93 protein-coding genes and 7 pseudogenes (1 of these 100 running past the window's edge) are annotated in these 115,343 nt (G+C 58.7%); 50 read left to right on the plus strand and 50 right to left on the minus strand.

All coding sequences use genetic code 11. The features are described from left to right. The first annotated feature begins 377 nt into the window (after nt 1-377). The gene (locus tag IMW75_RS10480) at nt 378-1,001 is read left to right on the plus strand and encodes a DJ-1/PfpI family protein (RefSeq protein ID WP_045061147.1); all 624 of its coding nucleotides are present in this window, start codon (nt 378-380) and stop codon (nt 999-1,001) included. A gap of 319 nt (nt 1,002-1,320) precedes the next feature. Further along, nucleotides 1,321-3,393, plus strand: coding sequence for a 2Fe-2S iron-sulfur cluster-binding protein (locus IMW75_RS10485; RefSeq protein WP_205892567.1), 2,073 nt, complete (start codon nt 1,321-1,323; stop codon nt 3,391-3,393). A 21-nt stretch (nt 3,394-3,414) separates the two neighbouring features. Here IMW75_RS10485 and grxC read toward each other — a convergent pair whose 3' ends face one another. The 10 genes from grxC to IMW75_RS10535 form a co-directional block, all read right to left on the minus strand. Continuing rightward, nucleotides 3,415-3,678, minus strand: a complete 264-nt coding sequence (gene grxC, locus IMW75_RS10490) for a glutaredoxin 3 (protein ID WP_205892568.1) — start codon at nt 3,676-3,678, stop codon at nt 3,415-3,417. A 26-nt stretch (nt 3,679-3,704) separates the two neighbouring features. Further along, on the minus strand, nt 3,705-4,367 hold the full coding sequence (locus IMW75_RS10495) for a carbonic anhydrase (RefSeq protein ID WP_205892569.1): 663 nt from the start codon (nt 4,365-4,367) through the stop codon (nt 3,705-3,707). Nucleotides 4,368-4,405: 38 nt separating this feature from the next. Further along, on the minus strand, nt 4,406-4,654 hold the full coding sequence (locus IMW75_RS10500; RefSeq protein ID WP_205892570.1) for a DUF2790 domain-containing protein: 249 nt from the start codon (nt 4,652-4,654) through the stop codon (nt 4,406-4,408). A 101-nt stretch (nt 4,655-4,755) separates the two neighbouring features. Next, entirely contained in the window at nt 4,756-5,223 is a 468-nt protein-coding gene (gene cynS / locus IMW75_RS10505) for a cyanase (RefSeq protein WP_045061152.1), read from the minus strand. Between the two features lie 363 nt (nt 5,224-5,586). Next, a complete protein-coding gene (locus tag IMW75_RS10510; protein ID WP_205892571.1) occupies nt 5,587-6,063 on the minus strand; it encodes a nuclear transport factor 2 family protein in 477 nt (158 codons plus the stop codon). 386 nt (nt 6,064-6,449) lie between these two features. Continuing rightward, a complete protein-coding gene (locus IMW75_RS10515) occupies nt 6,450-7,397 on the minus strand; it encodes a LysR family transcriptional regulator (protein WP_205892572.1) in 948 nt (315 codons plus the stop codon). Between the two features lie 353 nt (nt 7,398-7,750). Beyond that, nucleotides 7,751-8,143: a response regulator transcription factor gene (locus IMW75_RS10520; RefSeq protein ID WP_205892573.1), complete on the minus strand. Its 393-nt coding sequence runs from the start codon at nt 8,141-8,143 to the stop codon at nt 7,751-7,753. Between the two features lie 109 nt (nt 8,144-8,252). Next, the gene (locus IMW75_RS10525) at nt 8,253-8,903 is read right to left on the minus strand and encodes a response regulator transcription factor (protein ID WP_205892574.1); all 651 of its coding nucleotides are present in this window, start codon (nt 8,901-8,903) and stop codon (nt 8,253-8,255) included. Beyond that, entirely contained in the window at nt 8,900-10,741 is a 1,842-nt protein-coding gene (locus IMW75_RS10530; protein WP_237142259.1) for a PAS domain-containing sensor histidine kinase, read from the minus strand. Before IMW75_RS10530 ends, IMW75_RS10525 begins: the two co-directional genes overlap by 4 nt. 164 nt (nt 10,742-10,905) lie before the next feature. Then, complete coding sequence (locus tag IMW75_RS10535; protein ID WP_205892575.1) at nt 10,906-11,511, minus strand: lecithin retinol acyltransferase family protein; 606 nt, start codon at nt 11,509-11,511, stop codon at nt 10,906-10,908. Between the two features lie 560 nt (nt 11,512-12,071). Here IMW75_RS10535 and IMW75_RS10540 point away from each other — a divergent pair. Beyond that, nucleotides 12,072-14,174 (plus strand): putative bifunctional diguanylate cyclase/phosphodiesterase, encoded by a 2,103-nt coding sequence (locus IMW75_RS10540; protein ID WP_205892576.1) that lies wholly within the window; start codon nt 12,072-12,074, stop codon nt 14,172-14,174. 152 nt (nt 14,175-14,326) lie between these two features. Here the strand turns inward: IMW75_RS10540 and IMW75_RS10545 are convergent, their stop codons facing one another. After that, nucleotides 14,327-14,956, minus strand: coding sequence for a LysE family translocator (locus IMW75_RS10545; RefSeq protein ID WP_205892577.1), 630 nt, complete (start codon nt 14,954-14,956; stop codon nt 14,327-14,329). A gap of 221 nt (nt 14,957-15,177) precedes the next feature. Next, complete coding sequence (locus IMW75_RS10550; RefSeq protein ID WP_045061155.1) at nt 15,178-16,116, minus strand: LysR family transcriptional regulator; 939 nt, start codon at nt 16,114-16,116, stop codon at nt 15,178-15,180. Nucleotides 16,117-16,232: 116 nt separating this feature from the next. Here IMW75_RS10550 and IMW75_RS10555 point away from each other — a divergent pair, with 116 nt between their 5' ends. Continuing rightward, nucleotides 16,233-17,102, plus strand: a complete 870-nt coding sequence (locus IMW75_RS10555; RefSeq protein WP_045061156.1) for an SDR family oxidoreductase — start codon at nt 16,233-16,235, stop codon at nt 17,100-17,102. A gap of 242 nt (nt 17,103-17,344) precedes the next feature. Here IMW75_RS10555 and IMW75_RS10560 read toward each other — a convergent pair whose 3' ends face one another. Next, nucleotides 17,345-18,265 carry a LysR family transcriptional regulator gene (locus tag IMW75_RS10560; RefSeq protein WP_045061157.1) on the minus strand — a complete coding sequence of 307 codons (921 nt, stop codon included), beginning with the start codon at nt 18,263-18,265 and terminating at the stop codon, nt 17,345-17,347. A gap of 187 nt (nt 18,266-18,452) precedes the next feature. Here IMW75_RS10560 and IMW75_RS10565 point away from each other — a divergent pair, with 187 nt between their 5' ends. The 3 genes from IMW75_RS10565 to IMW75_RS10575 all read left to right on the plus strand — a co-directional run bounded on the left by IMW75_RS10565 (nt 18,453) and on the right by IMW75_RS10575 (nt 21,297). After that, nucleotides 18,453-19,379, plus strand: a complete 927-nt coding sequence (locus tag IMW75_RS10565; protein ID WP_045061158.1) for an SDR family NAD(P)-dependent oxidoreductase — start codon at nt 18,453-18,455, stop codon at nt 19,377-19,379. Between the two features lie 102 nt (nt 19,380-19,481). Continuing rightward, nucleotides 19,482-20,093, plus strand: coding sequence for an FMN-dependent NADH-azoreductase (locus IMW75_RS10570; RefSeq protein WP_045061159.1), 612 nt, complete (start codon nt 19,482-19,484; stop codon nt 20,091-20,093). Nucleotides 20,094-20,259: 166 nt separating this feature from the next. Continuing rightward, complete coding sequence (locus tag IMW75_RS10575; RefSeq protein WP_205892578.1) at nt 20,260-21,297, plus strand: alpha/beta hydrolase family protein; 1,038 nt, start codon at nt 20,260-20,262, stop codon at nt 21,295-21,297. 19 nt (nt 21,298-21,316) lie between these two features. Here IMW75_RS10575 and IMW75_RS10580 read toward each other — a convergent pair whose 3' ends face one another. Together IMW75_RS10580 and IMW75_RS10585 are read right to left on the minus strand one after the other, a co-directional pair. Then, nucleotides 21,317-22,504 (minus strand): MFS transporter, encoded by a 1,188-nt coding sequence (locus tag IMW75_RS10580; protein WP_045061161.1) that lies wholly within the window; start codon nt 22,502-22,504, stop codon nt 21,317-21,319. Nucleotides 22,505-22,735: 231 nt separating this feature from the next. Further along, the gene (locus tag IMW75_RS10585; protein WP_205892579.1) at nt 22,736-24,325 is read right to left on the minus strand and encodes an ABC-F family ATPase; all 1,590 of its coding nucleotides are present in this window, start codon (nt 24,323-24,325) and stop codon (nt 22,736-22,738) included. A gap of 409 nt (nt 24,326-24,734) precedes the next feature. On the opposite strand from IMW75_RS10585, the gene lpxO reads away from it, so the two are divergent. Beyond that, the gene (lpxO, locus tag IMW75_RS10590) at nt 24,735-25,634 is read left to right on the plus strand and encodes a lipid A hydroxylase LpxO (protein ID WP_205892580.1); all 900 of its coding nucleotides are present in this window, start codon (nt 24,735-24,737) and stop codon (nt 25,632-25,634) included. A gap of 39 nt (nt 25,635-25,673) precedes the next feature. On the opposite strand, the gene ku is transcribed toward lpxO, so the two are convergent. Next, the gene (gene ku, locus IMW75_RS10595; protein WP_045061163.1) at nt 25,674-26,546 is read right to left on the minus strand and encodes a non-homologous end joining protein Ku; all 873 of its coding nucleotides are present in this window, start codon (nt 26,544-26,546) and stop codon (nt 25,674-25,676) included. Nucleotides 26,547-26,751: 205 nt separating this feature from the next. On the opposite strand from ku, the gene IMW75_RS10600 reads away from it, so the two are divergent. The 4 genes and pseudogenes from IMW75_RS10600 to IMW75_RS10615 all read left to right on the plus strand — a co-directional run bounded on the left by IMW75_RS10600 (nt 26,752) and on the right by IMW75_RS10615 (nt 30,176). Continuing rightward, entirely contained in the window at nt 26,752-27,102 is a 351-nt protein-coding gene (locus IMW75_RS10600; protein ID WP_205892581.1) for a hypothetical protein, read from the plus strand. Between the two features lie 37 nt (nt 27,103-27,139). Continuing rightward, nucleotides 27,140-28,291, plus strand: a complete 1,152-nt coding sequence (locus tag IMW75_RS10605; protein WP_205892582.1) for a PQQ-dependent sugar dehydrogenase — start codon at nt 27,140-27,142, stop codon at nt 28,289-28,291. A gap of 331 nt (nt 28,292-28,622) precedes the next feature. After that, a pseudogene (gene ilvA / locus IMW75_RS10610) lies at nt 28,623-29,612 on the plus strand (threonine ammonia-lyase, biosynthetic); the annotation flags it as partial. A 294-nt stretch (nt 29,613-29,906) separates the two neighbouring features. Then, nucleotides 29,907-30,176, plus strand: a complete 270-nt coding sequence (locus tag IMW75_RS10615) for a DUF1652 domain-containing protein (protein WP_122840505.1) — start codon at nt 29,907-29,909, stop codon at nt 30,174-30,176. 74 nt (nt 30,177-30,250) lie between these two features. Here the strand turns inward: IMW75_RS10615 and IMW75_RS10620 are convergent, their stop codons facing one another. The 4 genes from IMW75_RS10620 to IMW75_RS10635 form a co-directional block, all read right to left on the minus strand. Further along, the gene (locus tag IMW75_RS10620; protein ID WP_045061166.1) at nt 30,251-30,517 is read right to left on the minus strand and encodes a DUF2790 domain-containing protein; all 267 of its coding nucleotides are present in this window, start codon (nt 30,515-30,517) and stop codon (nt 30,251-30,253) included. A gap of 172 nt (nt 30,518-30,689) precedes the next feature. Continuing rightward, nucleotides 30,690-31,628, minus strand: a complete 939-nt coding sequence (locus IMW75_RS10625; RefSeq protein WP_045061167.1) for a carbohydrate kinase family protein — start codon at nt 31,626-31,628, stop codon at nt 30,690-30,692. Nucleotides 31,629-31,712: 84 nt separating this feature from the next. Then, the gene (locus IMW75_RS10630; RefSeq protein ID WP_205892584.1) at nt 31,713-33,008 is read right to left on the minus strand and encodes a glycosyltransferase; all 1,296 of its coding nucleotides are present in this window, start codon (nt 33,006-33,008) and stop codon (nt 31,713-31,715) included. 91 nt (nt 33,009-33,099) lie between these two features. Beyond that, a complete protein-coding gene (locus IMW75_RS10635) occupies nt 33,100-33,468 on the minus strand; it encodes a response regulator (protein ID WP_045061169.1) in 369 nt (122 codons plus the stop codon). 259 nt (nt 33,469-33,727) lie between these two features. On the opposite strand from IMW75_RS10635, the gene IMW75_RS10640 reads away from it, so the two are divergent. The 5 genes from IMW75_RS10640 (at nt 33,728) to IMW75_RS10660 (ending at nt 40,245) form a co-directional block, all read left to right on the plus strand. Next, nucleotides 33,728-37,222 (plus strand): response regulator, encoded by a 3,495-nt coding sequence (locus tag IMW75_RS10640; RefSeq protein WP_205892585.1) that lies wholly within the window; start codon nt 33,728-33,730, stop codon nt 37,220-37,222. Continuing rightward, a complete protein-coding gene (locus IMW75_RS10645) occupies nt 37,222-38,037 on the plus strand; it encodes a protein-glutamate O-methyltransferase CheR (RefSeq protein WP_205892586.1) in 816 nt (271 codons plus the stop codon). Before IMW75_RS10640 ends, IMW75_RS10645 begins: the two co-directional genes overlap by 1 nt. Then, nucleotides 38,034-38,615 (plus strand): chemotaxis protein CheB, encoded by a 582-nt coding sequence (locus tag IMW75_RS10650; RefSeq protein WP_045058358.1) that lies wholly within the window; start codon nt 38,034-38,036, stop codon nt 38,613-38,615. The genes IMW75_RS10645 and IMW75_RS10650 overlap by 4 nt, the downstream gene beginning before the upstream one ends. Then, entirely contained in the window at nt 38,609-39,790 is a 1,182-nt protein-coding gene (locus tag IMW75_RS10655; protein ID WP_045058359.1) for a hybrid sensor histidine kinase/response regulator, read from the plus strand. Before IMW75_RS10650 ends, IMW75_RS10655 begins: the two co-directional genes overlap by 7 nt. A gap of 77 nt (nt 39,791-39,867) precedes the next feature. Continuing rightward, on the plus strand, nt 39,868-40,245 hold the full coding sequence (locus IMW75_RS10660) for a response regulator (RefSeq protein WP_045058360.1): 378 nt from the start codon (nt 39,868-39,870) through the stop codon (nt 40,243-40,245). 222 nt (nt 40,246-40,467) lie between these two features. Here the strand turns inward: IMW75_RS10660 and IMW75_RS10665 are convergent. After that, a pseudogene (locus IMW75_RS10665) lies at nt 40,468-41,790 on the minus strand (ATP-binding protein); the annotation flags it as partial. Nucleotides 41,791-42,115: 325 nt separating this feature from the next. Between IMW75_RS10665 and chrA the strand changes: the two are divergent. The 4 genes from chrA to IMW75_RS10685 all read left to right on the plus strand — a co-directional run bounded on the left by chrA (nt 42,116) and on the right by IMW75_RS10685 (nt 47,375). After that, nucleotides 42,116-43,321, plus strand: a complete 1,206-nt coding sequence (gene chrA / locus IMW75_RS10670) for a chromate efflux transporter (RefSeq protein ID WP_205892630.1) — start codon at nt 42,116-42,118, stop codon at nt 43,319-43,321. 10 nt (nt 43,322-43,331) lie between these two features. Beyond that, a complete protein-coding gene (locus tag IMW75_RS10675) occupies nt 43,332-43,637 on the plus strand; it encodes a PadR family transcriptional regulator (protein WP_205892587.1) in 306 nt (101 codons plus the stop codon). Between the two features lie 207 nt (nt 43,638-43,844). Next, complete coding sequence (locus IMW75_RS10680) at nt 43,845-44,405, plus strand: recombinase family protein (protein ID WP_205892631.1); 561 nt, start codon at nt 43,845-43,847, stop codon at nt 44,403-44,405. Between the two features lie 3 nt (nt 44,406-44,408). Continuing rightward, a complete protein-coding gene (locus IMW75_RS10685) occupies nt 44,409-47,375 on the plus strand; it encodes a Tn3 family transposase (protein WP_205892588.1) in 2,967 nt (988 codons plus the stop codon). A 34-nt stretch (nt 47,376-47,409) separates the two neighbouring features. Here the strand turns inward: IMW75_RS10685 and IMW75_RS10690 are convergent. The 3 genes and pseudogenes from IMW75_RS10690 to IMW75_RS10700 form a co-directional block, all read right to left on the minus strand. Beyond that, nucleotides 47,410-47,760, minus strand: a pseudogene (locus tag IMW75_RS10690) (hybrid sensor histidine kinase/response regulator); the annotation flags it as partial. Next, complete coding sequence (locus IMW75_RS10695) at nt 47,757-49,259, minus strand: ATPase domain-containing protein (protein ID WP_045058362.1); 1,503 nt, start codon at nt 49,257-49,259, stop codon at nt 47,757-47,759. The gene IMW75_RS10695 and the pseudogene IMW75_RS10690, both read right to left, overlap by 4 nt. Before the next feature lie 233 nt (nt 49,260-49,492). Continuing rightward, a complete protein-coding gene (locus IMW75_RS10700) occupies nt 49,493-50,548 on the minus strand; it encodes a tetratricopeptide repeat protein (RefSeq protein ID WP_205892589.1) in 1,056 nt (351 codons plus the stop codon). Between the two features lie 150 nt (nt 50,549-50,698). Here IMW75_RS10700 and IMW75_RS10705 point away from each other — a divergent pair. From IMW75_RS10705 to IMW75_RS10715, 3 genes and pseudogenes are all read left to right on the plus strand, one after another. Then, nucleotides 50,699-52,834 (plus strand): annotated as a pseudogene (locus tag IMW75_RS10705) (FUSC family protein). After that, nucleotides 52,824-53,024: a DUF1656 domain-containing protein gene (locus IMW75_RS10710; RefSeq protein WP_045058365.1), complete on the plus strand. Its 201-nt coding sequence runs from the start codon at nt 52,824-52,826 to the stop codon at nt 53,022-53,024. Before IMW75_RS10705 ends, IMW75_RS10710 begins: the two are co-directional and overlap by 11 nt. Before the next feature lie 4 nt (nt 53,025-53,028). Continuing rightward, entirely contained in the window at nt 53,029-53,991 is a 963-nt protein-coding gene (locus IMW75_RS10715) for an HlyD family secretion protein (protein ID WP_205892590.1), read from the plus strand. Between the two features lie 142 nt (nt 53,992-54,133). On the opposite strand, the gene IMW75_RS10720 is transcribed toward IMW75_RS10715, so the two are convergent. The 4 genes from IMW75_RS10720 to IMW75_RS10735 all read right to left on the minus strand — a co-directional run bounded on the left by IMW75_RS10720 (nt 54,134) and on the right by IMW75_RS10735 (nt 61,210). Then, complete coding sequence (locus tag IMW75_RS10720) at nt 54,134-55,555, minus strand: efflux transporter outer membrane subunit (RefSeq protein WP_045058367.1); 1,422 nt, start codon at nt 55,553-55,555, stop codon at nt 54,134-54,136. Beyond that, nucleotides 55,552-58,731, minus strand: a complete 3,180-nt coding sequence (locus IMW75_RS10725; protein ID WP_205892591.1) for an efflux RND transporter permease subunit — start codon at nt 58,729-58,731, stop codon at nt 55,552-55,554. The genes IMW75_RS10720 and IMW75_RS10725 overlap by 4 nt, the downstream gene beginning before the upstream one ends. Nucleotides 58,732-58,746: 15 nt before the next feature. Then, entirely contained in the window at nt 58,747-60,000 is a 1,254-nt protein-coding gene (mexE, locus tag IMW75_RS10730) for a multidrug efflux RND transporter periplasmic adaptor subunit MexE (RefSeq protein WP_045058369.1), read from the minus strand. Between the two features lie 280 nt (nt 60,001-60,280). Then, nucleotides 60,281-61,210 (minus strand): LysR family transcriptional regulator, encoded by a 930-nt coding sequence (locus tag IMW75_RS10735; RefSeq protein WP_045058370.1) that lies wholly within the window; start codon nt 61,208-61,210, stop codon nt 60,281-60,283. A gap of 265 nt (nt 61,211-61,475) precedes the next feature. On the opposite strand from IMW75_RS10735, the gene IMW75_RS10740 reads away from it, so the two are divergent. The 4 genes from IMW75_RS10740 (at nt 61,476) to pgm (ending at nt 67,672) form a co-directional block, all read left to right on the plus strand. Further along, entirely contained in the window at nt 61,476-62,498 is a 1,023-nt protein-coding gene (locus IMW75_RS10740; protein ID WP_045058371.1) for a zinc-dependent alcohol dehydrogenase family protein, read from the plus strand. A 566-nt stretch (nt 62,499-63,064) separates the two neighbouring features. Then, nucleotides 63,065-64,519, plus strand: coding sequence for a hypothetical protein (locus IMW75_RS10745; protein WP_082069132.1), 1,455 nt, complete (start codon nt 63,065-63,067; stop codon nt 64,517-64,519). Then, on the plus strand, nt 64,516-65,916 hold the full coding sequence (locus tag IMW75_RS10750; protein ID WP_205892592.1) for an aminotransferase-like domain-containing protein: 1,401 nt from the start codon (nt 64,516-64,518) through the stop codon (nt 65,914-65,916). Before IMW75_RS10745 ends, IMW75_RS10750 begins: the two co-directional genes overlap by 4 nt. A gap of 109 nt (nt 65,917-66,025) precedes the next feature. Further along, nucleotides 66,026-67,672, plus strand: a complete 1,647-nt coding sequence (pgm, locus tag IMW75_RS10755) for a phosphoglucomutase (alpha-D-glucose-1,6-bisphosphate-dependent) (RefSeq protein WP_205892593.1) — start codon at nt 66,026-66,028, stop codon at nt 67,670-67,672. Nucleotides 67,673-67,748: 76 nt separating this feature from the next. Here pgm and IMW75_RS10760 read toward each other — a convergent pair whose 3' ends face one another. Then, nucleotides 67,749-68,444, minus strand: coding sequence for a pirin family protein (locus IMW75_RS10760; RefSeq protein WP_205892594.1), 696 nt, complete (start codon nt 68,442-68,444; stop codon nt 67,749-67,751). A gap of 343 nt (nt 68,445-68,787) precedes the next feature. Between IMW75_RS10760 and IMW75_RS10765 the strand changes: the two genes are divergently transcribed. Then, nucleotides 68,788-71,271 (plus strand): UvrD-helicase domain-containing protein, encoded by a 2,484-nt coding sequence (locus IMW75_RS10765; RefSeq protein ID WP_205892595.1) that lies wholly within the window; start codon nt 68,788-68,790, stop codon nt 71,269-71,271. Nucleotides 71,272-71,356: 85 nt separating this feature from the next. Here IMW75_RS10765 and IMW75_RS10770 read toward each other — a convergent pair whose 3' ends face one another. Next, nucleotides 71,357-71,629 carry a DUF1652 domain-containing protein gene (locus IMW75_RS10770; RefSeq protein ID WP_045058376.1) on the minus strand — a complete coding sequence of 91 codons (273 nt, stop codon included), beginning with the start codon at nt 71,627-71,629 and terminating at the stop codon, nt 71,357-71,359. A gap of 273 nt (nt 71,630-71,902) precedes the next feature. On the opposite strand from IMW75_RS10770, the gene IMW75_RS10775 reads away from it, so the two are divergent. The 4 genes from IMW75_RS10775 to IMW75_RS10790 are packed head-to-tail and all read left to right on the plus strand — an operon-like array spanning nt 71,903 to nt 75,672. Beyond that, nucleotides 71,903-72,715 (plus strand): helix-turn-helix transcriptional regulator, encoded by an 813-nt coding sequence (locus IMW75_RS10775; RefSeq protein WP_205892596.1) that lies wholly within the window; start codon nt 71,903-71,905, stop codon nt 72,713-72,715. Nucleotides 72,716-72,763: 48 nt separating this feature from the next. Then, nucleotides 72,764-74,170: an NAD(P)/FAD-dependent oxidoreductase gene (locus IMW75_RS10780; protein ID WP_205892597.1), complete on the plus strand. Its 1,407-nt coding sequence runs from the start codon at nt 72,764-72,766 to the stop codon at nt 74,168-74,170. Between the two features lie 28 nt (nt 74,171-74,198). After that, entirely contained in the window at nt 74,199-74,540 is a 342-nt protein-coding gene (locus IMW75_RS10785; protein ID WP_122840473.1) for a cupin domain-containing protein, read from the plus strand. A 46-nt stretch (nt 74,541-74,586) separates the two neighbouring features. Beyond that, nucleotides 74,587-75,672, plus strand: coding sequence for a polyamine ABC transporter substrate-binding protein (locus IMW75_RS10790; protein ID WP_045058380.1), 1,086 nt, complete (start codon nt 74,587-74,589; stop codon nt 75,670-75,672). 188 nt (nt 75,673-75,860) lie between these two features. On the opposite strand, the gene IMW75_RS10795 is transcribed toward IMW75_RS10790, so the two are convergent. Continuing rightward, nucleotides 75,861-76,085 (minus strand): YgdI/YgdR family lipoprotein, encoded by a 225-nt coding sequence (locus IMW75_RS10795; RefSeq protein WP_122840471.1) that lies wholly within the window; start codon nt 76,083-76,085, stop codon nt 75,861-75,863. Between the two features lie 147 nt (nt 76,086-76,232). Here IMW75_RS10795 and IMW75_RS10800 point away from each other — a divergent pair, with 147 nt between their 5' ends. The 4 genes from IMW75_RS10800 (at nt 76,233) to IMW75_RS10815 (ending at nt 82,817) form a co-directional block, all read left to right on the plus strand. Next, nucleotides 76,233-77,915, plus strand: coding sequence for a VRR-NUC domain-containing protein (locus tag IMW75_RS10800; protein WP_205892598.1), 1,683 nt, complete (start codon nt 76,233-76,235; stop codon nt 77,913-77,915). Beyond that, nucleotides 77,912-80,191 carry an ATP-dependent DNA helicase gene (locus IMW75_RS10805; protein ID WP_205892599.1) on the plus strand — a complete coding sequence of 760 codons (2,280 nt, stop codon included), beginning with the start codon at nt 77,912-77,914 and terminating at the stop codon, nt 80,189-80,191. The genes IMW75_RS10800 and IMW75_RS10805 overlap by 4 nt, the downstream gene beginning before the upstream one ends. An 85-nt stretch (nt 80,192-80,276) precedes the next feature. After that, nucleotides 80,277-82,199: a hybrid sensor histidine kinase/response regulator gene (locus IMW75_RS10810; protein ID WP_205892600.1), complete on the plus strand. Its 1,923-nt coding sequence runs from the start codon at nt 80,277-80,279 to the stop codon at nt 82,197-82,199. Between the two features lie 81 nt (nt 82,200-82,280). Next, entirely contained in the window at nt 82,281-82,817 is a 537-nt protein-coding gene (locus IMW75_RS10815; protein WP_045058385.1) for a hypothetical protein, read from the plus strand. A gap of 55 nt (nt 82,818-82,872) precedes the next feature. On the opposite strand, the pseudogene IMW75_RS26910 reads toward IMW75_RS10815, so the two are convergent. The 4 genes and pseudogenes from IMW75_RS26910 to IMW75_RS10830 all read right to left on the minus strand — a co-directional run. After that, nucleotides 82,873-83,001, minus strand: a pseudogene (locus tag IMW75_RS26910) (hemerythrin domain-containing protein); the annotation flags it as partial. 10 nt (nt 83,002-83,011) lie between these two features. Next, nucleotides 83,012-83,299 (minus strand): hypothetical protein, encoded by a 288-nt coding sequence (locus IMW75_RS10820; protein WP_045058386.1) that lies wholly within the window; start codon nt 83,297-83,299, stop codon nt 83,012-83,014. A gap of 116 nt (nt 83,300-83,415) precedes the next feature. Then, a pseudogene (locus IMW75_RS10825) lies at nt 83,416-84,760 on the minus strand (cation:proton antiporter). A 111-nt stretch (nt 84,761-84,871) separates the two neighbouring features. After that, nucleotides 84,872-85,729, minus strand: a complete 858-nt coding sequence (locus tag IMW75_RS10830; RefSeq protein ID WP_045058388.1) for an SDR family oxidoreductase — start codon at nt 85,727-85,729, stop codon at nt 84,872-84,874. Nucleotides 85,730-85,897: 168 nt separating this feature from the next. On the opposite strand from IMW75_RS10830, the gene pssA reads away from it, so the two are divergent. From pssA to IMW75_RS10865, 7 genes are all read left to right on the plus strand, one after another. Further along, complete coding sequence (gene pssA, locus IMW75_RS10835; protein WP_045058389.1) at nt 85,898-87,241, plus strand: CDP-diacylglycerol--serine O-phosphatidyltransferase; 1,344 nt, start codon at nt 85,898-85,900, stop codon at nt 87,239-87,241. Between the two features lie 253 nt (nt 87,242-87,494). Beyond that, nucleotides 87,495-88,511, plus strand: coding sequence for an AraC family transcriptional regulator (locus IMW75_RS10840; RefSeq protein WP_205892601.1), 1,017 nt, complete (start codon nt 87,495-87,497; stop codon nt 88,509-88,511). 258 nt (nt 88,512-88,769) lie between these two features. Further along, entirely contained in the window at nt 88,770-90,434 is a 1,665-nt protein-coding gene (locus tag IMW75_RS10845; protein WP_205892602.1) for an AMP-binding protein, read from the plus strand. 16 nt (nt 90,435-90,450) lie between these two features. Continuing rightward, entirely contained in the window at nt 90,451-91,212 is a 762-nt protein-coding gene (locus tag IMW75_RS10850; RefSeq protein WP_205892603.1) for an SDR family NAD(P)-dependent oxidoreductase, read from the plus strand. A gap of 11 nt (nt 91,213-91,223) precedes the next feature. Beyond that, nucleotides 91,224-92,417 (plus strand): acetyl-CoA C-acyltransferase, encoded by a 1,194-nt coding sequence (locus tag IMW75_RS10855; RefSeq protein ID WP_205892604.1) that lies wholly within the window; start codon nt 91,224-91,226, stop codon nt 92,415-92,417. Nucleotides 92,418-92,539: 122 nt separating this feature from the next. Beyond that, nucleotides 92,540-93,667 (plus strand): acyl-CoA dehydrogenase family protein, encoded by a 1,128-nt coding sequence (locus IMW75_RS10860; RefSeq protein ID WP_205892605.1) that lies wholly within the window; start codon nt 92,540-92,542, stop codon nt 93,665-93,667. 14 nt (nt 93,668-93,681) lie between these two features. Further along, nucleotides 93,682-94,455 carry an enoyl-CoA hydratase gene (locus IMW75_RS10865; protein WP_045058395.1) on the plus strand — a complete coding sequence of 258 codons (774 nt, stop codon included), beginning with the start codon at nt 93,682-93,684 and terminating at the stop codon, nt 94,453-94,455. 86 nt (nt 94,456-94,541) lie between these two features. On the opposite strand, the gene IMW75_RS10870 is transcribed toward IMW75_RS10865, so the two are convergent. The 3 genes from IMW75_RS10870 to IMW75_RS10880 form a co-directional block, all read right to left on the minus strand. Continuing rightward, nucleotides 94,542-95,693, minus strand: coding sequence for an acyl-CoA dehydrogenase family protein (locus IMW75_RS10870; RefSeq protein ID WP_045058396.1), 1,152 nt, complete (start codon nt 95,691-95,693; stop codon nt 94,542-94,544). Nucleotides 95,694-95,696: 3 nt separating this feature from the next. Continuing rightward, nucleotides 95,697-96,803, minus strand: a complete 1,107-nt coding sequence (locus IMW75_RS10875) for an enoyl-CoA hydratase/isomerase family protein (protein WP_205892606.1) — start codon at nt 96,801-96,803, stop codon at nt 95,697-95,699. 142 nt (nt 96,804-96,945) lie between these two features. Continuing rightward, nucleotides 96,946-97,656, minus strand: coding sequence for an HPP family protein (locus tag IMW75_RS10880; protein ID WP_205892607.1), 711 nt, complete (start codon nt 97,654-97,656; stop codon nt 96,946-96,948). 427 nt (nt 97,657-98,083) lie between these two features. On the opposite strand from IMW75_RS10880, the gene IMW75_RS10885 reads away from it, so the two are divergent. Next, entirely contained in the window at nt 98,084-98,935 is an 852-nt protein-coding gene (locus IMW75_RS10885) for a site-specific integrase (protein ID WP_412548503.1), read from the plus strand. Between the two features lie 181 nt (nt 98,936-99,116). Here the strand turns inward: IMW75_RS10885 and IMW75_RS10890 are convergent, their stop codons facing one another. The 7 genes from IMW75_RS10890 to IMW75_RS10920 form a co-directional block, all read right to left on the minus strand. Then, complete coding sequence (locus IMW75_RS10890; protein ID WP_205892608.1) at nt 99,117-99,674, minus strand: PqiC family protein; 558 nt, start codon at nt 99,672-99,674, stop codon at nt 99,117-99,119. 17 nt (nt 99,675-99,691) lie between these two features. Then, nucleotides 99,692-101,347, minus strand: coding sequence for a PqiB family protein (locus IMW75_RS10895; RefSeq protein WP_045058401.1), 1,656 nt, complete (start codon nt 101,345-101,347; stop codon nt 99,692-99,694). Continuing rightward, nucleotides 101,328-101,984 (minus strand): paraquat-inducible protein A, encoded by a 657-nt coding sequence (locus IMW75_RS10900; RefSeq protein WP_045058402.1) that lies wholly within the window; start codon nt 101,982-101,984, stop codon nt 101,328-101,330. The genes IMW75_RS10895 and IMW75_RS10900 overlap by 20 nt, the downstream gene beginning before the upstream one ends. After that, a complete protein-coding gene (locus tag IMW75_RS10905; RefSeq protein ID WP_045058403.1) occupies nt 101,981-102,577 on the minus strand; it encodes a paraquat-inducible protein A in 597 nt (198 codons plus the stop codon). The genes IMW75_RS10900 and IMW75_RS10905 overlap by 4 nt, the downstream gene beginning before the upstream one ends. A 262-nt stretch (nt 102,578-102,839) precedes the next feature. Further along, complete coding sequence (locus IMW75_RS10910) at nt 102,840-104,141, minus strand: NAD(P)/FAD-dependent oxidoreductase (RefSeq protein ID WP_205892609.1); 1,302 nt, start codon at nt 104,139-104,141, stop codon at nt 102,840-102,842. After that, nucleotides 104,138-105,226 carry a polyamine ABC transporter substrate-binding protein gene (locus IMW75_RS10915; RefSeq protein ID WP_205892610.1) on the minus strand — a complete coding sequence of 363 codons (1,089 nt, stop codon included), beginning with the start codon at nt 105,224-105,226 and terminating at the stop codon, nt 104,138-104,140. The genes IMW75_RS10910 and IMW75_RS10915 overlap by 4 nt, the downstream gene beginning before the upstream one ends. Nucleotides 105,227-105,400: 174 nt before the next feature. Then, nucleotides 105,401-106,759, minus strand: a complete 1,359-nt coding sequence (locus IMW75_RS10920) for a glutamine synthetase family protein (RefSeq protein ID WP_045058651.1) — start codon at nt 106,757-106,759, stop codon at nt 105,401-105,403. A 162-nt stretch (nt 106,760-106,921) separates the two neighbouring features. Here IMW75_RS10920 and IMW75_RS10925 point away from each other — a divergent pair, with 162 nt between their 5' ends. Continuing rightward, nucleotides 106,922-107,845 (plus strand): helix-turn-helix domain-containing protein, encoded by a 924-nt coding sequence (locus tag IMW75_RS10925; protein WP_205892611.1) that lies wholly within the window; start codon nt 106,922-106,924, stop codon nt 107,843-107,845. A 72-nt stretch (nt 107,846-107,917) separates the two neighbouring features. On the opposite strand, the gene IMW75_RS10930 is transcribed toward IMW75_RS10925, so the two are convergent. Together IMW75_RS10930 and IMW75_RS10935 are read right to left on the minus strand one after the other, a co-directional pair. Then, nucleotides 107,918-110,305, minus strand: a complete 2,388-nt coding sequence (locus IMW75_RS10930; protein ID WP_205892612.1) for a DUF3772 domain-containing protein — start codon at nt 110,303-110,305, stop codon at nt 107,918-107,920. A gap of 41 nt (nt 110,306-110,346) precedes the next feature. Next, entirely contained in the window at nt 110,347-111,000 is a 654-nt protein-coding gene (locus tag IMW75_RS10935; protein ID WP_205892613.1) for an MliC family protein, read from the minus strand. Nucleotides 111,001-111,411: 411 nt separating this feature from the next. On the opposite strand from IMW75_RS10935, the gene IMW75_RS10940 reads away from it, so the two are divergent. The 3 genes and pseudogenes from IMW75_RS10940 to IMW75_RS10950 form a co-directional block, all read left to right on the plus strand. Further along, nucleotides 111,412-111,756 (plus strand): helix-turn-helix domain-containing protein, encoded by a 345-nt coding sequence (locus tag IMW75_RS10940; protein WP_205892614.1) that lies wholly within the window; start codon nt 111,412-111,414, stop codon nt 111,754-111,756. Then, nucleotides 111,756-112,967: a type II toxin-antitoxin system HipA family toxin gene (locus tag IMW75_RS10945; protein ID WP_045058410.1), complete on the plus strand. Its 1,212-nt coding sequence runs from the start codon at nt 111,756-111,758 to the stop codon at nt 112,965-112,967. Before IMW75_RS10940 ends, IMW75_RS10945 begins: the two co-directional genes overlap by 1 nt. Before the next feature lie 30 nt (nt 112,968-112,997). Continuing rightward, a pseudogene (locus IMW75_RS10950) lies at nt 112,998-113,432 on the plus strand (agmatine deiminase family protein); the annotation flags it as partial. A gap of 280 nt (nt 113,433-113,712) precedes the next feature. On the opposite strand, the gene IMW75_RS10955 reads toward IMW75_RS10950, so the two are convergent. Then, nucleotides 113,713-113,859 carry a hypothetical protein gene (locus IMW75_RS10955; RefSeq protein ID WP_205892615.1) on the minus strand — a complete coding sequence of 49 codons (147 nt, stop codon included), beginning with the start codon at nt 113,857-113,859 and terminating at the stop codon, nt 113,713-113,715. A 395-nt stretch (nt 113,860-114,254) separates the two neighbouring features. Between IMW75_RS10955 and IMW75_RS10960 the strand changes: the two genes are divergently transcribed. Continuing rightward, nucleotides 114,255-114,485: a hypothetical protein gene (locus IMW75_RS10960; protein ID WP_205892616.1), complete on the plus strand. Its 231-nt coding sequence runs from the start codon at nt 114,255-114,257 to the stop codon at nt 114,483-114,485. A 296-nt stretch (nt 114,486-114,781) separates the two neighbouring features. Here the strand turns inward: IMW75_RS10960 and IMW75_RS10965 are convergent, their stop codons facing one another. Further along, nucleotides 114,782-114,955, minus strand: a complete 174-nt coding sequence (locus tag IMW75_RS10965) for a hypothetical protein (RefSeq protein WP_205892617.1) — start codon at nt 114,953-114,955, stop codon at nt 114,782-114,784. 82 nt (nt 114,956-115,037) lie between these two features. Then, nucleotides 115,038-115,343, minus strand: partial view of a helix-turn-helix domain-containing protein gene (locus tag IMW75_RS10970; RefSeq protein ID WP_205892618.1) — the 3' portion only. It continues 66 nt past the right edge of the window; the window shows 306 of its 372 coding nt (coding positions 67-372); the start codon falls outside the window, past its right edge — the gene reads right to left on this strand; its stop codon occupies nt 115,038-115,040.

Here is a 115,343-nt window from a genome sequence, read left to right on the forward strand (position 1 = left end):
CGATATCAGCCATTTTTTGATGCATCGCTACAACTGGATTCGGCCTCACCAATTCAACGAGGGGTTGGCACCAGCGCGGGCCGAGGAAAAACTTAACGTCGTGTCCGGGATTAGTTGACCACTACAGCATGACGGGAGATGGATTGTGGAGCGACAGGAATAGTTAAACCGCTAGCTGTATCCCCTATGTGTCCCCGTATCCAGTGCTACGCATGGAAATGTATCTAGCGCCGCCTTTGCTACAAACCGACACAAAGCTCCCCCAGCATTTCAGCAGGCGAAACATTGGATTGTGTTTTGTGTTTGTTCTCACCAAAGCGATTAAGGCGGACCATGCGTTCAGGCACTTTATAAAACACCTGCCTGCGGAGACACCTATGAAACGAGTACTCATGCTGTTAGCCAATGGTGTCGAACCCATGGAAATGGCGGCTTTCACCGACGTGCTCGGCTGGGCCGATTTGCTCGGTGATTGTCCTATTGAGTTAGTCAATGCAGGCCTTCGCAGAAAAATCATCACCACATTTAGTCTCACGCTTAATCCAGGTTTTCTGCTTCGTGATTTGGACGTGAGTAGCTTTGATGCGCTGGCTTTACCGGGTGGTTTCGAACCGGCAGGATTCTATGAAGAAGCTCTGAGTGAGCCTTTTCTTGAAACCATTCGCCACTTTGTTGATGCCGGCAAACCCGTCGCCAGCGTTTGTGTGTCGTCGGTGTGCTTGGGTGTTGCGGGCGTGTTGCGTGGCAAGAACGCGACGACCTATCACCAGGAAGGCGGAAAGCGCAAAAACCAGTTAGTGGAAACCGGTGCTTTATTCGTAGACCGACCAGTCGTTGTCCACGACAACATTATCACTTCCAGCGGTCCAGGCACGGCCACAGAAGTCGCCTTTTTGCTGTTGGAAAAACTGACCAGTTCTGAAAACGCGACTTACATCCGCCAAAAAATGCGCTTCGCTACACCTGATCGTGACTGGTATGACAAGCCGCAAGTGGCCTAGCTCCCGCTCAATACTCTATATCAACTTCTCAAGGTATTTGTATGACTGATACGGCTCTCATCGTCGTTGATATTCAGAACGACTATTTCCGGGAAAAAGCTCTACAAGTCGTCGTAAGGACCGTCGTTGGCACTGAAGTAAATGACGTAAGGGCGTGCGGTACGCCGTTGTGCCTCGCAGATACGTGTAGCGCTCCGGCCTGCAAGGTGTTGAATTGATGATATCGGTGGGTGCAGGTGAACACCTCGCCGGTGAAGCCATCGATAGACGCCGGGGAAGTGAGTGAATTGCACCTGTTTACGAATACGTAGAGGTGATCATGAATAATACTGATGAGCAAGGGGCTTCACCCTGGCATGCTGGTGAGCGGCGGTTGCAAGAAAGTGTCGGCGTGGCGCAGCAGATGGAGCACTTTGGGCGAAAGGTTGTTCGCGACTACATGCCGGATCAGCATCGCTCGTTCTACAGCCAGCTACCTTATCTAGTGGTAGGTGCGGTCGATGAACAAGGCATCCCTTGGGCGACGTTGATAGAAGGCCCTCCAGGGTTTGTTCACTCACCCGACCCACGCTGCTTGCAGCTCGACCGCCTCCCCGCAGACGGCGACCCAGTCAAACCTGCCTTGGGAATGGGCGCCGCAGTCGGGCTACTGGGCATCGATCTGAAGACCCGAAGGCGCAATCGTATGAACGGCAATATCAACACCGTCTCCTCTGACGGTGTTGCCGTTTCTGTCGTGCACGCTTTTGGCAACTGTCCTCAATACATCCAATTGCGAAGTGTCGAGCCGGTCAGCGTTGGGCGTTCCTCATCCAATGTTTTAGCGCAACGTCTACACGAACTGGACGAGGCGGCCAGAGAGATTATTCGCAAGGCAGACACGTTCTTCCTCGCCAGCTACGTCGACCTCGAAGGAGACTCATCCAGTCGCTCGGTTGACGTTTCGCACCGCGGAGGTAATCCAGGTTTTGTCAGGGTCGAAGGCAACGTGCTGACGATTCCCGATTTCGCCGGCAATCTGCATTTCAATACATTGGGCAACCTGTTGCTCAACCCTAAAGCCGGTTTGGTTTTTGTCGACTTCTCGTCAGGTGATGTGCTCCAAGTGGCCGGGCGCACGGAGCTTATTCTTGAGGGGCCGCAGATCGCTGCATTCCAAGGGGCAGAAAGACTCTGGACCTTGACGGTGGAGCATGTCGTCCTAAGGCGCGCCGTGTTGGCGCTGCGCTGGGTATTCGAGAGTTTTTCGCCGAACAGTATGATGACCGGCAGCTGGGAAAAAGCTGAAGGTCGTTTACAGGCCGATGCCCTGCGCGACCAATGGCGGCATCTGCGCGTCACCCGAATCGTTGAAGAGAGCAGCACCATCAGCTCTTTTTATCTGGAACCCGACGATGGCGCGGGATTGCCGCGATTCGAGGCGGGCCAGCATTTACCGGTACGGTTTAGCCTGGTTGATGGGCAGCCGCCGGTTGTCAGGACTTACAGTGTGTCGAGTGCACCGTCTGACAACTTCTTCCGGATCAGCGTCAAGCGTGACGGGTTGATTTCGTCGCATTTGCACGACCAGATTCGGGCGGGGGATCTGATCGAAGCCCGTGCCCCTCAGGGACGATTTACAGTGAAGGCGGATGAGCATCGGCCATTGGTTCTATTGGCCGCTGGGGTCGGGGTCACGCCGCTGCTGTCGATGCTGCGCGAAGTGATCTACGAAGGAGAGCGAATTCGTCGCACTCGGCCGACCTGGTTTATTCAGAGTGCCCGCAGTCTGGCGGAGCTGGCATTTCGGGATGAGCTGTTTGAACTAGCAACCCGTGCGAAGGATAAAATTCGTGCATTGCGACTTCTGAGTCAGCCTGAGCAGCACGCTCGCGAGGGCGAGGACTTCGAATTGGCTGGACGTGTGGACGTCGCTCTACTCAAGGCGCTTTTACCCCTGGATGATTACGACTTTTACTTGTGCGGCCCAGGCGCGTTTACCCAGGCGTTATACGATGGGCTACGTGAACTCCGCATTGGCGATGATCGCATTCACGCTGAAACTTTCGGGCCTTCGACCTTGGTTCGGCTACGCGATCAGTTGACCCCGGCGGTCGAACAAGTTCCGGCAGCCAGTACCCCGGTAAAAGTACTGTTCGCGACTTCTGCTAAAGAGGCGCGTTGGGAGCCAGGCAACGGCAGCTTGCTGGAGTTGGCTGAAAGTCGTGGTCTGAATCCGGACTTCAGTTGCCGCGGCGGGTCGTGTGGGACTTGTCGTACAAAGCTAATCAGTGGGGAGGTGCACTATTTGAACTTGCCCGCTGAAATGCCGGCTCAGGGAGAGGTCTTGATTTGCTGCGCAGTGCCAGCGCAAAGCAAGGAGGGCGACGCCCCCCTGGTTTTGGATCTGTAGCATGAATGCCTTCTCTATCGCTCATCCCGCGAGACGCGGGTTGAGCGCTTGAGCCAAACCGCCTTCACGGTCGAGTTGAGCGAGGTCATCAAATCCACCTACATGCCAGTCGCCGATGAAAATTTGCGGAACCGTGCGACGGCCGCTGCGATTTATCATTTCCACCTTTTGGTCAACTGACTGCACGTCGATTTCGGTATAAGAAACACCTTTAGAGTTGAGCAGCTGCTTGGCAGCACGGCAGTAAGGGCAGGTGCTGGTTGTGTACATAATGACTTCAGGCATGAAAAGTGCTCCTCGTTTAGACAACTTTAGGCTGCGGCTTTTTCTACCCGAGCGTGTACAGCGCAGGTATCCGGGTGCTGTGCCAACGATTTGAAGTTGCGATTATCAGAATCAAGAGCGTCAACCGATCCGGTTTCGATGTCGTAGACCCATCCATGCAAATTCAACAAGCCTTTTTCCTGAGCGATGCGCACGCTTGGGTGAGTCTGGATGTTCGCCAATTGAGCGATGACATTTTCCCGAACCATTGAGCTTACTTTTGCTGCGTCGTTGACGTGAGAGCGAGACTCGTTGATGACTTTCGCGGACTCTGCATGCTGCAGCCAACCGGCGACGGCAGGAAGGTGATCCATGCATTTGCATTTGGCGACAGCCGTCATTGCACCGCAATCCGAATGACCGCAAATGACGATATCGGTCACCCCGAGCACCGCCACGGCGTATTCGACCGTTGCCGACACACCGCCCGGGTGGGGGCTATACGACGGCACGATATTCCCCGCGTTTCGGATCACGAACAGTTCGCCAGGTTCTTGTTGCGTCAACAGTTCTGGTACTACGCGGCTATCGGAACACGTGATGAACAACGTGCCTGGATGCTGCGTGGTGGCCAGGTGTTTGAACAGGTCCGTCCGTTGCGGAAATGCTTCTTTCTGAAACTTTAAAAAACCTTCAATGAGCGCTTTCATGGGATTAGCCTTTTGCAAGTAGTTAAGTTGGGTAACATTCAATTAGTGCAGCCGCGACCTATCACGCTGTATTCAAGGACACGAGTGTCACCGTGCGAATCCTTGTAAGTCATTTGCACTGGCACTGGACCGCAGACGTCTGCTGCTTCAGTGATGTTGATGACCTTGGCAATATCCAAGTGCACGCCATAGACATACGGAGTGGCTTCTGGCGCAGCCGAAGCTTCCTGTGCATAGGCCGACAACGAAGCTGTCAGGGACAGGGCGAGAAACAGAATTTTTTTCATGACGAATCCTCCATTTGAATTTGGTGAGTCGGTGAAGTGGGTCAATGTTTAGAGGCAGGCCCGCTAGGAGTGCGGGCCGAATTACAGTTCCAATCGCTTGCTTAGAAAGGACGCAGTGGCAGGAACTTCCCGTCGAGGGTGATCACTGCGCGGTGGCCGCCTTCAGGATCTTCAACTTTTTTCATATCGAGCTTGAAGTTAATCGCGCTGATGATGCCGTCGCCGAACTGTTCGTGGACCAAGGCCTTCAAAGTCGTGCCGTAGATTTGGATCATCTCGTAGAACCGGTAGATGGTAGGGTCCGTAGGGACGCCCGAAAGGCTGCCACGCAGTGGGATGATTTGCAGGCGCGCTACCGAGTCGGCGTCCAGGTCCAGCTTTTTACCGATCACTTTCGCGGCAGTTTCTGGAAGAGGGTGCTGGCCGAGAAGGGCTGCGGTCACGTAGGCCAGACCGAGGCCGGTGCCTTCTGCCATGTCTTCGAACGACAGGTTTTTGCGGGCTTTGGCGTCTAGAATTTTAGCGGTCAGTTCAAGACTGGTGTCGTTGTAAGCGTGGGACTGTTGCATGGTGTTGCTCCTATCGGATGCTTGGGTAAGAGTTGCTGGATGAGTGTTGCTTGGTGTGAAGCCATGTTCTGCCGTTTGTTCGATAGCGTCCAAGACCGATAAACAATGCGTCGCATAAGCCCTGCCTATAGGTTTAAAACGGAGTGCTCATGAACGTTTGGAACTCGGAAGCAATACTGCTGATTCCGGGTATTCACATTGGTCGACAAAAAATAATCGCATTGCTGCACGAGGGGATGGCAAGACAAAAGAGCCCGCGAAGGCGGGCTCAGTGGCATCTGCATTTATTGGGGAGAGGCAGCTGGTCGTATAGCGCTGCTTTTCTATGCGTGTTCGTCAGTTAGCGCGAGTATTCCGCCCTCCTCAAAGACCCAGGTCGGAAAGGCTTGGATAATCGTCCGGACGACGGCCTAGCGGCCACCGAAACTTTCGTTCTGACTCTTTGATAGGCATGTCGTTGATGCAGGCAAAACGGTTTGCCATTAAACCGTTCTCTGCGAATTCCCAGTTTTCGTTCCCGTACGAGCGGTACCAATTCCCGGAATCATCGCGCCACTCATAGGCATACCGGACAGCAATACGATTGTCGGTAAACGCCCATAACTCCTTGATAAGTCGATACTCCAACTCCTTATTCCATTTTCGCGTAAGGAACGCCTGAGCCTCAGCCCGGTTGACTGCAAAATCGACGCGATTGCGCCACTTGGTATCGGTGGTATAGGCCAATGCGACTTTTTCAGCATCTCGGCTGTTCCATCCATCCTCAGCCAGACGAACTTTGAGTGTTGCAGACTCGCGGTCAAACGGTGGTAGCGGGGGACGGGTCTCAGATTCAGCCATGATCATTACTCCACATTGAGGTACATCGTAAATTTATGGTTCGCTAGCAGCTTAGTTAAGTAACGAACGATTAGGGCGCCTACCGAGCACTTCTAGAGTAAATAGACCAGCAGGTGTGAAAGTCGACCTTCGGGGTTTGATGGACTTTCAATTAATGCTTCATTCGCTAGCGCCGAATGTAAAAGTAGGTTAGCGGCGATGTTAGAGTAGCGCTTTAGAGCAGTCCAAGAACCGAAAGAACTAATGCTGGTTTGGTTATGTAAGATAAGTCTAACGTAAGTTAGACCTCGTTCTACATAACGTACGGCTGGAAGGCGCACTACCATTTTCATCTTTCATTTAGCGCAACAGTGACGGTGATTACTATCCAATTGATGAGCAAAATATTATGCTGCTTCCTTCACTGAAACAGGGTGTCCGATGGCTGCACCTTTTTCACAAAGATGATTACTGATACGGGAACGTAACCAACGTTCACCAGGATCCGTATCTGACGTCGCACCCCATGACATCGACAGGTCGAGCGCAGGGATGCTCAACGGAAGAGCATCCATCCGCAGGCCACCCTGGCGAATCATAGTCTTAGCTACGTAATCAGGAACGACCGCAACCATTTGCGTATCCTCGATCAGGGTTTTAAGCGCACTGTATTGCGGCACAGCCAAAACGACCTGACGTTGCCGACCTAAAGCCATTAGCGCTCGGTCAATAGAGTCAACCACCTCACCATTCAAAGACACGGAAACATGTGGACGGTCGCAGTACTCGTCGAGATCGAGAGATCCGCTGCTGGCGTCTGAACTAAGAACTGTGGGGCGGATGGTTCGCAGGAATTTGCGCTTAGCATTGGCCGGGAGGTCGCGGCTATGGCAGATGCCGAGAGATACCTCTGCGCTCGAAAGTTGGTCAGCCAATAGCGAATGATCGGTACGGCGGATGACGAAGCTGACATGAGGGGCCTCGGTACGCAGTTGTCGGATCAGGCCAGGTAGGAGTGAGTATTCGACATCATCAGACAGGCCTATTCTGAACACACTGTCACTGGTCATAGGGTCAAATGCATTGATTTTGCTCAATGCTGACGCAATGGAGTCCAGAGCGGGGGTCAAGCTGAGGTGTATCTCGACTGCTCGGCTGGTAGGCTCCATCTTCCGGCCCATCCTGACGAAAAGTGGATCGTCGAAGAAGTGGCGTAAACGATTAAGAGAGGCGCTAATTGCAGACTGCCCGATGAATAATTTTTCTCCGGTACGCGTCAGGTTGTGCTCTTGCATTAGTGTTTCAAACACGATCAGGAGGTTGAAGTCAATCTTACGAAGGTCATTCCTGTTCATTGGATCACCACTGGAGCCAGGCTCCGTCAGTGTGCATCGGTGAGTGTCGAGCGAGAACCTGATGGCTGCGACGCTCCGCGCGTTTGAACTTTCGAGTCAGTAGTGGAGCTTGATAAATAAAAATTGGCTTGGTGGAACGTCCAGCATTTATGGAGGACTGCGTTCGTTCGCTTGAGTTAAGATTACTTCGCATAAGCCAAATTAGACATTCTACTTGAGTAAAATAATCTACTGTTTTTGTCGTAGGGGCTAATACTCAAGTATGGGATTGTGGGTGATAAACGAGCATACCAATGAACAATGCAAATTGTCGAAGGTACAGAGAATAGGGAAGGGTAGAAGGCAGGATAGCTTTACACTCGAATTGGGTGCGCATGAGTGCTTTTTAGAATACGTTCTATGCAGTCTATAAGTACTTGGCCATCAAATGGTTTGCTTAAAAAAAAGACTGCTCCTCCCGCTTCAGCTCGGTGGCGTACTGACTCGTCTGGGTGAGCAGTAATGAAAATGATAGGGATGAGGGGGCTGCGAACACCCATCTCAAGTTGCAGGTCTAGACCAGACATTCCTGGCATTTGAACGTCTGTAATCAAGCAATCGGTCACATTGCGCTCGGTAGACGCCAGGAAATCCTCAGCGCATGAAAACAGGTGAGATTCATAACCCAGTGAGCGCATTAGACTACTCAGCGCTACCCGCCCGGGCTTGTCGTCATCAACGATCGAGATTACTGGGACTCTGGTCATGTTTATAACCTGGGTTCGGCGGGAAGCGATTTGGGTACGCAAGCCCCCGGCACTGCCTTCACGTTATTACCGAAATACCTTACGGGATATAACACCCATGTATTAGTCCTCAGCGTTTTTGCCCTAGCCCCAACGATTCAGCCATTCGTACAAGGTCTGCAAATGACTTGGCACGCATTTTTTTCATCGCATGACCTCGATGAATCTTGACGGTCACCTCACTCAGCCCCATTTCTCCTGCGATCTGTTTATTCATTAGGCCTTTAGCCGCGTGAATCATCACCTCTCGCTCACGAGCCGTTAGCGTGAGAAAGCAGGCGTGCATCTCAGCATTCTGCTTGTCTATTTCACGTCTGCGGGTGTCAATCTGATGAGCGGCAGATACTGCATCCAGGAGATCCTGATCCCGGAACGGCTTGACAAGAAAATCAACGGCTCCCGCCTTCATGGCCTGGATAGCCATTGCGATGTCGCCATGACCGGTCATGAAAATGACCGGGATCCTGGTATTTGATTCCACTAATTTTTGTTGAAAGTCCAAGCCGCTAAGGCCTTTCAGGCGGACGTCCAAAACCAGGCAGGAAGGAACGTCAGGGGGAGAGCTCTCCAGGAATTCTACGGGCGTCGCAAATGTCTCAACACGAATATCTATTGAGCGAAAGAGGCTGCTCAGCGCAACACGGACAGATTCCTCGTCATCGATTACGAATACTATCGGCCCATCACCCGAGGAGTGTTTTGACGAGGAATCTTGATTCATAGACGCTCCTCCTGCCTAAGCGGCAATGACACATGAAACACCGCACCTTCACCCGGTTGACACGTCGCCCATATCCGTCCGCCATGAGCTTCGATAATGGACCTGCATATCGATAATCCCATTCCCATTCCCTCGGCTTTGGTCGTATAGAAGGCCTCAAACAGCTTCGGCATCTGGTCAGGTGAGATGCCCGGCCCACTGTCTTGAACTTCAACATGTACAGTACCCGGTGGATCATGGCGAACGCATAGTTTCAAGGCCCGATTTGCACATTTCGCGTGACCCATCGCCTGCATGGCGTTCATGATCAGGTTAATGATGACTTGCTGCAACTGAACGCGGTCACCGACAATCGAATCAGGATGACCATCGTGTTCATAAGTCAGGATGACCCTGTTGCGCTTCAACTCACGATTCACTAGCTCTAACGACTCGCTGATCAACTCAGACAAATCAAGAGCATTGGTTTGCGGCGCAGTCTTGCGAGACATCGCGCGTATCCGCCGGATGACCTCACTGGCTCGATGGGTTTCGCTCATCATCCGCTCGATCGCACTCCGCACCTCCCCAAGGTTTGGCACGTCGCGAGCCAGCCACCGTAAGCCCGCGGTACCGTTGGTACTCACAGCAGCAAGCGGCTGATTGACCTCGTGCGCTATCGACGCTGCCAGCTCACCCAAGGTGGAAAGTCTCGTGACGTGAGCCAATTCCTGTTGGGAGCGGTGAAGAGCCTCCTCAGATAGCTTTACATCGGTCACATCCATCAAAGCCCCGATGTATTCGACATTTCCAGAAGCATCCACAACGGGATGTGCCAACATTTGCACATGCTTGACGCGTGCATCGCTCATCAATAGTCGGTATTCCACTTTGATAAGCGGCTGTTTTCGGTAGGCATCATCGACTGACCTTTTGATCAGATCGAGATCGTCCGGGTGCGTTTTTTTTATAATACCGTCCAACGTCGGTTCTTCCTCATCGCCGAATTCGAAGATTCGGCGCGCTTCTTCGGACCAGTACATTTCCCCACCAGGAATTTTAAGGCCGATGCTTCCAGTCTGGCTCAGCCGCTGTGCACCAACGAGGAAGGCTTCACTGCGCCGCAAATCATTAATCGCCTGTTTACGCTGGGAAATGTCATTGTGCGTGGCGAGAATGGCCTTAGGCTGTTCACTTTCGTCTCGCGACAGGGAGCATCTACTGATCACGCTGATACTTTTTCCATCGCGGCCGTGTTCCACCACTTCTCCTTCCCACTGACCGGTCTTGAGAAGGGTAGTCATCATCTCGGACCAAGGGATCGCCAGTTGCGGATTCAACAGCTGACGAAAATCCTGACCGACAGCCTGTTCTGCTGACCATCCATACAAGGCTTCTGCACCAGCGCTCCAACTGGTGATGATGTGATCCATGTCTCGAACGATAATCGCATCGTGAGTCTGCGCGAGCAGCCGCACCTGTTCCTGCAATTCATCGCTAGAGGCTTTGTTTTTGAGGGCAAGCAGGGTGGTTATACCGATTGCAGAAAGACTTACGAGGCAACGCGCAAAACTCGATGAATAAAAGTCGGCGCCATGAGCGGTGAAAAACGCGACCAAGGTCAATCCGATGCAACAAAATGAAACACCGACCACGCCCTTTCTGGAAAACACGTTAATTGCTATCAAGATGACGGCGACATATAGAACCGCAACCGCGATCTCAATTGAGGTGAGGGAATCGACGATGAAAATGACACTGGAAAGCGCGATCGCGCCGAGTCTCTGAAGCACCGCAGGTGATGCGCGCAAGCCAGTACCCGATCCGGCCGCCACAGTCGTATCCATTTTGATTTTCATGAATCAACGGGCCTGCTGGTCTGCAATACCTTGCCGGGATTACATAAACACTAGCCGGTAATCTGCGACAAGCAATTCGATTGACCGGGATATTCGCAGTGCGGGAGAGGCGCGGTGGCTTGCGCTCAATTCTGCCGATAGGGATTGCACCTGGTATTTTCAGCCTAAGCAAGCAGACCGGGCTCTGGCGCGAAAATCAAATGGATCAAGCGTAGAGGAAAGTGGAGATACTCATCCACCTGAGCGCTCTTGCTGGCCCCGCTGATGCACCAGTTGCAAAAGTGCTCACAATTGTTGCTCAGAATTTTGTACTTCGACTCTCCGATTCTAGACCGCGCACGCACCACGATCTCGTCCGTAGTAAAAGCTGAGTAGTCTTGGTAAACCCATACGGAATGTCCGTTTGCGAAGTGCTGCAAATCGGTGATCTCAATCGGACCAGCTCTCAGTGAGCCACTCAACCCGGAATAGTGAGCGACGGTTCCATCTCCGAGGTAGATACCGTGGTGGATGTACAATTTGCGTGGGCTTACAAGGTGGGATCCTGGCGTTAGGAAATCAGTCCCCAAGCCAACTCGCATGAGATTCAGATGGGTAATAGTACAGTCTTGGGGGGCTCCACATTTGGCGCTGCGGACATGACCCTCATGTTCGGATATCGGGCTGTTCAGGCAGGACACGAGATTCGCGTCAACCAAGCCGGATCGAAACAGCGTCAAGGAGCATAGTGAAACCATCCACCCTTTCATTTCCGACAGCAGCTTGTTCATGATGAAGCCCTCCGAAGCCTTAAAAAAGGATATCTTTCGCAAGGATCAGAATCATTCGGACGTAAGTCTCTTTAGATAATCAGTTCTGATGCGTCTTTCATCCTTGAGTATTAATCTGTCTGTGCGACCTTTCTTCACGACCTGTCGTGATGATCCGTATCGACGCCATCTGGCTCGCCACCGAGCCCATGGACATGCGCGCCGGGACTGACACCGCGCTCGCGCGGCGATCTCCGTGATGTAAAACCACGTTGAACAACACATCCGGGGCAAGTGGGGCTGCGGTCAATGCGAGACGCGAATCCAGGCACCGGTTCCGGCTCTAATCATCGACAAAGGCATACCCACCGCAGGTCTGCTGGAAGGAGCTGGAGTGGAAGAATCAGGCGGTGGGCCCGATGCAGCGCTTATAGCCAAAGAGCGCGAAGCCAGCCTCGACCACTGTCGCTATCATCATAGTGATCAGATGGGATCGACTGTGCGTCACTTTTTGTGGTATGACCGATGCCGTACAATCATAAGATTTAATACTTTCTTGAGAAAATTCGGAGCAAGGACGCATGACCACTCCAGTTTTTATCCTTTGTGAGACCCGTGAAAACCCTTCATTCGTTGAGCAGTTTGCTGATACCGGTGAAGACTGGCTGATAAAGTTTTTCGAGAATCCCTCTGCCGTTGTGGGCCATTTAAAAAAACACTCGGCCGATGTCATTATCGTCAGTATGGCTCGCCGACGGTTCAAGGACGACGCTGGATTCATTCGGTTCTATGATGCCGTATCCTTCACGCCTATTTTGATGAGTGGTAGAGAGCAACAGCGGAGTGCCGCCGAGGCTTTCGTCGCCTGCGGTGCGCAAGGTTTCAGCTCATCTGATCCGAAAGACCGAGTTGCCGGTGTCCAGATCGTTCGCGATCTTGTCCTGCGTTTTCGCCTACACGGGAAAATGGAGGGCCCTGCCGCGCGGGCCGAGGTCACGCTCAATGCCATCAGTGATGGGGTAATTGGCGCCGATACCGAAGGCAATGTCGACTTCATCAATCCGGCGGCCGAGGTGCTGACGGGCTGGTCCAAGTCCCAGGCTTCAGGACAACCGATAGAAAATGTGATGCCCATCGATATTGACAACTCCTTGGGGTATGAGCCACACCCGGTGCAACTGGCCTTGCAAAAGCGATCCGTAGTGGGTCTAAGTGCAGGCGCGGTGTTGGTCAAGCGCGACGGCAGCCGGGTGGATATAGAGGATTCAGCTGCCCCGATCTTTGACTATCGGGGCAATCTGACAGGGGCGGTGATCGTGTTTCACGACGTTTCGGCAGAGCGCGCCATGAGGTTAAAAATGACCTACCTGGCCCACCACGACCACCTCACACAACTGCCCAATAGGGTATTGTTCCAGGACCGCCTAGAGCAAGCTGTACGCGCTGCAAGGCGCTATGGCCAGTACTTAGCGATCATGTTCATCGACCTGGACAATTTCAAACATATCAACGATTCCCTCGGTCATACAGTAGGTGACGGTGTACTCGTAGCCGTTGCCGACGCGCTGACCAGAAGTGTCCGTGCCTCGGACACATTGAGTCGCCAAGGCGGTGATGAGTTTGTGGTACTGCTCCCCGCGTTGCAGGAAGATAATGATGTCGAAACTATTGCCATGAAAATCTTACAGGCAATCAGCGTGGGACATTTAATAAACGAAAAAACGCTTTATGTTTCTGCAAGTATCGGAATTAGTTTTTTTCCCTCCGATGCCGTCAACGTCGAAGACTTGATCAAACATGCGGACACAGCGCTTTACGATGCTAAAGAGAAGGGCCGCAACCGTTATCAGTTCTTCTTGCCGGGCATGAATGATGATGCTATGGAACGTCAGCTGATCGAAGCGGATCTGCGTAGAGCTATCAGTCTTGAACAGTTCATATTGCATTATCAGCCCAAAGTGGATCTGAGCAGTGGCCTAATTACCGGAGTCGAAGCGCTGTTGCGCTGGCCTCATCCGCTCCACGGCATGATTGCACCTTCGCGGTTTATCGGCATTGCCGAAGATACCAAGTTGATTATCCCGATTGGTGAGTGGGTTGTACGCGCCGCGTGTCAGCAAATCAAAAGATGGGGCGAGCAAGGCCTGAATAATGTCTGTGTAGCTGTCAATGTCTCTATCGCCGAATTATCCCAAACTTGTTATGTCGACAATATTTTAGCGATTATCGAGGAAACGGGCGTCCCACCAGCGGCATTGCAGCTTGAGTTGACTGAAAGCGTGCTGATGTCCGACCTGCCATCCAATCGACAGGTTCTGTCGCGCCTAAAGGCTGCCGGGCTGAGCTTGGCAATGGACGATTTTGGGACCGGTTATTCAAGCTTGGCTTACCTGACCCAGTTGCCGTTCGACGTATTGAAGATCGATCAGTCCTTCATTCGCGATGTTAGCTCGCGGGCAGATAATGCTGCCGTGGTTGCTGCGATACTTGCGATGGGTAAGAGCTTGAAGCTCCGCGTAGTGGCCGAGGGCATCGAAAACTCCTTGGAACTGGGCTTTTTGCAAAGCAATGGCTGTCAAGAAGGACAGGGCTATCTGTTCAGCAAACCCTTGAGTGAAACGCAGGTGACGACTTTTCTGCTTGCTGGCAGCGTGGCGCTGCCAGCGATGCTCGAATGCCACTAAAGCGTTGCCTGATTGCCCGCACCTGTCGTTGCGCGCACCCATATTTTGATGATGAAGCCGAGTTTTACTTTTCCCTTATTGGCGATGCTGGCCATCGCTGGAGACCATTCGCCAAAGCCTCTTTTGATTGACGGGATCGTTAACGGAAAACGTCAGGCTTGCTGTACGAACGCTAGCCGCACTGCAAATCCGATCAGGAGGGTGCCGAAGAGCCATTGCTGAACTCGTTGCGCGGTTACGCTACGCTCTAACCAACCCCCTGCCCAAGCGCTGGCAGTGGCATAGAAGCTGTCGAAAATTAGACCAGTGATTACGAGTACACCACCCAGTATTGCAAATTGCTCCCATACCGACGATCGATTCGGATCGATGAATTGCGGCAGTAGCACTGAGCAAAAAAGTAGCGCTTTCGGGTTGAGTAAATTGGTGAAAAGCCCCCGCCGGATAGCCGCGCTCAAGCTCGGTGTTACATTTCCAGTCTCTGTAGTGGCAGGTGAACTCTTGCCACTGGTTTTGAACATCTGAATCCCTATCCAAAGTAGATAGGCTGCTCCTGCATATTTGACGATATCAAAAGTCCAAGGCAGCACCTTAAACATTGTTGCCAATCCCATAGCGGTCAGAGCCACATGGCAGGCACGCGCCAACGCGAGCCCGAGCGCAGTCGCCAGCGCTGCGGTTCTACCTTGTTTCGCACCCGTTTGAAGTAGCAGGATCATGTCCGGACCGGGCATTAGAAAAATCATCGAGAGAGCGAGGAGGTACAGCGCTTTGTCTTCCATATTCGTGTGGCTCGGTAGGAGATGAGGGAGACAATTTTAGAGGGAAGGGGTAGGGCAGGTGGTTGCGTATTGAACTCCAAAATCTACGTTTTTTGGCAGAATCTTCGCTTTGATAATTAGAACAGGAGCCTGTATGCCAACTGATCATTTTCCGCAAATCAGGCTTGGGCGGCTGCGCTTTTGCCTGGCTAATGCCAGGAAGGGACCGCCAGGGCGTGCCGCTACTTCCCTTTATCAGTTTCTATGGCGCTGAAGTGATCACTCAGCGTGCCTTGGAAATGTTCAATCAGGAAGTTTACGAAGACGCGTGTTTTAGCTGGCAGTTCTTTCCTGGCCGAGTAGTAGACGGAGATTGAGCCCAGATCGACATACCATTCTGGTAATAGCCGTATCAGCTCACCCCGTTGTAACCAGGGCCATGCTCGCTCCAGAGGCACCAATGCCACGCCCAGCCCCATCAGGGCGCACATGCACAGGGCTTGCGGATCATTCATGATGGCTGTTGGTTTCAGGCTCAGATCAAAGGTTTCGCCAGCCGAACTGCGCAACGTCCAGGTGCGTAATCGGTTGGTGTCGGTCGATCGCACGACAATGCCATCCTGGCCCTGCAAGTCCGCCGGCACAATGGGCAATGGCTTGCCTTGGAGCCACTCCGGAGCCGCTACAGCAACGAGGTGTAGCTTGGCCAGTTCACGCGCCACCACGCCCGGGCTTAATTCCAGGCCGCCGCCAATCGCAACGTCAAAACCTTCACCTATCAAATCAACGCGTCGGATTTCGAGGTGCCAATCGGGCACGACGGAAGGATACCGTTGCTTGAACGTTTTCAGCAGAGGCAGCACGTAGTCATAGGCAAAGGACGGAGACATGTTGACCCGCAGCCGACCGGCGGGCACATCGCGTGAGTCGCCGAGTTGAGCCATTGCGCCTTGAATCGTTTCGACACTACCCGCCACCTGTGCATATAGCGCCTCACCGGCTTCGGTAAGGGACAGACTTCGCGTGCTGCGTTGAAACAGTCGGGTGCCTAATTTTGTTTCCAGGCGGGCAATGTTTTTGCTCACTGCCGCGGCGGAAATGCCCATCCGCCGAGCCGCTTCGGAAAAACTGCGAGCTTCGGCGGCTCTGACAAATGATTCCAGGTTGCCCAAACTGTCCACGCTTATCTCCAACTTTTGGTTGAAGCTGATTCTACTGATTGATGACTAATTCGGTGGTGAATTTCAGCCCATAGTGGTGGCCGACTGAATTTCACACTCAAAACAGGTGGAGCGTAATGGGGAAAATATTAATCACCGGCGCGACCGGTAAACTGGGTAGCGCAGTAGTGCGCTCACTGGTCCGGAAGGTGCCTGCGGCAGATGTCGTCGCCTTGGTTCGAGAGGGGAGCAAAGCGCAGTGGTTGTCGGACCTGGGCGTCGAAGTGCGGCTGGGCGATTACACTGACGTCGAATCCCTGGTCAAAGCCTTCGCCGGGGTGGAAAAAATCTACCTGGTGTCAGCCGTTGCTTTCAGCGATCGGGTGGGGCAACACAGAAACGTCATTCATGCGGCACGTATGGCGGGTGTTCGACATGTGTTCTACACCAGCATTCAGCGCGTTAGCGATGACTATTGTCCTATTGAAGGTGTCACTGCCAGCGACCTCGAAACAGAGGCGATGCTTAAATCATCCGGGCTGGATTACACCATCGTCCGGCATCCGCTGTATGCCGACGTGCTTGCGATGTACATCGGCAAAGATGCTCCGCAGAAGGGCTTCAGCGCACCCGCCGGTCAGGGGCGGGTGGCCCTGACGAACATTGATGAGCTAGCTGAAGGCGGGGCAACCCTGCTCAGTCAGCCGGGTCACGAGCATCGAGCTTATCTGCTCAATAGCGGACAAACCTGGTCGTTCGCAGACATCGCCGCCGCGCTTTCGCGCATAACCGGTAAAGCCGTTCATTATCAGCCGATCGCGACCGCAACCTTCATCGCCGCCCGCGAAGCCGAAGGTTGGCCACCTCATGTCGCGACCTTCATTGGCGATTGGTATCGCGCTATCGAGAAAGGCGCATTTGATCAAACCAGTCGTACCCTTGAAGAACTGCTAGGTCGAAAGCCCAAAGATCTTGAGGACATCGTTAGAGATGCCTTCAAGCTCTGACGGTTCAGTGGGCTGCCCTACATCCCCATTAAGTCGAGCGCTGCGCTTATCGGCGACCGTAGCGTCTTGGCTGAGCCAATGAGTGAGCATCGAAGAGAAGGGCCTTGCGGGGCCTTTTTTGACGGTGAACCGGGTTTTGCTGGATAAAAAGCATAGGCCCAATGACCTTCGCTAAAAAACTCCTGGCACTGTCATGCGAAGACAGGCAGATGCCGAAGCTCTCCCGGCCTGAGCATATAAGCTCAGACTTTCTTTTTAGTGATCGAATTCTCCGACACAATCTCACGTACGACGTTGACGAAAGCCCGAAGTCCCGCTGGCATATGGCGATTCGCAGGATAGTAAAGGCGCAGCCCCGGGTACGAAGGTGTCCAGTCCTCCAGCACTCGCATGAGCTTTCCGGACGAAATATGAGCAGAAGCAGCGAAATCATTAGTCCAGGCTATGCCGGCGCCTTGCAAAGCAGCCTCTAACATCAAGTGGTGGCTGTCGAGCGTCAACGACCCGCTGACATCTATTGATTGCTCTTCACCGCGCTTCTCGAATTCCCATTTGTAGATCGAACCACTGGGGAAGCGCACGCGTATGCAGTTGTGTGCGAGCAGGTCTATCGGAACCTTTGGTTTTTTGCATTTCGCGAAATACTGGGGGGAAGCGACCACCGCAAAACGGAGCGGGGGAGTGATCGCAATGGCGATCATGTCCTGCGGAACGCTTTCCGCCAACCGTATGCCGGCGTCGAATCCACCAGCAACGATGTCAACCAGACTTCTATCGGTAACGATGTCTACCCGCATGTCGGGATAACGCCTTAGGTACTCCAGTACCACTGGCGTCAGCACCATTTGCGCAGCACCTTCGGAGGTGTTCAGGCGTAGGGTTCCCGCCGGCGTATCGCGGAATTCGCTTACCGCCTCCATGGCCGCGGATATATCACGCAGAGCGGGCTGCACACGAACCAGAAATTGCTCCCCGGCTTCAGACAGAGAAACGCTTCGCGTGGTTCTGTGGAACAACCTCACGCCAAGGCGTTTCTCCAGTGCAGCGATCGCATGACTGAGTGCTGATGGCGACATTCCCAATTCCACGGCCGCACGACGAAAACTGCGATGAGTAGAAACGGCGACTACGGCGTTCAGCTCGAGTAGCCCGGATTTCTGCATTGTGCTAATTCCTGCATCAGTTCATCCGATATTAGCCTGATTGTTTGCGACAGTGCTGAGGCTTATCTTGGTCCACAGCAACTTTACGCGGGTCGGGCTTCATAGCGTGGCCTGTGGCATCCCGGTCATCCGGTGATCCCGCAAGTCAGTTCGACTCAGCGGTTATTAAACATGCGAGGAATAATTCATGACGCGTATCACTACACCTTTCGGGTTTCATTCAACCGCACAAGAGGTCATTGAAGGGGTCGACCTCACTGGTAAACGTGCAATCGTAACGGGCGGGGCCTCCGGTATCGGTATTGAGACAGCGCGCGCATTGGTCAATGCCGGCGCAAACGTGACGCTTGCAGTACGGCGTCCGGAGGCGGCGGAATCGATAGCCGCCGAACTGCGCTCTGGGGGCAGGGGTACCGTTGATATCCGCTCAATCAATCTGGCGGATCTGTCCTCTGTGAAATCGTTTGCTGAGTCGTGGTCAGGGCCACTTGATATCCTGGTCAATAACGCAGGGATCATGGCCGTTCCTCAGCGGGAGCTGACATCGCAGGGTTGGGAGATGCAGTTTGCAACCAACTTTCTCGGCCATTTTGCGCTCGTGCTTGGGTTGCAAAACGCCCTGATCAAAGCCGAAGGCGCCCGAATTGTTTCGTTGAGCTCAAACGCTAATCTTCTAGGGCCAGTAGTTTTCGACGACATCAATTTTGACTTCCGCACATACGATGCGTTCGCATCATATGCCCAGGCAAAGTCAGCATGCGCGCTCATCGCCGTAGAGATCACCCGTCGCTGGGCGAAGCTAGGCATTTTCGCTAACGCTTTGAACCCTGGGGCAATCGCGACCAACCTTCAGAAACATACCGGTGGGCTTAAGACCCCAATTGAACGTCAGAAGAACGTGCAACAAGGTGCTGCGACATCGGTACTGCTTGCGGCGTCTCCGTTGTTGGAAGGCATTGGTGGTCGTTATTTCGAGGACTGTAATGAGGCGCTGGTAGTCACCAAACGGCCTGCCGATTACAGGGGCGTTGCAGCTTATGCCGTTGACCCTGATAACGCGCAGCGGTTGTGGGAAGTTGCCACGCGGATGACCGTCGGATTGTTCTATAGGTGAGACGATCAATCGCATTGTTGCTGACTAATCGGCTATTGGTTTCACCTGTAGGATTTACTCCATCAGATCGCCGGCTGGCGATCCTCACCTTGGAGATCCCTTATGAAACTGTTGCATATCGATTCGAGCATTCTGGGTGACAACTCGGCCTCCCGTCAGCTGAGCAGCGAAGTGGTCAAGGCCTGGCAGGGCGCTGAAGCAGGCACGGTGGTGACCTACCGTGACCTGGCCGCCGATGCCATCAGCCATTTTTCCGCCACCACCCTCGTTGCGGCCGGCACCACCGCCGAGTTGCGCAATGCCGCGCAACAACACGAGGCCGACCTGAGCGCCACTGCCCTGGCTGAGTTCCTCGCGGCCGATGCCGTGGTGATTGCCGCGCCGATGTACAACTTCACGATTCCAACCCAGCTCAAGGCCTGGATCGACCGCATCGCGGTAGCTGGCCAGACCTTCCGCTATACCGAAGCCGGCCCTGAAGGCCTGTGCGGGGGCAAGAAAGTGGTGATCGTGTCGACCTCCGGCGGCCTGCATGCCGGCCAGGCCAGCGGCGTAGCCCATGAAGAGTACTTGAAGCTGCTGCTGGGTTTCCTCGGTATCACCGACATCGAGTTCGTGCGTGCCGAAGGCCTGGCCTACGGTGACGAAGTGCGTACCAAAGCCATGAATGACGCGCACGTGCGCATCAGTGAGCAGTTGTTCGCCGCTGCGTAAGGCTTGCGTAAAGAGCTCAAACAGCTCGGGCAATCGGTAAAAAACTCTGTATTCTGGAAGCGCAAGCGCCAGGTACGGAGTTTTTTGTTTCTGGCTGTGTCACACGTTGGCCCAAGTCGTGCAGTCAAAGGGCATCGTCACCGCAAGTGAACAGGTAGGGCGTTCCATGGTACGTCTTTGTGCAGCATTACTGCTGGGCCTGCTCGGCAGCCTTAATTGGGTGCAGGCAGCACCTGCGATGCATCCGCGCTGGAGCGTCGGCTACCACGAGATGAGTTTTCTCGACCCTCTGGACTTGCAGCCGATGCGTGCCATCGCGTTCTACCCCTCAAGCGACAAGGAGCATTCCAGCCGGCTGGAGGGTTACACGGTCGAAGCGGGTGAGGATACCCGGGTGGCCATCGGGCGCTACCCGATGCTGATGCTGTCCCATGGCAACACTGGTACGCCGATGGCCTTGCACGACCTGATGACTTCGCTGGCGCGCAAGGGCTTTGTGGTGGTGGCGGTTATCCATCCGGGTGACAACTCAACCGACCACAGTCGCCTGGGTACCCTGAGCAACCTGTACGGCCGGCCGCTGCAGATTTCCGAAGCCATTACCGCAACCTTGGGCGATCCGATGCTGGCGCCTTTCGTGAATGCCGGGCAGGTCGGGGTGATTGGCTATTCGGCGGGCGGTGAAACGGCCTTGATACTCTCCGGTGCAACCCCTGATCTGGATCGCCTGCGCCGTTATTGCCAGGAGCGCCCGGATGATCGTGACGCCTGCAATACCCAGGGCGAGCTGATCGTCGATCGCGATGACTTGCAACCGGTGGCCGACCCAAGAGTACATGCCTTGCTCCTGATGGCGCCGTTGAGCCTCAAGTTCGGCCGGCACACCCTGGCTGACGTGCATGTGCCAGTGCTGCTCTACAGCGGTGACGGAGACAAGCTGGTGGCCTTTGACAAAAATGCCGCCGCCCTGGCACGCAAACTGCCAATCGCACCGGATTTCAAGTTGCTGGCTGGCGCCGGGCATTTCGTGTTCATGGCCCCGTGCACCGATGAGGAGATTGCCGCCATGCCAGCACTGTGCACTGATGCCGATGGCGTTAACCGCGAGGACATTCATCGCAACCTGATTGGCGAGGCTGGCCGGTTCTTTTCTCGCACGTTGTCCAAGCCCAATCGGGCGGGTATGCAAACCGCTGATCAATGATACCTGCGCGATATAGGGCTTAAGCCATTGCCCGACGTTTGAGCAGCAGGGTGAGTCCCAGTCCTGTCGCTGACAGCAGGGCTGCGCAGAAGAAGATCCACGAATACCCCAGGTTCAATGCAATGGCACCCATCAATGGCCCGGCTATCGCCAGAGCGAGGTCGAAGAACACCGCGTAGGCACTCAAGCCCGCGCCGCGACTGGAGTTTGGTACCTGCTTGATCGCCTCCACCCCCAGCGCCGGGTACACCAGGGACAGGCCGAACCCCGTCAGCCCTGCGCCGAGCAAGGCATAGCCAGTGGAGGGCGCGAGCCAGAGCAATACCAGCCCCACAACCTCAATGCACATGCAGGCGATAGCTGAATTGAAGCCGCCAAAACGGCTGATGCTGGAAATGAACAGCACCCGGGCCAGGATGAAGCACACGCCGAACACCGTCAGGCAATACGCCGCACCTGTCCAGCCACGGTTCACGTAGTACAGGGTGATGAAGGTGGTCAGAGTGCCATAGCCGATCGACGCCAGGCTCAGGCTGGCCCCGAACGGTGCGATGCGCCCGAACACCGCCCAGAATGGCAGGCGCTCGCCGCGGATCACTGGTACTGAAGGTTTGTTGCGAATCAGCAACAGCGCGCCCCCCGCCAGCAATGACAGGGCGATTCCCAGGCTGGCGAAACCCAGCTGGCCGACCATCACCACGCCCAGGGGCGCACCGATGGCGATTGCGCCATAGGAAGCGATGCCGTTCCAGGAAATGGAGCGCGCAGTGTGTTCAGCGCCCACCTGGCCCATGCACCAGCTGATGGTGCCGACGCCGATCAGACCCTGGGCGATCCCCAGCAACAAACGCCCGGCAATCAGAATCAACAGGCTCAGCAGCGGCGTGCTTTGCAGGAGTGTCGACAGCCAGGTCAGCAGGCCACTCAGGACAATGCCCGACAACCCGTAGACGATCGCCCGTTTGGTGCCGACAGTGTCCGACATGCGTCCGGCCATCGGCCGGCTGAGCAGGGTAGCCAGGTACTGGCAGCCAATGGTCAGGCCAGCGACTATGGCGCTGAACCCCAGCTGGTCATGGACGTAGCCCGGCAGCACGGCGATCGGCAGGCCGATGCACAGGAAAGCGACGAAGGTGTAGAAGACGATGGAGACGATCTGCAGGGTGATCGCCATGGAGCTTTGCGGTGGCAGTTGCTGCGCAGACATGAGGGCTCGTTCGCGGGCGGCGGAGGGAGAGCTGCATCATGGCGCGGGCGAGAAACAAAAGGAAGCAGGCTAACGATCAAGATCAAAGGATCGCAGCCTTCGGCAGCTCCTACAGAGGGCGCATTCCAAGGTAGGAGCTGCCGAAGGCTGCGATCTGTTGATCTCCAAACAATAAAAAGCCCCGTCACCAGGACAGGGCTTTTACTTGCAGCTTGAAACTAATAGTTGCTCTTAAAACACCACGCCCTGACTGCGCAGGTAATCGTCATAGGTGCCGCTAAAGTCGATCACGCCGCTAGGGCTCAGCTCGATGATGCGGGTTGCCAGGGACGATACGAACTCGCGGTCGTGGCTGACAAAAATCAGCGTGCCCGGGTAGTTCTCCAGCGCCAGGTTCAGCGCCTCGATGGATTCCATGTCCAAGTGGTTGGTGGGTTCGTCCATGATCAGCACGTTCGGCTTTTGCAGGATCAGCTTGCCGAACAGCATGCGACCTTGCTCACCACCTGAGATGACCTTGACCGACTTGAGGATCTCGTCGTTGGAGAACAGCATCCGGCCGAGGGTGCCGCGAACGATTTGTTCGCCGCCCTGGGTCCACTGGCCCATCCAGTCGAACAGGTTGCAGTCGTCCTCGAAGTCGTGCGCGTGGTCCTGGGCGTAGTAGCCCAGTTCCGCGGCGTCGGTCCACTTCACGGTACCGGCGTCCGGGGTCAGCTCGTTGACCAGGGTGCGCAGCAGGGTGGTTTTGCCGATGCCGTTCGGGCCGATAATCGCTACGCGCTCGCCGGCTTCAACCTGGAAGCTGAACTCCTTGAACAGCGGCTTGCCGTCGAAGCCTTTGGCCATGCGCTCGACAATCACTGCCTGACGGTGCAGCTTCTTGGTTTGCTCGAAACGGATGAACGGGCTCACGCGGCTCGATGGCTTGACCTCGGCCAGCTGGATCTTGTCGATCGCCTTGGCGCGGGAAGTGGCCTGCTTGGCTTTCGAGGCGTTGGCCGAGAAGCGGCTGACGAACGACTGCAGTTCCGAAATTTGCGCTTTCTTCTTGGCGTTGTCAGACAGCAGCTGCTCGCGGGACTGGGTCGCCACGGTCATGTACTCGTCGTAGTTGCCCGGGAACAGGCGCAGCTCGCCGTAATCCAGGTCAGCCATGTGAGTACATACGCTGTTCAGGAAGTGACGGTCGTGAGAGATGATGATCATCAGGCTGGAGCGCTGGGTCAGTATGTTTTCCAGCCAGCGGATGGTGTTGATATCCAGGTGGTTGGTCGGTTCGTCGAGCAGCAGCACTTCAGGATCGGAGAACAGCGCCTGGGCGAGCAACACCCGCAGTTTCCAGCCCGGGGACACTTCACTCATCGGGCCGAAGTGCTGCTCGATGCCGATACCCAGGCCCAGCAGCAGTTCACCGGCACGGGATTCGGCGGTGTAGCCGTCCATTTCCGCGAATTCGGTTTCCAGCTCGGCCACGGCCATGCCGTCTTCTTCGGTCATTTCCGGCAGCGAGTAGATGCGGTCGCGCTCGGCCTTGACCTTCCACAGCTCTTCGTGACCCATGATCACGGTGTCGATCACGGTGAATTCTTCGTAGGCGAACTGGTCCTGGCGCAATTTACCCAGGCGCACGTTCGGTTCGAGCATGACCTGGCCGCCGGACGGTTCGAGGTCGCCGCCGAGGATTTTCATGAACGTCGACTTGCCGCAGCCGTTGGCGCCGATCAGGCCGTAGCAGTTGCCCGCGCCGAATTTGACCGAAACGTTTTCGAATAGCGGCTTGGCGCCGAACTGCATCGTGATGTTAGCTGTAGAGATCAAAGGTTTTTCCTGCGAAGCATTCAGAGTAGCTAGGGTTGCGGCAGTACCGATTCAGTACCCGTTTCCGGTATTCAAACCACGGGAAATGCATCCCGGTCAGAAGCGGAAGGTCCATCTGGCAATAAGTGGACAGCAGCATATGGAGCGCTTGGCCCGAGTCGAAGTGCGCTGAAACGGGGGTCATTCCCGTCATCAACCAAGGGGGGCGCGTAATGTTTGGCGGCGATTGTACTGGTCTGGCACCTGAAACGATAGGGCATTGAGGCTACACGGCTGCTTTGGCGGCGTCAGCGGACAGTTTTTCACATTTGCGGGTTAACCAGGGTCAGCAACTGTGGCTAAAATGCCACCTACTTGATGCCGACAGGCATGGATGCAGTTTGTTCACTCCTGACTTGTGACGATTTCCGTGAAGCTCATCATTGCCGCCATTTATATAGTCACGATCACTTACGTCCATCTGCGCGGTCGCGTGCGCCACAAGCCAGGCCGGCAACTGAGCGACCACTCGACGTTCCTCGCGCCGCTCAACTGTGTGCTGTACCTGTTCTCGAAACTGCCCAACAAACCTTACCTCGATCCGGCAGACTTTCCGGACCTGCGGCCGCTGCAGGAGCACTGGCAGGAGATTCGCGCGGAAGCACAGAACCTGATTCACGCCGGTGAAATCAAGCGTTCCAGCCACTATGACGATGTCGGCTTCAACTCCTTCTTCAAGACTGGCTGGAAACGTTTCTACCTCAAGTGGTACGGCGACAGCCATCCTTCGGCAAAGAAGTTGTGCCCGCGCACCACCGAACTGGTGCAGGGCATTGGCTCGATCAAAGCCGCGATGTTCGCCGAGCTGCCGCCCGGGTCCAGACTGGTGCGCCATCGTGATCCCTATGCCGGGTCCTACCGTTACCACCTGGGCCTGGAAACGCCGAATGATGCGGGCTGCTATATCAATGTCGACGGCGAGAATTACCACTGGCGCGACGGTGAAGCCGTAATGTTCGATGAGACCTTCATCCATTACGCGGAAAACACCACGAGTCACAATCGCATCATTCTGTTTTGCGATATCGAGCGGCCCATGAAGTATCGCTGGGCGGCAGCATTCAACGGCTGGTTCAGCCGCCATGTGATGTCCGCTGCCGGCGCACCGAACGATGCGGGCGACAAGACGGGCGGGATCAACCGGCTGTTTGGCAAGATCTACAAGATCCGCTTGCGCGGCAAGGCGCTAAAGAAGCGCAATCGCAAGCTCTATTATCTGGAAAAGTGGGCAATATTTGGCAGTTTGATCGCGGTTTTCGTGCTGATCTGATCAATGCCATCGCGAGCAGGACTGCACCTTCACAATCAATCATCCAGCCGATCGCTTGGTCGCCTTTTTCGCCGGTGCCGTCTTCGCCGTCGACTTGGTTTTCGCCGCCGGCCTGGCAGCAGCTTTCCCTCCCAGGCTACGCTTGAGCAACTCGGTCAAGTCGATGACATCCGCCGTCTTGCGTTCTTCCTCGCCGGTCGCCGTTTCCACATCTTCGATCTTGCCTTCATGGGCTTTCTTCTCGACCAGCGCCATGATCTTGTCCTCGAAACTGTCGCGATAGTCCTCGGGCGACCAGTCACCGCTCATGTCCTGCACCAGGCGCTTGGCCATGTCGAGCTCGCCCTTGGCCAGTTTGGGCTCGGTCACTTCGCTGCCCAGTTCCAGGGTATCGAGACTGCGAACCTCTTCCGGCCAGCGCAGCATCACCAGGACCATCGCCGACTCCAACGGCATCAGCGCTGCCAGGTGCTGGCGGGTATGCAGCACCACGTGGCACAGGGCGACTTTGTTGGTTTTGCTCAGGGTTTCACGCAGCAGCGCATAGACCTTGCCGCCGCGTTTGTCCGGGGCCAGGTAGTACGGCCTATCGATGTTCTGCAGCGGGATCTGCTCGCTGTCCACAAAGGAAAAGATGTCGATTGTCTGGGTGGAGAGCGGGTGGGCTGATTTGATTTCCTCTTCACTGAGCACCACGTAGCGACCCTTTTCGTACTGCACACCCTTGACGATGTGTTCCTTGGTCACCTCCTTGCCGGTTACCTTGTTCACCCGTTTATACCCGACCGGATCCATACTGCGACTGTCCAGCCAGTCAAAGTCCACGCCTTGGGAAGACGTCGCCGAAACCAGTGCTACAGGGATATGCACCAGCCCGAAACTGATTGCGCCTTTCCAGATTGCCCGTGCCATGGTCGTCTACTCGCGAGTGATGATCAGGTGACCCGCATCCCTCGGCAAAAGTTTCAGCCGATGATGCCCCGGCCCGCCGGGGTGCGGGGCATCCCTGGTCAACTGGTGTTACATCTTCGACGCGAGGTTTTGATTAACAAAACAGAACCCCCGGCGTAGCGTGGTATCGAAGACCCTATCCACGCCCACGTCGAGAGGTTCACCGATGAACAGGTTCGTGCTGGTCTGCACCGCACTAGCATGGAGTGCCGTACTGAGCCATCAGGCCCACGCGGCAGCGGTCCCTGAGTCGATGCTGTTGGCGCAAAGCCCTACGGGTAGTACCAGCAATCCCTACAACAGCCCCATCCGTCGGGCCAACCCCAATAGCATGCAAGGCACACAACCCAGTGCGCCGGCCATACGCGGGCCCAATACCGTACCAGTGCCCCGGCCACCCACCCTGGACAACGGCGGCATTGGCAATCGTGCACCGCAGACTCGCCCTGTGCCCGACAGCCCACCCAGGTTCATCCCCAACCCACCCCCTAGAGACGGCGATACCAACAATCGCTGAGCCTGGCTGACTATTTTGACGACATAAGGAACTGTGCATGTTGAGAAAATCCCTCCTGGCCACCTTCTGCGCCAGCGTCATGTTCACCACTGCACCCGCCGCCATTGCGGCATCAGTCCAGGAATTGAAGAGCGAGCTGGGCACGCTTGAAGTCACCACCCTCACTCAAGGTCTGGAGCATCCCTGGGCCCTGGCATTTCTGCCCGACCGCCAGGGCATGCTGGTAACCGAGCGCCCGGGCAACCTGCGGTTGGTCACCGTCGATGGCAAGCTTTCGGCCCCTATCAGCGGCGTGCCGGACGTGTGGGCCAAAGGCCAGGGTGGTTTGCTGGACGTTGTGCTGTCCCCGGACTTCAAGCAGGACCGCACGGTGTACCTGTCGTACGCCGAGGGTGGCGGCAAGGGGGACAAGGCCGGAACCGCAGTAGGTCGCGGGCAACTGTCGGCAGATTTGAAGACTCTGGAGAACTTCAAGGTGATCTTCCGCCAGGAGCCCAAGCTCTCGGTCGGCAATCACTTCGGCTCGCGACTGGTATTCGACCGCGACGGCTATCTGTTCATCACCCTGGGTGAAAACAACGACCGGCCAACCGCCCAGGACCTCGACAAGTTGCAGGGCAAGGTGGTCAGGATCTATCCCGATGGCCGGGTACCGGATGACAACCCCTTTGTCGGGCAGAACGGCGTGCGCCCGGAAATCTGGTCTTACGGTCAGCGTAACCCCCAAGGCGCGGCCCTCAACCCATGGACGGGCGTCCTCTGGGAAACCGAGCATGGCCCCCGCGGTGGCGATGAACTGAATGTGATCGAGCGCGGCAAGAACTACGGTTGGCCGCTGGCTACCCATGGCATCAACTATTCAGGCCAGCCCATTCCCGAAGCCACCGGCAAGACCGCCGAGGGCACGGTAGGGCCGCACCATGTCTGGGAGAAATCCCCGGGGCTGAGCGGTATGGCGTTCTACGATGCCGACCGGTTCAAGGTGTGGCAGCACAACGTGTTCATGGGGGCACTGGTCAGCCAGGAATTGATCCGCCTGCAGTTCAACGGGGACAAAGTGGTCCACGAGGAGCGCTTGATGGGCGAGCTCAACAAGCGCATTCGCGATGTGCGGCAGGGGCCCGACGGTTATTTGTACGTGCTGACGGATGAGAGCGATGGGGTGTTGTACAAGGTTGGGTTGAAGTAAATGCACCCACCTTCCCTGGGTTGAGCGGCGAGTCTGCAGGGGGCGATTGTAATTGGCCATTGACTTGCCATCAGCCGCCGGCTAATTTCGACCCATGACTTTCACCGTATCGCGCTGCCAGCCAAGCATTATTACCGCCATTCCTTATTTGGCGGGTTAGCTCACGACTGCAGCACCCAACCCGCCCTCGAGGCGGGTTTTTACTTTCTGTCTCCTGGGTTAAAGCCGCTACCGGCGTGGAAGCTGTTTGAAGGTCGCGATCTTTTCGTTTTTGAAGAGCAAAAGATCGCAGCCTTCGGCAGCTCCTACGTGGGTAATAAAGGAGACCGAGATGACCTACACCGCCAACCAGCAAGCCCTGCTTGCCCGTTACGTCAAGAAGATCCTCGCGGCGCCGGTTTACGAACTGGCCGTACTTACGCCATTGCAACCCGCACCCGCGTTGTCGGAAGCCCTGGGTAACCAGATCCTGCTGAAACGCGAGGACCTGCAGCCGACGTTCTCCTTCAAGATCCGCGGTGCCTATAACAAGCTGGTGCAACTGAGCGATGAGCAAAAAGCACGCGGTGTGATCACCGCGTCGGCCGGCAACCACGCACAAGGTGTTGCATTGGCAGCGCGAGAACTGGGAATCGCTGCGACCATCGTCATGCCCGCCACGACGCCGGAACTGAAGGTGCTGGGGGTGCGTAGCCGCGGCGCCGAGGCCGTGCTTCACGGAGAAAGCTTTCCGTTTGCCCTGGCATACGCCCTGGACCTGGCCGCGCGCACAGGCCGTACCTTTGTTTCGCCATTCGACGACCCGGAGGTGATCGCAGGGCAGGGCACTGTCGCCATGGAGATCCTGCGTCAGCACCCCGCAGACCTCGACGCGATCTTTGTGCCGGTGGGGGGTGGTGGACTGATCGCAGGCATTGCCGCATACGTCAAATACCTGCGTCCGCAAGTGCGCATCATCGGTGTGGAGTCCGAACACTCCGCTTGCCTGGGCGCAGCGCTGCAAGCCGATGAGCGCGTGGTGCTGCCGAACGTCGGCACCTTTGCCGACGGCGTTGCCGTGGCGCAAATAGGCGTCTATGGGTTTGAGGTATGTCGATTTTGCGTAGACGAAATGCTGACCGTGACCAATGACGAGTTGTGCGCTGCGATCAAGAATATCTACGACGATACCCGGTCGATCACCGAACCTTCCGGTGCACTGGCCGTGGCCGGTATCAAAAAGTATGTCGCCCGCACCCGAGCCCGTGGCCAGACCCTGGTGGCCATCGACTCGGGCGCCAACATCAACTTCGACAGCCTGCGCCACGTGGCTGAACGTGCCGCTTCATGCGGCGCGCCGGCCTGAGACTGGACACATTGCCGCATTCTTGCCGCCGTGTCCGGTTCGTGCAACCGGCCGGGGCAGGATTGCATTTTGCAGTGGCCCAGACGCTGCTTCTTGCAGTTTGCATGATCGCTTGCGCGCTCAACTTCCCTAACCCTTTGATTTGCCGATGAGCTGCACGGCGAAATCAGAGGCATGAATTATGCTGTAGATGTCCTTAAGCTGACCGCGCCTTTCATTGAGTCAGCGCCTGTTTATCGCTGGCAATCTGACAATAAGGAGAGGGTCGCCATGTTTCTTTCTGCCTTGGAACTTCGCAACATCATTGAAAGCAGTTTCCTGCCTAAACGCTGTTTATGTACGTTATCGCCTGACCTTTCCATGACCATCAAAGTGTTTTCCGACGGCGTGACGGATCAGGTCGACCTGGTTAAATCCGGTATAGACGCCAGCCATCTTAACGGCAGGCGAGAGATCAACGAGCTGATTGCGGGGCTGCGCTCCGATATCGATCTCCATGCACACAAGCAAACGCTGCACCCGGACCGCAAGGCGCTTTAATCTCTGATGATAATCGCCGGCGATCTGACTATTACTAAAGGGTCTGGCCTGACAACAGGCCAGACCCTTTGTCGTCAGTTCTGCAAGCTGCAAGCATCCGACAATTTGCGATAGCTGATTTGCGCAGGTTGCCCGGCGTTGTCGATGTATTTCATTTCAGCCGTCACCACTTTGCAGTCCAGGGTCGAAGGTTCGGTCAGGGCGATCACCTTGGCGACGTGCAGGGGCATCCCGTAATGGTAGGGCACCGCTTGGCTGGTACCTGCGTCATTGGCATGGGCGATGCCGGCCCAGGAAATGCTGGCAAGGGTAGTGGCGAGCAATATCGTTTGAATTCTCATGAGCATACTCCAGCGCAGACAAAGGTCAGCTCGACCATCAGGATCGAGCGGTCCGCACTGGGCTGTCAGGCAAGCTGCAGGCGTGCGGTCCAGTCAATTATTGGACCGCACAGTTAAGCGATGGTTAACCTCGCCGTATGCCACCTGTCGGCTGGAGGCTGCTATTTCAGGTTTATTGCAGCTGATGCCGATACGGCAAGTCCGGCCCGGTCCTAGTGCACGTCAGCGCCGCTGCGCGCAACGCAAACCTGAGCATTGCATCAGTCTGCTCGCGTCCTAATTGCTGCAATCCCTGCACAGAATCCAGTTGCTGCTCCGTCAGCCAGGCGATCAACGCCGCCTGGAAGGTGTCGCCCGCACCGACGGTGTCGGCAATCTCCACGGCGCAGGCCGGTACCGACCAGGCGCCGTGTCGACGACTGAACACCGTCGCACCTTCGCCCCCGCGAGTCAGGAACACCAGCTGACAGCGATGCTCCAGCCACCCCTGGATCACCCGCTGCGGGTCCTGTTCGGGATATAACAGGCTCAGGTCCTCGTCGCTGACCTTGATCAGGTCGGCATGCTCGACCAGCATCGCCACTCGCGAGCGCCACAGTTCGATGTTTGGCTCTGGATTGAGCCGCACATTCGGATCGAGGCTGATCAAGCGCTTACCGCTTTCCCTGCGCACCAATGCCAGCAGGGTATCGGCAACCGGCTGTACCACCAGCGAGTAGGAGCCAACATGCAGGCCGCGTATGTAGGCCGGCAGCAGCGGAAGATGGTCGAGGCGCAGCTGCCGGTCAGCACAACCTTCGCCCCGGAAGCTGTAATGCGGCGAGCCATTGGCGCCCACGGCGACCATCGCCAGGGTTGTGGGCGCCGCGAATTCCACCACGAAGTCGGTACCGACACCTTCGTCCTGCAACACCTGCTGCAAACGCTTGCCCAGGTAATCGCTCGACAGCCCGGCAAACAGCGCGGCCTCTACGCCCAGCCGGCGCAAACCCACGGCCACATTGAACGGCGAACCACCGGCAATGGCCTTGAAATTCACTTTGGACGCCAGGCCACTGACGTCTTCTTCACTGAAAAAATCGAACAGCGCTTCGCCACACACCAGATACATGATTATTCACTCTTCAAAGGGTTGCGACATGCTGTCGGTAACGTTTGTACGTCGTGCCCTCGACCACCCGAAGTCTCACTCGGGTTACTGAGGCTGACGGTTTTTCGCTTCGATCCACTGCGACATGTATTGAGTGCTCTTGTGCTGGTGATGGCGCAGCATGCTGCCGGTAAAGTTGTCGCGCCGGATTGAACCCAGGTTTCGACGGCATTCTTCAATTCGGGTGATCAGTGCGGGGCCATGTTGCGCCTGGCGATAGCGCTGCCCGAGCAGGTGAAGGCCTTTGGCCTGTGCGGCCAGCCAGCAGGTGCGGTCGTTGTGCAGTTGTACCGCGCTGTCGGCAAACGCCTGGGCCGTGCGGGTAATTGCACCTGGCCAGGGTTCCAGGCCGTGCATGCCTTCTGCCCCCACTGGTGTTGTGACATTCGGCGTGCCGCACAGCATCGCATCCACCAGCTTGCCCTTGATACCCGCGCCAAAGCGCAAGGGAGCCAGGCACACCCTGGCCGCAGACATGACTTGCAAGGCATCCTCGGCCCAGTTCATCACATGAAAACCCTGGGCGGCGTTGTGCAGTGCGGTTGCCTTGGGCGGTGTGTAAGCCCCATAGATGTGCAGCTGGGCAGCGGGCAATTGCTGGCGAATCAACGGCCAGATCGTAGTCTTGAGCCACAGCACTGCATCCCAGTTCGGCGAATGCCGGAAGTTGCCGATGCTGAGAAAATGCGCGCGGTCTTCGAAGCGAGTCGATGGCCGGGTGGGCACATCGATCATCAGCGGACACCAGTGCAACAATTCACGGGGCACCATGAACTGCTGCACCAGTAACTCGATCTCCACCTCGGAGATCATCAGCGTCAGGTCGCAACGATAAATGGCAGCAAGCTCACGCTTGGCCAGGTCGGCATCGGCCATGAGTTCGAATTCCTGCCGTAACGCGGGGGCAAACAATTCGTTGAAGTCTTCGAGGTCAGCGCTGGCCTTCAAGCGCTCCTTGAGGCGTTGGTGCCTGGCGTGACGCAGGCTCTGCAGGTCTGAAGTTTCCAGCACTCGCAGTGCATTGGGGCAGTGCTTTTCTACCCGCCAGCCGAATTGTTCTTCCATCATAAACTGGTCGAACAGCACGACATCCGGGGCCAGCTCACTGACAAACGCGTCGAAACTGCTGTTGTTGAGTTCGATCGGCACCTGGCGAATGCCCAGGGCGGTGAGGTCAGCCGGGTGCTCGCCAGCACCTGCCGGGCTGCTGAACGTAATGTCCCAGCCCTGTTGCAGGAAGGTTTCGAGGATTTGCATCACATGGCCGCTGGCCGCCGAGGAGCGGGGCTCGGGCCAAACGTAACCAATCACCAGGACTTTGGCTGCGCGGGGCTGACTCATTGAGGGTGGTTCCTTGAAGCGGGCAGGGGGACATGCGGAAAAAAGCGCGCAATTAAAGCACAGTCCGCAGCGATCCTGGCGCTATGAGGGTTTAGCTGGCGGCCTGCAGGATGCCCTTGACCTTGTCCCGCAGCGCATCGATCGAGAACGGCTTGCCAATCAGGTGCATGCCCTCAGGCACATCAATGTTTTCGGCGTAACCGCTGGCAAACAGGATTGGCAAGCGGGCACGCAGCTGACGCGCCTTGTCGGCCAGCTCACGTCCGTCCATGCCCGGCAGGCCGACATCAGTCATCATCAGATCGATGGTTTGCCCGGCGTTGGCCAGGAACGCCAGCGCCTGTTCGCCGCCATCAGCCTCCAGCACCTCGAATTCCAGTTCCTCCAGTACATCGACGATCAACATGCGCACGATGTCGTCGTCTTCGACTACCAGGATGATGGACGCGGCGGAAGACATAATAGGGTTCCCAAAGATTGAAATGGCGTTGGCCGGTCGATCAGATTCGCCGGAGTCTTGCTTGAGTAAACGGCGGGACCCGACAAGTTCCCTTCGTGCTGAAAAAAGAATAGCTGCTCAAGCGCGGGAAGGATAACCGCTCCTTGGTTCTGGAACAGCTGAATGTAGGATATTGCTGAAATACCCGTCAGAAAATTGGATCAATATGCCCGTTATGGGGCAAACTCCCTGTTTTTTAACAGTTCGACAAGGCTCCCACATGACCTCTGCGTCTTCGGTAGATGAGCAACGATTCCGTAAACTCCTGAGTCGCAACGTCAGCCTGCCATTGGGTGTGGGCGTTCTCAGTGCGGTGTTCTTCGTGTCCCTGATCCTCTATCTGTTGTCAACCATCCAGTGGGTGGAACATACCGATCGGGTGATCAATAACGCCAATGAAGCGGTGAAGCTGACCGTCGATCTGGAAACCGGGATGCGCGGCTATCTGCTCAGCGGTGACGAGAAGTTTCTCGAACCCTATGAAACCGCACGCCCGCGAATCAAGGTGGCTCTCGACACCTTGCTGGAACTGACCAGTGACAACCCGGTACAAACCGATCGCCTGCGTCGCCTCGAGGCGCTGCAGGCTGAATGGGCCGGCTACGCGCAATCGATGATCGATTTGCAACGTTCCAGTGGTGACTACCGTGGTGCGGTCAAGGCCGGGCGCGGCAAACGCCTGACCGATGAAATACGCAAGCAGTTCGAAGACGTGATCGAGATGGAACAGCAGTTGCGCGCCTCGCGCAATGAAGAGGTGCGTCGCACCACCATCTGGAGCATTGCCCTGTACTTGCTGTTCGTCGCCGGGATCAGTGCGCTGCTGGCCTATATAGGCCGCCGCGATCTGCTCAACCTGTCGCAAAACTACGCCGCCAACCTGGCCGCGCAGCAGTCCAGCGCCAATCGTTTGGAGCAGCAGGCCTGGCTGCGCAATGGCCAGACTGAACTCGCCGAACAGGTACTGGGGCAGCTGTCGCTAAACGTGCTGGGGCGCAATATCCTGCAGTTCTGCGCGCAGTACCTCGGTTCGGCGGTGGCGGCTATCTATGTACGCGAAGAGCACGGTGGCCTCAAGCGTATTGCGTCCTACGGGTTTTCCCGGGAACAGGAAGAGCGTGAGCACTACATTTATAGCGATGAAGGGATTGTCGGGCAGGTGGCGCAACGGGCCGAGGTGATTCGCCTGGACCAGGTGCCCGGTGACTACTTCAAGGTCAGCTCCGCCCTGGGCGAAGGGCTGCCGCACAGTGTGTTGGTGGTGCCTACCAGCGACGATGAGCGGGTCAATGGCGTGATCGAGCTGGGCTTTCTGCGCCCGCTCAGTGACCGTGACGTCGAGTTGCTGGAGCTGATTGCCGGCAACATTGGCACCTCGATCGAGGCCGCGCGCTATCGCCAGCGCCTGCAAGAGGTGCTGGCCGAAACCCAGCAACTCAATGAAGAGCTGCAGGTTCAGCAGGAAGAACTCAAGACCGCCAACGAAGAGCTCGAAGAGCAGTCGCGCATCCTCAAGGAGTCCCAGGCACACCTGGAAACCCAGCAGGTGGAGCTGGAGCAGACCAATGAACAGCTGGCCGAGCAGGCGCAGATCCTCGCCGATCAGCGCGACGCCATGGACCAGAAGAACACCGAGCTCAATCTGGCTCAAACGCAGCTGGAAGAGCGTGCCGAGGAATTGCAGCGTTCGAGCAAGTACAAGTCCGAGTTCCTCGCCAACATGTCCCATGAGCTGCGCACGCCGCTGAACAGCTCGCTGATCCTGGCCAAACTGCTGGCGGAAAATCCCCAGGACAACCTCAGCGCCGAGCAGGTCAAGTTTGCCGAATCGATCTATTCGGCAGGCAACGATCTGCTGCACCTGATCAACGACATCCTCGACATTTCCAAGGTCGAGGCCGGCAAGCTGGAAATGCTGCCCGAGAACACCAGCGTCGCACGCCTGGTGGACGGCTTGCGCGGGATGTTCCAGCCGCTGGCGACGCAAAAGAAGCTGGATTTCCAGGTCGAGCTGCAAGACGGTTCGCCGCTGATGATCTACACCGACCGCCAGCGCCTGGAGCAGGTGATCAAGAACCTGCTGTCCAACGCCGTGAAGTTCACCGAGAGCGGCACGGTCAGCCTTACTGTTACCGGCATGCCGGATGATGGCATTGCATTCGTCGTGCGCGATTCCGGGATTGGCATTGCCGCCGATCAGCAGGAAAGCATCTTCGAAGCCTTCCGCCAGGCCGACGGCACCACCAACCGGCGCTACGGCGGCACCGGCCTGGGGCTGTCGATTTCCCGGGATCTGGCCGCATTGCTCGGTGGTTCCATCAGCGTCACCAGTGAACCGGGGCAGGGCAGCGTGTTCACCCTGGTGCTGCCGCAACAATATGTCGAGCCAGGTGAAAGCCCTGTCTCGCCGGTAGCTCCGGCGCCCGTGGCGGTCTCGCACAAAGTCGCCGCGCCGCCTGCGCTGGCACCGTTGATTGCCCCGATCGACATCCCAAGCTTCAACGATGACCGCAGCAAGGCGCCGTTTGCCACGCGTTGCATCCTGGTGGTGGAGGACGAGCCGAATTTCGCTCACATTCTTTACGACCTGGCGCATGAGCTGGGCTATCAGTGCCTGGTTGCCCATGGCGCCGACGAAGGTTACAACCTGGCCAGGGAGTACATCCCGGACGCGATCCTGCTGGACATGCGCCTGCCAGACCATTCCGGCCTGACCGTGCTGCAGCGCCTCAAGGAGCACGCAGACACGCGGCATATCCCGGTGCACGTGATTTCGGTAGAGGATCGAGTGGAAGCTGCCATGCACATGGGCGCCATCGGCTACGCCGTCAAACCGACCACCCGTGAAGAGCTCAAGGATGTTTTCGCCCGCCTGGAAGCCAAGCTGACCCAGAAGGTCAAGCGCGTTCTGCTGGTGGAAGATGACGACCTGCAGCGCGACAGCATTGCCCGCCTGATCGGCGACGAAGACATCGAGATCACCGCGGTTGGCTATGCCCAGGAAGCGCTGCAGCTGCTGCGCACCACCATCTACGACTGCATGATCATCGACCTGAAACTGCCGGACATGCTGGGCAATGAACTGCTCAAGCGCATGTCCACCGAGGACATCTGCTCCTTCCCGCCTGTGATCGTCTACACCGGCCGCAACCTTACCCGGGATGAAGAAGCAGAGCTGCGCAAGTACTCGCGCTCGATCATCATCAAGGGCGCGCGCTCACCGGAGCGTTTGCTGGACGAGGTGACACTCTTTTTGCACAAAGTCGAATCGCAGCTGTCCCATGAACGGCAGAAGATGCTCAAGACCGCCCGCAGCCGCGACAAGGTCTTCGAGGGTCGCAAAGTGCTGTTGGTGGACGACGACGTACGCAATATCTTCGCCCTCACCAGCGCGCTCGAGCAAAAAGGCGCAGTCGTGGTCATTGGCCGTAACGGCCGTGAAGCGATTGAAAAGTTGAATGAAGTCGAGGACATCGATCTGGTGTTGATGGACGTAATGATGCCGGAGATGGACGGCTTTGAAGCCACCATCGAGATTCGCAAGGACCCGCGCTGGCGCAAGCTGCCGATCATTGCGGTGACGGCCAAGGCCATGAAGAATGATCAGGAACGCTGCCTGCAGGCCGGCTCCAATGATTACCTGGCCAAGCCCATTGACCTGGATCGCCTGTTCTCGTTGATTCGAGTGTGGTTACCTAAGATGGAACGCATTTAGTGCCAGCCAATACCGAAATCGAATTGCGGCTGCTGATCGAGGCCATTTACCTCAAGTACAGCTATGACTTTCGCGACTACTCCGGCGCTTCGATCAAGCGCCGGGTGCAGCACGCGTTGGGGCAGTTCGAATGTGCGACCATTTCGGCGCTGCAGGAGAAGGTCCTGCACGACCCGACGGCGTTCATGCAATTGCTGCAGCTGCTGACCATCCCGGTCAGCGAGATGTTTCGCGACCCCTCGCACTTCCTGGCCATTCGCCAGGAAGTGGTGCCGTTGCTCAAGACCTACCCCTCGATCAAGATCTGGATCGCCGGCTGCAGCACGGGGGAAGAAGTCTATTCCATGGCGATCCTGCTGCGCGAAGAAGGCTTGCTCGACCGCACCATCATCTACGCCACCGACATCAACCCGCGCTCTCTGGATAAAGCCAAGCAAGGCATCTTTTCCATGGAAAACGTGCGGGCCTACACGGCTAACTACCAGAAAGCCGGTGGCCAGCGTGCGTTCTCCGAGTACTACACGGCCGCCTATGGCTACGCGATTTTCGACAAGTCGCTGTGCGAGAACGTGACCTTTGCCGATCACAGCTTGGCCACTGACAGTGTGTTCTCAGAAACTCAATTAATTTCATGCCGTAACGTGTTGATTTATTTCAATAAAAAACTACAGGATAGGGCTTTCGGCTTGTTTCACGAGTCCCTGTGCCACCGCGGCTTCCTGGTGCTGGGCAGCAAGGAGACACCGGAGTTTTCAGCCTTCGGCAAGCAGTTCGAACCCTTGGTCAAACAAGAACGGATCTACCGCAAATCATGAGCCATTCTTCGATTGAAGCCATCGTGATCGGTGCCTCGGCAGGCGGGGTCGAAGCCTTGCTGAACATTCTCAGCCCGCTGCGCGCAGGCTTCATGCTGCCGATCATCGTCGTGTTGCACCTGCCGGATGCGCGCCGCAGTCATCTGGCCGAAGTGTTCGCCCGCCGGGTCTCGATGCCGGTGCTGGAAGCAAGTGACAAGACGCCGGTAGTGCCGGGCACGCTGTATTTTGCGGCGCCCGGTTATCACCTCTCGGTGGAACAGGACCGGACCTTCTCCCTGAGCCTGGAAGATCGCGTGCACCACTCGCGCCCGGCCATCGATTACCTGTTCGAATCGGCGGCCGATGCCTATGGCGTCAACCTCGCTGCAGTGCTGTTGACCGGCGCCAACCGGGACGGTGCCAGCGGCCTGGCACAGGTCAAGGACCGGGGCGGCCTGACCATCGTCCAGGATCCACAAGAGGCGCAGGTGGCCACCATGCCGTTGGCGGCATTGGCGACCCACCAGCCGGATCACATTCTTCCCATTCACGGCATCGGCCGTCTGCTTGTCGAGCTGGAACGAATCGCATGCTAAGTAATATTCAAGCCAAACTGCTGATCGTCGACGATCTGCCGGAGAACCTGCTGGCGCTCGAAGCGCTGATCAAGCGTGAAGACCGCATGGTCTACAAGGCCTTGTCCGCCGACGAAGCCCTGTCCCTGCTGCTGCAGCACGAGTTCGCCATGGCCATTCTCGACGTGCAGATGCCCGGCATGAACGGCTTTGAACTGGCCGAGTTGATGCGCGGCACGGAAAAGACCCGGAACATTCCGATCGTGTTCGTCAGCGCCGCCGGTCGCGAGCTCAATTACGCGTTCAAGGGCTACGAAAGCGGGGCAGTGGACTTCCTGCACAAACCGCTGGATATCCATGCGGTCAAGAGCAAGGTCAATGTGTTCGTCGACCTGTATCGCCAGAGCAAGGCGATGAAGCAACAGGTCGAGGCGCTTGAGCAAAGCCGTCGCGAGCAGGAAGCGCTGCTGCAGCAATTACAAAGTACCCAGCTGGAACTGGAGCAGGCAGTGCGCATGCGCGATGACTTCATGTCGATCGTCGCCCACGAAGTGCGAACGCCGCTCAATGGCTTGATCCTGGAAACCCAGCTGCGCAAGATGCACCTGGCCCGGGAAAACGCCGCCGCTTTCACCCTGGACAAGATGCACGCCATGGTCGATCGCGACGAACGGCAGATAAAAAGCCTGATCCGCCTGATCGAAGACATGCTGGATGTTTCGCGGATTCGTACCGGGAAACTGTCGATCCGCCCAAGCCGCTTCGATCTCTCGGCGCTGGTGCGTGGTTTGCTGCAAAACTTCGCCCCGCAAATCGACGCGGCCGAGTCGTCGGTTTCCCTGGATGCCGATGAACCGATAGAGGGCAATTGGGATGAATTTCGTATCGAACAAGTGATCTCAAACTTGTTGACCAACGCTTTACGGTACGGCGCCAAAAGCCCGATCGCCGTGAAGGTGTACAGTGAGAACGGTCAGGCGCGGGTAGAAGTGCAGGATCAAGGGATCGGCATCGGTGAAGAAAACCAGAAGCGGATCTTCCAGCAATTCGAGCGCGTCACGGCCAAGCATGCCGTCGCCGGCCTGGGCCTGGGCCTGTTTATTTCAGAACAGATTGTGACGGCCCACGGCGGTACCATTACGGTCGAAAGCCGGATTGGCGAAGGCGCCCTGTTTCGCGTTTGTCTGCCGCTGTAGGAAATCAGGCAGATAAACGCAACCTCTGGTCGACCCCACGGTCGTATCAGCAGCTATTGACCGAACAAAGGCTTCCCATGAGTGAAGATGCGCAAGATGTAGTACTTGTCGTCGAGGATGACCCCTCGATATTGATGGTGTTGTCCGCTTATTTATCGGGCGAGGGCTACCGCGTGCTGCAGGCTGAGAACGGCGAGGAGGCCTTCGCTATCCTCGCGAGCAAACCTCACCTGGACATGATGATCACCGACTTCCGCCTGCCCGGTGGCATTTCCGGCGTGCAGATTGCCGAGCCCGCAGTAAAATTGCGACCGGAACTGAAGGTGATCTTCATCAGCGGCTACCCGCAGGAAATCCGCGAGACCGACAGCCCGATTACCCGCAAGGCACCCATCCTGGGCAAACCATTCGATCTGGATGTGTTGCAGGAATTGATGCGGGACATGCTGTCGTAGAAGCTGCGAAGACACCCCGCAGCTGCTGCGTAGGAGCTGTCGAGTGAAACGAGGCTGCGATCTTTTGATCTGAAATAATCCAGCGCGATCCCTCGATCCCGAAATCAAAATCAAAAGATCGCAGCCTTCGGCAGCTCCTACCGGTCACAAACCGGCCAAACCGGCCAAACCCGGTCAAAGCGGGTCAAGCCAAGCCAAAACCGGTCAAAAAAGCCTGCAGGCTCAAATATGGATCATCTCCCGCACCTTCGCCGTCAACAGGTCGAAGGTGAAGGGCTTGGTGATCATCTGCATCCCAGGGTCAAGAAACCCGCCACGCACCGCCGCGTGTTCTGCGTAACCGGTAATGAACAACACCTTGAGATCCGGCCGGAACTGCCGCCCGATCTCCGCCAGCTGCCGCCCGTTCATGCCAGGCAGCCCGACGTCACTGATCATCAGGTCGATGCGTTGCGTCGAGTCGAGAATCGGTACTGCGCTGTCTGCGTCGCCGGCTTCCACATAGGCGTAGCCAAGATCGCTCAGGACCGTGCTGACGAGCACTCGCACCGCCGGATCATCTTCAACGATCAACACTGTCTCGCCGTTTCGCGCGTAGGGCGCATGAGGTGCATCCACCGGCAAATACTGTGGCACATCACCGCCAAAACGCGGCAGGTACAGGCTCACGGTAGTGCCCGCACCCACTTCACTGCTAATGGCCACATGCCCCCGAGACTGCTTGCTGAAACCATAGATCATCGACAGGCCCAGTCCCGTGCCCTGGCCGATGGGCTTGGTGGTGAAGAAGGGGTCAAAGGCCCGGCTGATGGTGCTTTGTGGCATGCCGCAGCCGTTGTCTGTGACGCTGAGCATCACGTAGTCGCCCGGCGCCAGATTGGCATGGGCGTCGGTAAAGGTCGCATCCAGGTGTTCGTTGCGAGTCTTGACCACCAGCTTGCCGCCGTTGGGCATGGCGTCCCGGGCATTGATGACGAGGTTGAGCAGGGCGCTTTCCAGCTGATTGGGATCGGCCTCGGCCACCCACAGTTGCTGATCCAGCTGCATGTCCAGCTGAATGCTTTCGTCAATGCTGCGCTGCAACAGCTCGCCCATGGAGACCACCAGGGCGTTCATCTCCACGGGTTTGGAATCCAGCGACTGGCGGCGTGAAAACGCCAGCAGCCGGTGGGTCAGGCCGGCGGCGCGATTGGCCGAGGTCACACCCAGGTCGATCAAGCCGTCCAGGTCGTCCGTGCGACCACGGGCCAGACGCCGGCGTAACAGCTCCAGGCTGCCAATGATCCCGGTCAACATGTTGTTGAAGTCGTGAGCAATGCCACCCGTGAGCTGTCCCACGGCTTCCATTTTTTGCGACTGGCGCAGGACTTCTTCGTTATGGCGCAACTGCGCGGTGCGTTCCTCGACCTGTTGTTCCAGGGTTTCGAGGGTATTCTGCAGGCGTAGCTCGCTCTGACTCAGGTCGATCAGCCGGTCCCTGGCTTCGTACTGTCGTCGGCGCCCGCGCAAGGCGGTGGTGACCAGGCTGATCAAGGTCACCGGATGAGGGGAGCCCGCAGAATTCGGAAAAAATCGTACGCTAAGCCCTGAATCCAAGTCTGGGGAGCAGCGAAACAGGAAATGCACTTAAGTCAACTCCCTGTTTCGTGACCCATGGGCATGATTACGCCGGTGGCGTTCTGATGGGGGTCACCTCAGAAAACGGAAAATAAAGCCCTCTAAGCCGTAAGTAAGCGTGCTCCTGTTAAAGCCACAGCTAGAACTAACTGCATAGTGCGCATCGAGGTATTTTCTAAGCCTTATAATCGAGTTTCGTTATCGAATTTCGATGATTATGGTTCAACCTGTTGCAAATCATGAAGGCGAAAGCATGACCACCACCCCTCCCAATGACAGCAGACCATGGTCGGTCTTTCTTATTTTTCTGCGACTTGGATTGACCTCTTTCGGCGGGCCCATCGCGCATTTGGGCTATTTCCGCGCCGAATTCGTCACACGGCGGCGCTGGCTCACTGAACGGAGTTATGCTGACTTGGTCGCGCTTTGTCAGTTCTTGCCAGGGCCAGCAAGCAGCCAGGTCGGCATAGCGGTAGGACTGTCTCGGGCTGGATACAGCGGGGCGCTGGCTGCATGGGCTGGCTTCACGCTGCCGTCTGCCATAGCCTTGATCCTTTTTGCGCTCGGCATCTCCAGCTATGGAGATTACGTCTCGCAGGGCATGTTGCATGGTTTAAAAGTGGTGGCTGTTGCCGTGGTCGCTCAAGCGGTATGGGGCATGGCGCGCAACCTATGCACGGATGGGCTGCGAATCACCATAATGGCCATTGCTACCTGTCTAGTTTTACTTGTGCCGTCCGCATGGGGGCAGGTCGGCGTGATTGCTATCGCAGGCATCGCAGGCCGGTTGTTGTTCAAACCAGCGCAAATTATTGAGCACGACCCACTACCTATCACGGTCAGTCATCGGGCGGGCGTGCTCTGGCTCTCGCTGTTCTTTGTCTTGCTGATTGGTCTGCCGGTGTTGGCCAAACTAATGCCAAGTCAAACTATGGAAATCGTGGATTCCTTCTATCGTGTCGGATCACTGGTGTTCGGCGGTGGTCACGTTGTGCTGCCATTGCTGCAAGCCGAAGTGGTGCCCTCAGGCTGGGTGAGCAATGAATCCTTCCTCGCCGGGTACGGGGCAGCTCAAGCGGTACCCGGCCCCTTGTTCACTTTCGCCGCGTTCCTTGGTGCCTCGATGAACACCGCTCCGTCGGGCTGGATCGGCGGCATCGTGTGCCTACTGGCTATCTTCGCGCCCTCGTTCTTACTGGTAGTCGGGGCAATGCCATTTTGGGAGCTCCTGCGCCGCAATACAGGCACCCAAGCCGCGCTGGCCGGGATCAATGCCGCTGTAGTTGGCCTGCTGCTGGCCGCGCTCTATCACCCTGTATGGACTAGCGCTATTTTTCAGCCGCAAGACTTCGGCTTGGCATTAGTCGCCCTTGTCGCACTTATGTTCTGGAAGCTCCCGCCGTGGCTGGTTGTCGTCAGCAGCGCTGCAGCTGGGTGGGTGTTGAGTGCCGCGCTGTGAGGCACGAAAAATGACGGACAAAGACCTCTACGGCGGTTTGATCCGCCTGCACATCCTTCACCATGCAGCAGAGGAACCCGTCTTTGGACTGGGGATCATCGAAGAGCTACGCCGACACGGCTACGAGATGAGCGCCGGTACGGTGTACCCGATGCTGCACGGTCTGGAAAAAAAAGACTATCTGACCTCCCGTCACGAACGCACCGGGCGACGTGAACGGCGTGTTTATGAAATTACTGAACAAGGTAGAACTGCACTTGCTGATGCGAAAGAAAAGGTCAAGGAGCTGTTCGGGGAGCTGATAGAAGGAGATTGAGTTTTTGCTTCAATGTCAGGTTGAGCTATACCCCATCCTGATGTCAGGCAAAGCCATGTCACTCCGTCAGAATAGAGTCCTGTTTAGCATTCTTTGACAAGTGCTTGCCAAGGTCATAGATTTCACCCTGACAGATTTAGGGCTTTGGGAGCAATGGAACAGAAAGTGCCCTTAAGCCCTCCCACCAATCTTGCCCGTGGAGGCATCGTGCAGGGACAACGTATTGGCTATGTCCGGGTCAGCAGCTTCGACCAGAACCCGGAACGCCAACTGGAACAGACCGAGGTGAGCAAGCTGTTCACCGACAAGGCCTCAGGAAAGGATACCCAGCGTCCGCAGCTGGAGGCCATGCTCGGCTTCGTTCGTGAAGGTGATACGGTCGTGGTGCACAGTATGGATCGCTTGGCCCGCAACCTGGATGACCTGCGCCGCCTAGTGCAAAAGCTGACCAGTCGCGGCGTGCGTATCGAGTTTTTGAAGGAAGGCCTGGTATTCACTGGTGATGATTCGCCGATGGCCAATCTGATGCTGTCGGTCATGGGGGCCTTCGCCGAGTTCGAGCGAGCGCTCATTCGCGAACGACAGCGCGAGGGCATCGCCCTGGCCAAGCAACGTGGCGCTTACCGGGGGCGTAAGAAAGCCCTGTCCGACGAACAAACCGTCGCAGTCCGGCAACGGGCTGCTGCCGGCGAACCGAAAACCCGGTTGGCCCGTGAGTTCGGTATAAGTAGAGAAACCCTCTACCAGTACCTTCGCACGGATGACTGATACATGCCCCGTCGCTCGATACTCTCGGCCTCTGAGCGCGACACTCTGCTTGCGCTGCCGGAAAGCCAGGACGATCTGATCCGCTACTACACCTTCAACGAGTCCGACCTGTCGCTGATCCGTCAGCGACGGGGTGATGCCAATCGCCTCGGCTTTGCCGTGCAACTCTGCCTGCTGCGCTACCCCGGTTACGCCCTGGCCAGCGACAGCGTGCTGCCAGATCCGGTCATTGAGTGGGTGGCCCGACAGGTTCAGGCTGCGCCCGAAAGCTGGGCTAAGTACGGTGAGCGCGATGTCACCCGCCGTGAACATGCCCAGGAGTTACGAACCTACCTGGGCTTGTTGCCGTTCGGGCTGTCAGATTTTCGCGTCCTGGTACGTGAGCTGACCGACCTGGCCCAGCAGACCGACAAAGGTTTGTTACTGGCAGGGCAGGCTCTGGAGGGCCTGCGTCAGCAACGGCGGATCTTGCCGACCCTGACGGTGATCGACCGGGCCTGCTCCGAAGCCGTGACGCGAGCGAACCGGAGGGTCTACCGTGCCTTAATCGCGCCGCTGAGCCAGCAGCATCGCAACAAACTCGACGAACTGTTGACCGTCAAGACGGGCAGCAACAGTACTTGGTTGACCTGGCTGCGGCAGTCACCGTTGAAACCGAATTCGCGGCACATGATGGAGCACATCGAGCGGCTGAAGATTTTTCAACTGGTGGCCCTGCCCGAAGGGCTCGACAGGCATATCCACCAGAACCGCTTGCTCAAGCTTGCCCGCGAAGGTGGGCAGATGATGCCTCAGGATCTTGGCAAGTTCGAGAATGAACGGCGTTACGCCACTTTGGTGGCCGTAGTGCTGGAAAGCACCGCAACGGTGACCGATGAACTGGTAGATCTGCACGACCGTATTCTGATCAAACTGTTCAGCAGCGCCAAAAACAAGCATCAGCAGCAATTCCAGAAACAGGGTAAGGCGATCAACGACAAGGTGCGCCTGTACTCGAAGATAGGTCAGGCTCTGCTGGACGCCAAAGCATCAGGTGACGATCCGTTCGCCGCCATCGAGGCGGTCATCCCTTGGGATGAATTCGCCCAGAGCGTCACTGATGCCGATCTGCTGGCCCGCCCCGAGGCCTTCGACCATCTGCACCTGGTCAGCGAGAATTTCAACACCCTGCGCCGTTATACACCGGCCTTTCTGGAGGTGCTTCAGCTGCGAGCTGCACCGGCAGCGCAACGTGTGCTGGATGCCATCCAGCAACTGCGGGAAATGAACGCGGACAATCTGCGCAAGGTGCCGTCGGACGCACCGATTGCGTTCATCAAGCCGCGCTGGAAACCGCTGGTGATCACACCGGAAGGCATTGATCGGCGCTTCTACGAAATCTGCGCCTTGTCCGAGCTGAAAAACGCGCTGCGTTCCGGCGACATCTGGGTCAAGGGTTCCCGGCAATTCCGTGATTTTGAAGATTATCTCCTGCCACCCGCGAAGTTTGCCGCACTCAAGAAGGAAAAGGCGCTGCCGTTGGCGATCAACCCCAACAGCGACCAGTACTTAGAAGAGCGCTTGCAGTTGCTCAATGAGCAGTTGGCCACCGTCGCAAAATTGGCCAAGGACAACGAACTGCCGGACGCGATCCTCACCGAATCCGGATTGAAAATCACACCATTGGATGCGGCGGTACCGGACACCGCTCAAGCACTGATCGACAAGACAAGTCAGTTAATGCCACGTATCAAAATCACCGAACTGCTGATGGACGTGGATGAGTGGACGGGATTTACCCGCCACTTTACCCACTTGAAGGATGGGGCCTTGGCCAAGGATAAAACCCTGCTACTGTCCGCAATCCTCGGCGATGCCATCAACATCGGGCTGACTAAAATGGCCGATTCAAGTCCGGGTATGACCTACGCCAAGTTGTCGTGGCTGCAAGCCTGGCACATTCGCGACGAAACCTACTCGGCGGCACTGGCCGAACTGGTCAACAGCCAGTTCAGCCATACCTTCGCGGCCAACTGGGGAGACGGCACCACCTCATCGTCCGATGGACAGCGCTTCCGCACAGGCGGTCGAGGCGAGAGCACCGGGCACGTCAACCCGAAGTACGGCAACGAACCGGGGCGGCTGTTCTATACCCACATCTCCGATCAGTACGCACCGTTTAGCACTCGCGTGGTGAATGTCGGTGTTCGGGATTCGACCTACGTGCTCGACGGGCTGCTGTATCACGAGTCGGATCTGCGGATCGAGGAGCACTACACCGATACGGCGGGCTTTACCGATCACGTTTTCGCCCTGATGCACCTGCTGGGTTTTCGTTTTGCCCCGCGCATCCGCGATCTTGGCGAAACCAAGCTGTATGTGCCGCATAGCGTGCAGGACTACCCGACACTGCGGCCAATGATAGGAGGTACGTTGAACATCAAACACGTCCGGGCTCATTGGGACGAAATCCTGCGCCTGGCCGCGTCGATCAAACAGGGCACGGTCACCGCCTCGTTGATGCTGCGCAAGCTGGGGAGCTATCCGCGCCAGAACGGTCTGGCCGTCGCCCTGCGGGAGTTGGGGCGCATCGAGCGGACGCTGTTTATCTTGGACTGGCTGCAAAGTGTCGAGCTGCGTCGCCGCGTGCACGCTGGGTTGAACAAGGGCGAGGCCCGCAATGCCTTGGCCAGGGCGGTGTTCTTCAACCGCCTTGGTGAAATCAGGGATCGTAGCTTCGAACAGCAGCGCTATCGGGCCAGCGGACTGAATCTTGTGACCGCCGCCATCGTGCTGTGGAACACGGTCTACCTGGATCGGGCAACTCAAGGGCTGACTGACGCCGGAAAGCCGGTGAATACCGACCTGTATCAGTACCTTTCGCCGTTGGGTTGGGAGCACATTAACCTGACCGGCGATTACGTCTGGCGGCAGAGCCGCAAGCTCGAGGACGGTAAATTCAGGCCACTACGACAACTCGGAAAACCTTAGCGTACGATTTTTTCCGAATTCTCTAGGCTCCCCGATGAAAAGGACGCTCAAGGAAGGTCACGTTGCCCAGTTGCGGGCTGAAACGCGAAGCGGGGTTTTGCTCGGGGCCCCCATGATGAGTCATCAATACGATGGGCAGATCCGACCATGCCGGCTGTTGCTCGATCAGCCCCACCAGGGGTTCGAGATCGCCGCCCAGCAAGGCCTCAGAAGAAATCAGCAACAGCCCGGCACCCAGAACAAGCTCACTGCACAGGGACGTCAGGTCGCGGGTGATGATCCCGGTAAATCCGGCTTCGTTGAGCATCATCAGGGCGATCTGGCTGTCACGTCCCAATGGCGCGAGAATGATCGCGCGCTCGGACTTTGCTACCTGAGCCGTCACGGGGCTTCGTCCCCGAGTAACGGCTTGCGGGCGCCCATGTAGGTAGGTACGCCGCGCAGAACACCCTGGAAAGCATCGAGCGGCTCGCCGATGGTCATGCCCTTGCCGCTGATACGGTATTCACGGATGGTGGATTCGTGGCTGCCGGTGCGCTTCTTGATGATGGAGATAGCGCGGCGAACCTTGCCCAACGCTTCGAAATAGCGCAGCAGGATCACCGTGTCAGCCAGGTAGGTAATATCGACGGGGGCCTGCATGTCGCCTACCAGGCCGTGCTGGGCAACGGTCATGAACGTCGCGGCGCCCCGACGGTTGAGGTACAGCAACAACTCGTGCATGTGCAGGACCAGGGCATTTTCTTCCGGCATGGCGGCCTGATAGCCGTTGATGCTGTCGATGACCACTGTCTTGATTCCGCGTTCATCCACGTAACGGCGCACCCGGTGGGAAAATTCGCCGGGGGACAGCTCGGCCGCGTCGACTTGCTCGATCATCAGGTTGCCGGTGTCCTGCAGGGCCTTGAGGTCAATGCCCATGTTATTCATGCGCTCGAACAGCAGCCCCAGTTCTTCGTCGAAGATAAACAGCGCGGCCTTTTCCCCGCGCAGCACAGCCGCTGCCGCAAAGATCATCGAAATCAGCGATTTGCCCGTACCGGCGGGGCCAAGGATGAGGGTGCTGGAGCCGGTTTCGATGCCGCCGCCGAGCAGGGCATCAAGCTCTTTGATGCTGCTGGTCATTTGGGTGCGGATGTACTTGCCGCGGTGTTCTGCGGCCACCAGACGGGGGAAGACATGCACGCCGTCACCCATGATGGTGAAGTCGTGGAAACCTCCGCGGTACTTCTGGCCGCGGTATTTCACCACACGAATGCGCCGGCGTTCGGCGCCGTAGTTGGGCGTCAACTCTTCCAGGCGAATGACCCCGTGCGCGACGCTGTGCACGGTCTTGTCCAGGGATTCGGTAGTGAGGTCATCCAGCAGCACTACGGTGGCGTCGTAGCGCACGAAGTAATGCTTGATGGCGAGGATCTGCCGACGATAGCGCAGCGAGCTCTGGGCCAGCAGACGGATCTCGGAGAGGCTGTCCAGTACAACGCGGGTCGGCTTGACGCGCTCGACCACTTCAAAAATCTGCCGGGTCGCTTCGCCAAGCTCCAGGTCGGAGGAATACAGCAGGCTTTGCTGATGTTCGGCGTTGAGCAGGCTTTCCGGAGGTGTCAGCTCGAAGATGTGGATGTTTTCGTCCAGTTCCCAACCGTGGGACAACGCGCCCTGACGCAACTCTCGTTCGGTTTCCGAAAGTGTGATGTACAACGAGCGCTCGCCGGCTCGAGCGCCGGCCATCAAAAAATGCAAAGCAACGGTGGTTTTGCCAGTACCGGGTTCACCCTCCAGCAAAAAAACGTGTCCGCGGGACAAGCCACCGGCCAGGATGTCATCCAGACCTTCGATACCGGTAGCGGCCTTTGCGCTGAACAACTCGTTAGATGTAGACAAAAAAAGCCCTCTCATGACTAGGGGAAGCGAGGCCGCAGGCCTGAAATGCCTGCTCGGACTGCCTGATCACTTGACCTTGTGCCATCACGGCGGTTCCACACTATTTGCGGTTTTGGCGTATTTTGGGCTTTAACGAGTTGTGGGTTATTCAGGATTTAGGGCTTTGGCACGTTGTTGGGTATGCAGGATTGTGAGAGCAAAGCTAACGTTGCTTCTACTGGACCCGACTTGCCTCAAAGCCCCTGCTGCAACGCCGGATCATCCGGGTTCATCTGCTCAAGCTGAGCCAGCAGAATCTGCACATTCTGCAACTGCCCGCTTTCCTTCCAGTAATTGATCAACAACACCCGGGCCCGACGATCGGCGGGATTGCGCTCGACTATTTCCTGCAACTGCTTCTGCGCCGCTTCCAGTTCCTGCTCATCGTGCAACGTGGTAGCCAGGTCGTAGCGGTAGTCCTTGTTATCCGGTTCCAGCTCTACCGCCTTGGCCAAACCCAGAACGGCATATTCACTCTGCCCGTGATGCAGCAACCACATTCCGAGGGCATGCTGCAGGTAAGCCGAATCCGGCTGGGCTTTCAACTGCTTGGCCAACAGCAGCCGGGCGGCGTCGCTCTGGCCTTGCCTGTCCAGTACGTCGATTTGCATCACCAGCGCCGGCAGATTGGTGGGGGCCAGTTGCAGAGCGTTCTCCAGCGCCTGCTGCGCCTCCTTCAGGTCACCGTTATGCAGATGAAGCAGAGCCAGCTGGTAATAATTGTCAGCGCTGGGCGGTTGCGCCTGCAGATCCTTCTCCCAGGCATCAATGGCCTGCTCCAGCGGCCCGAAATACAAGCCAAGCTCATCCGGGGACAGGCCGAGCAAGGCATTTACCGCGGCATAACGCACCTGCTGTTCGCGGTCTTCGAGCAATGGCCCGATCAACAGGCTGCGCTGGCCATTGGGCACCAGGGCGCTGATGCTCTTGATGGCAGCCACACGCACCTTCGCCGATTCGTGTTGCAAGTCGGCATCCGCCAGTTTGAGGGCGACCGAGCTTGGGTAGTTAGGCAGTTCGGCGTGCAGCCAGATTCGTCGTTTATCGGAGATGTCGGGGCGCGCCAGTTGTTGATAGAGCACCCGCGCAGCGCCGGGTTTGCCGGCTCGGGCCTGCTCCAGCGCTTCGCTGTAACCCCGCTTGATCGCAGGCGGGACGTCGGGGGTGGTGCTGCGCAGGAAGAACCAGGCCAGCACAACGGCGAACAGCGCGCAGAGGCTGATGATCAGGTAGCGGCGTGACTGGGGCATGCAGGAATCCATTGCTGACAAGCTTGTGCAAAGCCGTCAGCTTCGGTCAGGCAGGGCCTGGAGTCAAACCCTGACGCGTGCTAATGAAATGCATCGACAGACTGCCCCCAGTGACTACGCTTGCAGGGACAAGACTGGTCGAGCGCATCCATGCAGCCGCTGCTTCAATATTTCAAGGCAATGTTCAACCCCGGGCCAGGGGTGTTGTTGTTCGCCTTGAGAACCATCGCCGCCGGCCTGCTCACGCTGTACCTGGCGTTCCTGTTCGACCTTGACCAGCCAAAATGGTCGATCATGGCGGTGGTCATCGTCAGCCAACCCCTGGGCGGCATGACCCTGGCGCGCAGTTTCGGCCAGGTCATCGGTACCACCCTGGGCGCCGTGGTCGCCGTGCTGATCATGGCGATTTTCCCCCAGGCGCCGCTGCCATTCATTCTGACCCTGGCCTTGTGGCTGGCCCTGTGCACCGCAGGGGGGACGTTGTTGCGCTACACCAGTTCCCAGGCCTTCGTGCTCAGCGGTTACACCGCGGTGGTGGTGGCCTTGCTCGCCGTACCCGAGCCGGATGGCATCTTCCTGCTGGCGGTAACCCGTGTCACCGAGACCTTGCTGGCGGTGGCGTGTGTCTGCGTGGTGAGCCTGCTCACGGCGCGCCCGGAGTCAGTCGCCCGGGATTACTTCACCCGGATCGATCAGGTCATCAAGCTGCTCGCCACCCACGCCGCCGCTGTTATCCGCACCGAGGAAAGCGAGGACGATTTCCATCGTCGGCAAATGCAGTTGTTGGGCGAAATCAGCGCCCTGGAAGGCGTGCGGCGTCATCTGTATTTCGACGCGCCGCGGCTGCGCAGTGCCAACGCTCTGGTGCAACTGCTGGGTAACCAGCTGGTGCTGCTGACGTCACGCCTGACTGCTCTGCGGCACCAGCGGCTGCTGCTGACTGAACGTTGGGAGGGCGAACTGCCGGAAGAAATACTGCAGATTCGCGCCGAAGAACTGACATTCCTCGACGAACTTGCTTTGCAGGGCCGTTCGCTCGCGGCCGAGTCTCGCCAGCATTTCATCTTGTTGCAGCACCGCTTCGATGAGCTTGCCTATCGCGCCGAGCAACTGACCGAGGCCATGCCGGCGACGTTGCGCTCGCTGGCCTGGTCGCTGCGCTGGGAACAGGCACGCCTGCTTGAGCAGCTGGGGCAGATTCTGGAGCTCAGCGATGCGATTCAGGAGGAGCGCCGCGCCAGCTAGGTGTTCCGCGGGCAGAATAACCCGTTGCACCTGGATTTCACCCTGGCGGCCATGAACGCGGTGCGGGCCTTTACAGCGTTGGTGGTGGCCGGTCTGATCTGGATCGAGACGGGTTGGGACGGCGCCCGCGGAGGGATGGTGCTGGTGGGCATTCTCTGCTCATTGATGGCGACATTCCCGCGGCCGCTGTTGGCCGCGCAGAGTTATGCCCGAGGGCTGGGATTGGCACTGGTGGTGTCAGCGCTGTATCAGTTCATGCTGGTGCCGATGATCAGTGACTTCGAAATGCTCGCGCTGTTGCTGGTGCCCTTGCTGTATGCCGTGGCGGTGGGTTTGGCCAGCCCGCCCACTACCGGCACCGGGATCGGCCTGGGGTTATCCACCTTCCTTCTGCTGGGGCCGCAGAACGCGGGGATCGGCCAGAATACGGCCATCCAGTGGTTCGGATTTGCTGGCGCGTACATGTGCGCCACGGCGCTGGCATTGAGTGTCTATGCGCTGATTTTTCCCTTCCGGCCAGCCTTGCGCATCCGCCGGCTGTACTTAGAGAATCGGGCGCAGGTGTATGCCTTGTTGAAGGCCGCGGCCAGCGACGAACAGCAATTCGCCTTCGAGAGCCGCATGGTCGACAGGGTCACCATGATGCTGGGGCTGCTGCCCGCCGCGAGCGACAAAGACTCCAGGGCATTTTTCGAGTTCAGCCTGGGCTGCATGGCATTAGGCGTGGCATTGAACCAGCTGCGACAGCAGGGGCAGGGCAACAGTTTGCTGGACGACGAAGTGCAAAGTCGCTTGCTGGCCACCGTGCGCGAGACCGGGCGGCTGATCGCAGGGCGCCAGGGTATTGAACTGACTGCCGTGCTCGGTAGCCTGCACCAACTCGGTGATTACCTGGACACTCTGCATTCGGGCGCCCATGAACATTTGTGGAGCGTGTTCCGTATGCGCGTTGCGCTGTTGATTGTGGTGTCGTTCCTGGAGCGCCACTCGGCGCATTTTCAAACGGTGGACGTGGAAGGAGTAGCTGATTTTGCCCATTGATCTGGAAGTAGGCGGCGTCTATCTGCCGCCAATCGCCCAGGCCCTGCTGCTGGCCCTGCCGGTTTTCCTTGCCTTGGACTGGGCCCTGCGGCGCATGGGGGTGCTGCGCTTTGTCTGGCACGAGGCGCTGTTCGAAGGCGCATTGTACGTGTGCGTGTGTGCCGCCCTGATACTGGTGATGGGAGCCTGACACCTTGAAAAAATTACTGCCCCGTCTAACCACCCTCGCCGTAGTGCTGCTGGCCTTCTTACTCGGCTGGTTTGCCTGGAATCACTACACGCGTGCGCCCTGGACCCGTGACGCGCGGGTGCGTGCCGACGTGGTCACCTTGTCGGCCGACGTAGCAGGGCGCATCGTCAGCCTTGGCGTGCAGGACAATCAACATGTTGCCAAGGGCCAGCTGCTGCTGGAGATCGACCCGGCGCGATACACGCTGGCCGTTGAACATGCCAGGCGTGCGGTAGAAGTATCCAAGGCCACCCTGGGGCAATCCGAGGCGGCGATCGTGTCCAGCGAGGCATTGCTCAAGCAGCGTGAGAGTGAGGAACGACGCCGGCGCAAGCTCAAGGAAGGGTTCGCGATCTCGGGTGAGGAGTGGGAGAAATCCAGTACCGAGGTGGCGGTGGCCAAGGCCGAGCTGCTGCGCAACCAGGCTAACCTGGGCTTGGCCCAGGCCAATGTGCAACTGGCAATTGCGGCGCTGACCCAGGCCGAACTCGACCTGCAACGCACCCGCGTGGTGGCACCGGTGAGTGGCTATGTGACCAACCTGCTGACCCGCGAGGGTGACTATGCCCCGGCGGGCGGCGCGTTACTGGCGCTGGTGGACAGCGATTCCTTTTATGTCGCGGGTTATTTCGAGGAAACCAAATTGCCGCGCATCCAGGAGGGCGACCCCGTGAAGATCGAATTGATGAGCGGCGAGACCTTCGCTGGCACGGTGCAAAGCATCGCCTTCGCCATCGCCGACCGGGAAAACCTGCCAGGTGGGCGTCTGCTGGCCAACATCAACCCGAGTTACACCTGGGTAAAACTGGCACAGCGGGTGCCGGTGCGCATAGGGATTGATCCTGCCTATGCGGCAAAAAACCGCCTCCGGGCGGGGACAACCGCGACCGTGACCGTGCTGGAGAACACCCGACAACAGGCGCGATAAAAGCTTGCGCAATTGATGGGGGGCCTCCTTGAGTGTGCCTCCCACCTACCTGCCAAACGCGCAAAAAAAACCCCACGACCGGATGAGGCGCGGGGTTAAACAATCGGTTGGTTGCGGCCAACCAAAGGGGCTCTTGAAGCGGTTACTGACTGGCGACCGTCTCCGGTGCCCAACCGCCGCCGAGGGCCTTGTAGATCGCGACGATGCCGCGATAGAGATCGACCTCGGCCTGGGCCTGGGTATCTTCTGCTGCCAGGCGCTCACGCTGCGCGTCGAGCAGCACGAGGAAGTCGGCCGTGCCTTCGCGGTAACGGATTTGCGCCAGGTCGGCGGCCGCACGGCTTGATTCACTCTGACGAATCAACGAAATCAGGCGCTGTTGGCGTTTGCCATAGTCGCTGAACGCATTTTCCGATTCTTCCAGTGCCAGCAGCACCTGCTGTTCATAGGTCGCCAGCGCGCCTTCGGCATCAGCATCGGCACCGCGCAAACGGGCGCGCACGCTGCCCAGGTCGAACGCCGCCCAGGTAATACTTGGGCCCAGCGCCCAGGCGTTGGCCGCTGCGGAGCCGATCTGCGAACCACGCCCGGCGGTAAAGCCAAGGAAGCCGCTCAGACTGACCCGGGGGAACAGATCGGCCTTGGCCACGCCAATCCGCGCAGTGGCCGACGCCAGCCGGCGCTCGGCACTCAGGATGTCGGGACGGCGTTGCAACAGCTCTCCCGGATCACCGATCGGCAAAGCCTTGGCGATGGCGGGCAGATCTTTGGGGCCGAGGTCGACACTCAATTTGTCGGGGCGCTCACCGAGGAGAGTGGCAATGCGGTTTTTCTGCCGCACCTGCTCGGCTTGCAACTGCGGCACGCTGGCTTCAACCGATGCCAGGCGTGCATCGGCCCTCTCGACATCAAGCTGATCACCGACGCCGGCATCACGCAGGCTGATGGTGATCTTGCGCGACTCCTGCTGATTGTTCAGGTTGGCCAGGGCTATCTTTTCTCGCAGCTGTGCGCCGCGCAGCTGACCGTAGGAATCGACCAGCTCGGCAATCATGGTGACTTGCAGCTGGTACAGATCGGCCTCGATCCCTTGCTGTTCAGCATCGGCCGACTCCAGGTTGCGCTGGATGCGGCCAAACAGATCAATCTCCCAGGCCATGTCCAGGCCCAGGTCGTAACGTTCGCTGTTGACCCGGCTGGTGGTCTGGCCTGGAATCTGCCCCTTGCCAAGGTCGCTGCTGGCGCGGCTGGTGATGGTGGGCATGGCGTCATTGCTGACATCGTCACGAATCGCCCGGGCGGCTTTCCAGCGCGCAAAAGCCACTCGCAAGTCGCGGTTGCCTTGCAGCGACTGGACCACCAACTGGTTGAGGGTCGGATCTTCGAATTGCTGCCACCAGATGCCTTCGAAACGCGAGCGGTCGAAGTTTTTCTGGCCGCCAGTACCTTCGGTCGCCGCCGTGATATGGGCCGGCTCCGTCGCAGGCGTCTGATAGTCCGGGCCTACGGCGCAGGCGCTCAGGGCCAGCACCAGCAGGCTCGGCAGGAAGGCTTTCAGGCTCATTGTTGCGCCTCCAGTTTCAGGGCCTTGGCCGCTTTGCGTTGTTCGCCGCGCTCCACGAAATTACGAATCAGCACATAGAACACCGGCGTCAGCAACAGGCCGAAGAAGGTCACCCCAAGCATCCCGGAGAACACCGCGACACCCATGGCGTGCCGCATTTCGGCGCCAGCACCACTGGAGAACACCAGGGGTACCACACCCATGATGAACGCAAAGGAGGTCATCAGGATCGGCCGCAGACGCAGGCGGCAGGCTTCGAGCACCGCCGCCAGCGGACTCATGCCTTCCTCCTGTTTATCCTTGGCAAACTCGACGATCAGAATCGCGTTCTTACAGGCAAGCCCCACCAACACTATCAAGCCGATCTGGGTAAAGATGTTGTTGTCGCCGCCGGAGGCAATCACACCGACAATCGCCGACAGCAGGGTCATTGGCACGATCAGAATCACCGCCAGAGGCAGGCTCCAGCTTTCGTACTGCGCCGCCAGTACCAGGAACGCCAGCAGTACGCACAGTGGGAACACGAACAGCGCGGTGTTGCCGGACAGGATCTGCTGGTAGGTCAGGTCGGTCCATTCGTACGTCATGCCGTTCGGAAGTTCTTCCTTGAGCAGTTTTTCGATGGCTTTTTCCGCTTGTCCGGAGCTGTAGCCCGGGGCTGCCGCACCGTTGATCTCAGCGGTAATGAAGCCGTTGTAGTGCATGACGCGGTCCGGCCCCGAGGTGTCGCTGACCTTGATGAACGTCGCCAGCGGGATCATTTCACCCTTGTTGTTACGCACCTTGAGCTGGCCGATCTGATCCGGTTCGAGGCGGAACTGCTGTTCGGCCTGGACATTGACCTGATAGGTGCGACCAAAGCGGTTGAAGTCGTTGGCATACAACGAACCCAGGTAGATCTGCAGGGTGTCGAAGATGTCACTGACCGCCACGCCGTGGGTCTTGGCTTTTTCCCGGTCGATGGCTGCATCGACTTGCGGCACGTTCACGGTGTAGCTGGTGAACAGGCCGGCCAGTTCCGGCACGTTGTGGCTCTTGTTGATGATGTTCATGGTTTCCTTGTACAGCTCGTCGTAGCCCAGGTTGCCCCGGTCTTCGATTTGCAGGCGGAAACCGCCAATGGTGCCCAGGCCTTGTACCGGCGGCGGCGGGAAGATCGCCATGTAGGCTTCCTGGATCCCGGCGAACTGGCCGTTCAAAGCACCGGCGATGGCGCCGGCAGACATGCTTGGGTCCTTGCGCTCGTCGAACGGTTTGAGCGTGACGAACACAATGCCGGCGTTCGGGCTGTTGGTGAAACCATTGATCGACAGGCCAGGGAAGGCAACCGCACTGTCCACGCCAGGCTGTTTCAGGGCCAGGTCGGACATGCGCTTGATCACGTCTTCAGTGCGATCCAGGCTCGCCGCATCCGGCAGTTGTGCAAATGCCACCAGGTACTGCTTGTCCTGGCCGGGTACGAAACCGGTCGGCGTGTTGGCGAAACCGAAGAACGTCAGCACCATCAGGCCGGCGTACAGGATCAGGGCAATACCGCTGCTGCGGATAACCCGCGCCACCGTGCCGACATACCCATGGCTGGCCTTGTCGAAGAAGCGGTTGAATGGACGGAACAACCAGCCACCGAACAACTTGTCGAGCCCCCGGGAGAAGCGGTCTTTGGGTGCGTCATGGCTCTTGAGCAATACCGCCGCCAGCGCCGGCGACAGGGTCAGCGAGTTAAACGCCGAGATCACCGTCGAGATCGCAATGGTCAGGGCGAACTGTTTATAGAACTGCCCGGTGAGGCCGGAAATGAATGCCGCCGGAATAAACACCGCACACAACACCAGTGCCGTGGCGATGATCGGCCCGGTCACTTCGCGCATGGCACGCTTGGTGGCCTCGACGGGGGTCAGCCCCAGTCCGATATTTCGCTCGACGTTCTCCACCACCACGATGGCGTCGTCCACCACGATACCAATGGCCAGCACCAACCCGAACAACGACAGGGCGTTGAGCGAGAAGCCGAATAAATGCATAACCGCAAAGGTACCGATCAGCGATACCGGCACCGCCACCAACGGAATGATCGAGGCGCGCCAGGTTTGCAGGAACAGGATCACCACCAGTACGACCAGGATCAGTGCTTCGAACAGGGTGTGAACCACCGCCTCGATGGAGCCTCGCACGAAGATCGTCGGGTCATAGACGATGCTGAAGTCCATGCCTTCCGGGAAGTTTTTCTTCAGCTCCGCCATCTTGTCGCGGACCTGGTTGGAGATTTCGATGGCGTTGGAACCAGGACGCTGGAAAATCGGAATCGCTACTGCCGGTTGATTGTTCAGCAGTGAACGCAGGGCGTACTGGCTGGAACCCAATTCAACCCGGGCGATGTCCTTGAGACGGGTGATCTCACCGTTGTCCCCGGAGCGAATGATGATGTTCTCGAACTCTTCCTCGGACACCAGGCGACCCTGGGTATTGACCGACAACTGGAACGCCGTGGCATTCGGTGCGGGCGGGGCGCCCAGGGCACCGGCTGCCACCTGGCGGTTCTGCTCGCGAATGGCGGTAACCACATCGGTGGCCGTGAGGTTGCGCGAAGCCGTCTTGTTCGGATCGAGCCAGACCCGCAGGGAGTAGTCGCCCATGCCGAACAGCTGCACATCACCCACACCGCCCAGGCGCGCCAGCTCATCCTTGATGTTGAGCAGGGCATAGTTGGACAGGTACAGCATGTCGTAGCGTTTGTCCGGCGAGGTCAAGTGCACGACCATCGTCAGGTCGGGCGAAGCCTTGTCTACGGTGATACCAATGCGCGTCACTTCCTCGGGAAGTTTGGGCTCGGTACGGGTGACGCGGTTCTGCACCTGCACCTGCGCATTATCCAGGTCGGTACCCAGGGCGAAGGTGATGGTCAGGGTGATCTTGCCATCGGCGGTCGACTGCGAGGACATGTACAGCATGTTCTCGACGCCGGTGATGGCTTGCTCCAGGGGAGCCGCCACGGTCTCACCGATGACTTTGGGGTTGGCACCAGGGAAGTTGGCGCGCACCACGACGGTCGGCGGTACCACTTCCGGGTATTCGCTGATGGGCAACTGGAACAGCGAGATCGCACCGGCAATCAGGATCAGCAGCGACAAAACCGCTGCGAAAATCGGCCGGGATATGAAGAATTGGGAAAAATTCATCGGAGTTGTCGTCCCTTAACCGCGTGGAGTCGCGGCAGCCACTTTCACAACCGAGCCCGGCGCGACCTTGGCAGGTGCGACTTGTGGCAGGTTGCTGGCTTCCAGCGCTTGTCGTTGTTGGGCGAGTGCCGCGAGGGTTTGCTCGCTGGCCATCGGAATCACTTCAGGGGTGACCGGTGAGCCGGGACGTACACGTTGCAGGCCCTTGACGATCACCGTGTCATCTTTGCTCAGGCCGCTGCGCACGATGCGCAACCCTTCAATCTTCGGCCCCAGCTCGACCGCGCGGTAAGCGGTGTTGTTGTCGCCATCCATCACCAGCACGAACTTCTTGCCCAGGTCAGTACCGACCGCTTCATCGTTGATCAACACGGCGGAGTAGGTGCCGCTGCCGACCAGTTTCAGCCGCGCATAAAGGCCCGGGGTGTAGGCGCCGTCAGTGTTGTCGAATACCGCGCGACCACGGATGGTGCCGGTTTTCGGGTTGACCTGGTTGTCGACAAAGTTCATTACACCCTGATGCGGGTTGCCGTCTTCGTTGGACAGGCCCAGGTACACCGGAGTGGTTGCACCGCGTTTGCCCTGGCGCGCCAGCTGGGTGTACTTGAGGAACACGCGCTCGTCGGCGTCGAAGTAGGCATAGACCTTATCGGTGGAAACCACGCTGGTCAGCGCCGTGGTGTCGGCCGTCACCAGGTTGCCGGCGGTGATCTCCGCACGGCTGACGCGACCGCTGATAGGCGCGGTGACTCGGGTGAAGCTCAGGTTCAGTTTCGCCAGGTCGAGTTGCGCTTGCAGGGCGCCGACGGCTGCGCGGGCTTCTTGCGAAGCGCTGGTGCGCGAATCGGCCAGCTCTGCGGAAATCGCATTGCTGCTGCGCAGGCGTTCACCGCGCTGGGCTTCGTTCTCACTGCGGGTGGCGTTGGCGCGCGATTGCGCAACCAGGGCTTCGAGGCGGCGGACCTCTGCCTGGAACGGACGCGGGTCGATCTGGAACAGCAGGTCACCTTTCTTGACCAGCGCGCCTTCAGTGAAGGCTACTTCATCGATCTGCCCGGAAACCCGCGGACGAATTTCCACGGTCTCCGGCGCTTCGAGGCGCCCGGTGAATTCGTCCCATTCGTTGACTGGCTGTTCCAGCACCTTGGCCACGCTGACCTTGGCAGCTGGCATGGCGGCCGCTGTCTCCGGCGTCTTGCCGCAGGCGCTCATCACCAGTACGGCCAGCATGGCCAACGGGAAGCGCAAATGTTTGAGTGACTGTTCCATGGATGCATCCGCCAATGTATTAAGAATGGACGGATGATGATCGGCGGGGTTGTATCGCACGAATCGAATGAAGCGAAGGTAACTATCATTCGGAATGATATAAGAATCAATTCAGCCCTCTAGCATGCGCCTTTCGTTAGGGGGCTATCAATATGCTTGATGGTAATTGTTTGTTGCGGGACGTGTAAGGATTGGTCTCTGCCCGACAATGAGTCGGTCGTCATGGGTCGGGCGAAGGCCGTCTTGCTTTTTGCCGCTAATCTAAACCGGCTTTCGGCCTTTAATGCCCCGGTAGCTCAAGACTGTCCGGATCGCCGAAAAACATCTGGATGCGCGAGCGCAACCAGCGTTCTCCAGGATCGTTGTCCTGCGAGCCACGCCAGGCCATATGCAGTTCGAAACTGCGCACTGGCAAAGGCGGGTCCTCGGCGCGCACGCCGCCGGCGGCAGTCAGAGCATCGGCGGTGTAATCGGGCACGGTGGCGACAATATCCGTCCCGGACAGCAACGTGCTCAAGCCGTTGAACTGCGGTACCGCGAGCACGACATGGCGCTTGCGCCCAAGTTTTTCCAGCTCTTCATCGATAAAGCCACTGAGGTCACCGGCGAACGACACCAGGGCATGGGGGCGGGCGCAGAAGTCGTCCAGGCTCAGGGGGCCCGGCACCGTATCGGCACGCAGCAGTTTGGGCATGCTGCGGCGCAGCACCTTGCGTTTGGCGTTGGCCGGAAGGTCGGCGGTGTAGCTGACGCCGATGGAGATCTCGCCCGAAGCCAGCAGGGCCGGCATCAGGATGTAGTTGGCGCGGCGCACTACCAGCACGATCCCTGGGGATTCGGCGCGCAGGCGCTTGAGCAGCATCGGCAGCAGGGCAAATTCGACATCGTCCGACAGCCCGATGCGAAATACCGCCGTGCTGGTGGCTGGGTCGAATTCTGCTGCGCGGCTGACGGCCGTGGAAATCGAATCCAGTGCCGGGGAGAGCAGGGCGAAGATCTCCACCGCCCGTGCGGAAGGCTCCATGCTGCGGCCGGTGCGCACGAACAACGGATCATCGAACAACCCCCGCAGGCGCGAGAGCGCGGCGCTGATCGCGGGCTGGCCAAGGAACAATTTCTCCGCAGCGCGGGTCACACTGCGCTCGTGCATGAGTGTTTCGAATACGATCAACAGGTTCAGGTCGACACGACGCAGGTCATTACGATTCATCTGGAGTCCTGGCAGAGTCAAGGCTTGACGGGGGCGGTCATATGAGAACAATGACCGGCATGAATCTTACGGGGAAAGGCTGGTACTCTGCACCGAATAATTCATTTTTACCGATGCAGTTCGCCCATGTCCTGGCCAACCGTTGATCCTTTCGAGGGTGCGGAATCAATGACAGGCATGTCGACTATTAATAGCCACTGATAGTCTTGGCTACAAAGCCCATATAGAGTTCGGGGCATTAGAGGTTTCTTTGACGAGGTTTGCGATGTCACGCACGATCCGTTTTCACAAGTTTGGTCCGGCCGAGGTGCTCAAATGCGAAGAGCATGCGGCTGCTTTGCCCGCGCCGGGCGAAGTGCAGGTGCGCGTCGAGGCGATTGGCATCAGCTGGTACGACATTCTCTGGCGCCAGAACCTGGCTCCCTCTCATGCTCGCCTGCCTTCGGGCCTGGGGCATGAAATGTCTGGCGTGGTCACGGCGCTCGGAGAGGGCGTCGACGATCTGGAAGTGGGAGACAAGGTTGCCAGCTTCCCGGCGCAGAGCCCGAATGATTACCCGGTGTACGGCGAACAGATTGTACTGCCACGCACTGCGCTGACCCGTTACCCGGATGTACTCAGCCCGGTTGAAGCCAGCGTGCACTACACGCCGCTGTTGATCGCCTATTTTGCTTATGTCGACCTGGCACGGGTCAAACCCGGCCAGTTCGCCCTGGTCACTGACGCCAGCCACTGTGCCGGTCCGTCTTTTGTACAACTGGGCAAGGCGTTGGGCGTACGGGTTATCGCGGCGACGAAGAATGCCGAAGAGCGGGAAAACCTGCTGTCCCTCGGGGCGGAAAAAGTCATCGTCACCGAGGAACAGGATCTGCTGATGCAGATCAACAAGATCACCGATAACCGTGGCGTTGACGTGGTGTTCGATGGCTTGGGTGGCCCGCAGATGTCAATGCTCGGCGATGTCCTTGCACCCCGTGGCAGCCTGGTGCTGTACGGTCTGCAAGGGGGCAACCAGACGCCGTTCCCGGCCTGTGCAGCGTTCCAGAAGAACATTCAGTTCTTCGTCCACTGCATCGGTAACTTCACCGGCAAGCCGGAACTGGGCATCGTCCAGGACCAGGTGTCGCTGCAGCGTGCCCTGCGCGATATCAACCAGCTGACGGCGGACCGCGTGCTGCTGCCACTCAAGACTCGGGTGTTCCCGTTTGCCGAGTTCGTCGAAGCCCACCGCTACATGGACGAATGCCCATGCCGCGAACGGGTCGCGCTTCAAGTCGAACCGGCCTGACGTCCCCCCCCCTGAAAAAGTCCGTGACCCACACGGACTTTTTTGTTTTCGGGTTTTAAACAAACCTCCTGTTTCTCTTCCGGGCAGCCTGTTCAGCAACTGAACTGGTTTTTCCCCACCATCTGTATCTTCTAATCAGCCAGTAAGCCTTGATAATTGAACGATTGCTTTCATCTCAAGGAATGTGTCATGACTGAGTGTCAAGTTGTTACTTTTCAGTACAGTCCGTTGATATGCGCCAAACAATCTGTTGATCATCTTTCAGTGATCAAAAACGCACTTGTAGCTTTATTCCTAAATTCTCGTAGTAATTATCTGTCAGACATTGTGGGATATTTCCTAGGACGCAGAGTAAGCCTTCTAACTCAAGGCTTTTGAGCGGTTTCTTTGAAACTATCGGTGATGAAGCCTTGGGCGCGGCTCATTTATTTCAAATAATGTCTTGTCCCTTTAAGTGCTAGCATTTGGTAATAAATCTCCGTCGTCAGAATGGAACGGGCAAAGCGCTGCGCAAAAATTATTTGCGCGGGTCGTGATATCGATTTTCCAGCACCAGGTATATAAATATGACCAGCATCCATGATCAAGCCATGAACCATGTCTACCAACAGATATTGCAACGGTTACTGGGTTTTTTCTCTCGCGCCGAACGCACGGCGTTACAGCTGTTAATTCAGCGCCTGGTAGTTGCCGCAGGTGGCATGGAGCGCCTTGCCGATTACAAGGTATTGGTGATTCAGACCGGGTCCCGGGACAGTTGTTACACCCTGGCGCTGTTGCGTGCAGCACAGTTGAGCATCGCCGGCCGCGCACCGGCCACCTTCCAGCTGCGTGTCGCGTCGTTGCAGCAGAGCGGTGTCAGCGCCACCGCGCTGGACAACATCCACAACAGTTACAGCGCTTTGTTCCTTTATGACGACCCGCGGGTCGAAGTGCTGAGGGCCGACAATCGTGAGGTGCTGCCGTTCACTCAGCCAGCGCCAATATCCGAAGCCGGCCGCGAGGTCAGCCGCCTGAACCTGCTGATGGTCGGACATCGCCGCGACAGCGATGATGCCCTTGATCTCTGGGACAACGGATTTCTCGCCACGGGCGAGTTCTATGGCCAGATCGCGCGGTGGGATGGTGGGGTAGACGCCTTGGTCAGTAGCGAAACACCACGCCAGCAGAAGCAATTTTTGTACGGCTTCAAGCGGGCGACCGCCAAGGCCGGCCTCTTGCCGTCGCGGTACACTGAACACGGCTACGAAGATCTGTTCACGCTGCTCGATGAGCTCGGCCCGGAGTACTATCAGGGGTTTGAGCCCGAGCTCATGCAGCCGCACTGGCGTCCCGCTGAACTGTTCGAAACCTGCCGGCGCGCGACCTTCATCGACATACACGACATGCTGGTCAGCAATCTTGAGCAGCGCTGGCCGCTGCTGACCGAATTCCTGGGCTTCCAGCCCGACGGACTGATGGCCTACGCGAGCGATAATGAGCTCGTCAGCCTTGAACTGAGCGCTCATGTACGCGGTTTACAGGCCTGTTTCATGCACGGCGACAGCTATGAATCAGGGGTCGCCGAGTTCTTCCAGCGAGCACTGGTCATGATGCGCCGCAAGCAGCTATCGGATGGCTTGTGCCAGCAGGCTGCGCAAGTGTTTGGCCAAATCACCACGGATGCCGAACAGCGTGCCCTGGGCACTGCATATGCGCAGAAGAATCTTGGCCTGAGCGAAGCGCAGCTGGTGTGCCTGCTGTTCGCGCCTTTCGTCGACAAGGGCGCGAGGCTGGAGGGTTTCCTGCGCCGGTGCCATCCCGGGATGCTGATCGCCGTGCCGGATTTGCACCGAGCCATGCAAGGCCACGCTGTGCCCGAGCAGATCCTGCAATGGATGGTGGATGTCAGCGGCTTGCCGCTCGCGTTGATTGGCAAGCTTTATCGCATGGAGCGGGCAGTTGAAGATGCACCAGGCGCGTCCTCGATCAGCTGCGATACGGGCAACACCCAAGCGAGTGACTGGTCAACGGGGCGTTGAATGGCGTGCGAGAAACCGGCTTCGCCTACCAGGCGGTTTACCGCTACCTGACCCAACTGATCAATGAGTCGGCCAGGGACGCCCGGGTGCGCCTCCCTTCCTTGCGCCAATTGGCCGACCGCTTGAGCGTCTCGATCTCGACCATCCAGTCTGCCTACTCGCTACTGGAGAAAGAGGGGCGGGTTTACTCCTTGGCCAAGTCGGGGTACTCCGCAGTGCCGGTGTCGTCCATCGACACCCTGGGTCATGGTCACGATCTGCTGGAAACCGTTTACGTCAACGCCCGAAACCCGTCCATGCTGGTGCTCAGCGCCGACGAGCCGACCCTGTTGCAGCCCCTGGACAGCCCTTTGCTGCTGCTCGAGCGGGAACTGCTACGCCAGTACCCGCGGCAGCCGCAATCGTCAGCGCAGCCCTGCGGCGAACTGGAACTGCGGGCGGCACTGGCGGCGCGGTATACCACCTCGCCACAGCGCTGCTGGCACGCCGAAGACGTGTACATCGGCGCGGATCTGCGTGGCGTGCTGGAGATCCTCATCGAGGTGCTGAGCCTCAGGCATTCCACGGTCGTGGTGGAATCGCCTTGCGAGTGGCCCGTGCTGCGCCTGTTCGAGTCGGCCGACGTCAAGGTCGTTGAATTGGCCGTACAAGCCGATGGCGAGCTGGATGTCGACACGCTTGAACGGGCGCTGCAGCTGAATCCGGTGCAACTGGTGCTGTTGTCCTCGCGGTTGAATATACCCCGCGCCAGCCTGGCGTCCGAGGACAACCGGCGCGCCATTGCGCGGCTGCTGGAGCGGCATGCCTGCTGGGTCCTGGAAAATGACTGCCACGGCGAACTCGGCTTCGATCCGGACGGCCTGCGCTTTCGCGACCTGCTGGACCCTGATCGGCTGCTGGTCTATTCAACGTTTGAAAAAATCATCGGGCCTGAGGCGCCCTTTGGCTATGTGCTTTCGCGGCAACTGCGCATGCAGTTGCAACGGCAATTTCTGTTGCGCTCGTTCCGATTGTCGCCGATTCGCCAGAAAGCCATCGCACGCCTGTACATCAACGGGCGGATTGATCAGCACCTTCAGGTGTTGCGTCGCCTGCTCAAGGATCGCTCGGTACAGATGAGCCAGTTGCTGAACGAACGACTGGGCGATGCCCTGAGCTTTGTCGAGCCCCAGGGCGGCGCAACGATCTGGGTACGCTCATTGCGCCAGGTGGATGTGCGCCGGGTGTTCCAGCGCTTGCTGCAACGCCAGGTATTGATTGCCCCCGGCGAGTTGTTCAGTTTGCAGGGACTGCATGCGCAGCACATGCGTCTGAGCCATACCTTCGGCGGCGATCATGACCTGTCGGCCGCCATCGGCTTGCTCGGTGACGCGTTGCGCCTGGAGTCGCTGGATTAAGCAAAGCAGCCGGTGTCGTGCACGTGGGGGATCGATCTGATCGCGTTGTGGTCAAACTGCCAGTAAACTGCGATCCAATTCCCGAACCAATAGATTCCAGAGGTTTTGCATGACACTCAATCCTTTTGCGGGCAAACCTGCACCGGCAGAACTGTTGGTCGATATCCCGCGACTGGTAACGGCCTACTACACCGGCCAGCCCGACGCCGCCATCTCCACCCAACGCGTCGCGTTCGGCACCTCAGGGCACCGCGGCAGCTCGTTCGATTTGAGTTTCAACGAATGGCACGTCCTGGCGATCAGCCAGGCTATTTGCCTGTATCGCCAGGCGCAGGGCATCGACGGCCCGCTGTTCGTCGGGATCGATACCCATGCATTGTCCACTCCGGCGGGCGCCAGCGCCCTGGAAGTACTCGCCGCCAACGGCGTCACCGTAATGATTGCCGAGGGTGACGAATACACCCCAACGCCGGCCATCTCCCACGCCATCCTGTGCTACAACCGTGGCCGTACCTCGGGCCTGGCCGACGGCATCGTCATTACGCCGTCGCACAACCCGCCACAAAGCGGGGGCTACAAGTACAACCCCACCAATGGCGGCCCGGCTGACACCCACATCACCAAGTGGATCGAAGCCAAAGCCAATGAACTGCTGGGCAACAAGCTCGCCGGCGTCAAGCGCATCAGCTACGAGCAAGCCTTGAAGGTCGAGACCACCCATCGCCACGACTACCTCAATACCTATGTCGCCGACCTGATCAACGTGATCGATTTCGATGCCATTCGCGCCGCCAAGCTGCGCCTGGGTGTAGATCCGCTGGGTGGAGCAGGGGTGCGTTACTGGTCAGCGATCGCCGATCACTACCAACTCGACCTCGAGGTGGTCAACAAACAAGTGGATCCGACCTTCCGCTTCATGACGGTTGACTGGGATGGCCAGATTCGCATGGACCCCTCGTCCAGCCATGCCATGCAAGGCCTGATCGGCCTCAAGGAACGCTTCGACGTGGCATTCGCTTGCGATCCGGACCACGATCGCCACGGCATCGTCACGCCGTCGGGTGGTCTGTTGGCACCCAACAGCTACCTCGCTGTGTCGATCGATTACCTGTTCCAGAACCGTCCACTGTGGCGCGCCGACGCTGCCGTGGGCAAGACCGTGGTCAGCAGTGGCCTGATCGATCGAGTCGCCAAGCGCCTGGGTCGGCGATTGTATGAAGTGCCGGTCGGCTTCAAATGGTTTGCGGACGGCCTGTTTGACGGTTCCCTGGGCTTTGGCGGCGAAGAAAGCGCCGGTGCCTCGTTCCTGCGCAAGGACGGTGGCGTCTGGAGCACCGACAAGGACGGTCTGATCCCGGCATTGCTGGCTGCAGAGATGACCGCCCGCACTGGGCGTGATCCGAGCCAGGCTTATCGCGCCCTGACCGATGAGCTGGGCGAACCGTTCTCGGTACGGGTCGACGCCAAGGCCAACCCGGAACAGAAAGCCTTGCTGAGCAAATTGTCGCCTGACCAAGTGACATCGACCCAACTGGCCGGGGAAGCAATCCAGAGCATCCTCAGCCATGCACCGGGTAACGACCAGGCCATCGGCGGACTGAAAGTCATGACCGAAAACGGCTGGTTCGCCGCGCGCCCGTCCGGCACCGAAGACATCTACAAAATCTACGCCGAGAGCTTCGTCAGTGACGAGCACCTCAAGCTGCTGGTTGCGGAAGCGCAGACACTGGTGGACGGCGCTATTTCCTCGAAGTAATCAGGATAGGGCCACGCAACAGCGAAAGGGGCGACCGTTGAGGTTCGCCCCTTTTTTTCGTTGATGGCCTTGCCGGTCAAGCCAGGTCCACCAGCACCACTTCACTGTCTTCAATGGCAGTTACTCTCAGCACCTGCTCGTCTGCAATCGCCACACCGTCTCGAGCTTGTGCCTGCAAGCCATTGACTTCAATACGCCCGGTGGCTGGCACCAGGTAGGCACGGCGGCCGCCGTCCAGACGATATTCAGCTGTTTCCCCGGCCTTGAGGTTGGCCGCGACCAGGCGGGCATCCGCACGAATCCGCAGGCTTTCATCATCTCCCGCCTTGCCGCTGGCCAAGGTTACAAAACCTTCGCGCTGACCCTTGGGAAATGGTTTGGCGCCCCAGGACGGCGCCGATCCAGCTTCGTTGGGGATGATCCATATCTGGAAAATCCGCGTCTCGGTCGCTTCCAGGTTGTACTCGCTATGGGCAATCCCCGTGCCGGCACTCATGACCTGAACGTCACCGGCTTCGGTGCGCCCCTTGTTGCCAAGGTTGTCTTCGTGGGTAATTGCGCCTTCACGGACATAGGTAATGATCTCCATGTCCCGGTGCGGATGCTTCGGAAAACCGGTGCCCGAGGCAATCACGTCATCATTCCAGACCCGCAGATTGCCCCAGTTCATGCGCTTGGGGTCATGGTACTCGGCAAATGAAAAATGGTGATGTGCGTCCAGCCAGCCATGATGAGCGCCGCCAAGGGAGGTAAAGGGTCTGAGTTCAAGCATGATCGTCTCCTGCCAAAAGGTGATTTATGGCGATCATCATCCGTCAGTCACACATCGATAAAAAGCGTAAATAATGTCTCAATATAATCGAAACGCTCGATATATTTACGAGTGGACATCTTCCCAGCCAGGCTTCAATTCATCGCCTAACCCAATGACTCGCAAGCATTTCGCTAGAACTCCAGGCCAAATAAAGACACCATAGCGCCCAACAGCCTCACAGCCTCACAGCCTCACAGCCTCACAGCCTCACAGCCTCACAGCCTCACAGCCTCACAGCCTCACAGCCTCACAGCCTCACAGCCTCACAGCCTCACAGCCTCACAGCCTGGAGTCCATCCGCGTGCCGCAACACACCCCCGATCTTCCTCCTGAACTTCGTCCGTTGGCAGAGATGCCATTGCTCAAACGCCTGGCCGCCCGGTTCTTTGGCCACGGCCTGACGCGCCTGCGTGCCCAGCACCGGGCGTCGTGGTTGCACGGGCAGGCGGATGGGTTTCGCAGCGGGCACAGTGCCGGGGTGGATTACGGGTATAAGGAAGGCAAGCTCGAAGGGCTTGAAGAGGGGCGGCAGGTTCTGTTGATTCGCGACTCGCGCAGCACCGAGCACCGCCCGCCCAATGTCGACGATTACCTGTTCGACGACTGGCGCCTGCCATTGACCGCCGAACTGAAAAAACGCATGAAGGCCGATGTCGGCCGGTTACTGCCAGCCCATGCCCAGCCCAGTGCTGCGCAGTGGAAGATGATCTTCAGCGACACCCCGTCGACCTCGGTGATTGCCGGTGCCGGAGCAGGCAAGTCGACGACCCTGGTGCTGCGTATCCTGCTGTTGACCCACTATCTGGGGTTCGAACTCGACTCGATGACCGTAGTGACTTTTACCCGGGAGTCACGCAAGGACTTCATCAACAAGCTGATCGAGATGTTTGCACTGTGGGGGCGGGCGCTGAGTTTCAAGGAGGCGCGCGACCTGGTGCGTACTTTTCACTCACGAATCCTGCCCCTGGTGCGCAGCTTGCCTGGATTCGAACGCCTGCAGGCCTTCGAGAACCTGAGCCTGCGCGCCACCGGCCAGGACGAAGAGGTCGACAGCAACCCGTTCGACCTGCGCATCAATGACGCCCAGCGCCAGCAGCTCAACGCCTGCTACCACAGCCTGCATACCCGTGATGCGCGCTTTCGCGACCTGATCACGCCACTGTCCCGGCATGCCTTGCAGCTCAAGGAGCTGGAGCGCGATCACCCTGACGTGCAGAAACGCGTGGCGGTGACCCAACTGGCGGCCAATCGTGATGAAGAATTGTGCGATACCATCGAAGACCTATGGTTTCGCGCGGGTGCATGGCCGATCAAGGGCATTGAGCCCAAGCGCCAGACGTTCGACATCAATGGCTCGACCTTCCATTGTCACGGCTACATTGCGACGCTGGATGCCTGGGTGGTGTTGGGTTTTGATCCACAGGAAAACCCACAGGTTAGCCGTCCAGGGTCGAAACTGTCGGTACGGGCGGAATGGGCGGTAAAGCGCACGTTGTTTCAAGCTTTCTGTCGTAAGCCATTGATATGGTTAGATACCTATCAATCTTCCAAGCGAGTGCTAGCGTCGCTTGCCGGTGATGCCAGCGCCGGTCCTGGCTTCGATTACAAGGTCAAGGGTGAGTTGGCTTCCGCGCCGCTGCTGGACTGTTTTGTCGCCGCCGCCGGGTTCATCGAGAACCTTGGCCTGGATGTCCCGACGGCCGTGGGTCAGATGAGCTTTGCCAAGGACGATCCCGACCGGTTCTTCTTCGAGGCGTTGAGCCTGTACTGGAGAGCCCTGGAAGATCATCTGCTGGACCAGAAACCACCGATCATGACTTATAACCGCATGTTCGCGTTGTTCAGCGAGCATTCGCCGGAAAACCTCAAGCTGCTGAGCAACGACCTGCTGCGCCCGCTGGCGCACTTGATGATCGATGAATTCCAGGATGTTTCCCCGCAGATAGTCTCCTGGATTCGCGCCAGCCTGGCCGAGATCCGCAGTCGCGGTCCCGCCATGCATGTTGGCCGAGGCGCTCAGCGTTCTTCGTTGTTGTGCGTGGGCGATGATTGGCAGTCCATTTACGGCTGGCGGGGCAGTTCGCCCAGCTATTTCATGGATTTCAACAAGGAGTTTGCGTCGCCGAGCACCACCAAGGTCATGCTCAGCGACAACTATCGCAGCCATCAGCACATCATCGATGCCGCCGAACACATCGTGCGGGCTGCTCCAGCCATTGCCGGAAAGAAAGCCAAGGCGAGCGGTGCAGCCAAGGCGCTGTTACCGGTAAATGTGCTCGATCGGGATGATCAGGGCATGGCCAACCGGCTGATGGAACACTACCGTCAAGGCCATTCGATCTTGATGTTGTATCGAAAAAGCAGCGATAAGCTGTTGATTGAAAAGCATATTCAGCCTGTACTTAATGTAGATTCTAACTTGCCGTATGAAGCGCGCCGGTTGAAACAGCTGACTTATCACAGTGCCAAAGGCCTCCAGGCCGACGCCGTGTTCCTGCTGGGCGACTGCCAGCACCTGACCAGCTCCCCTTACAAGAACCAGGTGTACCGTATGGCGGGGTTAGGCAAGGCGGGCGACAACGAGGCCTACGACAATGCGCAAAAGGACGAGATCCTGCGCTTGGCCTACGTCGGCATTACCCGGGCGGTTAGCCACTGTTACTGGTACGTCGATGCCCAGGACACCCAGGCAGCCAATTTGCCCAAGGCTTCTGATCGGGTCGGCAAGGGCAAGGCGTTCTTCGCCGATCATCGGGCAAACAAGACCCAGCTTGAAAAGGCATGACACCTGTGGCGAGGGACTTTGTTGTGGTAAGGGAGCTTGCTCCTGCTGGGCGGTAAAACGACCCTGCTCTTGAACGCCAAAGATTTCAGGCATAACTCCTAAACGAAACCGGCGGCACAAACGCTTCAAGCTCGTCCTCCACCGCTTCAATGATGCGCTCCACATCCGCAGCGTTCATCACCGTCGCGCACGGAATACCGGCAATGGCGATCATGGTCTCGCCACTGACTCGATCAAACAGACGAGCAATCATGCTCCCCGGCGCGTCCATGCTCGCCTCGAAGCCCATGGGATGAAAATGCCAGCGCATCAGCTGGCAGGCGTTTGGGAAGGTGACCTTGCTAAACCCTTTATTCATGTATTGCCCGCCTTCTTCATCGAGCGCTTCCGTTAGCTCATGTTAGGAGGGAAGAGCCTTCAATGGCTCAACCGGTGATTGCCATTAAAAGTAGCATTCGGATGTGAAAATCCTGTGGCTTTTTCAAACCGTTTGGCGATTGGCTGGCATTTTTTTGATGCAGATCACGCTTGGGCGCAATAGCCGGCAGCGATTCGCACTCATGGCACCTTCCCTGACCATTGAAGCGCAGGCGGAACTTGGGCAAGCTCGGGTTTTTTCATTGAGCCGTTTATGCACACCGACGATGACGGACCGCAACAGACCCTTGCCACCAGCGAAACGGTCATGCGTTACCACTTGCGCTGGAAGCACCGGGACCTGGACGGGGTAATGGCCCTTTACCACCCGCAGGTGCAGTACAGCGATCTCTTCCAGAATCGGGTAATGGAGCTGGCCGAATTGCGCGAATACGTGCGCAGCAGCATGCCCCGCGACCCCGACGAAGCGTTGGAACATAGCGACAGGATCCGCATCGACGGCGATACCGCTTTTATCCAGTACCGCATTACCCTGCGCGGCGGCGAGGGTCTGGTGTCATTCCGCGCCAGCGAAGCGATAACCGTGCGCGACGGCTTGATAAGGCGGGTCAACGAGTACGCTTCACTGGTGCACGAACAATCCAGCGACAAGCCAACCGGCGACCGCCCGGCCGTCAGTCGACTCGGCCTGTCACCCCGGCAGTTGAGCTTCATGGCCGAAGACCTGCAACAGTACTTCCAGCGTCAGCAACCTTACCTCGATCCAGAACTCGACCTGCAGCGGGTGGCTGACGAGTGCGGGTACAGCCGGAACCAGATTTCGTACCTGTTGAATCAGGTGCTTGGCCAGAGCTTCTATCGCTACGTCAATCAGGCGCGATTGCAGCACCTGCTGGCCGCGCTGGATTCGGCCACGCCACCGCTGCGGGTCGATGAACTGGCCTTTGCCGCCGGGTTCAACTCGCTGTCGGCCTTCTATAGTAGCTTCCGCCGGCACACCGGGCAGTCGCCGAAGGCCTACGTCAAACAAATTTCTTTGCGTGCACGCGCGCAAGACAACCACTGAGACCACGCACTAGGATCACGTCATTGAAGTTCAGTGGCGGAGTCCAGCATGCCAGCATGGCGCACTATCAGTTTATGGATGGATCAGCTCGATGATCCTTTGACAGCGCGTGCGGCGCTGGAACAGGACCTGGATGTCGACGTGGCCATCATTGGCGCCGGCTACACCGGACTCTGGACAGCGTATTACCTCAAGCGCCTGGCACCGGGCTTGAACATTGCCATCGTCGAGGCGCAAACCGCAGGTTTCGGTGCATCCGGGCGCAACGGTGGGTGGTTGATGGGCAATCTACTCGGTGAAGACCGGCTGCTGGCGAACCTGTCCCCCGAAGATCGCCGCGCCTCCTTCGAATTGCTGCACGCTATCCCTGACGAAGTGGAGATCGTCCTCGAACGCGAGGCTATCGACTGTGATTACCGCAAAGGTGGCGCCCTGTATTGCGCGGCCCGCTACCCCGAACAAGAGACCAGCCTGCGGCGTTACCTGGACGGCCTTTACCAACAAGGCCTGACTGAAAAAGATTACCGCTGGCTCAGCCCCGAGCAACTGGCGCAGCAGATTCGCCTGGCCAAGCCATACGGCGGCATTTACGCCCCTCATGTGGCCACCATCCACCCTGCCAAACTGGTCCGCGGCCTGGCCCGCACCGTCGAGCGCATGGGCGTGCGGATCTACGAGAACAGCCCGGTCACCCATTGGCAGGCGGGGTCGTTGCGTACAGACAAGGTACAAGTGCGCAGTCGCTGGATCGTGCCGGCCGTAGAAGGTTACTCCGTCACCTTGCCACCGCTTGGGCGGTATCAATTGCCTGTGCAGAGCTTACTGGTTGCCACCGAGCCATTATCCGCCGCCACCTGGGATGAAATTGGCCTCAGTCGCGGCCAGGCATTCAGCGAAAGCAGCCGTCAGGTCACCTATGGCCAGCGCACCGCCGACAATCGCCTGGTGTTTGGCGCCCGGGGTGGCTACCAGTTCGCCGGCAAGCTGCGCCACAACTTTGACCTGACAACCAACGAAGTGGCGTTGCGCCGGTATCTGTTCGGCGAGCTGTTCCCTCAGCTCAAGAACGTGCGGATTACCCACGGCTGGGGTGGCAACCTGGGCATGTCCCGACGTTTCAAGCCCCACATGCTGTGCGATCAATCCAGCGGCATTGCCTTGTCCGGTGGTTATGGCGGGGAGGGCGTGGGCGCCAGCAATTTGGGCGGGCGCACCTTGGCCGACCTGATCCTGGAGCGCGACACCGAACTGGTTCGCCAGCCCTGGGTCATTCCCCAGGCCGGCCTGGCCGCCCTACGGGCCTGGGAGCCAGAGCCCTGTCGGTGGCTGGGCTACAACGCGATCATCCGCAGCTTCGTCCACGAAGACCAGACCCTGGCTAACCCGACCAGCGCGCCCTGGCGGCGCAAGCTGGCGAGTGGCGTGGCGGGTTTCATGGAAGGTTTCATGCACTAAACAGCGTTTTCAACGACAGGTACTCCCCATGAGCATCACCCAATTCAAGAACACTGCCACCCTGGCACTGGAAGAATCCAACCCGGTCGCCGTGCCCCTCGGCACGCCAGTGGCTGTAGCCTCAACCACCAGTGTCGAGCGCGACGACGGGGTGGAAACCGGCGTCTGGGAATGCACGCCGGGGCGCTGGCGCCGGCAGATCGTGGCCCAGGAATTCTGTCATTTCATCCAGGGCCGCTGCACCTTCACCCCGGACGACGGCGAAACCCTGCACATAGAAGCCGGCGATGCGTTGATGTTGCCCGCGAACAGCCTCGGCACCTGGGATATCCAGGAGACCGTGCGCAAGACTTACGTCCTGATTTTCTGATCCTTTGATTGCCTGCCAAAACAACAACCCAAACAGGAATCGACTCATGCTGCGAAAGACCCTGACCCTGGCCCCCCTTGCATTGGTCGCGAGCCTCAGCCAGGCGGCCGAGACTGTGAAGATCTACAACTGGTCGGACTACATTGCGCCCGACACCACGAAGAACTTCCAGAAAGAAACCGGCATCGGCTTCAGCTACGACGTGTATGACAGCAACGAAACCCTCGATGGCAAGTTGATGACCGGCAAATCCGGTTACGACGTGGTGTTTCCGTCCAACCACTTTATGGCTCGGCAAATCCAGGGCGGGGCGCTGAAGAAGCTCGACAAGAGCCAGCTGCCCAACTGGAAGAATCTCAACCCGGTGCTGCTCAAGGCGTTGCAGACCAACGATCCCGGCAACGAGCATGGTTTTCCTTACCTGTGGGGCAGTACCGGCATCGGCTACAACGTGGCCAAGGTCAGGGAAGTGCTGGGGGACAACGCGCCGGTGGATTCCTGGGACCTGATCTTCAAGCCCGAGAACATGCAAAAACTGCAGAAATGTGGCGTTGCGATACTCGACAACGGCCCGGAACTGTTGCCGGCCGCCCTGAACTATCTGGGCCTGCCACACCACAGTAAAAACCCCGAAGACTACAAGAAGGCTGAAGCGCTGCTGATCAAGGTTCGGCCTTATGTCAGCTATTTCCATTCATCCAAATACACCAGCGACCTGGCCAATGGCGATATCTGTGTGGCGGTCGGTTTCTCCGGGGACATCCTGCAAGCAGAGACCCGCGCCAAGGAAGCCAACAATGGCATCGAAATCGGCTACGCCATTCCCAAGGAAGGCGCGGCGATCTGGTTCGACATGGTAGCCATGCCCGCCGACGCCCCCGACGAAAAGGCTGGCTATGCCTTCATGAACTACCTGCTGCGTCCGGACGTCATGGCCAGCATTACCAACCATGTGCACTACGCCAATGGTAACGAGCAGGCGGACGGCCTGGTTGACCCTGCGATCAAGAACGATACCAAGGTTTACCCGAGTGAGGAGATGATGGGCAAGCTGTTTGCGCTGGAAGCCATGCCGCTGAACATCGACCGGATTCGTACGCGGGTGTGGAACAAGATTCGTACGGGGAGTTAAGCGCGAATCGATTACCTGAGGGGTTTATCGACCCACCCCCACACAAACGGCCTGTCATTCCTGACAGGTTTTTGTGTGCGTGTCCCGGGTTAATCAACACTCCAAAGCCAGCACAAGCCACTGCAAGTAACCGACTCGACAGAGAGCAAACATCGGCCTCAATCACCCTGTTTGCTCTTTGCTCTTGTTTAATCTTCCTCGCGGACCGTGGCCACTTCCGCCGCGCGGACTTTTACCTTCGACCCGGAAATATCTTCAAACTCGTAAAAACCATCCTTTGTTTCGGTTTTCGGCATGTCCTTGGTCAGGTACTGAGTGCCGTTCTGCAGGGTCACCACCGTGGCGGTGGAGCAACCTGCCAGCGCCAGAAGGGTCGCAACGGCCAGTGGCAGGCCCAGGGTCTTGATGTTCATATTCACCTCTCGAAATGCAAAAAAGCGTATCCCTATCGGCGTTGGTGCAGTGGAACGCTGAAAAGTTCGCCAGCCGCTTATCTTTTTCCATTTGCGCCTAACCGCCCAGAGCTGTTATCTGTACGCATAACCAGTACTTGTATTGCCATGGCGCCTGATTCTGTGACTGCTAACCCCCTCGACGATCCGTTCTATTACCTTAACAACTTCATGCAAGTGCTTGATTGGCTTGAGCATCGGTATGCAGACGTGTTGAGTGACGAGGAGCAGCGCTTCATTGGCGAATTCACCCAGCTGCCCCGTGAATCCCGGGCACTGCTGGTGAGGCTGATCATGCGCAAGGGCATTCATTTTCGCGCCAGCAAATTGCAGTACGTCGAAATAGGCGACATTGCCCAGGCTGCCGCGCGGCTGATCACGCTGGGCTGGATCGACGAGCACAGTGCGCTGCCCATCGAAACCCTGTTCCCGGTGTTGCTCAAGACCGAAGTGCTGCAGTGTTTTGCAAGCGCGATCACTCAGCCCAGGGGCAAGAAGAACGACTGGTTGCCGACCCTGATTGAGCTGCACCCCGGGGCCCAGAGCTTCAACCAATGGTGCGCGCCCCTCGGGGATCGCTTGTTCACCTTGACCATCATGGGCCTGTGCGATCGCCTGCGCCTGATGTTTTTCGGCAATCTTTACCAGGACTGGTCCGAATTCGTGCTGGCCGACCTGGGCATCTTCACCTACGAGAAAATCGAAATCGGCGCCGACTCGCGAGGGTTGTGCAGTCGCGAGGACGTGGATGCCTGTCTTTACCTGCACGACTGCCAGATGCGCTTCGAAGCGGGTGAAGCGCTGTCGGAGATCGTCGAACAGATCAACAGTCTCACGCTGACCAACCCCTGGCTGTCGAGGCGCCGCGGCAAGTTGATGTTCCAGATGGGCCAGCACTGCGAACGCATTGCAGATTTCGTCAACGCCGTGACCCTTTATCGTCACTGCACTTACCCAGGTGCGCGAGTCAGGCTGATTCGCGTGCTGGAGCGCTGCGCCGAATATCAGTTGGCCCTGGACCTGGCCCTGCATGCGCAGCAGTTACCGCATAGCGCCGCTGAGCAGCAGCATGTGCTCAGGATACTGCCCAGGCTGCGCCGCAAGCTCGGCGGACCGCCCATGAAGCGGGCGTCGCCGCGACAAATGCTGCGCCTGGACCTGCAATTGCCCAGGTTTGATCCCGCAGTATCGGCGGATGAACTGTCGGTGGAACGCTACGTTCAAGTGCATCTGGCAGAGGCGACGGCGCCCGTGCACTACGTAGAAAACAGCCTGATCAATTCGCTGTTCGGCTTGCTGTGCTGGCCGGCGATTTTTGCGCCTTTGCCTGGCGCGTTCTTCCATCCGTTTCAGCGCGGTCCAGCGGACTTGCTTTACGAAGACTTTCATTCGCGGCGCGCCGAGTTGTTCGCCGCGTGCCTGGCCGAACTGGAAGACGGTCGCTACCTGCAGACCATACGCGAGCGTTACTCCAGTAAATGGGGCGTGCAGTCGCCTTTCGTGTTCTGGGGCGCGTTGAGCGAGGAGTTGCTCGACCAGGCGCTGGCGTGCCTGCCCGCCGAGCACCTGCGGCACTGGTTTAATCGCCTGCTGCTGGATATCAAGGCCAACCGCACCGGCATGCCGGACCTGATCCAGTTCTGGCCGCAGGACAAGACCTACCGCATGATCGAAGTCAAAGGCCCCGGCGACCGCCTGCAGGACAATCAATTGCGCTGGCTGGAGTTTTGTCATGAGCACCAGATGCCCATTGCCGTCTGTTACGTGCAGTGGGCGGAGCAGGGCGCTTGAGCTACAGCATCGCAGTGCGGGCGTTGTGCGAGTTTACCGCCAAGGTCGGTGACCTGGACCTGCGTTTCACGCCGTCGCCTACTGCCCTGGAAGGCATCGTCGGTCACCGCACGGTTGCTTCGCGCCGCAGCGGGGACTATCAGTCCGAGGTGGCGCTCGAAGGCCATTACCGGACCTTGCGCGTCAAGGGAAGGGCGGATGGCTACGATCCAGTACAAAACTGCCTGGAGGAAGTGAAGACTTACCGCGGCGACCTGAGCAGGCAACCCGCCAATCACCGGCAGTTGCACTGGGCCCAGGCGAAGATCTATGGCTGGTTGATGTGCCAGAAAGCCGGCCTGGAGCAGATCAACCTGGCCCTGGTGTACTTCGACATCGTCAGCGAAAAGGAAACCTGCCTGGTCGAGGCGTTCAGTGCTGCACAGCTGGAGCAGTTTTTCGAGCACCATTGCCAACTGTTCCTGCACTGGGCGCAGCAGGAAGTGGCCCATCGCGAGGCACGCAACCTCGCCGCGCAGGCGTTGACGTTTCCCCACGCCAGCTTTCGTCCCGGGCAACGCCACCTGGCCGAGTCGGTGTTCAAGGCGGTCAGCACCGGGCGCTGCCTGATGGCCCAGGCGCCCACCGGCATCGGCAAGACCGTCGGCACACTGTTCCCGATGCTCAAGGCCCTGGCGCCTCAGCAACTGGACAAGATTTTCTTCCTGACGGCCAAGACCCCGGGGCGCAAACTGGCACTTGACGCGGCGCAGGTGATCATCGACAGCGCCGACGCGCCGCCGTTGCGCGTGCTGGAGATGATCGCCCGCGACAAGGCTTGCGAGCATCCCGACAAAGCCTGCCACGGTGAGTCCTGCCCATTGGCGCAAGGCTTTTACGATCGCCTGCCGGCCGCGCGCCAGGCTGCCAGCGAGCTGACCCTGCTGAATCAGGCAGCCTTGCGCGAGGTGGCGCTGGAACACGACGTCTGCCCTTATTACCTGAGCCAGGAAATGGCGCGTTGGGCCGATGTGGTGGTTGCCGACTACAACTATTACTTTGACTTCAGCGCACTGCTGTTCGGCCTGGCCCAGGCCAATAACTGGCGAGTCGCGACCTTGGTGGATGAAGCGCATAACCTGGTCGAACGGGGCCGCCAGATGTATAGCGCCAGCCTCGACCAATCGGCCCTGAACGCGGTGCGCAAAACAGCGCCCGAGGCACTGAAGAAGTCGCTGCAACGGGTCCATCGTGAATGGAATGCCCTGCATAATCAGCAACTGGGCGCCTATCAGGCTTATGACCGTGCTCCGGAAAAGCTCCTGCAGGCGCTGTTTTCCTGCAGCGCGAGCATTGGCGACTACCTCAACGATCATCCGCAAGGGGTCGACAGTGGCCTGCAGAACTTCTATTTCGACATGCTGCAGTTTGGCCGAGTGGCCGAACTCTTCGATGAGCAGTACCTGTTCGATATCAGCAAGCGCGACCTTGAGCGCAAGCACAACCTCTCAACCCTTTGCCTGCGCAATGTGGTGCCTGCCGGTTTCATTCGCCCACGCCTGACAGCGTCGCGCACGGCCGTGCTGTTTTCCGCGACCCTCAGCCCCCGTCACTATTACGCCGACCTGCTGGGCACGCCGCCCGACACCGTGTGGATCGATGTCGAATCGCCGTTTCACGCCGACCAGTTGCAAGTCCATATCGTCAGCCAGATTTCCACGCGGTTTGTCCATCGCCAGGCGTCCCTGGGGCCGATCGTCGAGCTGATGGCCCGGCAATTCACAGAGCGCCCCGGCAACTACCTGGCGTTTTTCAGCAGCTTTGACTACCTGCAGCAAGTCGCGCAACGGCTGGCCGAGGCCCATCCGCACATCAACCTGTGGTCGCAATCGCGAGGCATGGGGGAAGGGCAGCGCCAGACTTTTCTCGACCAGTTCACCGCCGACAGCCAGGGCATCGGCTTCGCGGTGCTGGGCGGCGCGTTTGGCGAGGGCATTGACCTGCCCGGAGCGCGCTTGATCGGTGCTTTCATCGCCACCCTGGGCCTGGCACAGTTGAACCCGATCAACGAACAACTCAAGCATCGAATGGCAGCGATTTTCGGCGCCGGTTATGACTACACCTACCTGTATCCCGGCGTGCAGAAAGTGGTTCAAGCGGCCGGACGGGTGATACGCACCCAGCAGGATCAAGGCGTCGTCATGCTGATCGATGACCGTTTCGCGCAGGGCAAGGTCAAGCAATTGCTGCCACGCTGGTGGGCGCTAGGTCCCGCCGCCTGTCATGCTGGCGGATAAAGGCAATTGATTGCCTGTGATTGCTGCTTTTCAATTTCGCCGGATGTCCCATACTCGTCGAAAACGAAATTCACGTGAGGATTGAATGAGCGAGGATCGGAGGAAAGCCGGTGCCATCGAAGAGAAGCGCTTTCGCTTGTTGATCGATGCCGTGGTCGATTATGCGATCTACATGATCGATCCCGATGGCACAATCGCCAGTTGGAACTCCGGGGCCAAGCGTTTCAAGGGGTATGAAGAGGCGGAGATCCTGGGTCAGCACTTTTCACGGTTTTACACCGAGGACGACCGTCGCGCCGGCCTGCCCCAACGAGCGTTGGATACTGCGATCCGCGACGGCCGTTTCGAAGGCGAGGGCTGGCGCGTGCGCAAGGATGGCTCGCACTTCTGGTGTCATGTAGTGATCGACCCGATTCGTGACGCCGATGGTCAATTGCTCGGTTTTGCCAAGATCACCCGCGACCTCACCGACCGCAAGATGGCCGAGGAAACCCTCAAGCAAAGCGAGCAACAGTTCCGCCTGCTGGTGCAGTCAGTCACTGACTACGCCATCTACATGCTCGACCCTCAAGGGCGCCTGACCAACTGGAACCCAGGGGCTCAACGAATCAAGGGCTATGCCCCTGAGGAGGTGGTGGGCCAGCATTTTTCGATGTTCTATACCCCTGAAGATCGCGTTGCCGGTGAACCGCAACGGGCGCTGGACACGGCGGTGCGCGAAGGCCGGTTCGAGAACAGGGCTTGGCGTATGCGCAAAGACGGTACGCGGTTCATGGCGCATGTGGTGGTCGACCCCATCTGGGGTGAGACCGGAACCTTGCTGGGTTTTGCCAAGATCACGCGTGATATCACCGAGGCCACCACGGCACAGCGCACTCTGGAACAAACCCGCGAAGCGCTGTTCCAGGCGCAGAAAATGCAGGCGATCGGTCAACTCAGTGGCGGGATCGCCCACGACTTCAACAATTTGCTAACGGTCATCCTGGGCAACCTGGAGATCATTCGCAAACGCGCAGTCAACGAACCAAAAATCACCCGCCTGGTGGACAACGCTACCCAAGGTGCCTTGCGCGGGGTTTCCCTGACCCAGCGTATGCTGGCTTTTGCCCGACGCCAGGAGCTCAAGACCGAGCCGGTCCAGGTTGCGGAAATGGTGCAGGGGATTACCGGACTGTTACGCAGCGCGCTGGGGCCGTCCGTGCGTTTGGAAACCCATTTCCCGCCAGGACTCGAGCCGGCCCTCGCCGACATGAACCAGCTTGAATTGACCGTGATGAACCTGGTAACCAATGCCCGCGACGCCATGCCCCAGGGCGGCGAAATTCTGGTCAGTGCCCAGGCCGTGGAGATTCATGCGCAATCGACTCTGTCTCTGGCGGCCGGCCAATACATCTGCCTGAGCGTGAGTGATAACGGCGAAGGCATGGACGACGCCACGCTCGCCTCGGCAATGGACCCGTTCTTCACTACCAAAGGGCTTGGCAAGGGCACCGGCCTGGGCCTGTCGATGGTGCACGGGTTTATCGAACAGCTGGGTGGCCGTTTCATCCTCAAGAGCCACAAGGATAAAGGCACCACGGCCGAGTTGTGGTTGCCGGTGGCTGCTGCCAGCGGCACAACCCAACCGCAGGCCGAAACCCAGGCGTCTGCGCCTGTTTCACGGATAAGCATACTGGTGGTGGACGATGACAGCCTGGTCCTGACCAGCACCTGTCTACTGCTGGAGGACCTGGGCCATAAGGTTACAGGTGCGAACTGCGCAGCGAAAGCGCTGGAATTGTTCAGCGCCGATCAGCCATTCGACCTGGTGATCACTGACATGGCCATGCCGCACATGAGCGGCGCGCAACTGGCGCATGCCATCCAGGAGATCAACCCCGGCATCCCCATCATCATCGCCACCGGCTTCGCCGAGCGACTGGAAGGTTTCGCTGCCAATCTGCCGCGGCTGTCCAAGCCATTCAACCAGCTCAACCTGGTAGAAATCATTGCCTCGACCTTAAAGTAAGTGCAGGCCAGGGAACGAAATCCGGCTGAACTAGTTTCAAGCCGGATATTCTAATTCTTTTTCCGACCTGATAGAACCCCCGTGCCCAGAATATTGACCGAAGCCCCGGCTGAAGACGCCTTGACCGAACACAATGCCAAAATGTTCGGTTCGCCCAAGGAACGCCTGGATTTCTACCGCAGGGAAATCCAGTATGAGACCAGCATCCTGGCCAACCGCACGGATGCCTACCTGGCCGCGCAGTCGTTCCTGGTCATTGCGTTTGCATCCTGTATGGCAAACCTCAACCCCGAGTGGGGCAAGCTGTTCACCTTGGTCGTGCCGCCATTCCTGGCGCTGCTGGGGTTGCTGAGTTCCCTGAATGCCTGGCCCGGCATCAGGGCGGCGTACGACATCATCGATCACTGGCATTTCAAACAGAGCGAACTGCTGCGCAGTGAACCCCTGATGGGCCTGGCCTACGATGAATCGCCTTTATTCAGCGAGATGGAGTCTTCACACAAGGGGTACCGCAAGTCGCTACTGTTTTCAGTGCGAACCCCGTGGATTTTTGCGACGTTTTGGGTATTGCTGGGCACTTATGCGGTATTTATTCAGGTGACCAATCCTGGTGGTTGATCGGCCCTAGGCCTGTGGCGGGGGGCTTGCCCTCGCCACAGCCTAGCATTGGCTATCAAGCCGCCAGATTAGCGGCGCTCATCTCTTTCTTGTACTGCGCTTTCAAACTCTCCATCTGCGCCCCAAGCTCTTGCAGCTCAGCCTTGCCCAACAGCTCCCGGGCTTCAGGGAACCTACCCTGTTCGCATTAGATATCAAGCTCTGGATTCATGCGCGGGTTGGGTATTGGCGACCGCCATCGGCATCGAAGGGAAGTCCTCGTTCAACAGGCGCAGATGCTCAATGGCTTCTTCGAATTTCAAGTCGGCTTTTCTGCGCATTGCCTGGTAGCGGTCGAACTGCTCGCCATCCAGCTCGCTGCCTTCGAGGAGGGCGAAGGCGGCTTGATTCAGCGTCTCGGCTTCTTCAAATAGCTGGCGGTTGCGTGCCAGGGCGAACTCGCGGCAGGCTGAAATTTCATCACGGGTGGAGTAGTGGATCATGACCGGCACCTTTGTTCGGACTGTTAATGATTAATAGGCAGCGGCACCGGCGAAGGATTTCAAATTTATGAGCGTTAAATTTCGATTATTCCGACGATAAAACCCTGAGCAAAAAATCAGTTTTTTCGTTTTTTACGCTGTTCGTATCGAGCAAGGATGGGTTGGGTGCTGATCCCGTGCACGAGGATGCTCAACGCCACCACCGACAACGTCAGGTTGGTGCACAAGGCCGCGACTGACGGGTCCAGTCCGTGGTTCAGGGCGTAGAACAGGTAATACAGGCTGCCGATCCCGCGGATCCCGAACCAGCCGATCAACAGGCGATGGCGACTTTCGAGCAGACCGCCCCAGGGCATGGCCAGAACACTCAGCGGTCTGATCAGCAGGAACAATGCGCCACCTATCGGCAGCGCGCGCCAGTCACAGTGCGCAATCAGCACCACGCCGAGCAAGGTCACCAGGAATACTTCCATGGCGCGCTCCACCAGACCGCCAAATGCCAGCATGTCGCCCATCATGATGCCGGCGGCCACTTGGGAATCTTCAAGATTATCGGTGTCGCCATGCACCGCTTGCTGCGGATCTACGTTCTGGTGACCGACCACTGGCTGCACAAGGTGTTCGGCCGGCACCTGGGCATCGCCCGTGGACTTGACCTCTTCCTGACGCAACCCCAGGCCAGCGGCGAAAACAGACAGGAAGCCGTAGGCGTGAACCCACTCGGCGCCGACATAGGCCAATGCGATCAGGGCCAGGGCCAGATAGTCGTTGGGGGAGAGTGTGCTGTCTTCGTTGGCAATGCGCAGGGACAAGGTCAACCGGCCGATTCCACGGCCCATCCAGTACCCGATCAACAGCCCCGCCGGCACTGCCCAGAGCAATCGGCCGAGCGCCCAATCACCGAGCCAGCCAGGATTACCGTCTTGTTGCAGCAGGAGCAATCCAAGAATCACGAACGGGAAGGCGACCCCGTCATTCAGGCCGGCCTCGCCGGACAGCCCGAACCGCACGCTGTCGTCGTCGCGGGCATCGTTAACCTGCACCAGAGACGCGAGCACAGGGTCGGTCGGCGCCAGGATCGAGCCAAACCAGTGCGCTGACACCCCAAGGCAACTGGAACGCGAAGTGCAGCAGCAGACAAACCCCGGCAATGCTCAGCATCATGACCGGGCCCGCCAAGCCCAGTGCCACTCGCCAGTTCTTTTGCCTGAAGGGAGCGCGCAGCTTCAAACCGCAAACGAACAGGGAAAACAACACCGCCACTTCGGTCAGGTGTTCCATCCACACTGATGCATCGTCCACATCCAGTTTTAATACGCCCAGGCCCGTGGGGCCGATGCCAACGCCCAGCGCCAGGCATACCGCCGAGGTGGTAACGGGTTTCCAGCGCAGATAGGACGACGTCAATGCCAGGGTCAGCAACACGGCACCCAGGACGGCCATCCAAATGGTAAAGCTCATGCTTGCGTCCCGCAGGAAGGTGGCCTTGAAACAGCGTGGAGTATGCTCAACCGACGCTCGCGCGCCGGTTGATGGTCAGCAGGCACAGCCCGAGGACTGGCTGCGCGACGGTTACAGCATTGGTTTACCACCGGTAACCCCGTAGCGCTGACCTGTGATGTAGCTGGCTTCATCCGAGGCCAGCAGCACATAGATCGGCGCGACCTCCACAGGCTGCCCGGGACGCCCCAACGGGGTCTCGGCGCCGAAGTTCTGCACTTCTTCGTCGGGCATGGTCGAGACGATTAGTGGCGTCCAGATGGGCCCGGGTGCGACGCTGTTGACCCGGATGTTCTTCGGCCCGAGCATCTGCGCCAGGCCGCCGGTAAAGTTGGCGATAGCGCCCTTGGTGGTGGCGTAGGCGAGCAGGGTAGGCTTGGGCATGTCCGAGTTGATGGAGCTGGTATTGATGATCGAGCTGCCGGGCTTCATGTGTTTCAACGCCGCCTGGCAGATGCGGAAGATCGCGGTGATGTTGACGTCGAACGTCATCACCCATTCCTCGTCCGGGATGTCTTCGAAATTCTCGTGGGTCATCTGGAACGCAGCGTTGTTGACCAGCACGTCAATGCGACCGAAGCGTTCGACGGTCTTGTCGACCACCGCCTGGCATTGGGCTTTTTGCGCCAGGTCGCCTGGCACCAGCAGGCACTGGCGGCCGGCCTGTTCGACCCAGCGGGCGGTTTCCTCGGCGTCTTCATGTTCGTTGAGGTAGGCAATGACCACGTCCGCGCCTTCGCGGGCGAAGGCAATCGCCACGGCGCGGCCGATGCCGCTGTCGGCGCCGGTGATCAGGGCAATCTTGCCTTCCAGCCGGCCTGAGCCTTTGTAGCTTTGCTCGCCGCAGTCCGGGTAGGGATCCATTTTTTTCTGGGAGCCGGGGACGGGTTGTGCCTGTTTGGGGAAGGGCGGTTTTGGATAGTCGTTCATCGTGAATCTCCAATCTCAAGGCGAAAGAGTCAGAGGGTGGACCCTGGGCTTTTGGCGTGGGTTCGGTTGGATTTTCGGTGAAAGGGTTGAACGGTCAACACGCTGTGCCAGGCGCGACGCCATGGTGTAAGCTCTGCGACTCTTCGGATTCGACCCTTTGCGAGCCCTATGCCGTCGCTTTTCAAACGCTCCCTGCTGCCAAAACTGCGCAGTTTCCCGCTGACCGCCGAGGCCGTCACCATCCTCTCGGGCGCCGCCGAGTTTCGTCGCTGCCTGTTGGAAAAGATCACCAGTGCAACCCGACGCATCTACATCGTCGCGCTGTACCTGCAACAGGATGAAGCCGGCCAGGAGATCCTCGATGCCCTGCATGCCGCCAAACTGGCGCGCCCGGAACTGGATGTTGTGGTGGTCGTCGACTGGCTGCGCGCCCAGCGTGGCCTGATCGGTGCCGGCAAGCAGCCGGGCAACTCGGCGTGGTACCAGGAAACCACACGCACCCATGCCAGCGAAGTGCCGGTGTACGGCGTGCCGGTGCAGAGCCGTGAGCTGTTCGGCGTGCTGCACTTGAAGGGTTTTGTAATTGATGATTGCGTGATCTACAGCGGCGCCAGTCTGAACAACGTTTACCTGCACAAGTTCGACAAGTACCGTTATGACCGTTATCACCTGTTGCACAACCGCGACCTGGCGGACTCGATGCAGCACCTGGTGCAGCACGGCCTGATCGCCTCCAAGGCGGTCAATCGCCTGGATTTGCCCAATCTGCCAACCACCCGCAGCCTGCGCAACGATATCGGTGACCTGCGCAGCCGCCTCAAGCACGCGACGTATGACACCACCAGTGGGACTACGGACAAAGGCGGGCTGTCGGTCAGCCCGCTGCTCGGCGTGGGCAAGAACAATCCGCTGAGCCGGGTGATTGGCGAGTTGATCGCCAGCACCCAGCAGCAGCTGACCATCTGCACGCCGTATTTCAACCTGCCGCTGGCCGTGACCCGGGAAATCAATCGGGCACTGGCACGGGGCGTGAAGATCGACATCGTGGTCGGGGACAAGACAGCCAACGATTTCTACATTCCACCCAGCGAGCCGTTCAAGGTGATCGCGGCGTTGCCATACCTGTACGAAATCAGCCTGCGCCGTTTCGCCAAGCGTCATCAGCGTTATATCGACAGCGGCCAGTTGAACCTGCACCTGTGGAAGGACGGCGACAACACTTACCACCTCAAGGGTATGTGGGTCGACCAGCGTTATACCTTGCTCACCGGTAATAACCTGAACCCGCGGGCGTTCCGTCTCGACCTGGAAAACGCCTTGCTGATCGATGATCCCAAAGGTGAGCTGCTGGCGCCGCGCAGGGAAGAGCTTGGGCAGATTTTCCAGCACACCACGCGCATTGGCCGATACCAGGACCTGGAAACGCTGGTGGAATACCCGGCAGCGGTGGCCAAGTTCCTCAAGCGCGTCAGCCGCGTGCGGATCGAGAGGCTGCTGTACCGGATCCTGTAACTTGCAGGAGCGAGCTCGCTCGCGAAAAACCCGAGTGCGTCACGGGGTGTCAGGTTTCCCGCGTTATCGTTATCGCCCATCGCGAGCAAGCTGGCTCCTACAAATCTGTGTAGGAGCGAGCTCGCTCGCGAAAAACCAGAGGCCGCCTCGGGGCATCAGGCACCCCGCGTGATCGTTAACGACCATCGCCAGCAAGCTGCCTCCTGCATGTAAGATGGCGATATTCGAATAACAACCTGGCCTGCCTGATTTAATGTCGGAAAAAGACACTATCTCCATCCAACTGGTGCGCGAAGCCCTGTTGCAAAGTTGTGCGCCCGGCGTGGCAACCGCCGAAGTACTGGAAAAGGTCGGCATTGCCCCGGCGTTACTCGGTACCGCGCATGCCCGGGTGCCGGCGACGGCCTATGCACGGCTGTGGCGGCTGCTGGCCCGACGGGGCGACGATGAGTTTTTTGGCATGGATCCGCGCCCACTGCGCTCCGGCAGTTTCGAATTCCTCTGCCGCAGCGCCATGGCCCAGCCCAGCCTGATGACGGGCCTGACCTGCGGCCTGGACTTTCTCTCGCTGATGTTCCAGCACCTGCCTGCGCACCTGGTGCGTCAGCAGAGCCTGGCGGAAATCGTGCTGATCGAGGATGAGCAACCCGCCAAGCGCGCGTTCACCTACTTTACCTACTGGATGATCGTGCACGGCGTCGCCTGCTGGTTGGCCGGGCGGCGAATACCGATCCTGGCGATTGAACTGCGCTGCCCGACACCGGATTTTCTGGACGACTACCAGGTGATGTTTTCCGAGAACCTGCGCTTCGATCGACCCCGCACTCGCATGATTTTTGCCGCCGATTGCCTGGACATGCCGATCCGCCGCAGTCCCGAGGAGCTCAAGCGCTTCCTGGCCCATGCACCGGCCAATATCCTGGTGAAATACCGCGATCCACAGAGCCTCGCCAGCCGGATCAAGCACGATTTGCGGCAGATCACCGCCCAGGACTGGCCGGAGACCAAGGCACTGGCGCAACAACTGTGCATGTCGGCCTCGACCTTGCGCCGTCGCTTGGCGGAGGAGGGGCAGACTTACCAGGGGCTCAAGGACAGCGTGCGCAAGGAGCTGGCGATCGTCTGGCTGGCGGACCCGGCGATCAGCTTTGCCGAAATCGCCACGCGCCTGGGGTTTGCCGATGCCAGCTCGTTCTACAAGGCGTTTCGCAAGTGGTCGGGGTCCAATCCCGGGCATTACCGCAGTCTTATACTGAATGAGCCGGACTGAGCGGGATTGTGTAGTGGCCTGACTGGCCCCATCGCGAGCAAGCTCGCTCCTACAGTTTTAGCGTCAGCACACAGATCCTGTGGGAGTGACCGTGCCCGCGATGAGGCCATTGCAGCCGCAACGCCTACCTAACCTTGGCCAAACCAGTCAAACAACTTGATAGCTTTGACCATTGTCCCGCCCTGCGCACAGAGCGACTATTTCTCCTGTTGATTACGGTTCCCCCCAACCTAATAAAAATACAGAGGGATTCTGGCAATGCACGACTACCTGACTGCCACTTCACAGTTCGATTATCAGCACACCGTCGATGCCGCACTGGCCGGCGACCTCACGGCGCTCAATGCCTGCGTCGAGTGTTGCGACCGGCACGCACTGCCCGGGCGCATTGCGCTGTTCTGGGAGGGGCGCGACGGTTCGAGCGCGACTTATACGTTTAGCGACTTGCAGGACAAAGCCGCGCGTTTCGCCAATTTCCTGCTGGAGCAGGGCGTGCGCAAAGGCGACAAGGTTGCCGGCTTGCTCCCTCGCAATATCGAACTGCTGGTCACGGTGTTCGCGACCTGGCGCATCGGTGCGGTCTATCAACCACTGTTCACCGCCTTCGGCCCCAAGGCCATCGAGCACCGTTTGGGCAGTTCCGGTGCCAAGGTGGTGGTGACCGATGCGGGTAATCGCAGCAAGCTCGCCGACGTCGAGAACTGCCCGACCATCGTTACCGTCGCAGGACCAAAAGGCCAGGGCATTGTTCGTGGCGATTTCAGCTTCTGGGCTGAGCTGGCCAATTACCCTGCTGTCTGCGAACCGGTGCTGCTCACTGGCGAAGACCCTTTCCTGCTGATGTTCACCTCTGGCACCACCGGCCCGTCTAAAGCCCTGTCCGTGCCCCTGAAGGCCATCGTCGCGTTCCAGAGTTACACCCGCGATGCGGTCGACTTGCGCCCCGAAGATGCATTCTGGAACGTCGCCGATCCCGGCTGGGCCTACGGCATCTATTTCGGCGTGACCGGGCCACTGGCGATGGGGCATCCGATTACCTTTTACGACGGCCCGTTCACCCTCGAAAGTACCTGCCGGGTCATCAACAAATATGGAATCACCAACCTCACGGGCTCGCCAACGGCCTACCGACTGCTGATCGCCGGCGGCGACGAGTTCGCCCGGTCCATCAAAGGCAGGTTGCGCATTGTCAGCAGTGCCGGTGAACCGCTGAACCCGGAAGTGATCCGCTGGTTCGCCGACAACCTGAACGTGGTCATCCACGACCATTATGGCCAGACCGAACTGGGCATGGTGCTGTGCAATCACCACGGCCTGGAACACCCGATTCACATGGGCGCCGCCGGCTTTGCCTCGCCCGGCCACCGCATTGTGGTGCTGGATGAAGCCTGCCAGGAACTGAGCGTCGGTCAGCCGGGCATCCTGGCCATCGATCGCAGCCAGTCACCGATGTGCTGGTTCGCCGGTTACGAAGGCGCGCCCACCAAAGCGTTCGTCGGCAACTACTACCTGAGCGGCGACACCGTCGAGTGGAACCCCGATGGCAGCATCAGCTTCGTCGGGCGCAGTGACGACGTGATCACCACCTCCGGCTACCGGGTCGGGCCGTTCGACGTGGAAAGCGCGCTGATCGAGCACCCGGCCGTGGTCGAGGCGGCGGTGGTCGGCAAGCCTGATCCGGAGCGCACCGAGCTGGTCAAAGCCTTCGTTGTACTCAGTGCGCAATACCGCGCCGACCCGGCGCTTGCCGAAGAACTGCGCCAGCACGTGCGCAAGCGACTGGCCGCGCATTCTTACCCCCGTGAAATCGAATTTGTCAGCGAATTGCCGAAAACCCCAAGCGGCAAATTGCAGCGCTTTATCTTGCGCAACCAGGAAATCGCCAAGGCTCAAGAGGCCGCAGCGAAGAACGTTTCAGCTTGAATCCAAGGAAACTGTGATGCAGATCGAAAACAAGGTTTTTCTCGTCACCGGCGGTGCGTCCGGGCTCGGTGCCGCCACCGCTGAAATGCTGGTGGCCGCCGGTGCCAGAGTGATGCTGGTAGACATGAACGCCGACGCCGTCGCCGCTCAGGCCCAGCGCCTTGGCGCGCAGAGTGTGGTCGCCGACATCAGTGATGAGGCCGCCGCCGAAGCCGCAGTGCAAGCCACGGTGAAAGCCTTCGGCGGCCTCAATGGCCTGGTCAACTGCGCCGGTATCGTGCGCGGCGAAAAAATCCTCGGCAAGACCGGCCCGCATGCGCTCGCCAGCTTCAGCCAGGTGATCAATGTCAACCTGATCGGCAGCTTCAATATGCTGCGCCTGGCGGCAGCGGCGATTGCCGAGACTGAAGCGGATAGCGACGGCGAGCGCGGGGTGATCATCAATACTGCGTCGGCCGCTGCCTACGACGGCCAGATCGGCCAGGCGGCTTACGCAGCGTCCAAGGGCGCTATCGTCAGCCTGACCTTGCCCGCCGCTCGCGAGCTGGCGCGCTTTGGCATCCGCGTGATGACCATTGCCCCGGGCATTTTCGAGACGCCGATGATGGCCGGCATGACGCCTGAAGTACGCGCGTCCCTGGCGGCTGGCGTGCCGTTTCCACCCAGGCTCGGGAAACCGGACGAGTATGCCGCGCTGGTAAGGCATATCATTGAAAACAGCATGCTTAATGGCGAGGTGATCCGTCTCGACGGTGCCTTGCGCATGGCCGCCAGGTAGGAGAATTCGTCATGACTATTGCCAACGATCCGATTGTTATTGTCAGCGCCGTGCGCACCCCCATGGGCGGGTTCCAGGGCGAACTGAAAAGTCTCACCGCACCGCAACTGGGTGCTGCCGCGATCAGCGCCGCCGTCGAACGCGCCGGCATCGCCCCTGCTCTGGTCGAGGAAGTGCTGTTCGGCTGCGTCCTCTCCGCAGGCCTTGGCCAGGCCCCGGCGCGCCAGGCCGCGCTGGGTGCCGGGCTGGACAAATCAACCCGCTGCACCACGCTGAACAAAATGTGCGGCTCGGGTATGGAAGCGACGATGCTGGCCCACGACATGCTCGTCGCCGGCAGTGCCGAGGTGGTCGTCGCCGGAGGCATGGAGAGCATGTCCAACGCGCCGTACCTGCTGGACCGTGCACGCAGTGGTTACCGCATGGGGCACGGTCGGGTGATGGACCACATGTTTCTCGACGGGCTTGAAGACGCCTACGACAAGGGACGCCTGATGGGCACCTTCGCCGAAGACTGCGCCGAGACCAACGATTTCAGCCGCGAGGCCCAGGATGCCTTTGCCATTGCCTCGACCACCCGTGCACAGCAGGCGATCAAGGACGGCAGTTTCAAGGACGAGATCGTCCCGCTTACCATTACCGTCGGCAAGGAACAGGCGCTAATCAGTAACGACGAACAGCCGCCGAAAGCCAAACTGGACAAGATTGCTTCACTCAAGCCGGCGTTCCGCGACGGTGGCACCGTTACTGCAGCCAACTCCAGCTCAATCTCCGACGGCGCTGCGGCCCTGGTGTTGATGCGCCGCTCCGCTGCCGAAAAACAGGGGCTCAAGCCGCTGGCAGTGATTCACGGGCATGCTGCCTTTGCCGATACCCCAGGCCTGTTCCCGGTCGCCCCGGTGGGCGCGATCCGCAAGTTGATGAAAAAGACGGGTTGGTCCCTGGACCAGGTCGATCTGTTTGAAGTCAACGAAGCGTTTGCGGTGGTCAGCCTGGTGACCATGGCCAAACTGGAAATCCCCCATGAAAAAGTCAACGTGCACGGCGGGGCTTGCGCACTGGGCCATCCAATTGGCGCATCCGGCGCGCGGATCCTGGTGACCCTGCTCTCGGCGCTGCGCCAGAAAGGCTTGAAGCGCGGCGTTGCAGCTATCTGCATCGGCGGCGGTGAAGCCACGGCGATGGCTGTGGAATGCCTGTACTAAAACCCGCACACCCCCTGTAGGAGCTGCCGCACGCTGCGATCTTTTGACCTTGAAGATCATCATTAAAAGATCGCAGCCTGCGGCAGCTCCTATACGGGGTATTTCATATTCAAGGATTTGGCATGATTCCCAATGACGAACAATCCCAGATCAGCGACGCGGCACGGCAGTTTGCCCAGGAACGGCTGAAACCGTTCGCTGCCGAGTGGGACCGCCTGCATCGTTTTCCCACCGAAGCCATCGGCGAAATGGCCGAACTGGGCTTCTTCGGCATGCTCGTGCCGGAGCAATGGGGCGGCTGCGACACCGGTTACCTGGCCTACGCCATGGCCCTGGAAGAGATCGCGGCCGGTGACGGTGCGTGCTCGACCATCATGAGCGTGCACAACTCGGTGGGCTGCGTGCCGATCCTCAATTACGGCACCGATGAGCAGAAAGAACGCTTTCTCAAACCCCTGGCCAGGGGCGACATGCTCGGCGCTTTTGCCCTCACCGAACCCCAGGCCGGTTCCGATGCCAGTGGCCTGAGAACACGTGCCCGCCTGGAAGGCGACCACTACGTGCTCAACGGCTGCAAACAGTTCATCACCTCCGGGCAGAATGCCGGCGTGGTGATCGTGTTTGCCGTGACGGACCCGAGCGCAGGCAAGCGCGGGATCACCGCCCTGATCGTCCCCACCGATTCACCGGGCTACAAAGTCGCGCGGGTCGAAGACAAGCTCGGCCAGCACGCCTCCGACACCTGCCAGATTCTCTTCGAAGACGTGAAGGTGCCAGTGGCCAACCGTTTGGGCGAGGAGGGTGAAGGCTACAAAATCGCCCTGGCCAACCTCGAAGGCGGTCGTGTCGGCATTGCTTCGCAATCGGTGGGCATGGCCCGAGCCGCGTTCGAAGCAGCCCGGGACTACGCAAGGGAGCGGGAAAGTTTCGGCAAGCCGATCATCGAACATCAGGCCGTCGCGTTCCGCCTCGCCGACATGGCGACCCAGATTGCCGTTGCCCGGCAGATGGTGCACTACGCAGCGGCTTTGCGTGACAGCGGCAAGCCCGCCCTGGTCGAAGCCTCGATGGCCAAGTTGTTTGCCTCGGAAATGGCTGAAAAAGTCTGTTCTGCGGCCTTGCAAACCCTGGGCGGCTACGGTTACCTGAACGACTTCCCGCTGGAGCGCATCTACCGCGACGTGCGGGTGTGCCAGATCTACGAAGGCACCAGCGACATTCAACGCATGGTTATCTCGCGCAACCTTTGAACAGGAGTCCATTTGTGAACTACGAAACGATTTTGCTGGAAATCCACGGTCGTGTTGGCCTGATCACCCTGAACCGGCCCCAGGCGTTAAACGCATTGAATGCGCAGATCGTCAGCGAACTGAACCAGGCGCTCGATGGCCTGGAAGCTGACTCGAACATCGGCTGCATCGTGCTCACCGGTTCAAAAAAAGCCTTCGCGGCCGGCGCCGACATCAAGGAAATGGCCGAGCTGACGTATCCGCAGATCTACCTCGACGATCTGTTCAGCGACAGCGACCGCGTGGCCAATCGCCGCAAGCCCATCATTGCTGCGGTGAACGGTTTTGCCTTGGGTGGCGGTTGTGAACTGGCACTGATGTGCGACTTCATTCTGGCGGGCGACAATGCCCGGTTCGGCCAACCGGAAATCAACCTCGGTGTGCTCCCGGGCATGGGCGGCACCCAGCGCCTGACCCGCGCAGTCGGGAAGGCCAAGGCCATGGAAATGTGTCTGAGCGGACGTTTGATCGACGCCGTGGAAGCAGAGCGCTGTGGCATCGTGGCGCGCATCGTGCCGGCGGATGAGTTGCTGGCCGAGGCATTGAAAGTCGCCGCGTTGATCGCCGCTAAATCCCTGCCGATTGCGATGATGGTCAAGGAAAGCGTCAACCGCGCGTTCGAAGTCAGCCTGTCTGAGGGCGTGCGCTTTGAGCGTCGTGTATTCCATGCGGCGTTCGCGACGCAGGATCAGAAGGAAGGGATGGCGGCGTTTATTGCCAAGCGTGAGGCGCAGTTCCAGGGCCAGTAATCGCGTAAGGCTATCGCGGGCGAGCCTTGCTCCTACAGGTTATCAGTGACTGTGGGAGCAAGGCTTGCCCGCAGTGCTTGCAGGCCCTAAACCAGATAGTTCTTCAATTCTCGGGCGATCACCATCCGCTGAATCTCGCTCGACCCCTCATAGATCTGCGTGATCCGCGCATCGCGGTAGTAGCGCTCCACCGGGTAGTCTTCCAGGTAGCCATACCCACCATGAATCTGTATCGCCGAAGAGCAGACCTTCTCGGCCATTTCCGACGCGAACAGCTTGGCTTGTGACGCCTCCGACAGGCAAGGCTTGCCGGCGCTGCGCAGGCGCGCCGCGTGCAGGATCAACAGGCGCGCCGCGTTCAGCCGGGTGTGCATGTCGGCGAGCAGATTGGCAATGCTCTGGTGCTCAATGATCGGCTTGTCGAACTGCACCCGACCACGGGCATAGTCCAGGGCTGCTTCAAATGCCGCGCGGGCGATGCCCAGCGCCTGGGCGGCGATGCCGATGCGTCCACCTTCAAGGTTGGACAGGGCGATGGCCAGGCCCTTGCCGCGTTGACCCAGCAGATTGGCTTCGGGGATGGTGCAATTGTTCAGGGTGACTGCGCAGGTATCGGATGCGCGAATGCCCATCTTGTGTTCGGTGCGATCTACGATGAAACCGGCGGTATCAGTCGGCACCAGGAAGGCGGAAATTCCGCGTTTGCCCAGGTCCGGGTCGGTCACGGCGAACACGATGGCCAATTTGGCGCGCTTGCCATTGCTGACAAATTGCTTGGCGCCGTTGATCACCCACTGGCCATCGCGCAGTTCCGCGCGGGTGCGCAAGTTGTGTGCTTCGGAACCGGCCTGGGGTTCGGTCAGGCAGAAGCAGCCAATGGCCTTGCCGCTGGCCAGGTCCGGCAGCCAGGCCTGTTTCTGTTCTTCGGTGCCGAAGTTCAGCACGGGCCCGCAACCGACGGAATTGTGGATGCTCATCAGGGCGCCGGTGGCGCCGTCACCTGCGGAAATTTCCTCCACCGCCAGCGCATAGGCCACGTAGTCGACATAGGTGCCGCCCCATTCCTCGGGTACCACCATGCCCAGCAGGCCGAGCTCGCCCATCTTCGCCACCAGGGCGTCATCAATCCAGCCCGCCTTTTCCCAGGCCTGGGCATGAGGCGCGATTTCACCCCGGGCGAAATCCCGGGCCATGTCGCGGATCATCACTTGCTCTTCGCTCAATTCGATATCGTGCATGGCTCAGCTCCCGGTCCGATCGAAGCCTTCAAAGAAACTCTCCACATGCCCGGCGCCCAGCGCCTGCAAGGTGGGCGGGTTCCAGCGTGGCGTCTTGTCTTTGTCGATCAGCAAGGCGCGCACGCCCTCGATCAGGTCACCACGCTCGAACCACTGGCGGTCCAGGTGCAGTTCAAGGGCAAAACAGTCTTCCAGACTCAGGTGGCGACCACGGCGCAGCATTTCCAGGGTGACCCCCATGGCCAGCGGCGAGCGCGTCTCCAGCAGGTCAGCAGTCGCCAGCGCCCAGTCGTGGCTGTCAGCCACCGTGACTGCACGCAGTTGCTCAACCATACTCGGCACGTCGGGCAAGGCGAAGAAGTGATCGATGGCCGGGCGCAGCGCAATGAACGGTGCCTCGGGCAGTTGCTGCACAGCGAGCCGGGCCAGTACGCCCTGCAGGTCCTTGAGCGCGGTGTCGTGCCATGCCATCTGATCAAGCTGCTCGTCCAGGATGGCGATTTTATTGCTGTCCAGGTACCAGTCGGCCAGCCCGCAGTAGAGAGCATCGGCTGCGCGAATCTGCACGCCGGTGACGCCCAGGTAGATCCCCAGCTCGCCGGGCACGCGAGGCAGGAAGTAGCTGCCACCGACGTCCGGGAAATAGCCTATGCCCACTTCCGGCATCGCCAGGCGGCTTTTTTCCGTGACCACCCGCAGGTCGGCACCTTGCACCAGGCCCATGCCGCCGCCCAGGACAAATCCGTCCATCAGCGCCAGCACCGGTTTGCGGTAGTGGTGAATGGCGAGGTCCAGGGCATATTCCTCGACGAAGAAATCCTGGTGCAGCGAGTCGCCGTTCTTGAAGCTGTCGTACAGCGAACGGATGTCACCACCGGCACAGAAGGCTTTTTCTCCGGCGCCGCGCAATACGACGGCGTGTACCGTCGAATCCTGCGCCCAGGCGTCGAGCTGGCGCTGCAGGTTACGCACCATGTCGAGAGTGAGGGCATTGAGACCGGCGGGACGATTGAGGGTCAGGTGACCAATGTGGTTGCGTACTTCGGCCAGCACGTCGTTGTGCGTGGCATCCATGGACTGAGTCCCCGGAGAAGAAACCTGAGCAGTCATCACTAACTCCCTGCTTTTATTGTTCTTTATAAAGAAGCTCGCACGCGAGCGATCAAGGATCGTACCAGTGCAAATTTGTGATGTACAACCGGGATATCTGCAGGTCCAGTCTGCAGATATGCATGCAGGGAGCGGAATCTGACTACGCGGACCGTTCAGTGAACACGTCGCCAATGCTACGCCGCCGGGCGTGCACTTCACTGGCATGGATCAATTGCTCGAGGTCTTCGGGCGTGACGTCGTAGAAGGCCTCCAGGTCTGCCAGGGCCAGCTTCAAATCCTGGGCGGTGATGCCTTGGCTGTCGACCACGGCGGGACCGGCAGTCACTGCCACCGGGGGCTCGCCTGCACGTTTGGGATAACGGATGCGCGTCAGGTTGTTGTAGAGCAGGGCACATAACAACAGGGTGGCAGCCCCGAGCATGACGGGCCCCAGAGCTTGCCAGTCAAGTGCGATGGTCGCAGGGTCGGCCAGCACCAGGGTCAGCGCCAAGGCGCCGGCTGGCGGGTGCAGGCAACGCAGCCAGCACATCAGGATCAGCGCAACACCCGCCGCCAGGCATGCGCTGGTCAACGTGCGACCGAGCACGTGCGCTACCAGCAGAGCTACCACTGCAGCACTCAGGTAGCCGCCCAGGATCGCCCAGGGTTGGGCGAGGGCACCGGATGACACGGCAAACAGCAGCACCGCCGAAGCCCCCAGCGGCCCGATAAGGTGTTGGGCCACTTCGACGCCGAATACCTGGCTGCACAGCCAGACGGTGAACATCGTACCTATGGCCATGCCAATCGCGGCGCGGCTCCATTCAGTGGGGCGAGTGTTGATGGCGGCAGGTAACCAGCAAGCAAGCATGAATTAAACGATCCGTGAAAAGCAGGCGAAAAAAAAGGCTCGGCTGGAAACCCAGTAAGCCCTTGAAAGTGTTCCCTCTGTTGGGGGAGGAACGCGCACAGTTTGCCTCGCTATACGGTCACTGACAAATTCATATTAATGCAGGTTGAATGCATTAATTATGAGCTCAATTGGAGCGTTGCGATTTTTAAATGACAGCTGATTTGACTTTTTCGGCCCCGGCCGGCAGGGTTGGGAGCCCCACCGGGGCACGTCAGATGATGGAGCTTGTGATTCGTCCCGCACCTGACCACCGCAAGGCAGCCCATTGCTGTTTTTTGCTCCATGACACCGATTTCACTCAAGGCCGTTTCGTTTGACTGACTTACCCGCTTCCAAGGCTAATCCGCTCACTGTCTACCTGGCGCGATTGGCACCCTCCAGCCAAATGACGATGCGTTATGTCCTGCAGGATGCCGCCGATCGCCTGGGTTTCGAAGACATGAACGTCGAGGAAATTCCCTGGCATCAATTACAGCCAGAGGATGTCGTTGCGCTGGTTGCAGCGCTGCGCGAGGACGGTTATGCGCCCAACACCTCATCGCTGTACGTCAACGCCGTGCGCGGGGTAATGAATGAAGCCTGGCGCATGAGCCTGATCAGCCAGGAACACCTGTTGAAGATGCGCTCGGTCAAGGGCATCGCCGGCACGCGGCTGTCCCAGGGGCGCAACCTACGCCGTTCGCTGATCCAGGAACTGATGGCGGTGTGTGCCGCCGACCCCAGGCCACAGGGGCTGCGCGACGCCGCTATCATTGCAATTCTGTATGGCTCGGGGATGCGCAAGTCGGAGTCGGTCAACCTGGACCTCAGTCAGTTGGATTTTGCCGAGCGCAGCCTGCGAGTGACGGGCAAGGGCAACAAGCAGTTGATCAAATATGCGCCCACCTGGGCCTTTGCCAAGCTCGACGCCTGGCTCGAACTGCGCCGCTCGCAGCTCAAGGAGGGGGAGGTGGATGACCCGTTCCTGTTCAACCGCATTCGTCGAGGCAGCCACATCACGCGCGAGCGCATCACCAAACATGCGATCTATTACATTGCCCGCCAGCGTGGCGCGCAGGTCGGCGTGAAGATCATGCCCCACGATTTTCGGCGGTCGTTCATCACCCGGGTGATCGAGGAGCACGACCTGTCGATCGCGCAGAAGCTGGCGCACCACAGCAATATCCAGACGACCGCCAACTACGATGTGCGTGACGACAACGAGCGGCGGCGGGCGGTGGATCGTTTCGATTTGTGATGCCGTTGTAGGAGCGAGCTCGCTCGCGATGGTCGTGAACGATCTCTCTGGCAGCCTGACACCCCGCGTTATCGTTGACGACCATCGCGAGCTCGCTCCTACAGTGGGTGCACCTGAACGATAGCCCTGGCAGCCTGATATTCCGCTTGAACACTGACGAACATACAGGATTTGTCAGTGTTTACAGGCTGGTGGGGCAGGTGGTTTGCGGATTGCCTGCCGCCTGGCTGATCAGCGCGGCCAGACGCTTGACGTTGTTCTGCTGCGCATCAACCAGGTCGTCAATCGAAGGCCCGGAAGGGGTCTTCAAGGTGCTGCGGCAGGTGAGGGTGCCCTTTTCAGTGGCGCCTGCGTCGCGCAGGCGCCATTTTACGTCGATCAGCCCATATTGACCCGGAATCGAGTCGAACCGCTGCACCTCAAGGCGCACCGAGATATTGCGCCTGGGGTTGCTGTTGACCATCTGGTCGACCAGCGCGCTGCGTAACTCATCCACCAGGCTAGCGCGCCACCATTGGGTTTCAAGAATCGCGATCCCGGTATTGCCCTGGCGCACGACGATCTGCGGACGATCGACCTGGGGCGGCACCGTGAGTGATTCGATCTGGATCTGCGCCGTGGACTGCGAATTCGCGTTCAACTGCGCCGGGGTCAACGTATGGAACTGAATCGGATCACTGCGGCAGGCGGCGAGCAATGACAGCGCGGCGAGCAGGGTGATCTTCAGCGGAAAAGCCATGGGTGATGCTCCTGTGGTCATTTGCTCGGCGGCCCTTGCAGGTCGATAGGCGCGGCATTATTGGGGCGTCCGCGAATCAGCGATTCGGGGTGGCGTCCCAGGTAATCCGCCAGGTCGCGCAAGGAACGCGAGGTACGGCCCAGATCGTCCAGGGTTTCGGACAGTTGCTCACGTTGCGGCGAGTCCTCGGCCAATGTCGAGTTGGCCGACTGCAAGGTCTTGCTGACGTCGGCCAGGGTGCTCTGGACGCCGGGCAACGTCTTGGCATTGAACTGGGTCAGGCCCTTGCGCAGCTCGACCAGATTGGCATCGAGGTTGTTGGCGATTCGTTCGATCGGCAGTTTGTTGATCTTGTCGACCATCGCCTCCAGTTTGCCCTGAATCTCCTCCAGGCTGCCCGGAATGGTTGGAATGCTGACGGGGCGGGCAGTCGCATCGAACGCGACCTTTGGCGCCTTGGGATAGAAGTCCAGCGCAATGTACAGCTGTCCTGTCAACAGGTTGCCACTGCGGGCCTGGGCGCGCAGGCCGTTCTCGACGAAGGAGCCCATCAGGCGCACACCGGCGGCCTCGTCGTTGGAGTCGTGATTCAACACCTTTTGAATCTTGGTATGCGCCGTGCCGAGGCGTTGCGGGTAGATGACGATGCCGACATTCACCGGAAAGCTGCGCTTCTGCGCATCGAAATCGAGGTTGACCGAAACGACTCTGCCGAACTCCGTACCGAGGAACTCCACCGGGGCGCCGACCTTCAGCCCACGCAGCGCCTGATCGAAACGCAGGCTCAGGTACTGCGCCTTGCCATTGGGCGGGGCGAGGGCGGTCTGCTGGTCAGGGAACAGCTCGTAGGCATATTCTTCTGCCGCGGGTTTGTCGTCAGGGCTGTACTCAGGGGCGCGAAAGGCGATGCCGCCGACCAGTATCGAGGACAACGACTCGGTCTTGAGCGCAAAGCCGTTGGCGCCGACACTTACATCAATGCCGCTGGCGTTCCAGAACCGGGTGTTTTGTGTGACATAGGCATCATTGGGCGAGTGGACGAACACGTCGATGTTCACCCCTTTGCCATCGGGGTCCAGGGCGTAGGCCACCACCTGGCCGACCGGGATCTTGCGGTAGTAGACAGGCGAGCCGATGTCCAGCGAGCCCAGGTCCTGGGTGTGCAGGGTAAAGCGCTTGCCCGGTTCGCCGTAGGTGATCGGCGGCGGGTTTTCCATGCCCTGGAAGCGCTTCGCCCGGGTGTTGGCCTGGCCGATATCAGCGCCGATGTAATCGCCGGACAGCAGGGTGTCGATACCCGACACACCGCCAGCCCCGATGCGCGGGCGCACGACCCAGAACTTCGAGTCTTCACGGGTAAAGCTTTCCGCCTGCTTGGCCAGTTTTATCGTGGCATTGACACTTTTCTGGTCGTCACTGAGTTCGACTTCCGAGACATGGCCGATCACCACGTTGCGGTACTTGACCTCGGTCTTGTTGGCGGTGAGGCCGGCGCCCGTCTTGAACGTGATGGTGATGGTCGGCCCTTGCTGCAGGATGCTGTGCACCACCAGCGAAATACCTACCAGTACCGCAACGATCGGCACGATCCACACCAGGGAAACGCTGAACCTGCGGGTCTTGATCGGGGCCTGGCCGGGGGCCTGGGGCCCGTCAGTGGCTTGCGACTTCATCCATGACCTCCTCGATATGCGGCTTTTCCCGCGATTCATTCCAGATCAGGCGTGGGTCGAAACTCATCGCCGCCAGCATGGTGAACACCACCACCAGGCCAAAAAACAGAATACCCGGCCTTGGCTCGATATCGGCCAGGGCCTGAAATTTCACCAGGGCGGCGACCAGCGCCACGACGATGACGTCGAGCATCGACCAGTAGCCGATCACCTCGACGAAGCGATACATTTTCGAGCGCTCCCTGCGTGCCCACAGGCTGTTGCGCTGCACGGTCACCAGCAGCAGCGTCAGGGCCACGAACTTGATGCCCGGCACCGCGATACTGGCGATGAAGATGATCAGGGCGATGTCCCAGGCACCCGCTTCCCAGAACTCCAGCACGCCACTCATGATCGTGCTGTCGGCGCCATTGCCGACCATCTTTGTGTTCATGACCGGCAACAGGTTGGCGGGAATGTAGAACACCAGCGAGGTCAGCAGGTAAGCCCAGGTCCGGGTGATCGAGTTGGTCTTGCGTCGGTGCAAGGGCGCGTCACAGCGTTCGCACTCATGGGGTTCATGCGTCATGTCGCACGCCAGGCCGCAACTGTGACAGAGGCATAGGTCGAGGTCATGCGCCACTGGCGGTCGGCTCATAGGGTGTCCCACAGATCACGCACGTCGCGCCCGGCGATGCGGATCATCATCAGGCTGAGCACGGCAAGGGCGAACAGGCCGATGCCGGGCAATACATCGAGCAACCCTGCCAGTTTGATCACGGCGACCATGGCCCCCAGCAGGCAGACTTCGAGCATGCTCCAGGGGCGCAGGGTTTCCAGCCAGCGCATGCAGGGTTTGAAGCCGGGGCAGCGTTGCCCGGAGAGGGCGAAACCGAGTACCCAGATCAGCAGCACCAGCTGAAAGATCGGGGCGATGATCATGGCGATGGCTGCGACCATGGCGATGAAGGTGATGGGGCCCTGGCTGAGGGCCAGTACCGAATCCCAGAGCGTGGCACTGTTTTTCAAGCCCTTGAGGCTGATGCTCATTACCGGGTAGAAGTTGGTGAAGATCCACACCACCAGCGCCGTGAGGCTCAACGCCAGGCGCTGCTCTATGGTCAAGCCGTTATAGCGCTGGAGCACCCCGCCACAACGTGAGCACAGGGTTTTCTGATGTTTGGCGAGCGTCGCTTTTTGAAACACGCAATCGCAATGCTCGCAGATGATCAACTGGTCGTTCGAGGCCATGGGTCGCGCTCAATAAGAGGCTTTAAAGGCAGAGCACCTCCTCAATATAGAGGCGAGTGGCGAATCAGCAAATCGAAATTGAATCAAAGCCATGAGAAGACAGAAGGCATGAGCTCTGTAGGAGCTGCCGAAGGCTACGATCTTTGCCTTTATTAAGGGTCAAGGTCAAAAGATCGCAGCCTTCGGCAGCTCCTACGGGGGCGGATTTAGACCACTCCAGGTCAAAAGATCGCAGCCTTCGGCAGCTCCTGCGGAGGCGGATTTAGCCCAGGATTTCGCGCACCCGATACCACAACATCCCCAGCGCCAGCAGCGGCGAGCGCAGCATCGGGCCGCCGGGGAAGGTCATGTGCGGCACGGCGCTGAATACATCGAAGCCCTGGCTGTGTCCGGCATGTATCGCTTCACCCAGTAGCTTGGCGCACCAATGGGTCACGTTCAGCCCATGCCCGGAGTAACCCTGGGCATAGTAGACATTCGGGTGCTGGCCCAAGCGACCGACCTGGGGGAAGCGATTGGCGCTGATGCCGATCTTGCCGCCCCATTGGTAGTCGATGCGCACATCCGCCAGTTGCGGGAACACCTTGAGCATCTGCGGGCGCATATAGGCGGCAATGTCCGCCGGGTCGCGGCCGGAATAATGACAGGCACCGCCAAACAACAAGCGTCGGTCGGCCGAAAGCCGGTAATAATCCAGCCCGACCTTCTGATCGCACAACGCCAGATTGTGGGGGATCAATGCACTGGCGGCATCCGCGGTCAGCGGCTCGGTCGCAATGATGTAGCTGCCGGCGGGCAACACCTTGCCACTGAGTTTGGGCTCGAGTTCATCCAGGTGCGCGTTGCACGCCAGCACCAGCCTGCCCGCGCGCACCGTGCCACCCGCGCAACGCACCTGCACCGTATCGCCATGGATCAACTCCAGCACCGGACTCTGCTCGAAGATCTGCACCCCGAGGGACGCAGCCAGGCGTGCTTCGCCAAGGATCAGGTTGAGCGGATGCAGGTGCCCCGAGCCCATGTCCACCAGGCCGCCGGCATACACGCCGGAGTCCACCACTTCCTGGCGGATCTGCTGCGGCCCCACCAGGCGGGTTTCATGCGCGTATCCACTCGTCTGCAGTTGCTGCTGCTCGGCCTTGAATGCGGCGAACTGCGCCTGGGTGTTGGCCAGTTCGCAAAAGCCCCAGCGCAAGTCGCAATCAATGGCGTGCTCGCGAATGCGCTGGCCCACCAGTTCGACCGATGCTGTGCCGGCGTGCTCCAGATAACGCACGCCATCCGCGCCGATGTAACGGCCAAACCCGCTGACGTCATGGCCGATCCCACGGATCAACTGTCCACCATTGCGCCCACTGGCGCCCCAGCCAATCCGCCGGGCTTCGAGCAGAATCACCGAAAGCCCACGCTGCGCCAGCTCGATCGCGGTATTGACCCCGGTAAAACCGCCGCCTATCACACACACGTCAGCGACCCGATCAGTCGCCAGGCTCGGGTAGGCCGTCAGGTCCCGGGCCGTGGCGGCGTAGTAAGAGTGCGCATGTTCCTGAGTGTACTGGTTCATTTGTTGGACTTCACTTTGCTCCACGAACGCGTCATCAGTCGCATGATCGCCTGGGGCGGGGTAGTCGAGATGTAGAGCTTGTCGAGGACGGCCTGAGGAGGATAGACCTCGGGGTTGTTTACCAGCTCCGGGTCCATGAATTGTTTGGCGTCAGGGTTGGGGTTGGCGTAGCCGACCGAGGCGCTGACTTTGGCAATCACTTGCGGGTCGAGCAGGTAATTGATGAACGCATGGGCTTCTTTAGGGTTGCTAGCGTCGGCTGGAATCGCCAGCAGGTCAAACCACAGGTTGCTGCCTTCCTTGGGGATGGCGTAGGCGATGTTCACCCCGTTCCCGGCTTCCTTGGCGCGGTTGGCGGCCTGGAACACGTCGCCGGAATAGCCGAAGGCGACGCAGATGTCACCATTGGCCAGGTCGGACACATACTTGGACGAGTGGAAATACGTGATGTATGGCCGGATGCTCAGCAGTTTGGCTTCGGCTTTCTTGTAATCCTCGGGATTTTCACTGCGCGGGTCCATGCCCATGTAATTGAGAATGGCGGGGAACACTTCGTCCGCCGAATCCATCATCGAGACGCCGCACTGGCTGAGTTTTTTCAGGTTTTCCGGCTCGAACATCACGGCCCAGGAGTCGATCCGGTCGATGCCGAGCACCTGTTTGACCTTTTCAACGTTGTATCCGATGCCGTTAGTGCCCCACAGGTACGGCACCGAATGCTCGTTACCCCGGTCGTTGCTTTCCAGCAGGGCGAGGAGCTTGGGGTCCAGGTGCTTGTAGTTAGGCAATTGCGCGCGATCGAGCTTGAGGAACGCGCCGGCTTTTACCTGACGGGCGAGGAAGTGGTTGGACGGCACCACCACGTCGTATCCGGTCCGCCCGGCGAGCAGCTTGCCTTCGAGGGTTTCGTTGGAATCAAAGACGTCATAGATGACTTTTATCCCGCTTTTCGCCTGGAAGTCGACCAGGGTGGTCTCGCCAATGTAATCGGTCCAGTTGTAGACACTGACGGTAGGCTGGGCCTGAGACACTGCGCTGAACAGCAAGGCCAGCGTTGCCGTGACCACGGATTTCAATAGACGCATTCGACACCTCTTGGAGTTATTGGATTTTTCAGGTGTTTCTGTCGTGTTGTTGGTGGCTCATCGCGAGCAGGCTCACTCCCACAGTTGATGGCATTCCAAAGTGGGAACGAATGGCATTCATTCCCCTGAGGGAGCGAGCCTGGTCGCGATGGGGCCTTCGCAGACGCCTGATACCTAAACGCTGAACAACAGAAATTCACGCTCCCACGAACTGATCACCCGCTTGAAGTTCTCGTGTTCGGCGCGCTTCACCGCGACATACCCGCGCACGAATTTGCTGCCCAGGACCTTTTCGATGGTCTGGCACTCTTCCATTTGCGTCAGGGCGTCCTCGATGGTGATCGGCAGGCGCAGGTTGCGCCGCTCATAGGCGCGACCCTCTACCGCCGCGCTTGGCTGCACGCCTTCGATCATGCCCAGGTAACCACACAACAGGCTGGCGGCAATCGCCAGGTAGGGGTTGGCATCTGCGCCGGGCAGGCGGTTCTCCACGCGCATCGCCTCGGGGCTTGAGGTCGGTACCCGCAGGCCGACGGTACGGTTCTCCTCGCCCCATTCGACGTTCACCGGGGCCGAGGTGTCCGGCAGGAAGCGGCGGAACGAATTGACGTTGGGCGCGAACATCGGCAGCACTTTGGGGATGTACTTCTGCAGGCCGCCAATGTGGTTTAAAAACAGCTCGCTCATCTTGCCGTCGGCGTCGACGAAAATCGGCTGGCCGGTGCTGATGTCCACCACGCTCTGGTGAATGTGCATGGCGCTGCCGGGCTCATCGCCGATGGGCTTGGCCATGAAGGTTGCCGCCACGTTGTGCTTGAGCGCCGCTTCGCGCAGCGTGCGCTTGAATACGGTTATCTGGTCGGCCAGGTCCAGCGCGTCGCCGTGACGGAAGTTGATCTCCATCTGCGCCGGGCCGTCTTCGTGGATCAGTGTGTCCAGGTCAAGGCCTTGCAGTTCACACCAGTCGTAGACGTCTTCGAACAACGGGTCGAATTCATTGGCGGCGTCGATGGAAAACGACTGCCGGCCACTTTCCGCACGGCCCGAACGGCCCAGTGGTGCCTTGAGGGGCAAGTCCGGGTCTTCGCAGCGCTGGGTCAGGTAGAACTCCATTTCCGGCGCAACAATCGGTCGCCAGCCTTTGTCGGTGTACAACTGCAGGACTTTTTTCAGGACGTTGCGCGGTGACAGTTCAATGGGGTTGCCGAACTTGTCGAACGTGTCATGGATAACGATAGCCGTCGGCTCGATGGCCCACGGCACCACGTACACCGCGTCGGCGTCGGGCTTGCAGACCATGTCGATATCGGCCGGGTCGAGCAGGTCGTAGTAGATGTCGTCGTCGACAAAGTCCCCGGTCACCGTTTGCAACAGCACACTTTCCGGCAGGCGCATGCCTCGCTCATGCAGGAACTTGTTGGTGGGTGCAATCTTGCCGCGTGCAATGCCGGTCAAATCGCTGACGACGCACTCGACTTCGGTAATCTTGTGATCTTTCAGCCAAGTGAACAGCTGATCGAAAGGGACATTCATACAGACCTCGTTATTGGTTTTATTAACGCCGGGGAGGGCGGTTTCATCCACCACACCCTTCCCCTGGGACGCGTTGACGACTATCTTGGGCGAGCCTTGCAGTTCCATCTATCCACTTTCAGCAGCACCAAAACGCACCAAACGAGTGCGTAAGGTTCACCCATGACAGCGTCCAGCCCGTTACAAGTCCAAGCGTTCAACACCGAAGATGTGGCCGAACAGATCCGCGCCACGCCCGGGTGGGTGCAGCAATACCAGCAGATGTCACCGGGGCATTTCGCCGGGCGCGTGCGTTACCTGGACCTGCAGGGCGTGGAGATTTACGAAGAGCAGATGAACACCCGGGTCGAGCAGAATTTCAGTGCGCCCCAGGGGGCGCTGGCGTTCTGTTTCGATCGCAGTGACAACGCGTTGTATGTGCTCAATGGCGAGAGCCGCAACATCTGGATCACCCCGGAGAACTACCAGGAAATCGCCGTGGTGTTCGGTCCGGACTTCGTGCGACGTCACGGCCTGGACGTTGCCAGGCTCGAGGGTCTGTTCCTGGCGCCGTTGAATTCAGGACAGAACGCCTTGTTCAGTCGCTGGCTCAGCAGCACCTTGACCCAGCTGACACAGACAATCGATCCACCCAGCAGGGAAGCCCTGACCCAACAGTTGCTCGAGGACTGCCTCTATCTGCTCGACAATGCCAGTGTGTGCCTGGATCACGGTGGTCTGCAGCGCCGCACCGAGGAACGGGCGGTGATGAAGCGCATTGGTGAGTGGGCAGCGGACTCGCCGGAGGAAACCCTCAACCTGCTGCAACTTGCCCAGGTTGCCGGGGTGTCGTTGCGCCAGGTCCAGCACGCGTTCAAGGCCTACACCGGCATGACGCCCACCCACTGGCTGCGCTTGCGCCGACTGAACAGTGCGCACCGCGAACTGCTCGGGTGCAGACCCATTGACACTACCGTGGCCGAGGTCGCGATGAAGTGGTCGTTCTGGCATCTGGGGCGGTTTTCCAGCAGCTACCGTGCGTTGTTCAAGGAACTGCCGAGCGAGACGCTCAAGCGCAGTGGCCGAAACCACCGCGCAACTGGATGATCCTGTGTCTGCCAATTCCTGTGGCGAGGGCGCTCGCTCCCGCTGTTTTTCGCAGGCGTATCTTTATCCCAATCAGACTGTCGGCGCAGGTGTGGCCAACGCGATTCCCGCCGCGCCTAACCGCTTCAGTATCTCGAACAACAGATCACTCTTGGTCGCGGCGACGATCCTCGGGCTGCTGACGTAACCCGTGACGGTCAGCGTGATGCCCTCGGGGCTGAGCTTGCTGAAGCGCACCATCGGCGCAGGCTTGTCGAGAATGGTTTCGTGCTCGCAGTAGGTGTCGTACAGCAGGTTCTTGACTTGCTCGGGGTCAATGTCCAGCGGAAAGGTCAGCTCCAGGCTGGCCACCCCCTGCGCGCTGCCGCCCAGGGTCACATTGCGCAGGTTCTGCGAGATTAGCTGCGAGTTGGGGACGATGACGATGGAGCGGTCGCTGAGCTGAATTTCCGTGGCCCGCACGTTGATCCGGCGAATATCGCCTTCGACCCCGCTGATACTGATCAGGTCGCCTACCTTTACCGGGCGCTCGGTCAGCAGAATCAGGCCGGAAACGAAGTTCTTCACGATCTCCTGCAAACCGAAACCGATGCCCACCGACAGGGCGCTGACGATCCACGCCAGGTTGGTCCACTGGATACCCAGGGACGACAGCGTCAGCAGGATCACCAGCGCGTAGCCGATGTTGGCAAATAGCGTGCTGAGGGACGCGCACATGCCCGGATCCATATTGGTCTTGGGCAGGAACTCGTTATCCAGCCAGCGGCGCAGCGAGCGGATCAGGTAGATGCCGATCAGCAGCGCCAGCACCGCGTTGAGCAAATGAGCCGGAACCACATTGAGTTTGCGCAAGCCGTCGCCACCTAGGATAGCCACCACCTGGCTGAATAATTGCCCCAGCGTGACTCCGACGCCACCGACGAACATGGAAATGATCGCCAGCAACAGCAACGCGGCGCGGCCCACACCGGACAGCACGATGGAAATTTGCTCGAGACGAGTGTCACCGATGCCGAGCAATTGTTTGAGCGCCTTGCCGCTCGCGCTCTTGGCGGAGAACAGGTATTCAAAGCTGTCCTTGAGCAGCTGGATGAGCAGGTAGAAACCGCAGAGGACGAGGAAGCCCCAGACCAGTTCATAGGTGATGAAGCGTGCCAGGGACACGTAACCGATCAGCAGGGCGAACAGCGAAATGATCATGGCCACGGTGGCAGCGGAATAAATCAGCCCGGCCAGCGTGGTACTGGCCTCCGGTGAGTCGCCGGCCACCACCACGGCCCTGCGGGCTTTGTTTGCGCGGCGAAACAGCATCGCAAACAGCACGGTGACGACCAGGGCAATCACCCCGCGCCCCAGCAATATGGCCGAGGCGCTCATGCCGCTGACATTGCTGATTTGCGCCAGGCCCACCAATACCAGCAGGGTGCAGGCCACTATCCGCGGAAAGGGTTCGAGTGCGTGGGCCACGGAGTCGGAGATGGTCGGCAGCCGCCACGACGGATGCTCGGTCGACAATAGCGCGCGGCTCAACCCGGTAATCATCACGCACAGATAAATCAGCTTTTCAAACTCGTCGGAGAAATTTTGCAGCATTGGTGTCAGCGGCAGCTGGCGGGTGAGTGCGTAGAACAGCAACTGCATCGCCAGCGCGGTAGCGAGCACCGTGGCGATCACCGAAGCCAGGGCAAGCGAACTGCGACGCAAACGTCCTTCAGGCATGCGATGAATACACAGCCAGGTCAGTCCGCGATCAGCCACCCTGCGGCCCCAGCTCCAGATTGCCAGTGCCAGCACCACCAACAACACGGTAGCCAGACGTTTGCCCGGTTGCCAGGCGACTGCCAGGGCGTCTTGGGCCTGCTCTACGAACTCGCTCAAGCGCTGGCGATCGTCTTTGCGCGGGCTGAACAACGGCGACCAGAACTCCGGCCCCAGGATGCTGCCACTGCGCAGGGTGACCTCGCTCTCCAGAAGGCTGCGGCGAATGCCGGCGATCTGCGGGATGAGCCCGGCGGCGCTGGCTCTGAGCGCTGCCAGTGTGGTGAGGCTGGCGTCGATCCGGCGCTTTTGCTCAGACAGGTCAGCGCGTTGCATGGCGATTTCCGACTTCTCTGCGCCGACCTCGACCGGCGACACCGGCCCCAGCACGTCCAGTTGCGCCTGCAACTGCTTCTGCTCGGGCAGCAGCGTTGACTGCAGGGTGTCGATGTCATTGATATACAGCTGCACCGAATCCTGCAGGCCGACCATCAGGCTCAGGTTGTTCGCCTGGGAGACTTGCTGCTTGATGCGATCCAGGCGAACCTGCAAGTCCTGCAACTCGCTTTGGGACACCGAAAATGAGGGCGCTCCCGGGACTGCGGAGATCGGGTTTGGCGCCTCCGCCGCCCAAAGCACTGCGGTGCTGGCTTGAAACAGCATGACTACGCTCAACACCAGCCACTTCAATGCATCACCCATACACGCGTCCCGCCCCCTGACTTTCCGAAGTAGATAGTGCATCACCCCGTCGGCTCCATTTTGCAGCGCAGTGTCCCGGAGCCCGGCTTCTGGAATAGCACATCATCACCGGTTTGCGAAAAACTAAAGTAACCCGTGTTGTCCTTGCCGCTGTAGCGCCGACCTGTCCCCGCAGGTTCCTGGCTCAGGGTGATCGACGAGTTGGCCCAGCGCAGGTAAACCACACCGGGGTCGGCGTTGAACCAGGTAGCGGCGATCAGCGCATTAAGCCCCGCACATCGAATCGCCAGCGGGCCTTCGGTGAGCCGGTCCGGGTCCTTGGTCCTGACGATGGCAGAGCCCTGGCGCAACTGATGGGCGCGTTCGGCATAGCGGCTCACCGTACACGCCTTGGGATCCGCTTCGATGAAGCATTGATTGCGCGTCAGTGTCCAGATTTGCTGGTCGGTGCTGACTTTTCCCGGGGGCGGAACCGAGTGTTCGTCCGTGAGCGCCAGGCGGTAGAGACGGTCCAGTTCACGGTCCATTCGCGCCAGTTGCGCGTCACGACAGATCAGCTTTTCCACCGTTGCACTCGCGCTGGCGCAATCGAAGCTGGTTTTAAACAGGGGGGCAGGGGTGGCAGCCCTGGCGCAGAGGCTTGTCGCCGCGCTGGCGGCAAGCAGACAGGTGCAGATAACCGTGAGCGTTTTCATGATCGATCCAGTTTAATCGGAGATCGGCAGCACCACGGACAGCCAGGCGATCCAGCCTTTGGGGCGATGCCTGCAATCCTCCTGGTCATCGGGATTCTCGTTCTGTGATCGAAAGTCAGCTCGCACAGGCTTTTATAGTAGACACAGACTGCGACCGCCGCCGGGAAGTGCACAAGACGTTGCCTGGAATGCAGGCTCCAAGAGCGACGCTGAGCAAAGGCAACAGGATGCGGTGATCGCCAGGAACCTATGGGGGTAATTTTCCAAGCAATGCCGCACGTCGATAATTGTAACGAAACCCAGCATAAGACTGTTTAATACTGATTCCTGTGCGTTTTATATTTGTAATACATTTTATAAAGCATGCTATGGTTAACCTTATTAAGGTTAAAGCTCCAATTGGTGCATGTTATGAACGACTTTTTTCCGGTTGCCTGCAGCGATACCCTCTGCAGGATAGGTCTCCTGGTGAAATCCCGGCGACTGGCTCTGGGCCTGCGTCAATCTGATCTCAAATCCGCATTGGGCATCTCCGAGCACATCCTGCGCAAGATCGAAAATGGCTCGGAGTCAGTCGATCTTCGCTCATTCATGTTGGTGCTGTGGCGCCTGGGGATCAACGAGACGGTCTTTGCGTCACTGGACGGGGTGGAAACCACGTCGCAGGTTGCTCGCTACGTCACTGACGCGGATGCCTACCAGAGCATCGCCAACAAGCGCGTGCGCCTGCCGAAAGCCAAGGCGGAGGAGTTCTGATGTCCCGTGCCTATATCTACATGGAGCACCCGGACACCGGTGAACTGCTGACCCTGGGCCGGGTGACGCTGCAGGGTAAATTCGGCGAGTTCATTTATGCCCCCGACTACGTCGAGCGCGGCGGCTGGGTGCCAGATCCGATCAACTATCCCTTGCGTACCGAAGCCTATACCGGCATCAGTAAAAACCGCGGCATCCCCGGCTTCGTCAATGACGCAATGCCGGACGGTTGGGGCGAGCGCCTGCTGCAGCGTGCATTTGGGCAGGTGCTGGCACCTATCGATTTCCTGCTCAAGTCGCCGAACAACGACCGGGTCGGCAACCTCCTGGCTGGCACTGCGACTGTGCCCGCGCCCGGATTGGGGGAAGGGCCGGTGCCTACGCTCAAAGGCCTGGGGAAGTTTATCGAGGCCTGCGAAGCGGTGTACGACGGCCAGCTCGATGAGCAGTCGATCGCCATGCTCAACATCCGCCAGCAGCGCTCGTCCCTGGGCGGTGCACGACCCAAGCGCACCTTGCAGGACAGCGGAATGCTGATCCTGGCCAAGCCCCGCGACCGTTTTGACCTCTATGATTTCCCTGCAATCGAATACGCCTGCATGACCTTTGCCGCGTCGAAAGGGCTGAACGTGGCCAACACCGCACTGCACGCCGAATCACCGTCGACGCTGCTGATCGAGCGTTTCGACCGTACCCCGCTGGCCGACGGCGCCCGACGCATCCCGATGCTCAGCGCGCTGACCTTGCTTGACTCCGAATGGAACGAGCAGTATCACCGTGACTGGCGCTACGCCTCGGTGGCTGATGAAATGCGCCGGCGCGGCGTGCCCGACGGCGATCTGCAGGAGCTGTTCAAACGCATGTGCTACAACGCTCTGGTGGGTAACAGCGACGATCATCCGCGCAACCATTCGATCATCTGGCTTGGCGGGCAATGGCGTCTGTCACCGATGTACGACGTTTTACCGATTATCGATGAGGGACCTGCCCAGACCTTGTCCATGGCGGTGGGCCGCGAAGGCACCAGGATCAGCCGCGTCAACCTGCTCAGCCACCACGCGCACTTCGCCCTGACCCGCGAACACGCCGAGCACCTGCTGGACGAAGTCATTGGCTGGGAGGAAGCGCTCAAGGACTACTACGCCACCTGCCTGCGCGGCGAAGAACTGGTCATGTCCCGGGCTGCGGTCAGCACCGAGCGGATGCGGTAGCCGGCGCCTGCAGATTGGCTTGCAACCATTCTAGCCGCTGTTGTCGCCCAAACCAGCGAAGCTGTCTATCTGCGCAGCGAACTGGTGGGAGAGGGCGGTGCCATCGAAGTGGACGGCCATGGAACCGGGATCATGACCGAGAGCAGCTGGATCAAATCCAACCGCAACCCTGACTGGAGCAAAGCCGAGGTCGAACAAGCGCTCAACGAACGCCTGGGTTTACGCAAAATCATCTGGCTACCGGGCATCAAAGGCAAAGGCATCACCGAGACCCACGTGGATTTTTACGCACGTTTCGTCAAGCCGGGCGTGGTGATCGCCAACCTCGACAACGCAGATGCGAAGGCACTGGAACTGCTGTCCGGACTTTATCCGGACAGGGAGATGGTGATGCTGAACATTGACGCGATTGCAGCGGGTGGTGGCGGGATTCACTGCGTGACCTGCCATCAACCTGCGGTGTGACAAAGACGGAGATGGAGGTGATCTGGGACGCGGTAAAATCTAATTCAACTAAAGAGACATTTAGTATAGTTAAATTCTACCTTCGTTCGGCTGTCCAATAGAGCAGGTCTTTTATTCTAGATCACAGCCAGAGCGAGTGTTCACTTGGAATGCTGGGCTGTACCTCTGGTTTGCGGAAGATTGCTCGCCAAATTATGGTTTTAGCGCTTCAGGCACCTCACACTCAGGCCAATTAACTCTCCGGCTTGTTAAGGAAATAGGCGTTTTTCACGAATCGACATCAATGCCAGTTGGCTGACAGACCATAACGCCAGTCAACAAACAGGCCATGGGTCTCGTCCTCAATACGGGTCAACACTGCGAGCTCAAATCTCGACAACAGCAAGCCGGGGCAAAAATCCATCTCCATCATGATCACGCGAAACATTGTAAACACCGTAGGAGCTGCCGAAGGCTGCGATCTTTTGACTTTGACTTTGAGATACCGCACCAACTGAACCACCAAGCAAAAAATTTTCAAACTGGGAAATGCAGCGCCGACCAAACCAAGTCGAGGTCGAGGTCGAGGTCGAGGACAACGAAGCGCAAACGCTGTGGTGCAATCATCTTCAAGATCAACACAAGCAAACCCGATCTCAAGCATCCGAACCGGTCCCAATAGCCCGACGATCAAATGACCACATTCGAGAAAAGGCCACCTCGAAATCCACGCCCAACCGGGCTAACCGCGCAATCCATCGTTACGCATAATGACGGGCGTTACGTTGAACGGCCTATGGAAACTGGCTTGGCCACCATGGGTCGTTTAATGTAACGGCCATTATGCGAACCACTCTCCAGATTCCCGATCACCTCATTCGCGATGCCACGCTTTACGCTCCGTCCCGCGATCCTCTCGATGCTGTTTCATATGTCCTTGCCGACTATCCCCGCGTCATAGCTGAAGCCAGAAAAATGCGCTCTAGACTCGCTGAAATTGATCGAGAAACCTCCGATTTTGACCAGCGTTTACAAGCCCTGCAGGACGCTTGCGCAGCCATTCTGAACCTCTAAACCCGCCATACCTCGACCTGCCCGCAGGGCATTAGGCGCCTCGCCGATCGGCAGCCAGGCTAATCAACATCCGCGCCGATACCCGGCAACGCCGGCCTTTCTTTCGCCCAACAAAAAACCCCCAGCGATCGTTAAATCACTGAGGGTTCTTTCGCGTCCAAAGCCTCTAGGATCGCTGTGGTGGCACTTCGCGCCATGTTCTGCCCAAAGGCTTGTTACTCGATCTCAAAGCGGAGCCAGCGCGGTCACGTGACGTCCAGCACCATCGGCGGACAGGTCCCGGTAGGTCCATTTTTTCAGCGCAAATCGGTTGCCCTGATGTAGCAAGCCCCAAAGGCGTTCAGCCCCTGTGCTCGTAATAGTGGAACGATTTTCACCAACTCAATCTGGCACTTGCCCTCTGAGGGATGCATCTGCGTCTCTGTGACTTTTCCATCGATCATCAGCACGAAAATCCATTTTGCCAGCATTTCGCCTCCGTCGATTTTTGAGCTAAGCGAGTGGGGGTGCTGTTACACCCCCACTTTACCGCAACTAACTTCGGTGCCGGCATCAACCCGCTCGCCTTAAAGCTTCCTGCTCGATGCCCATTAGCACGCCTCTCATCGCAACCTTGGCCTGCTGCTGTAGCTCTACAGGCAGCAAATCCAGTCTTCTCCATATGGCGCTAAATTCTGCAGAGTTTGTACGTTCCGACTCGTCCAACAGCAGTTCGTCGGTTGAAACTCCGAAAATCTTAGCAAGGGTTGCGATCTTGTCCCCTGGTGGAGTCGCCTTTCCCGCCTCATATCCCTTGTATGAGGACTCAGATATTCCCGCCGCTTCCCATGCCTTATGTTGCGTCAAACCCGCAGCCTC

The sequence above is a fragment of the Pseudomonas gregormendelii genome, assembly GCF_017114825.1.
Classification (GTDB): Bacteria; Pseudomonadota; Gammaproteobacteria; order Pseudomonadales; family Pseudomonadaceae; genus Aquipseudomonas; species Aquipseudomonas gregormendelii.

Excerpts from the sequence above, each read along its gene's own strand:
- IMW75_RS10480 (WP_045061147.1), top strand. The coding sequence starts at position 378 with ATGAAACGAGTACTCATGCTGTTAGCCAATGGTGTCGAACCCATGGAA.
- IMW75_RS10485 (WP_205892567.1), top strand. The coding sequence starts at position 1,321 with ATGAATAATACTGATGAGCAAGGGGCTTCACCCTGGCATGCTGGTGAG.
- grxC (WP_205892568.1), bottom strand. The coding sequence starts at position 3,678 with ATGCCTGAAGTCATTATGTACACAACCAGCACCTGCCCTTACTGCCGT.
- IMW75_RS10495 (WP_205892569.1), bottom strand. The coding sequence starts at position 4,367 with ATGAAAGCGCTCATTGAAGGTTTTTTAAAGTTTCAGAAAGAAGCATTT.
- IMW75_RS10500 (WP_205892570.1), bottom strand. The coding sequence starts at position 4,654 with ATGAAAAAAATTCTGTTTCTCGCCCTGTCCCTGACAGCTTCGTTGTCG.
- cynS (WP_045061152.1), bottom strand. The coding sequence starts at position 5,223 with ATGCAACAGTCCCACGCTTACAACGACACCAGTCTTGAACTGACCGCT.
- IMW75_RS10510 (WP_205892571.1), bottom strand. The coding sequence starts at position 6,063 with ATGGCTGAATCTGAGACCCGTCCCCCGCTACCACCGTTTGACCGCGAG.
- IMW75_RS10515 (WP_205892572.1), bottom strand. The coding sequence starts at position 7,397 with ATGAACAGGAATGACCTTCGTAAGATTGACTTCAACCTCCTGATCGTG.
- IMW75_RS10520 (WP_205892573.1), bottom strand. The coding sequence starts at position 8,143 with ATGACCAGAGTCCCAGTAATCTCGATCGTTGATGACGACAAGCCCGGG.
- IMW75_RS10525 (WP_205892574.1), bottom strand. The coding sequence starts at position 8,903 with ATGAATCAAGATTCCTCGTCAAAACACTCCTCGGGTGATGGGCCGATA.
- IMW75_RS10530 (WP_237142259.1), bottom strand. The coding sequence starts at position 10,741 with ATGAAAATCAAAATGGATACGACTGTGGCGGCCGGATCGGGTACTGGC.
- IMW75_RS10535 (WP_205892575.1), bottom strand. The coding sequence starts at position 11,511 with ATGAACAAGCTGCTGTCGGAAATGAAAGGGTGGATGGTTTCACTATGC.
- IMW75_RS10540 (WP_205892576.1), top strand. The coding sequence starts at position 12,072 with ATGACCACTCCAGTTTTTATCCTTTGTGAGACCCGTGAAAACCCTTCA.
- IMW75_RS10545 (WP_205892577.1), bottom strand. The coding sequence starts at position 14,956 with ATGGAAGACAAAGCGCTGTACCTCCTCGCTCTCTCGATGATTTTTCTA.
- IMW75_RS10555 (WP_045061156.1), top strand. The coding sequence starts at position 16,233 with ATGGGGAAAATATTAATCACCGGCGCGACCGGTAAACTGGGTAGCGCA.
- IMW75_RS10560 (WP_045061157.1), bottom strand. The coding sequence starts at position 18,265 with ATGCAGAAATCCGGGCTACTCGAGCTGAACGCCGTAGTCGCCGTTTCT.
- IMW75_RS10565 (WP_045061158.1), top strand. The coding sequence starts at position 18,453 with ATGACGCGTATCACTACACCTTTCGGGTTTCATTCAACCGCACAAGAG.
- IMW75_RS10570 (WP_045061159.1), top strand. The coding sequence starts at position 19,482 with ATGAAACTGTTGCATATCGATTCGAGCATTCTGGGTGACAACTCGGCC.
- IMW75_RS10575 (WP_205892578.1), top strand. The coding sequence starts at position 20,260 with ATGGTACGTCTTTGTGCAGCATTACTGCTGGGCCTGCTCGGCAGCCTT.
- IMW75_RS10580 (WP_045061161.1), bottom strand. The coding sequence starts at position 22,504 with ATGTCTGCGCAGCAACTGCCACCGCAAAGCTCCATGGCGATCACCCTG.
- ku (WP_045061163.1), bottom strand. The coding sequence starts at position 26,546 with ATGGCACGGGCAATCTGGAAAGGCGCAATCAGTTTCGGGCTGGTGCAT.
- IMW75_RS10600 (WP_205892581.1), top strand. The coding sequence starts at position 26,752 with ATGAACAGGTTCGTGCTGGTCTGCACCGCACTAGCATGGAGTGCCGTA.
- IMW75_RS10605 (WP_205892582.1), top strand. The coding sequence starts at position 27,140 with ATGTTGAGAAAATCCCTCCTGGCCACCTTCTGCGCCAGCGTCATGTTC.
- IMW75_RS10615 (WP_122840505.1), top strand. The coding sequence starts at position 29,907 with ATGTTTCTTTCTGCCTTGGAACTTCGCAACATCATTGAAAGCAGTTTC.
- IMW75_RS10620 (WP_045061166.1), bottom strand. The coding sequence starts at position 30,517 with ATGAGAATTCAAACGATATTGCTCGCCACTACCCTTGCCAGCATTTCC.
- IMW75_RS10625 (WP_045061167.1), bottom strand. The coding sequence starts at position 31,628 with ATGTATCTGGTGTGTGGCGAAGCGCTGTTCGATTTTTTCAGTGAAGAA.
- IMW75_RS10630 (WP_205892584.1), bottom strand. The coding sequence starts at position 33,008 with ATGAGTCAGCCCCGCGCAGCCAAAGTCCTGGTGATTGGTTACGTTTGG.
- IMW75_RS10635 (WP_045061169.1), bottom strand. The coding sequence starts at position 33,468 with ATGTCTTCCGCCGCGTCCATCATCCTGGTAGTCGAAGACGACGACATC.
- IMW75_RS10640 (WP_205892585.1), top strand. The coding sequence starts at position 33,728 with ATGACCTCTGCGTCTTCGGTAGATGAGCAACGATTCCGTAAACTCCTG.
- IMW75_RS10650 (WP_045058358.1), top strand. The coding sequence starts at position 38,034 with ATGAGCCATTCTTCGATTGAAGCCATCGTGATCGGTGCCTCGGCAGGC.
- IMW75_RS10655 (WP_045058359.1), top strand. The coding sequence starts at position 38,609 with ATGCTAAGTAATATTCAAGCCAAACTGCTGATCGTCGACGATCTGCCG.
- IMW75_RS10660 (WP_045058360.1), top strand. The coding sequence starts at position 39,868 with ATGAGTGAAGATGCGCAAGATGTAGTACTTGTCGTCGAGGATGACCCC.
- chrA (WP_205892630.1), top strand. The coding sequence starts at position 42,116 with ATGACCACCACCCCTCCCAATGACAGCAGACCATGGTCGGTCTTTCTT.
- IMW75_RS10675 (WP_205892587.1), top strand. The coding sequence starts at position 43,332 with ATGACGGACAAAGACCTCTACGGCGGTTTGATCCGCCTGCACATCCTT.
- IMW75_RS10685 (WP_205892588.1), top strand. The coding sequence starts at position 44,409 with ATGCCCCGTCGCTCGATACTCTCGGCCTCTGAGCGCGACACTCTGCTT.
- IMW75_RS10700 (WP_205892589.1), bottom strand. The coding sequence starts at position 50,548 with ATGCCCCAGTCACGCCGCTACCTGATCATCAGCCTCTGCGCGCTGTTC.
- IMW75_RS10720 (WP_045058367.1), bottom strand. The coding sequence starts at position 55,555 with ATGAGCCTGAAAGCCTTCCTGCCGAGCCTGCTGGTGCTGGCCCTGAGC.
- IMW75_RS10725 (WP_205892591.1), bottom strand. The coding sequence starts at position 58,731 with ATGAATTTTTCCCAATTCTTCATATCCCGGCCGATTTTCGCAGCGGTT.
- mexE (WP_045058369.1), bottom strand. The coding sequence starts at position 60,000 with ATGGAACAGTCACTCAAACATTTGCGCTTCCCGTTGGCCATGCTGGCC.
- IMW75_RS10735 (WP_045058370.1), bottom strand. The coding sequence starts at position 61,210 with ATGAATCGTAATGACCTGCGTCGTGTCGACCTGAACCTGTTGATCGTA.
- IMW75_RS10740 (WP_045058371.1), top strand. The coding sequence starts at position 61,476 with ATGTCACGCACGATCCGTTTTCACAAGTTTGGTCCGGCCGAGGTGCTC.
- IMW75_RS10745 (WP_082069132.1), top strand. The coding sequence starts at position 63,065 with ATGACCAGCATCCATGATCAAGCCATGAACCATGTCTACCAACAGATA.
- pgm (WP_205892593.1), top strand. The coding sequence starts at position 66,026 with ATGACACTCAATCCTTTTGCGGGCAAACCTGCACCGGCAGAACTGTTG.
- IMW75_RS10760 (WP_205892594.1), bottom strand. The coding sequence starts at position 68,444 with ATGCTTGAACTCAGACCCTTTACCTCCCTTGGCGGCGCTCATCATGGC.
- IMW75_RS10770 (WP_045058376.1), bottom strand. The coding sequence starts at position 71,629 with ATGAATAAAGGGTTTAGCAAGGTCACCTTCCCAAACGCCTGCCAGCTG.
- IMW75_RS10775 (WP_205892596.1), top strand. The coding sequence starts at position 71,903 with ATGCACACCGACGATGACGGACCGCAACAGACCCTTGCCACCAGCGAA.
- IMW75_RS10780 (WP_205892597.1), top strand. The coding sequence starts at position 72,764 with ATGCCAGCATGGCGCACTATCAGTTTATGGATGGATCAGCTCGATGAT.
- IMW75_RS10785 (WP_122840473.1), top strand. The coding sequence starts at position 74,199 with ATGAGCATCACCCAATTCAAGAACACTGCCACCCTGGCACTGGAAGAA.
- IMW75_RS10790 (WP_045058380.1), top strand. The coding sequence starts at position 74,587 with ATGCTGCGAAAGACCCTGACCCTGGCCCCCCTTGCATTGGTCGCGAGC.
- IMW75_RS10795 (WP_122840471.1), bottom strand. The coding sequence starts at position 76,085 with ATGAACATCAAGACCCTGGGCCTGCCACTGGCCGTTGCGACCCTTCTG.
- IMW75_RS10800 (WP_205892598.1), top strand. The coding sequence starts at position 76,233 with ATGGCGCCTGATTCTGTGACTGCTAACCCCCTCGACGATCCGTTCTAT.
- IMW75_RS10810 (WP_205892600.1), top strand. The coding sequence starts at position 80,277 with ATGAGCGAGGATCGGAGGAAAGCCGGTGCCATCGAAGAGAAGCGCTTT.
- IMW75_RS10820 (WP_045058386.1), bottom strand. The coding sequence starts at position 83,299 with ATGATCCACTACTCCACCCGTGATGAAATTTCAGCCTGCCGCGAGTTC.
- IMW75_RS10830 (WP_045058388.1), bottom strand. The coding sequence starts at position 85,729 with ATGAACGACTATCCAAAACCGCCCTTCCCCAAACAGGCACAACCCGTC.
- pssA (WP_045058389.1), top strand. The coding sequence starts at position 85,898 with ATGCCGTCGCTTTTCAAACGCTCCCTGCTGCCAAAACTGCGCAGTTTC.
- IMW75_RS10840 (WP_205892601.1), top strand. The coding sequence starts at position 87,495 with ATGTCGGAAAAAGACACTATCTCCATCCAACTGGTGCGCGAAGCCCTG.
- IMW75_RS10845 (WP_205892602.1), top strand. The coding sequence starts at position 88,770 with ATGCACGACTACCTGACTGCCACTTCACAGTTCGATTATCAGCACACC.
- IMW75_RS10850 (WP_205892603.1), top strand. The coding sequence starts at position 90,451 with ATGCAGATCGAAAACAAGGTTTTTCTCGTCACCGGCGGTGCGTCCGGG.
- IMW75_RS10855 (WP_205892604.1), top strand. The coding sequence starts at position 91,224 with ATGACTATTGCCAACGATCCGATTGTTATTGTCAGCGCCGTGCGCACC.
- IMW75_RS10860 (WP_205892605.1), top strand. The coding sequence starts at position 92,540 with ATGATTCCCAATGACGAACAATCCCAGATCAGCGACGCGGCACGGCAG.
- IMW75_RS10870 (WP_045058396.1), bottom strand. The coding sequence starts at position 95,693 with ATGCACGATATCGAATTGAGCGAAGAGCAAGTGATGATCCGCGACATG.
- IMW75_RS10875 (WP_205892606.1), bottom strand. The coding sequence starts at position 96,803 with ATGACTGCTCAGGTTTCTTCTCCGGGGACTCAGTCCATGGATGCCACG.
- IMW75_RS10880 (WP_205892607.1), bottom strand. The coding sequence starts at position 97,656 with ATGCTTGCTTGCTGGTTACCTGCCGCCATCAACACTCGCCCCACTGAA.
- IMW75_RS10885 (WP_412548503.1), top strand. The coding sequence starts at position 98,084 with ATGACGATGCGTTATGTCCTGCAGGATGCCGCCGATCGCCTGGGTTTC.
- IMW75_RS10890 (WP_205892608.1), bottom strand. The coding sequence starts at position 99,674 with ATGGCTTTTCCGCTGAAGATCACCCTGCTCGCCGCGCTGTCATTGCTC.
- IMW75_RS10895 (WP_045058401.1), bottom strand. The coding sequence starts at position 101,347 with ATGAAGTCGCAAGCCACTGACGGGCCCCAGGCCCCCGGCCAGGCCCCG.
- IMW75_RS10900 (WP_045058402.1), bottom strand. The coding sequence starts at position 101,984 with ATGAGCCGACCGCCAGTGGCGCATGACCTCGACCTATGCCTCTGTCAC.
- IMW75_RS10905 (WP_045058403.1), bottom strand. The coding sequence starts at position 102,577 with ATGGCCTCGAACGACCAGTTGATCATCTGCGAGCATTGCGATTGCGTG.
- IMW75_RS10910 (WP_205892609.1), bottom strand. The coding sequence starts at position 104,141 with ATGAACCAGTACACTCAGGAACATGCGCACTCTTACTACGCCGCCACG.
- IMW75_RS10915 (WP_205892610.1), bottom strand. The coding sequence starts at position 105,226 with ATGCGTCTATTGAAATCCGTGGTCACGGCAACGCTGGCCTTGCTGTTC.
- IMW75_RS10920 (WP_045058651.1), bottom strand. The coding sequence starts at position 106,759 with ATGAATGTCCCTTTCGATCAGCTGTTCACTTGGCTGAAAGATCACAAG.
- IMW75_RS10925 (WP_205892611.1), top strand. The coding sequence starts at position 106,922 with ATGACAGCGTCCAGCCCGTTACAAGTCCAAGCGTTCAACACCGAAGAT.
- IMW75_RS10930 (WP_205892612.1), bottom strand. The coding sequence starts at position 110,305 with ATGGGTGATGCATTGAAGTGGCTGGTGTTGAGCGTAGTCATGCTGTTT.
- IMW75_RS10935 (WP_205892613.1), bottom strand. The coding sequence starts at position 111,000 with ATGAAAACGCTCACGGTTATCTGCACCTGTCTGCTTGCCGCCAGCGCG.
- IMW75_RS10940 (WP_205892614.1), top strand. The coding sequence starts at position 111,412 with ATGAACGACTTTTTTCCGGTTGCCTGCAGCGATACCCTCTGCAGGATA.
- IMW75_RS10945 (WP_045058410.1), top strand. The coding sequence starts at position 111,756 with ATGTCCCGTGCCTATATCTACATGGAGCACCCGGACACCGGTGAACTG.
- IMW75_RS10955 (WP_205892615.1), bottom strand. The coding sequence starts at position 113,859 with ATGTTTCGCGTGATCATGATGGAGATGGATTTTTGCCCCGGCTTGCTG.
- IMW75_RS10960 (WP_205892616.1), top strand. The coding sequence starts at position 114,255 with ATGCGAACCACTCTCCAGATTCCCGATCACCTCATTCGCGATGCCACG.
- IMW75_RS10965 (WP_205892617.1), bottom strand. The coding sequence starts at position 114,955 with ATGCTGGCAAAATGGATTTTCGTGCTGATGATCGATGGAAAAGTCACA.